This is a genomic window from Mycetocola sp. Y791, from assembly GCF_059445325.1.
On the sequence record NZ_JCAIUC010000004.1, the window covers coordinates 173015 to 285091 of the forward strand.

Below are 112077 nucleotides of genomic sequence, written 5' to 3' on the forward strand. Positions count from 1 at the left end.
AGCCAGAGGCCAGCCGCGACGAGATCATGGCTGCCGCCCGCGCTGTCGGCGCTGACACCTTCATCGAGTCGCTTCCGAACGGGTACGACACCGACGTCAACAAGCGCGGCGGCCGGGTGTCGGCGGGCCAGCGCCAGTTGATTTCGTTCGCCAGGGCGTTCCTCGCCGACCCTGCGGTGCTCATCCTCGACGAGGCGACGGCATCCCTCGACATCCCGAGCGAGCGGCTCGTGCAGGAGGCGCTGCAGACCCTGCTCGCCGATCGCACGGCGGTGATCATCGCGCACCGGTTGTCGACGGTGGCGATCGCCGACCGGGTGCTCGTGATGGAGCACGGCAAAATCGTGGAGGACGGCAGTCCCTCTGAGCTGATCTCGGGCACCGGCAGGTTTGCCCAGTTGCACGCGGCGTGGCGGGACTCGCTGGTTTAACAGGACATCGCACGGCTGACAGGAAGAAAGCCCGCTTTCTCGCCTGTAAACCGTGCGATGTCCTGTGAACCGGGTGACAGCATCCGCTGTTCTCAGACGAAGGCGGATGCCGCGACGCGGTAGCCGCCGTCTGCGCGCGTCTGCAGCGGGGTCCCCTCGGCCTCGTAGTGAACGAGTGCCTCTTCCTCGTGGGACTGAGGCGGCAGGCCGCCGGCCCGCACGACACGCCACCACGGGACATCGCTGCCGTACAAGGCCATGATGCGACCGACGCCGCGAGCGGATCGCGAACCGAATGTCGCGGCGACCTGCCCGTAACTCATGACGCGACCGGGCGGGATCGACTCGACGATGTCGAGGACTATCGCGACCTCGTCCCGTGCTTCCGGCTGGGCTCCCGCCATCTTTCTAGAGCTTGCGGACGCCGACCGTCTCGCCGTACTGCGTCTCGCTGACCGGCTCGAATCCGACGTGGCGGAAGAACGCCTCCGGGCCGAGCTCTCCGGGTTCGTAGATGACGTTGACGTGATCGAATCCGCGCTTCGCGGCCTCGGAGCTGAGCGCCTCAACAGCGAAAGTACCGACGCCGCGACCCTGGTCGTCAGCATCGACGTTGATTCGCCACAGGATGGAGCGGAATTCGTCTTCGCCGTCGGGGTCGAAATTGGCCTGGACGAAACCCACGACCTCGTCACCGTCGAGGATCACCCGCTGCCAGGTTGTGGCCGGGTCGAGCACGGCGGCAGCGACGGAATAGGAGACCGGAGCAACAAACTGTTCCTGTCCCGGCTTGAGAGTCAGCGTGTTGACAGCGACGATCGTAGAGGCGGACAGTTCGACGAGTCTCAGTTCAGGCATGCTGCAAGGCTAGCCGGAACCGTCCGGTCTCCGGTAGCCGGGAGCGTCACTGACGGTTAAGTTCAGGAACCGTTAACCCGGGGATTCCGCAACGCCCCGAGCGGCAGCCGAGCGCCGATCGGAGTGCCTCCGAGGCCTGTCCGACGCGTACCATCGAGTGCGGAGGTGGGAAATGTCGTCAGTGTCACCGCACTCGAGCCGATCGGAGGCCGAGGGGCAAACGCTCACCGGTCGTGAACTGCTTGTTCGGGTTTTGGCGCGGATGGACGGCGAACTGCCCTGGTTTCAGGTGCTCCCCGCCGCGAGGCGGGCGGCCATCGAAGAGATCACGAGGTCGCTCATCGAGGCGTTCGTCTCATACTGCTCGCACCCGGACCCGTCGGCTGTCCCGCGCGTGTTTGGCGAAGCGCCCGCCGAGCTTGTTCGTTCGATCAGCCTCGAGCAGACGCTGCAGCTGATCCGGGTGTCCGTCGCCGCCGTCGAAGACAGCCTCATCGGTCCCGAGGCCGCTGCGTACCGCGAAGCCAGCCTCGACTTCTCCCGTCAGCTGGCGTTCGAAGCGGCCGAGATCTACGCGGTCTCCCGCGCGTCGCCAGGGCTGTGGGACCCGCGACTCGAGCAGCTGGCCATCGATTCGGTTCTCGCCGGCCGAGGGGTCGCCGATCTGGCCGATCGCCTCGGTGCTGTCGGCTGGCGCGGGGGAGGAGCGAGCGTTGTCGTCGTCGGTGCCGTCGGCGATACCGTCGACGAAGACCGGCTGCGCCGCGCGGTCTGGGCCGCGGGCGCCGATGCGCTCGCCGGTGTGCGCAACGGGCGCTTCATCCTCGTTCTGTCGTTACCGGTGGCGGATGCGGGCGAGCACGCGGCCCAGGCCGCGTCGAACGACGTGGCCGTCGCGCTGGCTCGGGTCGAGCAGATAGCACGGGACATCGTCGCGGCGACGCTGTCGGAAACCACCGTTCTCGGGGATGTGGTCGTTTCGATGGCCGATGCGGCCACGAGTGCCCGGGCCGCGGTATTCGGTGCGCGGGTCGCTCACACCTGGCTGCAGGTGCCGACGATTGTCAGCGCCGATCAGCTCTTGCCTGAGCGCGTACTCAACGGTGATGCCGACGCCCGAACGGCGCTCCTGCAACGCGTCCTGGTTCCGCTGCAGGACGGCGCGAGCGACTGGCTCGAAACCATCGCCATCTACCTCGACAGTGGCCGCTCGATCGAGGGCTGTGCGCGAGCGCTCGACGTGCACGCCAACACGATCAGGTACCGGCTGGCCCGGGTGTCCGAGGTGCTGGGCTTCGACGTCACCGCCCCACGGAACGCGTTCACCGTGCAGTGCGCGCTGCGACTCGCGAGCTGATCGCCAACAACCTGAAATCTCTCGATATCAAGGTAGTTGCGGCTCTCAGGTAAGCTTGACGACGGTCGGTAAGGCCCCACAAGCTAGGAGCTTTCTATTGTCAAAAATTAAGGTTGAAGGCACAGTCGTCGAGCTCGATGGCGACGAGATGACCCGCATCATCTGGCAGTCCATCAAGGACACCCTGATTCACCCGTACCTCGACGTGAACCTCGAGTACTACGACCTCGGCATCCAGAAGCGTGACGAGACGGATGACCAGATCACCATCGATGCTGCTCACGCCATCCAGAAGCACGGCGTCGGCGTCAAGTGCGCGACGATCACCCCCGATGAGGCCCGCGTTGAGGAATTCGGCCTCAAGAAGATGTGGAAGAGCCCCAACGGAACAATCCGTAACATCCTCGGCGGCGTGATCTTCCGCGAGCCGATCATCATCTCCAACATCCCGCGTCTCGTACCGGGCTGGAACAAGCCGATCATCATCGGTCGTCACGCTTTCGGTGACCAGTACCGCGCCACCGACTTCCTCTTCAAGGGCAAGGGAACACTCACGGTCGAGTTCACGCCGGAGGACGGTTCCGAGCCGCAGAAGTTCGAGGTCTACCAGGCCCCGAGCGACGGCATCGCCCAGGTTCAGTACAACCTTGACGCGTCAATCCGCGACTTCGCGCGTGCGAGCCTCAACTACGGCCTCACCCGTAACTACCCGGTGTACCTCTCCACGAAGAACACGATCCTCAAGGCATACGACGGCCGGTTCAAGGACATCTTCCAGGAGATCTTCGACGCTGAGTTCAAAGAGCAGTTCGATTCCGCTGGACTGACCTACGAGCACCGCCTCATCGACGACATGGTGGCATCCGCCATGAAGTGGGAGGGCGGATACGTCTGGGCCTGCAAGAACTACGACGGAGACGTGCAGTCTGACACCGTCGCGCAGGGCTTCGGTTCGCTCGGTCTCATGACCAGTGTTCTCGCAACACCGGACGGCAAGGTTGTCGAGGCTGAGGCCGCACACGGAACTGTGACGCGCCACTACCGCATGCACCAGCAGGGCAAGCCGACGTCGACCAACCCGATCGCGTCGATCTTCGCCTGGACCCGCGGGCTCTCGCACCGCGGCAAGCTGGACGGCAACGACGCTCTCATCGAGTTCGCGTCGACCCTCGAGGACGTCGTCATCAAGACCGTCGAGTCGGGCAAGATGACGAAGGACCTCGCGCTCCTCGTCGGACCCGAGCAGCCGTACCAGACCACCGAAGAGTTCCTCGCCGAGATCACGGCGAACCTCAAGGCTCGCCTGGGCTAAAGCCAGCAACAACAAAACGCTCCCCGATCCTGTGGATCGGGGAGCGTTTTCGTTGTGCTGCGGGGGTTAGCCCTGGCAGACCGCCTGCAGGTCGCCGAAGGTGGTCTGGACCTCGGTAATGGCATCGGTGAGCGCCGTCTGGTCCGCGTTATCGGGGTCAGCGGCCGCGATTTCCATTTGTTCCGCGAAACCGCTGAGCGCCTCTGTGGCCTTCGTGCTTTCCGGCTTGACGTCGTCGTTGGTGATCTTGTCGTTCGCCTCCGAGAAGGTCTCCGAGAGCTCGGTCACGGCTTCAGCGCCGGCGACCGGGTCGTTCCCGAACGATGAAACGCTCTCGCTGAGTTCGGTCTGTGCATCCTCGAGTGTTGACTGCACGATGGAGCAGGCCTCCGCCTGCGACTGCCCACTGGCGCACCCGGTGAGGAAAAGGCCAAGAACGGCAATGATGCCGATCGTTGCCGCGCTGGTTGTTCGGTTCCTGGACACAAGTTCCCCCTGAAAGAAAGTGCTGGGTGAGAGCGATGAGTAATCGAATTGACTGTATCAGCGTGAAGATGGGGAACCCCTGCCGCTGCTGGCATCGCCGAAGAAGCGGGGCCGCGCCGCATGGCAGACTGTGAGCAGTTATTACCCCCGCACCAAAGAAGAATGTGAGTCCATGGCTGAAGTTGTGATCGTCGAAAACTCCCGTGCCGCCGGTGACCTGGTGGCTGACGCCATCCTGTCGCTGATCGCGTCGAAGCCCGATGCGGTTCTTGGCCTCGCCACAGGGTCGACGCCATTGCCGGTGTACGAGGCACTTGCGGCGCGAGTGGGAGATATCGACCTCGGCAAGGTGTCAGCCTTCGCCCTTGACGAGTACGTCGGGCTGCCGGCGTCCCACCCCGAAAGCTACACATCAGTCATCAACCGCGAGGTCGTCGAACCGCTCGGACTGGTGCCGGAGCGGATTCACGTTCCCAACGGAGCGACTGAAACCATCCGGTCGGCCGGTGCGGACTACGAGCGAGCGATCCACGAGGCTGGCGGGGTCGACCTGCAGATCCTCGGCATCGGTTCCGACGGTCACATCGGTTTCAACGAGCCAGGATCGTCGTTCGCCTCCCTCACCCGTGTGAAGACACTCACCGAGCGCACCCGTTCAGACAACGCCAGGTTCTTCGACTCACCCGACCAGGTCCCCATGCACTGCATCACACAGGGCCTCGGCACCATCCTGCGGGCACGTCACCTCGTGCTGCTCGCGTTCGGTGAAGGCAAAGCGGATGCTGTCGCCGCGGCTGTGGAGGGACCGCTGAGTTCGATGCTTCCCGGTTCGGCGATCCAGCTGCACCCGCACACGACGGTCGTCGTCGACGAAGCGGCCGCGTCGAAACTCAGGCTCGCCGACTACTACCGGTACACGTACGACAACAAGCCCGAGTGGCAGGGGATTTGAGCGACAGGGTGGTCGACCTGCTCTCGCCTGGGCAACTGGCTGCTCGCGCCCGGATGCGCCGTGAACGAGCGATCGGCGACGCCCAGTCGGACTGGTCGATGGTCATCGAGGGCTGGAGCGGTGGCCGCCAGGTCTTCGCTTTCGCGCTGCCCACCCTCGACGCTCTCGCCGGGCCGCTCCTGGTGGCGCGCTCTGCCCTCAACGTCGACACGGTTGTCCTGTTCACCGACTCCCGCGTCTTCGCGCTTGAGCCCGGCGATATCGATGGCCAGCGCACCGCTGAGCGTTACCAGCGCGGTGAGGTCTCCCTTCTCGAGCTCGCGATGGCAGGAGACCCTCGCGTCATCGACCAGCTGGTGATCCTGCCGTTCAGCGTCGAGCGCGGCGTTCTCGACCCCCAGATGATCCGCTACCTCACGCGGTACGAATCCGGCCGGGAGTCGGGTGTTATCTGGGATATCGACGGCGACGAGCCGGTGACCGCGACCATCAGCGGTCCGATTCATGGCGTGCTCACCTGGGCGATGCAGGACAACGCGGTCGGGCCAGACGGACAACTGGCTCAGCCGGGTGAAGCGCTGATGTGGGAAGAGCTCGACGCCCACCTGCTTGGGATCGTCGCTGCCGCGCTCAACACGGCGTCAGAGGGGCGCTTTGTGATCCTCGACGCCCACCCGAAAATCGCCACAGCAGCGGGGTTCGCACCGTTGTCGGCGCCCGGAGGAATCCTCATCGGTGACACAACCCCCGAGAGCGTCGCGCAGCTCGTGGCCTGGGACGTGGCGCGGTAGCCGACTCGCGCGGAGCCGGAGCCGGTGCCCGTCGGGGCGGCCGAGGGTCGAAACCATCAGTTCCGGTCGAAAACACCCGGCGCAACTGATGCGCTCGACCGGAACTGATGTTTTCGAGTGCGGGCCAAGTGTGGCGCAGCTCGTGGCAGGGGATGCGGCGGGCTAGAAGACCTTGCCCGGGTTGAGGATGCCGTTCGGGTCGAAAACCGCCTTGATGCTGCGCTGGAGCTCGAGCTGGGTCTCGCCCAGTTCATCGCCCAGCCAGCGTTTCTTGAGGATCCCGATGCCGTGTTCACCGGTCAGGGTGCCGCCGAGCTTCAACGCCGCTCCGAACAGCTCGTCGGCCGCGCGCCAGATCAGGTCGGGAACCTCAGGGCCATCGAAGATGAAGTTGGGGTGGAGGTTGCCGTCGCCGGCGTGGGCGACGGTGGGAATCCGGATGCCGTATGCCTGCTCGATCCGGACGATCTCCGCGAACATCGCCGGCAGTGCGCTCCGGGGAACAGAGACGTCTTCGATCAGGGTGGTTCCCAGGCGGGCCATCGCGGGGTGCATGGCCCGACGAACGGCCAGGAGCTGCTCGCCGGCGACGGGGTCCGTCGACAGTTCCGCCCGCCCGCCCATCGCGAGAATGATGCCGAGCGCCGCCTCCGCTTCTGCCGCTGCGGCCGGTCCGTCGGTCTGCACGACGAGGTGCGCCTCGCCGGTGGAGACGGAGGGGAGGGCAAGCAGGGTCGCGGTGGCCTCGAGCGACGCCGCGTCCATGATCTCCATCACCGCCGGCTGGATGCCGGCGGCGGTGATCCCAGCGGACGCTGCGGCGGCATCCGTCACCGTCGGGAAATAGGCGGCGATCGTCGCTACGGCACCGGCGACGAGCGGCCGGATGCGCACTGTCGCGCCGGCAATCACACCGAGCAGTCCCTCCGAACCGACGAAGAGCGCGGTCAGGTCGAGCCCGGTGACACCCTTGACACTGCGGTGACCGAGCTCGAGTACCTCGCCGCTCGCGAGCACGACGGTAAGGCCGAGCACCGCATCGCGCGTGACGCCGTACTTGGCGCAGAGCAGCCCGCCAGCGTTGGTCGCGATGTTCCCGCCGACGGTGGAGATCGCCTTTGAGGCGGGGTCCGGTGCGAACCAGAATCCATGCTCGGCGAGGATCTCGTTGAAACGACCATTGAGGATGCCCGGTTCGATCACCGCGAGCTGGTCGGCCGGATTAATCTCGAGCACGCGGTCCATGGCGAGCGTTGACAACACGATCTCACCGCCAGACGCGATGGCGCCACCGGCAAGACCGGTGCCCGCGCCGCGAGTCACGACGGGCGTTCCCGTCGCGTTGGCGATGCGCAGCGTTGTGGCGATGTCGGCCACCGACGTCGCGGTGACCACGGCGAGAGGGGCGGATGCCGACACGTGGCCGGACTTGTCGGCCTGCATGAGCGCCAGCGAAGCGGCATCCGTCACAACGGCGGTGCCAAGCTCGGCGACCAGCTGGCCGACGACGTTCATCGGCTGAACTCGCGTCGGCCGTTCACCACGCCGCTGATGACGGCGACGACGCCGAAGACGAGGGCAACGAACGGGACGCCGAGGTCCCACCACGCGAGTGCGGCAGCGCCCATGACGGCGAGTTCGATGAGTGCCTTGCCGTACGGGTCGATGTGGAAGACCGCCTTGGGCGAGCGGAAGAGCCCCCACAGCAGGATGGCGATCACCGGAGCGCCGATGCCGATGACGAAGTTCCATGGCAGCGACCAGGCCAGGAAGCCCCAGATGCCGAGAGACACTATCGCGAAGAGCTCGAGGAAGAGCCTGAGGATGTCGTTGGGTGTTACTGAGGGCTGCGAGGTATCTGACACCCCTCCAGTTTAGGTGGGGCCAGCGCGCCGGGCCGCAGGGCGGTCGTGTGGATTACTTGAAGATGATGGTGCGCGCACCGTCGAGCAGGACCCGGTCTTCAGCGAACCACTTGACCGCCTGGGTAAGGGTGCGGCTCTCTTCGTCCTGGCCGATCGCGACGAGCTCAGACGCGCTGCGCGAGTGATCGACCCGAACCACGTTCTGCTCGATGATCGGTCCCTCGTCGAGGTCACTCGTCACGAAGTGCGCCGTTGCGCCGATGAGCTTCACACCACGGGCGTGTGCCTGGCGGTACGGGTTCGCTCCCTTGAATCCGGGGAGGAAGGAGTGGTGGATGTTGATGGCCCGGCCGGCGAGGCGCTCGCAGAGTTCGGGGGAGATGATCTGCATGTACCTGGCCAGCACAACGAGCTCGATGTCGAACTCGTCGACCGCGTCGAGAATGCGCCGTTCGAACGCCGCCTTCGACGCGGCATCCGTCACCGGGATCGATTCAAACGGAACGCCGTAGAACGACGCGAGGTCGCGCAGGGTGCCGTGATTTGAGAGCACGAGCGGAATCTCGACGGGGAGCTGTCCAGCCCGCTGCCGGAACAGCAGGTCGTTGACACAGTGCGCCGCTGTCGACGCGAGTACGAGCGTGCGCAGGGGGCGTCCGACCACGTCGAGGCGCCAGGTCATGTCGTAGTTCTCGGTAACGGGGGCTATCGCTGCCTCGAAGTCCTCACGGCTGCCCGGTGACTCGACCTGCAGGCGCATGAAGAACCGTCCGGTATCCGCGCTCGAGAACTGCTGGCTCTCGGTGATGTTGCCGCGCGCGGCGACGACGGCCCCGCTGATCGCGTGGACGATGCCGGGCTGGTCGCTGCAGACGAAGGTGAGGACCCAGTGGTTCTGAGGTTCGTGGTGTGCGGAAGCTGTGATCACTGTTCAAGGTTAACCGGTGACGGATGCTCTTCCGAGCGTTGGGCGTCCGGGTCGCCTCGGGAAGCGTCGGGTAGACTCGATTCTGGTCGGCGCGTTCCGTCGGCCCTGGGCGCGCACACCAGCGCGTAGACGAACTCGGATCCTGCCGTACGGCCGATCGAGTGAACGCCATCGTTGGATATCCCCGATGACCACATCTTCCGTTTCACACCCGCGCGCCGCCGCGCCCGCCGCCGGTCCGTTCCCCTGGGTCGGCCTGATCGCGCTCGCCGCGACAGTTTTCCTCTCCGTCTCGAGCGAGATGATCCCGACCGGGCTCCTGCCCGAGATGAGCCGCTCCCTCGGCGTCACGCCGTCGCAGGTGGGCCTGCTCGTGACCTTCTTCGCATTCACCGTCGTCGTCTCGAGCGCGCCGCTCACCGCGGCGACCGTTCGCCTGCCGCGACACGCACTCATGGTCGGCATCCTCATCGTGCTCGGTCTCAGTAACCTGCTCACGGCGATTTCGCCCACCTACGAACTCGTCGTCGCGTCGCGGGTGCTCGGTGGCCTTGCGCACGGCCTGTTTTGGGCGCTCGTCCCCGCGTACGCCGCACACCTGGTGCCCAAGGACCAGATCGCGCGTGCCGTATCGATCACGCTCGGCGGCGGAACCCTCGCGTTCGTGCTCGGGGTTCCGCTCGGGACGGTTCTTGGTCAGTCGATCGGGTGGCGCTGGGCGTTTGCGGCGATTGCCATCGCCCTCGGCCTCGGTGCCCTCGCGGTGCTGCGCTGGCTGCCGAAGGTGGAACGGGAACCCATCCCTTCCCGGCTTGAGTCGGAACCGCGGCGAGACCCGACGGTTCTTCCCGTCGCGGCGATCTGTGTCACCGTCGCCATTGTCATGATCGGCCACTACGCGCTCTACACCTTTATCGCGCCGTTCGTCACCGACAGCATGGGCCTCGCGCCGGAGCACCTCAGTGCAGCTCTCTTCATCTACGGGGGAGCGGGCGCGGTCGGCCTCGTGCTCACGAGCACGGTGTTCGCACGGAGAACGTCGATGGGTCTCATCGCTGCGCTCGCAACGACAGCTGTCGCCGTCACTGTGATGGCCATGTCGACGTCGACGCTGTGGCTTTCCGGCCTCGCCCTCATCGTCTGGGGGCTCGCGTTCGGCCTGATCGCCCCGCTCCTGCAGACGAGGATGCTGCACACCGCAAGCCCGAGGATCCGGGACACCGCGAGCGCCTTCTACACCACCGCGTTCAACGCCGGGATCGGCGGGGGAGCGCTGGTCGGCGCGGTCCTCCTGGACTGGCAGGGTGTCGGATTCCTTCCGGTCGCGAACGTCACGCTGACCCTGCTCGGACTCGTGATTATTGTCCTGACCATCCACGTCACCGAGCGCCGGTCACGGTCGCGGGATGAACGACCGGTCAGGGACTCCTCCTCCGTCGGTTAAACTGAAGACCAATCGATCCAAACCCGAGAGACCTCCATGGCGCTTCTCCTGCTGGCCTTCCTCGTGGTTTCGTGCGCCACGAACATCCTCACCAGCTGGTTGTCGACGCGGGTCTTCTACGTCATCTCGGTGCTTCCGTTCGGCGCGTTCGTCTACACCCTGACGCAGACAGGAACCGTTCTCGCGGGCGGTTCCATCGTCGAGACCATCCCGTGGATCCCTCAGCTCGGTATTGCGCTGTCGTTCCGGGTCGATACTCTCGCCTGGCTGCTCGCTCTCATCGTGACCGGTGTCGGCGGGCTCGTCCTCGTCTATTGCGCCAGATATTTCTCCAGCGATGAACCGGGCCTCGGCCGGTTCGCGGCTCTCCTGCTCGCCTTCGCCGGCACGATGTACGGACTCGTGACCGCCGACGACATCATCGTGATGTTCATGTTCTGGGAGATCACGAGCGTGCTGAGCTACCTGCTCATCGGGCACTACGTCGATCGCAAGGAGAGCAGGGGTGCCGCGCTCCAGGCGCTCCTCGTCACAACGTTCGGCGGGCTCGTGATGCTCATCGGCGTTGTGATGATCAGCGTTCAGGCCGGAACGACATTCATCGCCTCGATCGTCGACCAGGGCCTCAGCTCACCGGCAACCACCGTCGCGATCCTCCTGATCCTCGTCGGCGCGCTGTCCAAGTCTGCGATCGTCCCGTTCCACTTCTGGCTCCCAGCCGCGATGGCTGCGCCAACGCCGGTGAGCGCGTATCTCCACGCCGCCGCGATGGTGAAGGCGGGTATCTACCTGGTGGCGCGCCTGGCCCCCGGGTACTCGGATACGCCTGGCTGGGTTGAGGTACTCGTGTCGCTCGGAGTGCTGGCGATGCTCGTCGGCGCCTGGCGGTCGCTGCGCCAGTACGACCTCAAGCTCGTCCTCGCCTATGGCACAGTGAGCCAGCTGGGCTTCCTCATGGTGATCGTCGGCTTCGGTGGATACGACGCGGCAATCGCCGGCGCCGCGCTGCTCGTCGCCCACGCCATCTACAAGGCAGCGCTTTTCCTCGTCGTCGGCATCATCGATCACAGGGCAGGCACCCGCGACTGGCGCAAACTCTCGGGCATCGGCAGGCAGTCGAAGATGCTCGCGGCGATCAGCCTCATCGCTGTTGCATCGATGGCCGGAATCCCGCCCCTCTTCGGTTTCGTGGCGAAGGAAGCCGTCTTCACCGCGTTCCTCGAAGCAGGGCGGGCCGGCGACGTCTGGGGCTGGGTGGCGCTTGTCGGCACAGCCGTCGGCTCCGTGCTGACCGTGGCGTACAGCATCCGCTTCTTCTGGGGCGCGTTCGCGACTCGGCCTGATCGCGCGCCGACGGCCCTGCACTCCGACGGCTGGGGCATTCTCACCGCTCCCGCGATCCTCGCGGCTGCCACGATCGCACTCGGCGTTGGTGCGTCCGCCGTCGACCCCTTCTTCCAGCCGTACGCGGACACCATGCCAGGTCACGGGGAGTACCACCTGGCGCTGTGGCACGGCTTCGAACCCGCACTCGCGGTGTCGGCGGTCGTGGTGCTGCTCGGTGTCGTCCTGTTCATCCGGCGCAAATGGGTGGCCAGGGTCCAGGATGCCGTGTCGCCCATGTTCGATAGCTCACGCGGCTACTGGCTCATCATCCAGTTCATCGACCGGCTGTCCGCTCGCACGACGATCTTCGCCCAGCGCGGCGGACTGCCCCAGTACCTCGGCACGATCCTCGTCGTCTACGTGCTGACACTCGGGGTTGCGTCCGCCATGAACCGAAGCTGGCCGGACAGCATCCGCTTGTGGGATTACCCGGAGCAGGTCCTCATCGCCGTTGCCGTCGCGACGGCTGCGGTCATGGCGGGCAAGGCGAAGCAGCGGATGAGCGCGGTGCTGCTCGTCGGAACCACAGGTTTCGGAATGGTCGCCCTCTTTGCCCTGCACGGCGCACCCGACCTCGCGCTCACACAGGCCCTCGTCGAAATGGTGACGCTCGTCGTCTTCGTTCTGGTGCTGCGGAGGCTGCCGACCAGAATCGCGCAGCGGAACAAGCCGGTGCGGAGGATTCTTCGAGCCGCGATCGGCGTCGCCGTCGGGTTCACGATGGCTGTCGTTGCGATCATCGCGCTCGGTGCGCGGCAGGCCGAGAGCATCGGCGCCGAATGGCCGAGGCTCGCTGTTGAAGGTGCGCACGGCCTCAACATCATCAACGTCGTCCTCGTCGACATTCGCGCGTGGGACACCATGGGGGAGATCTCCGTCCTCGTTGTTGTCGCAACGGGAATCGCGAGCCTCCTGTTCGTCACTGGGAGGACGGGGCCGATTCCGCGGCTCTCCGGATCCAAGCAGCAGCGCCGCGGCCGCAATCGCCGCCGCGTTGTCGTCGACCCGCTCGCACCGGGCCCCGAGGCCAGCTCGAACCGGATGAGCTGGCTGCTCGCCGGCCGGACGCTCGCCCGCGACCACAGGTCAGTCCTGCTCGAGGTCCTGGTGCGTTTGCTCTTCCACCCGGCAATCGTGGTGTCGGTGTACCTGCTCTTTGCCGGGCACAACGCACCGGGAGGAGGGTTCGCCGGCGGACTGCTCGCGGGGCTCGCGCTCGTCGCCCGTTACCTTGCCGGCGGCCGCTACGAGCTAGCCGAGGCGATCCCCGTCGACGCCGGCAAGATCCTCGGACTCGGCCTCGCCCTCGCCGTTGGCACCGCCATCGCCTCGATGTTCTTCGGCGGCGCTGCACTGCAGTCGGTCTACCTTGAGGCGGACGTGCCGATCCTCGGACACCTGTCGTTCGGCTCGTCGACCATCTTCGACTTCGGGGTGTACCTCGTCGTGGTCGGCCTCACGCTCGATATCCTTCGCAGCCTCGGGGCTGAGATCGACCGCCAGCAGGAGGACGCAGACCTGTCGGGCGAAGCGCAGGACGACTTCTCCGAGAGCGAGGCAGTGCGATGACCGCGTCACTGACACTCATCATCCTCATGGCCATTCTCTACGCGGTCGGGATTACCGTCATGCTGGAGCGCTCGCTGACCCGCGTGCTCATCGGCTTCATGCTCGTCGGTAACGCCACCAACCTCCTCATCCTGCTCGTCAGCGGACCGAGCGGCAGCGCGCCGATCGTCACGGGCACGGCATCCGACGAGTCGATGGTCGACCCGGTGCCGCAGGTTCTCATGCTCACCGCCATCGTGATCAACTTCGGGATCACGGCCTTCGTCCTCGCGCTCATCTACCGGTCGTGGTGGCTCGCGCAGCTCGGCGACCAGGGCGACGTTGTACCCGACCAGCACACCGAAGACACCCAGGCGCTGACCGAGGCAACGTTCGATGCCGTCGACCTCGACGACGCGGCAATCCAGCAATTGCTTGCGGCGAGCGACGAGCATCCGGACGACCCGGGCGACGCAGAGGGCCGGGACGATTCTTCCGGCCCGGACCGTTCGGACGACACAGGCAGGAACGAGAAGGGGAGACGCACATGACCGCGATTCTGCCGCTCATCGTCCTGATCCCGCTCTTCGCCGCCGCCCTCGCGCTGGTTCTCAGCGCTTACCGCCGTGCGCAGGTCGCGGTCAGTATTCTCGCGCTCAGCGCGGTCTCAGTGCTGGCGACCATCCTGCTCGTCCACGTCGACAGGCACGGAGCTGTCGTCGTCGATGTCGGTGCGTGGGATGCCCCGTTCGGTATCGTCCTCGTTGCCGACCGGCTCGCGGTCATCATGGTGCTGATCTCCGCGCTGATGCTCCTCGGTGTGCTCATCTTCGCCGCCGGCCAGGGTATCGCCGACGGCGACCGGGATACACCGGTCACGATCTTCCACCCCACCTACCTCGTGCTGTCGGCCGGGTTGTTCGATGCCTTCGTCGCCGGCGACCTGTTCAACATGTATGTCGGGTTCGAGATGCTGCTCTCGGCGAGCTATGTGCTCCTGACGCTCGGTGGAACAGGTGCGCGCATCCGCGCCGGCGTGACCTACATCATCATCAGTCTCACGTCGTCGATCATCTTCCTGGCCTCGATCGCTTTCATCTACGCGGCCACCGGCACGGTCACCATCGCACTCATCGCCGAGCGGGTCAGGGACCTTCCCATGGATGTGCAGCTCATCCTGTGCATCTCGCTCCTCGTCGCGTTCTGCGTCAAGGCTGCTGTGTTCCCGATGTCGTTCTGGCTCCCCGACTCGTACCCAACGGCACCGGCACCCGTGACGGCGGTGTTCGCCGGTTTGCTGACCAAGGTCGGCGTCTATGCCATCATCCGGACAGACACCGTGATGTTCACCGACGTCGATATCGACGTTCCGCTCATGATCATCGCCCTGCTCACGCTGCTCATCGGGATCCTCGGGGCCCTGGCGCAGGCCGACATCAAACGGCTGTTGTCGTTCACCCTCGTCAGCCACATCGGCTACATGATCTTCGGTATCGCCATCGGGAGTCAGGCCGCACTGGCGGCGACGATCTTCTACATCATCCACCACATCATCGTGCAGACGACCCTGTTCCTCGCGACGGGACTCGTGGAACGGATTGGCGGCACGACCTCGATCAACCGGCTCGGCGGCATCCTCAAGGCGTCCCCGTTCGTGTCAGTGCTGTTCTTTATCGGCGCGATGAACCTCGGGGGCATCCCGCCGTTCTCCGGATTCCTCGGCAAGATCGGCCTGTTCGAGGCCGGCGTCGAGCTGGGAACGCCGTTGTCCTACCTGCTGATCGCCGCGGGAGCACTCACCTCCCTGCTCACGCTGTACGCGCTTGCGCGAGTCTGGAACATGGCTTTCTGGCGGTCGGAGAGCGAGGTCGAGGGTTATTCATCCCCGTTGCTCAAGTCGCTTGCGGAGGGCCCGGAGGACCGGGGCGTCACCGTGATGTCCAAGCGCGTCCCCGCCCTGATGCTCAGTGCAACCACAGGAATGGTTGCGCTGACCGTCTGCCTCACTCTCTTCGCCGGGCCGCTCTTCGCCTTCGCCGAGCGCACGGCATCCGATTTCGAAGTCTCTTCCACCTACGTCGAGGCCGTGTTTCCGGGGGGTGTGCGATGAGTTCAGACTCGGGACACCACATCAGGGCGGTCAGCCAGTTCGCGCTGCTTGGCGGCCTCGTTGTGCTCTGGTGCCTGGTGTGGGGCCAGGTGACGGTGCTTACGGTCCTGACCGGAGTGATTCTCGCCGTGGTGATCTCGCTGATGTTCTACCTGCCGGCGATCGATCTGAGCGGCCGCGTCAACGTCTGGTACCTCCTGGTGTTCTTCGTCCGGCTCATCGTCGACATCGCGCGGGCGTCAATCGACGTGGCCTGGCTGGTCATCAACCCGAGGTACAAGCCGTCGAGCGCTGTTATCGCGATTCCGCTCGACACCCGGTCCGACCTCATCATGACCTTCACCGCCGAAGCCATCTCGCTCGTTCCCGGCTCGATTGTGGTCGACGTCGACCGTCAGGAGTCCGTGCTCTACGTCCACGTCATCAACGTCCGCACCGAGCAGGACCTTGAGGAGTTCCGCGACGAGGTTTTCGCCACGGAGAAACGACTGGTCATGGCCATCGGTTCGAACGACGACGTCTGGCGGGTGCGCCAGCCCAACCACCTGACCAGATCCGACACGGGAGGAGGCTCCTGATGCAGATTGCGATCATTATCGCCGGTGTGCTCTTCAGTATCGGGGCTGTCGCCGCGCTCTACCGGGTGATCAAGGGGCCGAGCCTGCTCGACCGCGTCATCGCCTCCGACGTCTTCGTTGCCACGGTGATGTGTGTGCTCGGAAGTGAAATGGCTTTCAACCAGCACACCGAGACGCTGCCCGTCATCCTCGTTCTCGCGGCATTCGCATTCCTCGGCTCGGTGAGCTTTGCCCGCTTCATGGCGAAACAGGATGAGACATGATCTGGGACAGCGTTCGCGAAATCATCACCATCACCCTCGTCATGGTTGCCGCGCTGATGTGCGCTGCAGCGGGTATCGGTCTCTTCCGGTTCCCCGACGTGCTGTCCCGGCTCCACGCCGCAACGAAGCCGCAGATCCTCGGCCTCATGTGCGCCTCTGCCGGTGTCGCCGTGAACGACCCGCGGATAGCGACCTTCGCGCTCCTCACGGCCATCATCATCTTCCAGGGGCTGACAGCTCCGATCACCGCGCACATGGTCGCGCGAGCCGCCTACCGGTCGAATCACCTGCGTCGTGACCTGTTGATCCGGGATGAGCTCGCCGACCGGGTCGAGCGGATCGAGCGGGAGAGGGCGGCAGCAGCAACGGGTCCCGACGCCGATACCGGGGCCGCCTACGAACAACGAACCGCGGGCGAACCCGACAAATAGCCGGGACGGACAGCTCAACGCGACGTACTGACGGCATCCGTCTGTCGGGTGGTTTCAGGGTTGTGGCGCTGCACGACTGACGAGGTCGAGGATCGCGTTGGCGACGCCGGCAGGGTCGACGAGCATGTGGAGGTGGCGGCCGTCCAGTTCGATGACAGGCCACCCGCGTGATCGGGCCCGGGAAGCCTCATCGGCGTAGGTCGAGCCGAAGGCGAGGTAACCGGCTGGCGTCGTGTCCCAGCCCGCGTCGATCCTGAGCGCGCCGCGGAGGAAATCGAGGGGAAGCTGGGGTTGCTGCGCTTCGATGTGGAACCTCGTCGCCGGGTCAGGGAAGAGTCTGGCGATGTCTTCCTCGTCGAACCAGTCAGTCCAGACGGGGAGCAGGCCATCCTCGTCGGCGAGGGGTTCGACCCGGTCGAGCACAGCGGCTACCGCGAGCTTTTGGATACCCGACGAGACAGGAACGACCGCGTCGACGAACACCACGCAGGCCACCGTGCGGATGTCGATCAGCGTCGGGACAAAGTTGCCCGCATTGGAATGCGGCACGAGGATGACCGTGCGGTCGGCGGGAACCGCGGTCGCGTAGCCCAGGGCCGCATCGATCGGGGTTACGGGGTCCGGCTCGTCGGCGGGCGGAGCGATGACCACCTCGTGTCCCCGACGGCGTAATTCGCGCTGGACCGGTTCCCAGGCGGCAGGGCCGAGGAGGGCGCTCGCCAGCAGCACGATGACGGGCGCGTCCGGAATGTCCTCTGTCGGGAGAACCGGTTCAGGAGCCTGCATATTCACCTCCGTTCCCGGTACGCTACCGGGTGCCAGCTGCGGACGAGTGCGCACTGCCGAGCCGGGGCCGGGTTGGCGCGTCAGGTCGCCGCGCGATCGGCTGCGGCCACCGCGGTTTGCTCGAGCCGGTTGACGTAGCTCGCCCACCAGCTCTCGTCTTCCGCTGGCAGGTTCGACGTGCCGGCCCTGAGCCCGACGGAACCGTCGATGAGTTCACGGACGATATCCGCGTGGCCCGCGTGCCGGTTGGTTTCCTCGACGAGGTGCACGAGGATCCGGTGCAGGGTGGTCTCGCTCTTCTCCCGCGGCCACCAGGGCACCCGCCCGACGGCGCTCAGATCGAGGGCGGCGACAGTGGCATCCGAGTGTTTCCACACGCGTCGGTACAACGCGATGATCGACTCTCGCGATTCGTCTTCCGTTGCCCACATGTCGGCGTTCGGCTCGGCATCGTCGTCCATCCACGGCAGCGGTTCGGGGAACGGCCGGCCAAAGGTCTCGCCGAGGTATCCAGCCTCGACGCCGGCAATGTGCTTGATCAGGCCGAGCAGGTTCGTGCCCGTCGGAACGAGCGGGCGGCGAACGTCGTACTCCGACACCCCGTCGAGCTTCCACAGGAGCGCCTCTCTGGCGCGCTGCAGGTAGATGGCGAGGTCGTCCCTGGGGTCGGTGAGCGGCATGACGACAGCCTTGCACAGAGGGCATCGTTACCGCACGGGTGAATGGTCCGGCAGGCGAGCGCATCACGTGCGGTCGAGCGCATCAGTTGCGCGGGGTGTTTTCGACCGGAACTGATGGTCTCGGCGCTAAGTGACCCGGTCGCCCGCTGCCCACACGCCGACGACGGTGAGGTCGTCGTCGAGAAGCACGGCATCGGCAGCGAAACCGGGCGCGAGCTGCCCGAGGTCGCCAGCGCGCCCGATCGCGCGGGCAGGCGTCGTCGTGAGCGCCGTGACGGCATCCGTGAGTTCGATGCCGACGTCGAACACCGCACGCCGAAGCGCCTCGTCGAGCAGGAGCGTCGATCCGGCGATCGAGTCGCCGTCGGTGAGCCGGGCGACACCGTCCGTCACCGTGACCGACAGCGAACCAAGCTGGTAGACGCCGTCGTCCGAACCGGCTGCAGCCATGGCATCCGTGATCAGGGCGATTCGGCCCGGTGCGGAAGCGAATGCCATCCGAACGACCTCGGGGTGAACGTGGACACCGTCGTTGATGATCTCGAGGGTCACCGATGGTGAGGAGGTCGCGGCTGCGACCGGTCCCGGTTCGCGGTGGTGGATGCCGTTCATCGCGTTGAACGCGTGGGTGAGGATGCTTGCCCCCGCCTCGAACGCCTCGAGGGCGCCGTCGAAGTCGACGCTGGTGTGCCCGACCGCCACTGTGACGCCCGCGTCGGCAAACTGACGGATGGCGTCGAGGCCTCCCGGCAGTTCGGGGGCGAGAGTGACCTGCCTGAGCGTGCAGCGAGCCGCTGTGACGAGGCGGTCGATGCTCTCGGGGTCAGGAGCGCGCAGCAGCTCAGGGTTGTGGGCACCCTGCCTGCCAATGTCGAGGAAGGGTCCCTCGAGGTGAGAACCGAGGATCGTCGGGTCCGCCTCGGCGAGGTCGGCGATGGTGCCGACCCGATCGACGAGGTCGTCGACGGTTGCGGTGACGAGCGAGAGCACGGACCGGGTCGTGCCGTGGCTGCGGTGTACCTCGAGGGCCGAGCGGATGCTGTCGGCACCGTCATCGAATGATCGCGCGTTGCCCCCGTGCCCGTGGATGTCGATGAAGCCGGGAGTGAGGGTGAGGCCTTCCCCGTTCACGGTCTCTGCCGCGCCAAGCTGTGTCCACTCCGGCCCGGTGCCGACCGCAGCGATGACGTCGCCGGACAGGGCCACGAACGCATCGGGCGTGACGTGCCCGCCCGTGACGAGCGTGACCGAGTGAATGACGAGGTCGATGGGCGCTGGAGCGAGTTCAGTCACGATGCAACGATAACGTCGATGCCGTCGGCGGCGAACGCGCTTTTCTGCTCGGCGGTGATCCCGTCGTCGGTGATGAAACTGCCGAAGAGTTCGGCCCCGCCGACCGTCGCGAACGACCGAACACCGATCTTGGTGGAGTCCGCAACCATGAACGCGCGGGCGGCCCTCGACGCCATCAGCCGGTTGACGTGCGCTTCCGACTCGTCGTTGACCGAAGCGCCGTGCTCAGGCACGACGCCGTTGACCCCGATGAAGGCCAGGTCGAGCGCCACCCCCTCGAGAACCATGTCGCTGTACGGTCCGACGAGTTCGTACGATCGCGGGTGCACCACTCCGCCGGTGACGACCACCTTGAACTGCGGGCGCATGGCGAGCTGGGCGGCGATGTTCACGGCGTTGGTCACGATCGTGAGGCTCGGCTCCGGGGACGGTTCCGAGAGGTCGGATCGCGTCGACAGTACCGTCGCGATCGCGGTCGCCGTTGTGCCCCCGCACAAGCCGACGACACTGCCGCGGTGAACCAGGGCGCTCGCCGCCTGCGCGATCAGTTGCTTCGCTTCGGCGTTCGATTCGTGCCGGTACCTGATCGGCAGGTCGTATGCGACTGAATTACCGACGGCGCCGCCCCTGGTGCGGGTCAGCAACTGCTGCCTCGCGAGAGTGTCGAGGTCACGGCGAGCGGTCGCAGGGGAGACTCCGAGTGACGCGGTCAGGTCGTCGACCTCGACCTGCCCGTTTTCAGCGAGCAGGTCGAGTACGGCGCGCAGTCGCTCATCGCGATTCATCGAGTGCTTCCGTCGTTGTCATCCCGCGCGCGAAGAGTGTCAGGAGTCGTTGTGCCTCCCGGCTCAGGCTTTCCCGAGCGGGGGTGAGGTACTTGCGCGGATCGACGATCGCGTCGTCATTGTCGAGTACCGCGCGCGCGGCGCGGGTGTAGAAGCCGTTGAGGTGGGTCGACACGTTGATCTTGGTCATCCCGGAGCCGATGGCCGCAACGATGTTGGCGTCGGCGACACCCGAGGAGCCGTGCAGCACGAGGGGCACGGTCAGCGCCGACCGCAGCGCTGCGATCAGGTCGAGATCGACGGATGCCACGCGGTTTGTCATCGCGTGTGAGGAGCCGACGGCGACGGCGAGCGCGTCGACCCCGGTGTCGGAGACAAAGGCGACGGCTTCGACGGGATCGGTGCGGACGCCGGGAGCGTGGGCGCCGTCCTTGCCGCCGACCTTGCCCAGCTCCGCCTCGACATACACGCCGGCGTCGTGGGCGGCCTCGACCACCCTCCGGGTCGCCGCGACATTGTCGGCGTACTCGAGCTTCGCCCCGTCGTACATCACCGAACTGAAACCGAGGTCGATGGCCTCCCGTGCGAGCGACTCATCCTCCGCGTGGTCGAGGTGGACGGAGACCGGCGTTGACGCGCCCTCGGCGAGGGCGAGCGTCGCGCGCGCGATCGGACCGAGCGAGCCGTGGTAGCGGGCGCAGTTCTCAGAGATCTGCAGGATGACGCCGAGACCCGCGCGCTCGCTCGCCGAAACGAGACCCTCGGCCGTCTCGAGCGACACCACGTTGAAAGCGCCGATTCCCGTCCCGTTCCTGTACGCGTGGTCGATCAGGGTTCTCGTCGTCTCGAGCGTCATGACTTTCTCTCGTCCGTGGTTGTCGTGGGGTGGCCCTGGTAACGGGAGGTGGTGATCTCGCGTTCGAGGTCGGTGATTCGTCCCGGGTCGACGTCGCCGGCGATGGGTTCGAGTACGGCCGCGGCCGACCAGGCTGTCGCCCTGGTGAGGATCGCCCGTGTGTCGAGGTGTGCGCGGGTGTCCCGCGCCAGGAGTGCTGCCACTCCGGCGACGCCGGCGTCGCCGGCACCCGTCGGGTTGCCGGCGAGGACGCGGCCGAGCCGAGCCGCGAGCACGGGTTCCGCCGGGTCGGCGGGAACAGCGATCATGCCCGCTTCGCCGAGCGACACGAGCACGAGGCCGGCGCCCATCGACTGGAGCGCGCGAGCGCCGGCGACCGGATCTGATTCGCCCGTGGTGTCGAGGAGTTCACTCGCGTTGGGTTTGAGAACCGTCGCACCGGCAACAGCAGCGTTTCGCAGTTGCATGCCCGTGGCATCCGCTATGACGGGAATGCCCGCAGCGCGACCGGCGGCGACGAGATCACCGTAGAGGGTGTCAGGGCATCCGGGCGGGACGCTTCCGGAGATGACGAGGCAGGTCGCGTCGGCCAGTCGACCGGTGACGGCAGCGAGAAGCTCGGCCCAGGCCCCTGCGTCGATGGCCACGCCCGTCTCGTTGATGATCGTCGTCCTGTCCGGTTCGACGATGGCGGTCGACTGCCTCACGCTGCCGGGAACCTCGACGAGGCTCGATGGAATGCGTCCGAGATCCGAGCCGAACCAGTCCAGGTCGTTTCGCCCGACCGGCGCAACGACGAGCGCGTCTTCACCCATCTTCGTCAAAACCCTCGCGACGTTGAGCCCCTTGCCTCCTGCCCGGCGGATGCCCGGTGCGACCCGGTGGGTGTGCCCAAGGTCCAGGCGGTCGAGGGTGAGGGTGATGTCCACGGCCGGGTTCGGCGTGACCGTGACGATCACGGGGCACCGGCCGATGGGTCGAGGATGCCGCGGGCGCCGAGGGCGGCACCGACAAGTCCCGCATTTTCGCCGACCGTCGCCGGGAGGAGGACCGGCCGCCTGTGGAAGGTGAGGAAGGAGTTCATCCGCTCGGCGACCGGTTCGAACAGGGCGTCGCCCGCCTGGGCGAGTCCGCCGCCGAGCACGATGGCCTCCGGGGCGAGCAATGCGACGCTCTGGGCGAGCGCCAGGCCGATGGCATCCGTCGCATCCGACCACACCCGCTGCGCGAGCGGGTCACCGGACCGGGCCCGCTCGAGCACCTCACGGGCGCCGAGAGGGCCGTCGACGTGGTCGCCGGCTGGCAGGCCAGCGCGGTACAGCCGGCTGATCGCGCCCGCCGACCCGATCGCCTCGAGGCAGCCGCGACCGCCGCAGGCGCACAGGGTCCCGCCGGGGCTGACCACCGAGTGCCCGATTTCGCCGGCGTACCCGTGAGCTGAGTACGGTTTCCCGTCGATGAAGACCGCGCCGGCGATGCCGGTCCCGATCACGACGACGAGCACGTTCGAGTACTGGCCAGCGCTCCCGAGCTGGTACTCAGCGGCCCCCGCTGCCCTGACGTCGTGGGTGAAGTACACGGGAACGCCGAGTCGTTCGGCGGCGAGCGCGCGGAACGGCACATCCCGCCAGCCGATGTTCTCGGAGAACACGCCGATGCCGAGTTCGTCGTCGACGAGGCCGGGCACGATGAGTCCAGCCGCGCGGATGTCGGTGTCGGGGTGCGCGGCACGGAACCGGAGGGCCAGGGTTTCGACCTGCGCCAGCACGGCATCCCCTGTGCCGTCGACGGAGTGCGGTGTCGGTACCCGGACCGTGTCGATCAGGCGGCCATCAGTGCCAACCAGTGTTGCCTTGGTATCGGTCCCGCCCACATCGAACGCGAGGACAGCGGGGCCGGTGCCCAGCTGGCCGGGTGGGGCGGTTTCGATCATGCGCCGAGAATGACGGATCGGGTGAGGTTCCGCGGGAGGTCGGGGTTGAGTCCCGCGCGGAGTGAGCGCTCGAGGGCGACACGGTGGGCGCGGACCAGGTCGGCGACGGGATCGAGCGCCGAGTGCTCGAAGTGCGCGCCGGTCACAGCGACGTCGGCGTCGAGGCCAGCTGGCATCTCGCCGAACAGCCAGACAGCGCGTCCGGGGGCGGCGATGGCGAGCGGTCCGTGGCGGTATTCCATCGCCGGGTATGACTCGGTCCAGGCCTGCGATGACTCGCGCATCTTGAGTGCGGCCTCGTGGGCGAGGCCAACCGTCCAGCCACGACCGAGGTACGTGACCTGCTCTGCTCCGATGAGCTGTTCCGGCAGTTCTTCGGTGAGGGCGGTTTCTGCGTCGGCAATGGACTGTGAGACATCGGCCCCGGTCGATGCGCGGAGGAAGGTCAGCGCCGTTGTCGCGAAGCGGGTCTGGACGACGCTCTTCTCGTCGGCGAACGGCAGGGCGATGATGTCATCGGCCGCGTCGACGAGGGGGCTCGAGGTGTCACCGACGATGCCGATGGTGCGGACCTTGCCGCGGATGCCGCCGAGCAGTTCGAGGACTTCCGACGTGGTTCCCGAGCGAGTGATTGCGACGACGGCGTCATAGTCACGGTCGACGAACGCTTCGGACGCGGCGAAGGCGTCGGTCACTCCGAGGCCGGCGTTCTCGCGCAGGGCGGCGTAGGACTGAGCCATGAACCAGGAGGTGCCGCAACCGACGACCGCGACCTTCGCACCCGCCTGGGGAAGAAGCTTCGGCTCAGCGACCAGGTCGACGGCCTGTGCCCATACCGCTGGCTGGCTTTGGAGTTCTTCGGCCATGTGCGCGCCGGCGGTCTGAGTGTTCACGATTCGTCCGTTTCCGTGTATCGATGATTGGTAGTGATTGATTTATCGCTTTACAATCATTATCAATCGCCGCGACCGCGGATGCAACCTAAGTGGCCAGCCCCGGCTCGGTGTCCGTGGCGCTCACGCGAGCCCCAGCTCTGATGCCCAGTGCCTCAAACCGTGGCTGAAGTGCCTCGAGCCGAGCGGCGAAGTCAGCCCAGACCCGCCGGTCTGACTCATCCGGTCGCACCGACCAGGCGATCTCGGCGAGCGCGACGAGCCGGGGGAACGCGAGGTAGTCGATGTCGGCCCTCGATCGAACGGTCTCGGTCCAGAGTGGCGCTTCGATGCCGAGGATGTTCCCGGCGACGTCGGGAAGGATCGCGGTCGGCTCCCACTCGTACGATTCACGCACTGTCGTGAACCCGTCCGCCCAGGACAGCCCGATCGGGCTCGACTCGTCGTAGGAGATATCGAGGTAGGCGACATCCGCGGGGGAGAGGATCAGCGAACCGCCCTGGCGCACGAACGAGAGTGCCCGATCGGCCGCGTCGTTCTGCGGCGTGAGGAAGCTCCAGTACTGCCCGACGGTCCCTGGGGCGAGGTCGGTGCTGATTCCGGCCTCGTGCCATGCGATCGGGACCTTGCCGTGCGATGCGACCAGCCGGCTCGCGCGGGCGACGAACTCCCGGTACTCGTCGGTCGGTGTGGCGTGGGACTCATCGCCGCCGAAGTGGAGCCACGGGCCAGGGGACTGCTCTGCGACCTCACGGAAGACGTCGTCGAGGAACGCCCAGGTGGCGTCGCTCGTCGTGTCGAGGGTCGAGAAGCCCACCTCTGTGCCGAGGTATGCCGGCGCCGCTGTGCCGCCCGGGTTGAGTTCGGGCAGTGCTGACAGTGCCGCGTTGGTGTGGCCGGGGACGTCGATCTCGGGCACGATCGTCACGAAGCGGGCGCTCGCATACTCGACGATGCGAGTGAAGTCGGTCTTGGTGTAGAAACCGCCGGGGTCGCCGTCCACAGCGGTGGAACCGCCGATCTCGGTGAGTTCCGGCCGAGAGTCGATGCTGATGCGCCAGCCCTGGTCATCGGTGAGGTGGAGGTGCAACACATTGATCTTGAACAGGGTGATCATGTCGATGAACCGGCACACCTCGTCTACGCCGAAGAAGTGCCTGGCCACATCGAGCATGGCGCCCCGGTAGGAATAGCGCGGCCGGTCCGTGATGGTGGTCGCGGGGGCCTCCCACGCGACGGACTGCACCGTGCGGTCTTCGACGTCGCTCGGGAAGAGCTGACGCAGCGACTGGACGCCATAGAACAGCCCGGCCGCGGTGGCGGCGGTCAGCTGCACACCGAGTGCAGACGTCTCGAGTGCGTAGCCCTCCTCGCCAAGGTTCCTGGTGTCGGCGACGTCGAGGTGCAGTGCAATGTCATGTGCTGGCGCCGGCTCACCGCCGTCCGGGCCTGCCTCGAACGGTTCGATGATCGGAACGAGAAACCCCGTCGATCGTCGCAGCAGCCCGGCGAGGTACGAGGCGACGGATGCCGCGGCGGTCGTCGCGAGGATCCGGGACGCGGTCGTCAGAACGAAGGGTGCAGCCCCGGGTGGTGTGACCTGCGTAACAGGCTGGGGAACGATGCTGCCGGGGAGGTGTCTCATCTGTGATCCGTTTCTTGAACTGCGGTGTCCGAGCTGCCGATTCGGGCGTCTGTCCACTGTAGCCAGCGCTCGGGGAGTGTGGTGATGGCATCCTGATACCATTGCCGTGTCGCAACTGGCGTAAAGGTGCTGACCTGACCGACTGACTCTTAATCAGCGGGAATGGCTCAGCATCCGGATGGTTACCATCGGGGAGCGACTGACACGGATTCGGCCGAACGCCTGGGTCGATACGGATTACCTCTCTTGTCCGCCGCTGTCTTAAGGAGCCAGTTTTGTCTTCAACGTTCAACGCACCTCTCTCCGAGGTCGATCCCGAAATCGCCGCCGTTCTCGACAACGAGCTCGGCCGCCAGCGCAACTACCTCGAGATGATCGCGAGCGAGAACTTCGTTCCCGTCTCGATCCTGCAGTCGCAGGGCAGCGTCCTCACCAACAAGTACGCCGAGGGATACCCGGGCCGCCGCTACTACGGCGGCTGCGAATACGTCGACGTCGCCGAGTCGCTCGCCATCGAGCGCGCGAAGAGCCTCTTCGGTGCCGAGTTCGCCAACGTCCAGCCGCACTCGGGTGCGAGCGCCAACGCGGCAGTGCTCTCGGCGATCGCGACCCCCGGCGACACCATTCTTGGCCTTGAGCTCGCTCACGGTGGACACCTCACCCACGGCATGAAGCTCAACTTCTCCGGCAAGCTCTACAACGCGGTGTCGTACGGTGTCGACCCGGAGACCTTCCTCGTCGACATGAACGTCGTTCGCGAGAAGGCACTCGAGCACAAGCCCCAGGTCATCATCGCCGGCTGGTCGGCGTACCCGCGTCAGCTGGACTTCGCCGCCTTCCGCGCCATCGCTGACGAGGTCGGCGCGAAGCTCTGGGTCGACATGGCCCACTTCGCGGGACTTGTCGCCGCAGGTCTCCACCCGTCGCCGGTTCCGTTCGCTGATGTCGTGTCGTCGACCGTGCACAAGACACTCGCTGGTCCCCGCTCGGGCTTCATCCTCAGCCGTGACATGGAGCTCGCCAAGAAGCTCAACTCGAACGTCTTCCCTGGCCAGCAGGGTGGACCGCTCATGCACGTCATCGCCGCCAAAGCGACGGCCTTCCTCCTCGCATCGCAGCCCGAGTTCAAGGACCGCCAGCAGCGCACCCTCAGTGGTGCACGGATTCTCGCCGAGCGCCTCACGGCTGATGACTCGCGGGCCTCGGGCCTCGACGTCCTCACCGGCGGCACCGATGTGCACCTCGTGCTCGCCGACCTCCGCAACTCGGAGATCAACGGCCAGCAGGCGGAAGACGCCCTCCACGAGGTCGGCATCACCGTCAACCGCAACTCTGTTCCGTTCGACCCGCGCCCGCCGATGGTCACATCGGGACTTCGCATCGGAACGCCCGCGCTGGCCACGCGTGGCTTCGGTGATGCCGAGTTCACCGAGGTTGCCGACGTCATCGCGACGGCGCTTCAGCCCGGCGCCGACATCGAGTCGCTCCGCGCTCGCGTTGCGACTCTGACCGAGGCTTTCCCGCTCTACCCCGGCCTGGTTCAGTAGTCGATGACGGCGCAGATCCTCGACGGTAAGGCCGTCGCATCAGTCATCAAGTCCGAGCTGAAGGAGCGCGTCACAGCGCTTCGGGAACGCGGTATTGTGCCCGGCCTCGGCACCGTCCTCGTCGGTTCCGACCCGGGGTCTGAGTGGTACGTCGCAGGCAAGCACCGCGACTGCGCCGAGGTCGGCATCGAGTCGATCCGACGCGACCTGCCCGAGTCGATCAGCCAGGAAGAGCTCGAGGCTGTGCTCGACGAGCTCAATGCCGACCCGAGCTGCACCGGCTACATCGTGCAGTTGCCGTTGCCCGCCCACCTCGACACCGACGCGATCCTCGAACGGGTCGACCCGGAGAAGGATGCGGACGGGCTGCACCCGACCAACCTCGGGCGGCTCGTCCTCAACGTCAACCGGCCGATACTGACACCGCTGCCGTGCACGCCGCGTGGGGCGATTGAGCTCATGCAGCGGCACGGCATCGAGCTGGCAGGCAAGCACGTCGTGGTCGTCGGCCGCGGTGTCACCGTTGGCCGTGCCATCGGGCCGCTGCTCACCCGTCGGGAGTACAACGCGACGGTCACCCTCACCCACACCGGCACCGTCGGTCTCGACGACCTGCTGCGTACGGCGGACATCATCGTCGCCGCCGCTGGGGTCCCCGGGATCGTGAAGGCCTCGGCCGTCAAGCCGGGCGCCATCGTCCTCGACGTCGGCGTGAGTCGTGAGGTCGACCCGGAGACCGGCAAGAGCCGTGTCGTCGGCGACGTCGACCCGGCCGCAGCTGAGGTCGCGTCCTGGATCTCACCGAATCCCGGTGGCATCGGCCCGATGACGCGCGTGCAGTTGCTCACCAACGTTGTCGACACCGCTGAGCGCCTCAACCCGTAGCCACCAAAGCGCGCCTCGATGTTCGCGGCAGACCCGCGAGCGCTACAGTTCCATGCCCGCGCTGCAGATGTTTCTGCAGCGCGGGCATGCAACTACCGCGCTCGGCGCGCTAACGACGGTGAAGAGTTCCGGTGCAGGACGCGTCACGGGCGCGCGCTGATCGGGCGCGCGATGATGAGGGAGGCGGGAATATGCCCGACGCCGAGAAGTACGGCGGAGCCGGCCAGCCAGATGTTATTCAGCCAGCCCGCGGCTGACAGGAACACGATAACCGGCAGGATCGCCATCGGCACCGGTACCCCTAGCCATGGCCGATACAGCGTCGTCCCGTCACGCCCCGTCAACAGATATCGGGCCCACAGTGCGTAGTACCCGACGAGCGCGGCCAGGGTTGGCAGCGACCACCAGCCGGCGATGAGTCCGGGTGCCGTGATTGCAGGAACGACCAGACACAGCGCTTGACCCGCGCGTTCGACCCAGTGCAGCAGCAGGGGCACTCGGATATTTGGCAGGGGAACTCGTGGCGGGAACCACAGCACGATGAGGTTGGGTGAGAGCACCATCAGGCCGATAATCAGACCGAGCGGCGAGAAGACCATGACTCACGCTACCGTCCCGCCGGACCGGCAGAGAGTGAACGTCAAGCTCACACGGGTCCTCGCGACCGCCGTCGACGCGACCGGGGCTTAACCGCCGACCCTGGACAGCACGACGGGCCAGGCGCGTGCTGCGCCTGGCCCGTCCGTTCGGTTCCTACTCGACCCGGCTCGCGCCATCCGCCGCGGTGACGGTGAAGAGTTCCGGTTCTGTGAAGGCGGCGTCCGCGAACGCGCGCGTCACGGCATCCGACACCGACGCAAGGTCAGCGCTCTGAACGAGCGCGATGGCCGCGCCGCCGAAGCCGCCGCCGGTCATGCGAGCGCCGATCGCGCCCGCCGCGAGGGCTGTCTCGACGGCGAGGTCGAGTTCGGGCACCGAGATCTCGAAGTCGTCGCGCATCGAGGCGTGGGATGCCACGAGCAGGTCACCGATCGCGGTCGGCCCCTCGAGGCGCAGCGTGCGCACCGTATCGAGCACGCGACGGTTCTCGGTGAGGATGTGGCGCACCCGGCGGAGCGTCTCGTCATCGAGCACCTCGGTCGCCCGTGGCAGGTCGTCGACGTCGAGGTCGCGCAGCGAGGAGACGCCCATCTCGGCGGCCCCGCGTTCGCACGAAGCGCGGCGAGCGGCGTAACCGCCGGTCGCGTGCGCGTGCGACACCCGGGTGTTCATGACGAGCAGCACGAGGTCGGCGGTTTCGAAACCGAGGTCGATCACCTCGGCATCGAGGCTGCGGCAGTCGAGGAACACCGCGGCGTCCTCCTTGCCGAGCAGGGAGGCTGACTGGTCCATGATGCCGGTCGGTGCCCCGACGGCCTTGTTCTCGGCGAGCTGGCCGACCTTCGCGAGGGTCTCGCGGGGAAGCTCGAGCTGCCAGGTGTCGTTGAGGGCAACGGCGATGGCGCACTCGATCGCCGCTGACGACGAGAGGCCGGCACCGATCGGCACGTCCGAGTCGATGAACGCGTCGAAACCGGTGACCCCGGCGAGGTTGGCACCGAATTCGCCGAGCGCCCAGACGACGCCGAGCGGGTACGCCGACCAGTCTGAGAGGGCATCGGGGGTGATCGCGTCGAGCTCGACGGTCACGACCTCGTCGCTGAACGCCGACGTGACCCGCACTGTGCGGTCAGCGCGCGGGGCGAGGGCGACGACCGTCGACCGGTCGATCGCGAACGGGAAGACGAAGCCGTCGTTGTAGTCGGTGTGCTCACCGATGAGGTTCACCCGGCCGGGAGCCTGCCAGATGCCGGCGGGAGCCGCGCCATCGAAGCGCGAGGCGAACCCGGCCCTCGCGCGTTCGGCCAGTTCGGTGATGTTCGTCATACGGGGGTCTCCTTGTCGGCGAGAGCGATCGCCTCACGCACTCGTTGTGCTGTCTGCTCGGGCGGGATATCGCCGATCCAGGCTCCCATGGCAGCTTCTGACCCGGCGAGGTACTTGAGTTTGTCGGCGGCACGACGCGGCGACGTCAGCTGCAGCATCAGGCGGATGTCGTCGCGGCCGACGTTCACCGGCGCCTGGTGCCACGCGGCGATGTACGGCGTCTGGGTCTCGTAGAGGGCGTCGATGCCGCGCAGGAGCCGCAGGTAGAGCACGGCGAGCTCATCGCGCTCCTCATCGGTGGTGCCCGCGAAGTCGGCGACGTGGCGGTGCGGCAGCATGTGCACCTCGATCGGCCACCGTGCGGCGAACGGAACGAACGCCGTCCAGTGCTCGCCCTGGAGGACAACGCGCTCACCGGCCTGCTCACTCGCGAGGATGTCGGCGAACAGCGTCGGGCCGTATTTCTCGACGGATGCCATCAGCCGCTGGGTGCGCGGGGTCACGTAGGGGTACGAATAGATCTGGCCGTGCGGGTGACGGAGCGTCACGCCGATCTCGATTCCCCGGTTCTCGAACGGGAACACCTGCTCGATGCCGGGCAGGGCGCTGAGCGCCGCGGTACGCGATGCCCACGCCTCGATCACGGTGCGGGCGCGTGACCGGCTGAGCGAACCGAACGATCCCTCGTGCTCCGGGCTGAAGCAGACAACCTCGCACCGGCCCACTGACGTGCGGATGCGGCCGATGCCGATCTCGGTGAGGTCATCGAGCCCACGCGGGGCGTTCTCGTCCTCGACCAGCGGGCCGAACGACGGCGAGCGGTTCTCGAACACGGCAACATCGTAGTTGCTCGGAACCTCGGACGGGTTCGTCTCCGTCTGCGGTGCAAGCGGGTCGAGGTGCGCCGGCGGCAGGAAAACCCTGCTCTGGCGTGCTGACGCGATCGACACCCATTCGCCGGTCAGCGGATCCTGCCGCATGCTCGCGGTGGCAGGTCGATCAGGCAGGTCGCGCGAATCGGGGGAGCGATCAGGGCCGAGGGTGGTGTCGGCGTCATCGAAGTAGATGATCTCGCGCCCGTCTGCAAGGACGTCGGAGGTGGAGGTAATCGAGGTCATGGTTCTGGCTGCCTTCCGCACGCCGGGCTTTCACAAGTGGAAGTAATTCTAAGCTTCAGGCCCATCATTGACAACTAAACGAAACTAACTGAAGATGAGCGCATGACCGATTCGACCCCTCGCGCTCCGGGCGACACCGTCCCAGCAGTCGTTCGGCGCGAACGGATGGCCGAGTTGATCGCCGCAAGCGGCTTCCTCCGGGTCTCCGACCTCAGTGAAGCCTTCGGGGTGAGCGAGGTCACCGTGCGCAGCGACCTCGCCGCCCTCGACGATGGCAACGCGGTCCGACGGGTGCATGGTGGTGCTGTTCCACGCGGACAGCGGGCACGCGAAGCGAGTTTCGAAACGTCGCTCGAGGCATCCGCCCTCGCCAAACAGAGCATCGGCCGCCGTGCCGCTGCACTCGTCTCGAGTGGACAGAGCGTCCTTCTCGATGTGGGCACGACGGCGCTCGCCACGGCGAAGGCGCTCGCCGAACGCGACGACCTCGAGGACCTCGTGGTGATCACCAACGGGCTCAACATCGCGCTCGAGCTCGAAGCCGAGATTCCCCGGTTCACCGTCATCGTCACCGGGGGAGCGCTGCGCCCGCTGCAGCATTCCCTCGTGCACCCGCTCGCACGCACAGTGCTCGAGCAGGTGCACGCCGACATCGCCTTCATCGGCTGCAACGGGGTCGATCCCGTCGCGGGCGTGACGAACGTCAACCTCCCGGAGGCCGAGGTCAAGCAGTTGATGGTGTCGTCCGCTGATCGTGTCGTCGTGCTGGCCGACGCGTCCAAGCTCGGGCAGGTCAGCCTCGGCGCGGTTGCCGGCATCGGCGCCGTCGACGTGCTCGTGACCAACAACGGTGCGGATGCCGCTGTGCTGGCGGACCTCACCGCTGCCGGTGTCGAGGTCCTCACCGCGTGACCCTTCGGCGGTCTGGCGCTACGCTTTTTTGCACACAACAACGAGGAGCGTGGGTCCATGACCGCAGTCACCGGTGAGCAGTTCGACCTGAGTCTTGACACTGGGTCGGGGGGAAACGTCACAGCGACGATCACCCAGGTGGCTGCAGGCATCCGTCGACTGAACGTGTACGGAATCGATATCGTGCCGCCGTACGACGCCGGCGTGCAGCGTCCGCTGGCCAGCGGGATCGTCCTCGTGCCCTGGCCCAACCGCATTCGTGACGGTCGCTGGCTCCTCGACGGCGTCGAGCAGCAGCTCGCCCTGACCGAGCCGAAGAAGCACAACGCGAGTCATGGTCTGCTGCGATTCAGCCCGTATTCGGTTGCGGCGCGCACCGAATCGACGCTGAGGCTCGAGGCGAGGGTTTTCCCGCAGAGCGGCTATCCGTTCCTGCTCGACACCGCTGTCACCTACCGGCTGGTCGACGCCGGCATCGAGGTCACCCACACGATCACCAACCGGACGGATGCCGCGGCTCCCGTCGCGGTCGGTGCCCACCCGTTCGTCACGATCGGCGACATCGAACCGGAGGACCTCACGGTCACCGTTCGCGCAGCGACCCACATCGACGTCGATGACCGGTCCCTGCCGACGGGAGAGACGCCCGTTGAAGGAACGCCGTTTGACCTCCGCGATGGCGTTCGCGTTGGCGACCTGGACCTCGACGCGGGGTTTGCGGACCCGGTGATCACCGACGGCATATCCGAGCACTCGATCACGGCACCCGATGGTCGCTCGGTCACGGTGTGGGGCGACGAGAACTTCCGGTACTGGCAGGCGTTCAGCACAGAGCTCTACCCCGGTCAGTCGAAGGCCGTTGCAATCGAACCGATGACGGCGCCGGCCGATGCTTTCAACTCGGGTCGTGGCATCCGCTGGCTCGCGCCGGGTGAAACCTGGGAAGCCAGCTGGGGAATCCGCGCCGACGGGTTCGCGCCGGTCTAGCGAGACCTCGGGCGCCCGCTTCTCGCTACCGTCGCGCCGTCGGCAGGGTGAGAATTTCGGCCCCGTCGTCGGTGATGGCGATCGTGTGCTCGCTGTGTGCCGTCCGGCATCCGGTCGCACTCTTGAGCGTCCACCCGTCGGCGTCCGTGACGAGCTTGTCGGTGTCCGCCATCACCCAGGGCTCGAGAGCGAGCAGCAGCCCAGGCCGCAACGTGTAGCCGCGGCCGGCTCGGCCCATGTTGGGCACGTGCGGGTCCTGGTGCATGGTCGAGCCGATGCCGTGGCCGCCGAACTCGGTGTTGACCGGGTAACCGGCCTCGGTGAGCACCGCGCCGATCGCGGCGGAGATGTCTCCGATCCGTACTCCGGGGCCTGCCGCCGCGATTCCCGCGACGAGCGCCCGTTCGGTCGCGGTGATCAACGCGACGCTGTCCGCGGGCTTCGAGTCGCCCACGATAAAGCTGATGGCGGAGTCCGCAGCGACGCCGTCCTTCAGGACGGCGAGGTCGAGGGTCAGCAGGTCGCCGTCGGCGAGCCGGTAATCGTGGGGGAGTCCGTGCAGCACTGCGTCGTTGACGGCGGTGCAGATGTAGTGGCCGAACGGGCCGCGTCCAAAGGACGGCGCGTAGTCGACGTAGCAGGATTCTGCTCCCGCCTCGATGATCATCTTCTGGGCCCAGCGGTCGATGTCGAGAAGATTCGTCCCGACCGTTACCCGGTCTTTCAGCCCGTACAGGATGTCAGCGACCAGGGTGCCCGTGACCTTCGCCCTGGTCAGTTCGGTGGGATTCAGAATCTCGATCATGCGGCGCCCTCTCAATGACTGTCCTCGCCATAATATGCTCACCACCTGCGCGGCCAGTGCGTGCCGGTTACTCGTCGGCGCCGACCTCGGCGACGAAACCCTGCACCCGCTCGCGCAGCGTGTTGATCTGTTTGTCGCGCGCCGCCTCGACGTCAAAACCCAGGTAGGCGACGGCCGGCAGCTTGCGCGCGTTGCGGGAGCACCCGAAGTCGGCACAGACGAGTGTGCCTATCGTGTTTCCGTTGCGCCCGGCCTTGCCCGCGCGACGTGCTGCGTAAAACACGACGTCGTCCTCGAGGGTGATGTCCTGGCACCACGAGCACTGCGCCCGCGCCCGCGGTGTGGCCTCTGCCCGCTGCAGCAGGATCCCGACCGGTCCGTTGTCGCGCTGCACGATCACATAGCCGCGGCGCGGCAGTTTGCGGTCGCGCCAGCCGAGGAAGTCGAGGTTGTCCCAGTCGAGCGACTCGAAATCTTCGGGCAGGGTGAGGTCACTGACCTGGCTGCGTGACGCGTTGATGAATGAGGTGGTGATGTCTTTGTGGGTGAGGGGAAGCATATTTCTGTCCTGGGGTGAGAGAGCCGGAGGCTCGAGAGTGTGCCGGGGTTATGGGCCGGCGCAGGAAGATTGGCGTGTCCCGGCGTGCATTGATGCACAAGCTCAGGGAGAACGCATACTCGCGGAAGAACGAGGAGGGTCAGCGAAGAAGCGTTACCTCGAGCCGGCGCAGTATGCGCCGGTAACCTCCAGTCGCCCCAGGGGCGTTGCGAGAGAAAAATGCATTCGGTAAGTTTAGCGCGCGCTACGCCGGGTTCGCCCTGAGTCGCCAGAGCGACGTGACCTCGGCGGCACGCGCGGCGTTGAGCGGGTCGGTCCTGTCGGTTGCGCGTGAGTGTGTCGGACGGGTGTCCATCCGGGCAATCACGGCGAGGCCGGCGTCCTCGATGGCATCGAGCAGGTCTCCGCGCGAGCGCAGGCCGAGGCGTTCGGCGATGTCCGAGATCACGAGCCAGCCCTCGCCATCCGGGGTCAGGTACTCGGCAAGACCGGAAAGGAAGCCGGCCAGCATCCGCCCGCCCTCGTCGTAGACGGCATAGTCCGTTGCGACCTTCGGGGTGGCCGGGATCCACGGTGGGTTGCAGACGACGATGTCGGCGCGGCCGTCGGGAAAGAGATCGGTCTTCTCGACGGTGACGGCCGGCCCGAAACCGAGCCGGTCGAGGTTGGCTGTCGCGCAGGCGAGAGCCCGCTGGTCCTGGTCGGTGGCGACGATGTGACGGATGCCTCGGTGCGCGAGCAGCGCCGCGAGTACGCCGGTGCCTGTTCCGATATCGAAGGCTGTCGTCGCGTTCGGCGGGAGGGGTGCGTTCGCGACCAGGTCGAGGTACTCGCCACGCACGGGGGAGAAGACCCCGTAGTGCGGGTGGATCTTCGCGCCGAGCGCTGGAACGTCAACGCCACGGGTGCGCCATTCCTCGGCGCCGATGACGCCGAGCAGTTCGCGGAGGGAGACGACGGATGCCTCGATGGCGGGACCCCAGGCATGAGCGATGGCCTGGCGGATGTCGGGGGAGCGGCGCAGCGGAATCGTGCCGTCCGCTGACACCGGAACGAGCAGCATCCCGAGCAGTGTCGAACGCCGCAGTGCGTCGACGCGTGAGCGCTGGAACGCGGCGGTGATGTCGTCGTTCTTGGGTGGGGCGGGTGTGCCCAGGCGCTTGCCCATTGCGGCGAGCAACTGTTTGGCGTTGTGGAAGTCGCCGGTCCAGAGGACGGCCGTGCCGGTGGATGCGAGCCGCAGGGCGGTCTCGGCCGTCATTGAGTCGTCTCCGGTCACGACGGATGCCGGTGCCGGCCAGCCGCTCTCGGAGCGCCAGAGAGCTGAATGTTCGATGCCGTCATCGAGCCACACGAGATGTGGGGGTTCGACGCCGTCACCGGTCATTGGGTCGTTCGTCCGTTCGGGCATCTGTCTCAATTCGCGGCGTCATGCCTGTCGGAGCTTGAATTTCAGTATGACAGGGGGAGCTGTGGGGAAGCGGACGGGACGAGGAGCCGGGCCTCTCGACGCGGCTGGAAGCGCTCGTCGAAGGCTTCTACTTCGCCGTTTTTGTGCGTCGCTCAGCGGGCGTGTGTGCCCTGGAATTCCGACTCTCCCGGGCTGGATTCCCCGATTGACTTTATCGAATATCTGTTCGACTATTAACCCATGTCCCTCGCTGTTGCTCCTGCTCGACCCCCGGCATTCGCCGCGGGATCGAACGCTGTGGCGAGCCAGGTTGCCGAACTGCAGGCGCGCATCCGGGGGATGCAAACTACCCGGATAGATTCGCACGGACTCCCGACATCGCCCGGTGTCGCCGAACTTCTGCCCGGCGGAGTGCTTCGCGCCGGCACGGCATACTCGGTGCTCGAATCGACGACGCTCGCGCTTGCTCTGCTCGCCGGTCCCAGTGCTGCCGGCGCGTGGTGTGGTGTCGTCGGTGTGCCGTCGCTCGGTGTCGAAGCAGCGGCGGCAGCGGGCATCGATCTTGACCGGCTCGTTCTCGTGCCTGAGCCGGGAGACCAGTGGCTGCAGGTCACGGCTGCGCTCGCAGACGTTGTCACCGTCGTCCTCGCGCGCCCACCGGCATCCGTCTCTGCCGCAGAAGTGTCGCGCCTGGGTTCGAGGCTGCGCCAGCGTGGATCGACGCTCGTCGCGCTCGGCGACTGGCCACAGAGCGAGGCGACGCTGCGGGTGACCGACGATCGCTGGACGGGGCTCGGCGACGGCCACGGTTATCTCGCCGCTCGCAGGGTGACCGTCGCTGTGACCGGGCGCACGCTCGCCGGCAAACCGCGTCGCAAGCAGATGTGGCTGCCAGACACCCAGCAGTCGATCCGGTCGGCGGGTCTCGCCGGGGTTCCATCGGTCCGTCAGCCGCACCACGAAGCGGCGGCATCGTGACCGAAGCTCCCATCCGCACCATCCTGCTGTGGTGCCCGGACTGGCCGACAAACGCTGCAGCTGTCGAACATGGGTTCGGCCCGGACGCACCGATCGCCCTCATCGATCGTGGCGTAGTTTTTGCCTGTTCAGCGGCGGCTCGCAGCGAAGGGGTCCGTCGCGGCCTGCGGGTGCGCGAAGCCCAGTCGCGGAGCACGGGGCTGATCGCGCTGCCGTACGATCCCGTGCTCGATCACCGGGCGTTCGAGCCGGTCATCGCCGCCGTCGAACAGATCGTGCCAGGCGTCCAGCTCTCCCGCCCCGGTACCTGCGTCATGCGTGCGCGCGGGCCGAGCCGCTACTACGGCGGCGAACGACAGGCGGCACAGGCACTGCTCGACACCCTCGGCGCCGTCGGAGTGCGTGACGCGCGGGTCGGCATCGCCGACGGGCCCTTCGCCGCGGCGCAGGCAGCGAAGCTCCCGCCATCGAGAGAAACGGATGCCATCCGCATCGTTCCCGCAGGACGCTCGCCCGAGTTCCTTGCCGCGTTCGGTGTCGACATTCTCGAACGGCCCGAGCTTGCCGTCCTGCTACAGCGGCTGGGCATTCGCACCCTCGGCGACTTCGCCGCACTCGACGCCATGCAGGTGCGTGACCGCTTCGGACCGGACGGGGTTCTTGCCCACCGGCTCGCGTCAGGGCTCGACCCGAGCGACGTCGACGCCAGGGTGCCACCGGCCGATCACTCGAGCGTCGTCGAATTCGAGCCGCCGCTTGACCGGGTCGACCAGGTCGCCTTCGCATTTCGTGCAGCAGCTGAGGAGTTCGTGGCACGACTGCAGGTGTCCTCGCTCGTGGCGACGGCCATCCGTATCGAGGTGCGCACCGAGGGAGGCGACGTGCGTTCGCGTACCTGGTTGCACCCTCGGTGGTTCACCGCCGGTGATGTGCTCGACCGCGTCCGCTGGCAGCTGCAGGGTGCGGGGATGGCCGACAGCGGGCTGAGCAGCGCGATCTCGTCGCTCCGGGTCGAACCGGAGAGTGTCGATCCGGCTGGCAACCACGAAGCCGGCCTGTATGGCGGCGCAACAGATGAACGCATCCACTCGGGGCTGTCCCGTGTGCAGGGCATGGTCGGGCACGCTGGTGTGCTCACCGCTCGGATCATTGGTGGTCGCCAGCCGTCCGATCGCCGGGTCCTCGTTCCGTGGGGTGATCTTCCACCAGGGGGCGAAGCATTGGTGCGGGCGTCACAGGAGCTGCCGTGGCCTGGCAAGCTGCCAGGCCCGCCGCCCGCCACAGTATTTCCGGAACGGCAGCGGGTTGTCGTGCACGCCGCAGATGGGCACGACATCGTTGTCGATGAACGTGGCGAGCTGTCTGCCGTCCCCGCTGGCTTTGCTCCGCACGGACAGGCCGCGGTCGCTGTCAGTGCGTGGGCTGGGCCGTGGCCGGTGGCTGAACGCTGGTGGGATGGTGGCGGAACCCGGCTCAACCGCTTCCAGCTCGTCGACGATACGGGGGCGGCGTGGCTGCTCGTTCTCGACGACTCCGGCTGGTGGGCGGAGGCCCGCTATGACTGAACAACCCAGGGAGGGCGGTTGTCATGGGCTGGCATAACCCCCCGATCTCCTGGTCGGAGTTCGAACGCTCGCTGAGTGACCTGTCAGGGCCTGACACACCGCCGAATACACCGCCGGTTGGTGCCGACGGCGGTGACAGTCCTGCCTGGTCACGGAAACGGTTGCCATACGTCCCTGTTCCCGTTGAGGCACCGCCCGCTGAGACGATCGTCGGCTACGCCGAGTTGCACACCCACTCCAACTTCAGTTTTCTCGACGGGGCTTCCTCGCCTGAGCACCTGGTCGAGGAAGCCGTTCGACTGGGTCTGCACGGACTCGCCCTCACCGACCATGACGGCCTCTACGGCATCGTGCACCTCGCCGAAGCGGCCGAGGCACACCCCGAGCTCAAGACGATCTTCGGTGCCGAACTCTCGCTCGGCCTGAGCAAGCCGCAGAACGGCGAAGCAGACCCGGAGGGTACCCACCTCGTCGTCCTCGCACGGAAGGAAGAGGGCTACCACCGGCTCGCCGGCGCGATCACCTCGGCGCAGCTCGCCGCGGGCGCCGAGAAGGGCAAGCCGAGCTACGACATCGAGGACCTCGCCTCAGCGGCAGACGGCACGTGGGTTGTGCTGAGCGGATGCCGCAAGGGCGCCGTTCGGCAGGCTCTCGTTGCCGAGGGCGAAGCCGGCGCGCGACGCGAACTCGACGAACTGGTCAGGCTGTTCGGTGCGGGGAACGTCGTCGTTGAGCTCTTCGACCATGGCAACCCGCTCGATACCGCGCACAACGACACCCTCGCCGCGCTCGCTGAGCAACTCGAGCTGCCCGTGGTCGCGACGATGGCCGCGCACTACGCCACCCCCGGTCAGCATCACCTCGCCTCAGCGCTCGCCGCCGTTCGCGCCCGCAGAAGCCTTGACGACCTCGACGGCTGGCTGCCGGCATCCGGTTCACATCATCTGCGGAGCGGTGCCGAGATGGCCCGGCGGTTCGCGAGGTACCCGGGCGCGGTTGCGCGCACCGTTGAGATCGCCGACCAGCTCGCGTTCCGGCTGCGGAGCGTCAAGCCGGGGCTTCCGCTCCAGGAGGTTCCCGACGGTCACACGCCGATGAGCTGGCTGCGCGAGCTGACCTGGCAGGGGGCGGCCAGGCGGTACCCGAACGCCGACGCCGCGGTCACCGAACGGATCGCACGTGAGCTCGACGTGATCGAGCAGAAGGACTTTCCCGGTTACTTTCTCATCGTCTACGAGATCGTTCAGTTCGCCCGCGGTCGCGGCATCCTGTGCCAGGGGCGCGGATCTGCCGCGAACTCCGCTGTCTGCTACCTGCTCGACATCACCGCCGTCGACTCGATCAAGTACGGCCTGCCGTTCGAGCGGTTCCTCTCCAGCATGCGCGAGGAAGAACCCGACATCGACGTCGACTTCGATTCCGACCGCCGTGAGGAGGTGATCCAGCACGTCTACGAGAAATACGGCAGGTTCAACGCCGCCCAGGTGGCGAACGTGATCACCTACCGGCCGAAGTTCGCCGTGCGCGACATGGCCAAGGCGCTCGGCCACAGCCCTGGTCAGCAGGATGCCTGGTCGAAACAGGTGGAACGGTGGGGCGCGCTCACGTCGAGCGACGACCACGACATTCCGGCGCCCGTCATCGACCTGGCCTCACAGGTGCTGACCTTCCCCCGCCATCTCGGCATCCACTCGGGGGGAATGGTGCTCACCGACCGGCCCGTCGGAGAGGTCTGCCCGATCGAGCACGCGCGGATGGACGGCAGGACCGTTCTGCAGTGGGACAAAGACGACTGCGCCTGGATGGGGCTGGTCAAGTTCGACCTGCTCGGTCTCGGCATGCTTGCCGCGTTGCAGTACTCCTTCGACCTCGTCGATGAACACTGCGGTGAGCGGTGGGACCTCCAGTCGATGCCGAAGGAAGAGCAGGGTGTCTATGACCAGCTCTGCCGTGCAGACAGTGTCGGGGTGTTCCAGGTGGAGAGCCGCGCGCAGATGGGCATGCTGCCGCGGCTCAAGCCGAGGAGCTTCTACGACCTCGTGATCCAGATCGCGATGGTCAGGCCCGGCCCGATTCAGGGTGGGGCTGTGCACCCGTACATCCGGAGGCGGACGGGAGTGGAAGAGGTCACCTACCTTCACCCCGACCTCGAGCCTGTGCTCGAGCGCACCCTCGGAGTTCCGCTCTTCCAGGAGCAGCTGATGCAGATGGCCATGGTCGTCGGCGGGTGCACTGGCGAAGATGCCGACCTGCTTCGGCGGGCCATGGGGTCGAAGCGTGGGCAGGAAAAGATCGGTTCACTCAAGGAGAAGTTATACGCGGGAATGGCAGAGAACAACATCACGGGCGCTGACGCAGACACGATCTATTCAAAGATCCAGGCTTTCGCGAGCTTCGGTTTCGCCGAGAGCCACTCGATCAGTTTTGCGCTGCTCGTCTACGCGAGCGCGTGGATGCGCCTGCACTACCCGGCGGCGTTTCTCGCCGCGCTGCTCCGCGCGCAGCCGATGGGGTTCTATTCACCCCAGTCCCTCGTTGCGGATGCTCGCCGTCACGGTGTCGAGACCCGACGGCCCGATATCCAGCTTTCCGGTGTCGAGGCGGAACTCGAACCCCTCGACGGTGTTCGCGGCGTCGTTCGGACCACCGGTCTCGATCCGTGCATCGAGACCGAACAGCCCACTGTGCAGCCGTTCGACAGGGATGCGCCGTTCGACCCGGGGGATCACCGCCGTGACGGCGCATACGTCGTGCGCCTCGGACTCGCCGAGGTCACCTCGATCGGAAAGCGCAAGGCGAAGCAGATCGTCACCGAACGCGAACGAGGCGGGCCATACCGGGACATGCGTGACCTTGCACGGCGGGTGGGGCTCAACTCGGCCCAGCTCGAGGCGCTCTCAGCAGCCGGAGCGTTCGACAGCATGGGGCTCTCCCGACGCGGAGCGCTGTGGGACTCCGCGCAGGCCTCGCAGGAACGACCCGACCAGCTGAACGGCAGCCACATTGCCGTCCAGCCTCCGCTGTTCGCCATGCTCACCGATGAGGAGCAGGTGGTCAATGACCTCTGGTCGACCGGGGTCACTCCCGATGATCACCCGATCCGGCACGTTCGATCAGCGCTCGCCGAGCGGGGTGTGTTGAGTGCCGCCCAGTTGCAGACGGCGGAATCCGGACGCAGGATCGAGGTCGGCGGTGTCGTCACCCATCGGCAGCGACCGGCGACGGCGAGCGGCATCACCTTCATGAACCTCGAAGACGAGACGGGCCTCGTCAACGTGATCTGCAGTGTCGGCGTCTGGGGGCGCTACCGGCGAACGGCGCGCGAGGCGCCGGCGATGATTGTGCGCGGAATCCTCGAACGCTCACCCGAGGGCATCGTCAACCTGCTTGCCGACCGGATTGAACCGCTTCCGCTCAGCGCGAGCACCCGGTCGCGGGACTTTCAGTGACCCGGAGCCCGTGCCTGTGGTGATCACCGCGGTGGCGAGCCCGGCGAGCATGACAGCACCGCCGAGGATCTCGGTCACCGTGGGCACTTCACCCTGCACCAGCCATGCCGCGACGATACCGATGACGGGCACGAGAAGAGTGAACGGAACAACGGCGCTGGTCGGATACCGTGCCATCAGCGAATTCCAGATGCCGTACCCGACCAGCGATGCGGCGACCGCCGTGTACAGCGTGCTCAGTATGGAGACCAGCGACAGGTGAGTGAGTGCGTACCCGACGGCATCCGGACCATCGAGCAGAACCGCGAGCGCGGCGCTCGGCAGCGGGACGACCAGCGCTGACCAGACGACGAGCGAGAGCCCGGATGCCACCTTCGCGCGGCGGCTCAGCACGTTACCGATCGCCCACGACAGAGCGGCGCCCATCGTGATGACGAGAGGCACCCAGGGAGCGACGATGCTGTGCCCGACGACAACGATCCCGAGCCCGAGAGTTCCGACCACCACGCCGATCAGCTGGCGTGGGGTCGGGCGCTCGCCGAGGACACCGGCCGCGATCAGGACGGTGAGGATGACCTGGGTCTGGAGGAGCAGCGAGGCGAGGCCCGCTGGCATGCCGAGGTGAAGCGCCAGGTAGAGCAGCGCGAACTGCCCGAAGCTCAGGAAGGAGCCGATGGCGAGGATGTTCCGCCAGCCGATCTGAGGCGGCCGGATGAAGAACACGGCGGGAATGGCGACGAGCACGAAGCGCAGCGCGACGAACAGCAGCGGAGGCATCCCGTCGAGTCCTTCATCGATGACGACGAAGTTGAGTCCCCAGATCAGGGCGACGAGCAGGGCGAGCAGGCTGTGCTTGAGGGTCACGGTCTCCATGGTCCTCGGACTCGTACCCGAGAACAAGCGCGAGCGCGACCAGCGACCGGCAGGAACTTGGCTACACTGGGCACATGGCTTTCGCGTTCTCTATCGTGCTGTTCCTCGTCGGCATCTACCTCTTCGCTCTGGCGTTCACGGTGACGAGCTTCCAGGCCATCATCTTCTTCGCCGGCATCATCGTTGTCTCAATCGCGTTCGCGATCCCGGCCCACGTACTCGCCAAGCGATAAGACTTTCCCCCGACCGTCGCCACGGTGTGGCGGGGAGTGGCGCGGGCGACAGTCCAGCGGCTTTGTTGCGTTATCGACAACGTGCGCCGTGGCATCCGCTCGCCTGCAACGCAGGAGATCTCGACTGCAACGCAGGAAATAGTGCGATTGTCAGGATGACATCGCCGATGTCGCCCTGAAAGGCGTGCGATCTCCTGTTAACCGGGCGTCGTCTTTACCGGGAACCGCCGGGCTGCGATGCGTTCGGCCGCGGGCACCTGGGCGACGCCAGCGACGGGTCGCGGCAATGCCACGAGCATTTCGCGAGGGTGGGCCCCGCCGGGCTCGAACCGGCGACCCGCGGATTAAAAGTCCGATGCTCTACCAACTGAGCTAGAGGCCCCAACAACCCCTCTAATCTACCGGTTCCCGCTGAGTGATTTGACCACTTGGGCATACTTTCCGCGGAGTAACGTTGAACCTTGCGATGAGAGAGGCGGATGCAGATGGCTGAAGATTTCCACAAGCCAACCAAGTTTCCCGGGCGGGTTTTCGAATCGTTCGTGGGTGGCATCGATCCTGCCGAGTCGAGCCGGATCGCGCACGAAACCGCGGTGGCACTGTTGTCCCGGGTGCGGGACGATCCCGATCCGGGCGTCATTGACCGTCTCGTCGCGTACACGGAGGAAAACGGAATCGACGCCATAGCCGAGCTGTGGTCGCACGCCACGCCCCGCAGCCTGCCTGGCGCGCTCTGGCGCATCTACCTGCTGCAGCTCATGATCCGCGAGGACCCGCACTCGGCCAGTTTCCTCTTCACGCGGGGGACCGAAGTGATGCAGACCATCGACCCGGTCGTCGCCGGGGCATCCATCCCGACGGGTCCTACCGAGATCGTCACCCTCGCCGATCAGATTCTTCGCGGCTTATTCGAGGGCGACTTCGCCGTTGCGCTCGAACGCGCTGCGGCATTCTGCCGGGTGTCGGCTGCCGGATGTGCGAGCGTCGCCGATGACGCCGACGCAGCCGAACCGATCAGGTCGCTTGACCTCACGACGCGCGCTCTCCGGCTCTCGACACTCGCCCAGGACCTGACGAGCTGCGCCCGCCTGTGGCGCCAGGAATCTCTCGACTGACCGGGCGAAAAGAACCCCCGATCGCGGTTGAAAACGCGCTCGACTCATTACTCTGGACGAATGAGGCCAACTCCAGCGGCGCGGTGGCGGCGAATGATGCTCTTTCCGGCATGGGTTCGCCGGGGAGATGCCAGGGCGGGGCGACACATCAACTCCCGCAGTGCGCCGCAGGCTGTCGACTCTGCCCTCCGCCATCTGTCCCGATCCGCCGATCGGAGCGTCCTCTGGTTCGCCATCGGGGGAGGGCTCCTGGTTATGGGTCAACGCCGGGCGGCGCTCAGGGGGCTTGCGTCGCTGGCCGTCGCGAGTGCGGTGGCCAACCTCATCGGCAAGAAGCTGTTCGGCGGAGACCGCCCGCTGACAAAGGACATCCCGATCGGCCGTCGCCTTCACCGGTCGCCCGAATCTCCGTCGTTCCCCTCGGGTCACGCAGCCAGCGCGGCCGCGTTCGCCACGGGAATCGCCCTCGAACAGCCGGCGCTCGGCCTCGCCGTCGCACCGGTCGCCGGTGCCGTCGCGTATTCGCGGGTCCACACCGGTGCGCACTGGCTCTCCGACGTGCTCGGCGGCCTGGCGATCGGTATGGCCGTCGCAGCGGCGGGCAAAGTGCTCGTCCCCGCGCAGGTTCCCACGGCAGTGCGCGAAGGCGGCATCGACATTGCGCTTCCCGCCGCACCGTCGGGTGACGGCGTTTTCATCGTCGCGAATCCGTCGTCGGGCAAAGACGTCGTGGGCAGGACCGATCCCCTCACGCGCATCGGCGAACGGATGCCGCACGCGCGCGTACACATCCTGGCCGACGACGAAATGCCGGATGCGGTGATCACCGAGGCACTGGCATCCGCGGATCCGCCACGCATCCTCGGGGTCTGCGGAGGCGACGGGACTGTCTCGGCGACCGCTGACAGTGCAAGGAAGGCCGGACTTCCGCTCGTGGTGATCCCCGGCGGCACGTTCAACCACTTTGCCCGCGCGGTGGGAAACGACTCGGTCGACGACGCTCTCGACGCGCTCGCATCCGGGGCGGGCGCCCGCGTCGACGTGGCCGACCTACGGCTCGACGATGACGCACCGATCACCGTGCTCAACGTGGCATCGATCGGGATTTATCCCGAGTTCGTGCTGGAGCGGGAAGGACTCGAGCGCCGACTCGGCAAGTGGCTCTCGGCCGTTGTCGCCGCTGTCAAGGTCATTCGCCGGGAGGAACCCGTCACTCTGGAGATCAACGGCGAGCGACGCGACGTCTGGTCGGTGTTCGCCGGCGTCAATCGCAACGAGCCCGCTGTCCCCGCTCCGCTGTCCCGTAAACGCCTGGACGATGGGGTGCTCGACGTTCGAATCCTGCCCGCCGGGTCTCGCGTGCAGGCCGTGGCATCGCTGGCATTCGGTCGCAGGTCGAGCGCGGTTCTTCGGGCGGTCGGCGTGATTCGGTCTGGCGGGGTGGAGTCGTTCACCACGGAATCGCTCTCGGTGACCGTGTGGCCCAAACGCGGCCAGGCCGCGGGCTTTGCACACGACGGCGAAGCGGAGGAAGTGGATCCGGATGCCGCGACTCGTGAGTTCCGGTCGACGGTCAGGCTGGTTGAGGGGGCACTCGACGTGTACTGCCCGCCGGCAGCCTGACCAACCGAGCCATCCCGACCTACCGGGCCAACCGGCATCCGGCACAGGCAGGCGCCGGTGTGCTGCCGAGCACAGGAAAGACCCGCTGCCTCGGGTGAGCAGCGGGTCTTTCGTCTGTGGGTGCGGTCAGAAGACCGCGGATTCGCCTACTCGGCCGGCGGCATCAGGACCGTGTCGATGAGGTACACGGTCGCGTTGGCGGTCTGAACTCCACCGCAAATCACCGATGCGTCATTGACCATGAGCTCGTCGCCCTCGCCGGTGACCTCAACCATTCCGCCCTGCACGGTCTCCCACTCGCCCGCGATCTCGTCGGGAGCGACCTGGCCGGGAACGACGTGGTAGGTCAGGATGGAGGTGAGCATCGCCGAGTCGGTCTTGAGTGTCTCGATGGTTGCCGGGTCGATCATCGCAAAGGCGTCATCGACCGGAGCGAACACCGTGAACTCGTCGCCGTTGAGCGTGTCGACGAGGTTCACATCGGGGTTGAGCTGGCCGGAAACAGCCGCGGTCAGCGTGGTGAGGAGCGGGTTGTTGCCGGCTGCGACGGCGACGGGGTCCTGGCTCATGCCGACGACCGAACCTGCGCCCTCGGGAACCATTTCCGCGTAGTCGGCACAGCCGGCGCCGACGAGGTTCGCCGCTGGATCCATTTCCTCCATCGGCTCGGCCGACTCGCTCGACTCTGATCCGCCAGAGTCGGTGGCCGGCTCCTGCTCCATGCTCGAGGAACAGGCGGTCAGTCCGAAGGCCGTGATGGCCAACAGTGACAGTGCTGCGAGTGTGTTGCGCTTGGTTTTCATGAGTTGGTTCTCCTTCAGTTGTGGCCGAGTGTCCCGACCCCCATGCCACGTGCTGTGCGGCTGTGAAGGTTCATTCGGAGCCGGATGCCCAAAGGGTTTGGAAGATTCCCAAAAAAGTTCCGGGCCGCACTGATTCGGCCCGATCAGCGCCGGTGTCACCGGCCACTCCAATCGGATTCGACCCCCGCTCCGAAGAGCCTTCAACCACTTACGGAGGCACCATGTTCACGCTCGCCCTCATCGGCCTGCTCGGCGGATTGATCACGGGTATTTCGCCCTGCATCCTTCCCGTCCTGCCGGTCATCTTCCTGTCTGGCGGCGTCCAGGGCGCCAGACCGACCGACGAGAAAGGAAAGGTGCTCGCGCGGGCACAGTCCCTCCGTCCCTACCTGGTCATCGCGGGACTCGTTGTCAGTTTCAGCCTCTTCACACTGCTCGGATCGCTCCTGCTCGCGCTCCTCAACCTCCCGCAGGACTTCCTTCGCTGGGCGGGCATCGTCGTCCTCGTGCTCATCGGCGTCGGCCTCATCGTGCCGAAGTTCCAGCACATTCTCGAGAAGCCGTTCTCGAAGATCCCGCAGAAGAACGTGGGAACGGACCGGTCGGGGTTCGGCCTCGGCATCGCCCTTGGTGCCGTTTACGTGCCGTGCGCCGGCCCCGTGCTCGCCGCCATCACCGTCGCAGGGTCAACCGGACAAATCGGTGCGGACACCGTCGTCCTGACCCTCTCGTTCGCGATCGGTGCAGCGATCCCGCTCCTCGTCTTCGCGCTCGCTGGCCGTCGGGTCGGCGAGCGGGTCAAAACCTTCCGCAAGCACCAGTCGGCCATCCGTCTCACCGGCGGCATCGTCATGATCGCCCTGGCGATCGGGCTCGTGTTCAACGTTCCGCAGCTGCTGCAACGTCTCGTTCCCGACTACACGAGCGCCATCCAGAATCAGATCAACGAGTCGGATGAGGTCCAGGAGGCCCTCAACCTCGGCGGCATTGTGACCGACGAGAACCGCGACCTGGATAAGTGCTCGAACGGCGGCGCTGAACTCGAGAGCTGCGGCACAGCCCCCGAGCTCACCGGAATCTCCGAGTGGTTCAACACCAAAGACAACGCGGCCGTTTCACTCGAGCAGTTGAGGGGCAAGGTGGTCCTCGTCGACTTCTGGGCATACTCCTGCATCAACTGCCAGCGTTCCCTGCCCCACGTCACGTCCTGGTACGACGCGTACCGCGAGGCCGGGCTCGAGGTCATCGGCGTCCACGCGCCCGAGTACGCCTTCGAAAAAGAGGTCAACAACGTTCAGGCTGGGGCGAAGAACTTCGGCATCGACTACCCGGTCGCCATCGACAACAACCTGTCGACGTGGACGAACTACCGCAACCGCTATTGGCCAGCCTCCTATCTCATCGATGCGGACGGCACAGTGCGCCACATCAAACTGGGCGAGGGCGGCTATGAAACGACGGAAAAGCACATCAGGGAGCTCCTGACGAGTGCCAACGCGGATGTCACACTGCCGGCGGCAACGGACGTCGCCGATGACACCCCGGACAGCGGTGCGACGACGCCGGAGACGTACCTGGGGTCGACCAAGAAAGTGAACTTCGCCGGTGAGGAGAAGTACACGAAGGGGCAGCGGGAGTATCGGTTCCCGGACGAGCTCCCGAAGGACGCCTTCGCGTTATCCGGTGCGTGGGATGTCGGAACACAGAGTGTCACCCCCATCGGCGCTGACGCCTCGGTGCGGCTGAACTACACGGCGAGTGAGGTGCGGATGGTTCTCGCGGGTGAAGGCAGTGTGACGCTCGACGTGAACGGGAAGACGAAAGTCATCGAGGTCACCGGAACGCCGACCTCATATCTCCTGGTCGAGACCAGCGACGTAGAGACCGGCACCCTCGATGTCAAGGTGGGCGCCGGGATCGAAGCCTTTTCGTTTACCTTTGGGTAGACTGGTGCATGGCCGGGCCGCAGTAACCCCGGGCTCCAATATTCGCCGCTCTGAGCGGCCTCACGCCGAGAGGCGTTCTGCGGCCCGGTCGCTGTCATGTGACAGCCCGTGTGAGAAGCTTGGAAACGTGCCAGAAGAAGCGGAAGTGGTATCGACGGAGATCTCCGGCGATGATCGGTCGACGCTTCTGCTCACCCGCGTCGCCGGCGGGAGCCAGGACGCGTTCTCCCAGCTTTACGATCTGTACGCGCCTCGCGTATTCGGCCTCGTCCAGCGGATCCTGGTTGATCGCGCCCAGGCCGAGGAAGTCACCCAGGAGATCTTTCTCGAGATCTGGCAAACCGCTACCCGTTTCGCTCCGAATAAGGGTGGAGCACGCGGTTGGATCCTGACCATGGCGCACCGCAGGGCTGTCGACCGTGTGCGTGCGTCGCAGGCTGGTCGGGACCGGGATGTCCGAATCGGCATCCGGGATCAGAAGGTTGACTACGACAGCGTCTCAGAGGATGTTGAACTGAAACTCGAATCCGAGCGGGTCGATCGTGCATTGCAGACGCTGAGCGACATTCAGCGCCAGGCGATCAGCCTGGCGTACCACGGAGGCCTGTCGCAGGCCGAAGTGGCTGAGCGGCTCGGCGTTCCGCTGGGAACGGTCAAAACGCGGATACGGGATGGGATGATCAGACTGCGAGAGGAATTGGGGGTGGCACTGTGAACGACGACACGAGTAACAACGACGACCTCACCGTCGACGAGCCGTCCGACGACTCCTCGCTCGCAGCGCTCTACGCCCTTGGTGCGCTCGACGTCGACGACACCGCACGGTTCGAGGAGCACCTTGCCTCTTCGGCCGAGACGCAGGCCGATGTCGTCGGTTTCGAAGCGACAGTTGACCTCCTCGCGACGGGAGTCGAACCCCCCGCCTCGCTCAAGGCAAGCATCATGGCGAGTATCGCGACTTTGCCGCAGCTGCCGGCGGATGACCAGGCCCCAGCGGTGACGACAGCGCCTGGGCGCGCGGTCGATGCTGACCAGCCGGTTCAGCGACCGGCGTCGACTCCTGTGACTCCGGCGACGAGCACCACCCCGTCGGCGGGTCAGTCCGCGCGACCCTCGAAGGCCGAGCAGAAAGCACGGTCCCGATGGTACTCACGACCCGCTGCCGCTCTCGCAGCTGCCGTTGCCCTCGTCGCGGTCTTCCTCGGCGCCAACGCACTCACGAGCGCCCTCAATAACGGCAACGGGCTGCCCGAAGCGCTCAGGCTCGCGCACATCGAAGCGCAACCCGACGTGGCGCGCGAAACGATCAGGCTCACGAACATTACCGACGAAAAACAGGTCACGGCGACGCTCGTGTGGTCTGGCGCCCTCGCCCAGTCGGTGTTCATCGTCGACGGACTCGCGAGCCTGCCGGAGGACAAAACCTACGAGCTCTGGTACATCGGCGAAGACGGCCCGGTCTCAGCAGGTGTCTTCAACACCCATCGTGCCGGTGAGAGCTGGCGTGTGCTTGAGGGGTCCATGGCCGCGGGGGATGCCGTCGGCGTGACGGTAGAACCGGCGGGCGGCTCTGAGCAGCCGACCACCGACCCGCTCATCGTCATCCACACGACCTGATCCGGGCGCGCTCCCGCGCCCGCGCGCTACACATCCATGCCCGCGCTGCAGATACTTCTGCAGCGCGGGCATGGAAGTGCAGCTGTCGCGGCCTGGCGGCCGAAAGCCGCCTAGCCGAACCGGCCGGAGACGTAGTCCTCGGTGGCCTGGACGCTCGGCTGGGTGAAGATCGTGTTGGTGTCGTCGTACTCGATGAGCTTGCCCGGCTTGCCGGTACCCGCGATGTTGAAGAACGCGGTCCGGTCGGACACCCGCGACGCTTGCTGCATGTTGTGGGTGACGATGACGATCGTGTACTCGTTCTTGAGTTCCTCGATCAGGTCCTCGATGGCGAGGGTCGAGATCGGGTCGAGCGCCGAGCATGGCTCGTCCATCAGCAGCACGTCCGGTGACACAGCGATGGCGCGGGCGATGCACAACCGCTGCTGCTGGCCGCCAGAGATGCTCGACCCCGGCTTCTCCAGCCGGTCCTTGACCTCGTTCCAGAGGTTCGCACCCCGAAGCGACTTCTCAACGAGGTCGTCGGCATCCGACTTCGAGATCTTCCTGTTGTTGAGCTTCACACCGGCGAGGACGTTGTCGCGAATCGACATCGTCGGGAACGGGTTTGGGCGCTGGAAGACCATGCCCACCTGACGGCGGACCAGCACGGGATCGACGCCCGGTGCATAGAGGTTGTCGCCGTCGATGAGGACCTCGCCCTCGACGCGAGCGCCGGGGATCACCTCGTGCATCCGGTTGAGGGTGCGCAGGAAGGTCGACTTCCCGCAACCGCTCGGCCCGATGAACGCGGTCACGGTGCGCGGTTCGATCGTCAGTGAGATGTCTTCGACCGCCAGGAAGCTGGAGTAGTAGACCTTGAGGTCTTTGACCTCGATGCGCTTTGACACGGTATTCCTTCGGGTTGAGGCTAGCGGCCCAGTTTGGGCGAGAAGATGTTCGCGACGAGCCTGGCGATGAGGTTGAGCGCCATCACGATCAGGATGAGAGTGAGCGCCCCGGTCCAGGCCCTGTCGATGTAGGCCTGCGCGTCGGTGCCCTGCTGGGCGTACGAGTTGTAGACGAATGTCGGGAGCGCCATCATCCGGCCGTCGAAGAGGTTGTAGTTCATGCTCTGCGTGTACCCGGCGATGATGAGCAGTGGCGCGGTCTCACCGATCACGCGGGCGACCGAGAGCATGACGCCGGTGACGATGCCGGCGAGCGACGTGGGGAGGACCACCTTGAGGATCGTCAGGTACTTGGGCACCCCGAGTGCGTACGACGCCTCACGGAGTTCGTTGGGAACGAGCTTCAGCATTTCTTCGGTGGATCGCACGATGACGGGGATCATCAGCACGCTCAGCGCGATGGCGCCGCCGATGCCGAGGCGCACGCCCTCACCGAAGAAGATGACCAGAAGGGCGTAGGCGAAGAGGCCGGCAACGATCGACGGGATGCCGGTCATCACGTCGACCAGGAAAGTGATCCATTTGGCGAGTTTTCCGCGGCCGTACTCGACGAGGTAGATGGCGGTGAGGATGCCGATCGGCACCGAGATGATGCTCGTCGCGAGCGTGATGAGAAGGGTGCCGACGATCGCGTGGAGCGCGCCGCCGCCTTCGCCGACGACGTTCCGCATCGACATCGTGAAGAAATCGAGGTCGAACCGTGCCGAACCGTTGGTCACCGTTGTGACGGCGACGGAAATCAGGGGGATGAGCGCGATCAGGAAGGCGATGACGACGAGGCTCGTCATCAGCCGGTCCGTTGCCTTCCTGGAGCCTTCGACGAACAGCGAGAGCAGCCAGTAGGTCACGACGAAGATCACCGCGGTGACAATGAGGATGCCGGCGATGTTCGGCGCGCCAAGGATCGCGAAGACAGCGACGGAGATCCCGAGCGCGCCCAGGATGACGTACAGCGGCGTGAACCGGTTGAGCTTGCCCGCCTTGAGAGCGCTCGACATCGGCGCCTGTGTGATGGCCATCAGTTCGCTCCGGAGAATGCCTTGCGACGATCAACGATCGCACGCGAGATGAAGTTGACGACGAAGGTGATCGCGAAGAGGATCAGGCCACTCGCGATGAGGATATTCACGCCGACGCCGTGGGCTTCGGGGAAGTTGAGGGCAATGTTCGCGGCGATCGTTGTCGGGTTCTGCGACTGCAGAAGGACGAGACTGATGATGAGGCTGGGGGAGAGGACCATCGCAACGGCCATGGTCTCGCCGAGCGCTCGCCCGAGGCCGAGCATGGACGCCGAGACGATGCCGGGCCGCCCGAAGGGGAGGACGGCGATGGTGATCATCTCCCAGCGCGTCGCACCCAGCGCGAGTGCGGCTTCCTCGTGGAGTTTCGGCGTCTGAAGGAAGATTTCCCGGGACAGCGACGTGATGATCGGGAGGATCATGACGGCGAGGACGATCCCGACAGTGAGGATCGTGCGACCTGTGCCGGAAACGGGCCCGGCGAAGAGCGGGAACCAGCCCATGTTGGTCACGAGCCAGCTGTACACCGGTTGCACCGCCGGGGCGAGAACCCCGATGCCCCACAGGCCGTAGACGACGCTCGGCACCGCGGCGAGCAGGTCGATGACGTAACCGAGGCTCTGCGCGAGCCGGCGAGGAGCGTAATGGGTAATGAACAACGCGACCATGATCGACAGCGGCACCGCGATGACGAGCGCGAGGAACGCGGCCCAGACGGTGCCGAAGACGAGCGGCCAGACGTAGGACAGGAAGTTGGTGGCGTCGCCCTTGATGTCGTCTTCGCCTGCGGTGAACGCGGGGAGGCTCTGCGCGACGAGGAAGATCGCGACGGCCGCGAGCGTGACAAGAATGACAATTCCTGCCGTGAGTGTTGAGCCGCTGAAGATCCGGTCGCCCCGCCGCTGGACGGGCTTCGGCGGACGGGCCGGGGCTTCGGGCTCACCGGGACTGGCTGGCTTCACCGGTGTTGTCGGTGGCTGCGCTGTAGTGGTCATGTGCCTTCGTCTTTACCTTGCCCGGCCTGTCCGCCATGCCCGGGCGGGCATGGCGGACAGATCAGAGAGCTGTTTACTTGATGGATTCGATGGCCGTCTTGACCTTGTCGCTCAGTTCGCTCGAGAGCGGCGCAGCACCGGCGGCCTCGACGGCGACCTGCTGGCCGTCTTCTCCGGCGATGTACGTGAGGTACTCCTTGACGAGCTCAGCGTCGTCGGGGTCAGCGTACTCCTGGCAGGCGATCGCGTAGCTGACGAGGACGAGCGGGTAGTGGCTCGGGTCCGTCGTCTCGCGGTCGAGCTCGATCGCGATGTCGTTCGCCTCACGGCCCTCGACCATCGGGGATCCCTCGACGACCGCTGCAGCGGCATCCGCTGTGTACTCAACGAATTCGTCGCCGACCTTGATCTTCGCGGTGTCCAGGTCGCCCGCCTTCGACGCGTCCGCGTACCCGATGGTGTTCGATCCGTTTGAGACGGCGTCGACTACACCCGATGTGCCCTGGGCACCCTCACCGGTCTTGAACGGGAAGGTGTCGCTCGGCTCGGCGGTCCATGCCTCTGGCGCCGTCTTGTTGAGGTAGTCGGCGAAGTTCTTTGTCGTGCCAGAGTCATCCGAACGGTGCACCGCTGTGATCGGCGCGGACGGAAGCGTTGCGTCGGGGTTCAGCGCGGCGATTGCCGGGTCATCCCAGCTGGTGATCTCTCCGGAGAAGATTTTCGCGAGTGTGTCTGAATCGAGGTTGAGCTCATCCACTCCGTCGACGTTGAAGATCACGGCGATGGGTGAGATGTACACGGGAAGGTCGATTGCCTTGGTTCCCGGTTCGCAACTCTCGAAGTCTCCCTCAAGCTCCTCATCGCTCAGGAGCGAGTCAGACCCGGCGAAGGCGGCTGCGCCAGAGATGAAGTTCTCCCGGCCGGCGCCGGAGCCCTGCGGGTCGTAGTTGACCGTGACCTCGGGGTGAGCCGTCTGGAAACCCGCGATCCACGCTTCCTGTGCGCTTCCCTGGCTGGAGGCGCCGATACCGACGAGTTCGCCGGAAAGTGTGCTGTCTGAGCTGCCTGCGCTGTCAGCCCTTTCATTGGCCGCACAGGATGAAAGGGTGAGAGTTGCCACTGCTGCGATGACCGCGATGCGGCCGACCTTCGAGAACTTCACGGAGATGTGTCCATTCATAGTGATTACGGGACGGGCCCGTCGGGCCCACAGGTGACGTTAGGTGTGTGGCCTTACGAGCGTCCCTCATCGCGGTGAACGGAAGGTTAACGACCGCTTTCCAACCCGGCGCTCATGCGCGGGGTTCGTGTGTTTCGATCGAGATGATTCCCGAGCTCGGGTTACTCGCCGAGAGATGCACGACGCTGAAAGCCCCGGTGGACAGGCCGGCAGCGCTCGAGAGGTATGAACCGGTGACGCTTCCGGTCGCCAGCGCGATTTCGCGGAGGATGTCCGGGAGCACGGGGCCGTGACTGCAGAGCACAGCGGTCTTGCCCGAACGGACCCGCTTGCCGACGACCTTGCGGACGTCAGACTCTCCCGATTCATAGGCATCCTGGCTGATCAGGTCGGTGCGCCGCACCTCGATCCCGGTTGCCGCCGCGAGGGGAGCGACCGTTGTTGCGCAGCGCACCGCAGTGCTCGACACGATGCGCCGTACCCCGAAAGCACGAAGCGTGCCGACGATCTCGTTCGCCTGCTCGACGCCACGTGGGGTGAGCGGGCGGCTGGCATCCGGTCCGTCCCAGGACGATGGCGACACAGCTTTGCCGTGCCTCAGTGCGATCAGCGCGAAGGTTGAGGTCACGCCCTCGTCGACGAGTGTCGCGAAGGTGTCGATGATCTCCACATCGCGGTCGTAACTCAGGTAGTTCCTGGCCCGCCTGATCGTGACCCACTCGAGTGCAGCGACCTCCCCGTTCGGGACGAAGGTCGACGCGAGCACCGCGGCATCCGTCACCTCGCTCGCCCAGTAGTGGACGACTTTCTCCTTGCCGCTCGCGAGCGTGTAAGCGGAGACTCCGAGCGGGACGCCGAGAGTGACGGCGAGGCCGGTCTCCTCGCGGATTTCCCGCACCGCCGTCTGGGGCAGTGACTCGCCAGGGTCGACCTTGCCCTTGGGCAGGGTCACGTCGGCGTACTTCGTGCGGTGAATGACGAGAATGTGGATCCTGCCGTCGATGAGCCGCCAGCACACGGCGCCGGCGGCGTAGACGGCGCTCGTCACCTGCGGCTCCTCTGCCGACGGCGCAGGCTGGTCTTCAGCATCAGTCTGTCCTGCAGGTCGACGAGTGCCTCGCCATTTTCGCCGACACTGTGACGCTCCCACTGACCGTCGGAGTCGAGGTGCCACGATGAGGTCTTGTCGTCCATGGCGACGTCGAACAGTCCCTCGATCTCCGCGAGGTGTGCCGGAGACGTGAGGCGCACCAGTGCCTCGACGCGACGGTCGAGGTTGCGGTGCATCATGTCGGCGCTGCCGATGAAGACGTGGGGATCGCCGTCGTTGACGAACGAGAAGATGCGGGAGTGCTCGAGGAACCGGCCCAGGATGGAGCGAACACGCATGTTCTCGCTCATGCCCGGGTACCCCGGCCGGAGGCTGCAAATGCCGCGCACCCAGATGTCGACGGGAACACCCGCCTGGCTAGCCCGGTAAAGACCATCGATGATGGCCTCGTCCACTATCGAGTTGACCTTGATCCTGATGCCGCTCGGTTTGCCGGCCTCGGCGTTCCTTCGCTCGGCTTCGATGTGCTTGAGCAGTCCCTTGCGCAGGTGAAGGGGAGCGACGAGCAGCCTCTTGAACTTCTTCTCGATCGCGTAGCCCGACAACTCGTTGAACAGGCGGGTGAGGTCCTTGCCGACCTGCGCGTCGGCGGTGAACAGACCGAGGTCCTCATAGATCCGGCTCGTCTTCGGGTTGTAGTTTCCCGTGCCGATGTGGCTGTAGTGCTTGAGCGTTCCCTTTTCTTCACGGATGACGAGGGCGAGTTTGCAGTGCGTCTTGAGTCCGACGAGGCCATAGACCACGTGCACGCCAGCCTTCTCGAGCTTCCGGGCCCAGGAGATGTTGGCCTGTTCATCGAAGCGCGCCTTGATTTCGACGAGCGCGAGAACCTGCTTTCCGGCCTCGGCAGCGTCGATGAGCGCCTCGACGATGGGGGAGTCCCCCGAGGTGCGGTACAGGGTCTGCTTGATGGCGAGAACGTGCGGGTCAGCTGCGGCCTGCTCGAGGAAGGCCTGGACACTCGTGGCGAACGACTCGTACGGGTGGTGCACGAGCACGTCCCCGCGGGAGATCGCGCCGAAGATGTCTGCTTTTCCGTTCGGCTCAGCCGGCTGGAATTCGAGCGCAGTGGTCGGTACCCGCGGCGGGTACCTCAGGTCGGGACGGTCGATGCCCGAGAGGCTGAACAGGCCGCCGAGGTCGAGGGGCGCCGGGAGCCGGTACACCTCCTGCTCGGTCACGTCGAGTTCGCGCACAAGCAGGTCGAGTGTGACGTCGTCCATGTCCTCGGTGATCTCGAGGCGGATGGGCGGCCCGAACCGACGGCGGAGCAGCTCCTTCTCGAGGGCCTGGATGAGGTTCTCGGTTTCATCCTCCTCGATCTCCACGTCCTCGTTGCGTGTCACGCGGAACACGTGGTGCTCGACGATCTCCATTCCGGGGAACAGGTCTCCGAGGTGGTTCGCGATGAGGTCTTCGAGCGAAACGAACTGAATGTCGTCGAGTGTGGCTGAGGGGTCGACCCGCACGAAGCGAGGCAGCATCTGAGGCACTTTCAGCCGCGCGAATTCCTGCCGTCCGGTCTTGGTGTTCCGTACCCGGACGGCGAGGTTGAGCGAGAGTCCCGAAATGTAAGGGAACGGGTGCACAGGGTCCACAGCGAGGGGCATGAGCACCGGGAAGATCTGCTGGGAGAAGTAGTCGCTGAGCCCCGCCTTGTCCTTCGCGTTGAGCGAATCCCAGCTCACGACACTGACGCCCGCAGCCGTGAGATCCGGCTTGACTTGATCGCTCCATACGCGAGCGTGACGTAACTGCAACTCGTGGGCCTTCTCCGAGATGTCTTCGAGGACGTCTGCGGGGGCGCGGCCGATGTTGGTGGGGACAGCGAGACCGGTGAGAACGCGACGCTTGAGTCCCGCAACCCTCACCATGAAGAACTCATCGAGGTTCGACGCGAAGATGGCGAGGAAGTTGGCCCGTTCGAGAGCCGGCACCGAGCGGTCCTCAGCGAGTTCGAGCACCCGCTGGTTGAAGGCGAGCCAGCTGATCTCCCTGTCGAGGTACCGGCCCTCGGGGAGGGCAGGGTCGTCGCGCTCGAAGGCGGGGTCGAAGTCGTCGTCGTCCCAGCCGAGGCCGGAGTCCTGGGCCATGCTGTCTGATGCCATTGCAATATCTTGTCACCTTGAGCAACCACCGTGCACATTGCGGCGAAGTGGCGGCACCGGGTGCGCCCCGTGAGTCAGGATTCCGCGCGGCGAGCCGCGCGCGGCTCGCTCAGCCGGTATTGCACGTCGACCGTATGGTCGGAGAAGCCGAGTGAGCGATACAGGGCGACCGCCGGTGTGTTGTCTGCCTCAACGTAGAGAGCGGCCGTCGTGCACCCACGCGCTCGCATCCGCTCGAGTCCCGCCAGCATGAGCGCCCTGCCGAGGCCGCGACCGGGGGCGTCGACTCCGATGACGTATACCTCGCCGAGGTCCTGCTCGATTTTGAGCCAGTTGTAGCCGATCATCGCCCCGGCCTCGTCGCGAGCGATAAGGAAGTCGCCAGGGTCAAACCACTCTTCAGCTTCCCTGGCGCGGAGGTCGTCCACCGAGATGCTGCCCTGTTCGGGATGGTGGGCGAAGATCCTGGCGTTGAGAGCTACCCACTCGTCTTCGTCGGTTCCTGGGCGGAAGGTCTCGAATACTGTGCCGGTCGTCGCTGACTCCTCGAGCGGCATCCGTAACTGCAGCAGGGTCCTGACCGGGGTGAACCCGAACCGCCTGGCCAGCGCCCGAGCGGCAGGATGGTCGCCGTGGGACCAGGCTTTCAGGCCGGCGGGTGCATCGGACAGCAGTTCGGCGACGGCGGTGGTGCCGTACCCAGACCCGCGCCATTCCGGGTCGATCACGAGCTCCAGCTCGGTCTCATCGACGATGGCAGCCCCGACCAGGTGCTCGGCGGCGCTCGGCGATTCCTGCGGCTCCACGATAAAGACCAGTCTCCTGGTGCCCTTCTCGGCATCCACGAGCGCCTGGTCGTTGAACGGCGCCTGGCCGTCGACGGCGGCGGCCACCCGAACGAGGCGGTCGAACGCGGCACGGGCCCCTGGCACGGAGAGGCTACGCGTGCGAAGGGCCGGTGGGCGCACTGTCCTCCTCATAGACGTTGAAGCGGTAGCCCACGTTACGGACGGTGCCGATGAGCTGCTCGAGGTCGCCCAGCTTGGCGCGCAAGCGCCGGACGTGGACGTCAACGGTCCTCGTGCCACCGAAGTAGTCGTAGCCCCACACCTCGCTGAGCAACTGCTCGCGGGTGAAGACCCGTGACGGATGCGTGGCCAGGAATCTGAGGAGCTCGAACTCCTTGTAGGTCAGGTCCAGCGGCTTGCCCTGGACCTTGGCGGAGTAACTCGCCTCGTCGATGACGACGCCGGAGGTCTGGATCTTTGTCGAGGTCTGCTCGAGCGCCTGTTTTCCGATGGCCAGCCTGATGCGTGCGTCCACCTCCGCAGGTCCCGCGTTCTCGACGAGGACATCGTCGACGCCCCAGTCGGCGCTTACCGCGCTGAGTCCACCCTCGGTGAGGACGATGAGGAGGGGGACGGTGAGGCCTGTCGTCCGCAGGATCTTGCACAGCGACTTGGCGCCGGCGAGGTCTGTTCGCGCGTCGATCATGATCAGATCGCTCGCGGGCGCGTTGACGAGTTGAGCCGGCTGGGCCGGTATCTGACGTACCCGGTGGGAGAGCAGACCGAGGGAGGGAAGCACGTCATTGTCGACCCGTGAGGTCAGAATCAACAGTTGCGCCACGCAGGACCTCCAGTGATTAGCTGGGTCAATACTAGCGACAGCGCCATGCATGGCGTGATCACCCCCTCCACGGGGGCACGCGGCCGCAGAATCGGGCACAATGGGAGCGTGACCGATACTCCGATGACACCAGCGCGCACCTGGGGCGGCATCGCCGCTGTGTGGCTCGTCGCCCTGGCCGGAGCGGTGGCCGTTGCCCTTCTGCCGTCGGAGAGCTACAGGCTTTCCTGGCTCTGGCTGGCGCTCGCCGCGTGCATGCTCATTGCTTTCGCCATCCAGCTCTCGACCCATCGCAAGGTCGGGTTTATCGACCGCCTCGGGGCGAGCATCGTCGGGGCCCTCGTCATCATCGGCGGCACTGCTGTTGCTCTCAGCGTCGTCGCCGTCTCCGGGGGATAGACTGTCGGCATGGATCTCGTCGCGCTCGAACTCTTCTTTGTCGGTCTTCTCGCCGCAGCAAGCCTGGGCATCGCGTTCACGTCTGTCGTTGTGCTGTGGAACCTGTTTCGGGGCCAGCGGTAACGTTCCCGCTCGATCATGATCGAACTGAATCTCGACCTCCCCGCTGAACTCGTACCCCTTTCCTGGCTGATCGGCGTGTGGGAGGGCACAGGCGTCATCGACTACACGGTCGGCGATGAGTCGGTCAGTCACGAGTTCGGCCAGCGCGTGAGCTTCAGCCACGACGGTCTGCCGTACCTCAATTACAACTCGTACACCTGGTTGCTCGACGATGAGCAGACGCCGCTGGTCGCCGAGTCGGGGTACTGGCGCCTGCACCGACTGCAACAGCCGGGTGACCCTGGGCCGGCGATGCTGCCCGGAATCGGTGAGCGCCCGTATCCCAACGCCGAATCCGTCGAAACACTGCGCAACTCAGACGGCGGCTTCGACATCGAAGCTGCGGTGGTTCACCCGGGTGGCGTGAGCGAGCTCTACCTCGGCCAGGTCAGGGGCCCGCGGATCGACCTCGCCACTGACGCCGTGATGCGCAGCGCTGGTGCAAAGGAATATGCGGCGGCAACGAGGATGTACGGCCTCGTCGACAACCACCTGCTCTGGGCGTGGGACATCGCCGCTCTTGGCCAGGACCTGAGAACACACGCCTCCGCCCGCCTGGGCAAGGCTGACTCATGACGGCGTCGCCGTTCTTCGGCATCGACGGTGCCGTCGAGCTTCCCGGAGCCATCGACACCGGTGTCCCCTCTCACTACGGGAACCCGAACATCGAGCAGCGCCGGCTTGCGTCAGGGGCGGCGGTCGTCGACCTCTCGAATCGCGGCGTGATTTCCGTGACGGGTCCTGACCGGCTGACCTGGCTCAACTCCATCACCTCAGCGGAGCTCAGGTTCCTGCAGCCGGGTGAATCGAGCGAGACCCTGTTCCTCGATCCACACGGGCACATCGAATACGCTGCAGGCGTCCTCGACGATGGTGAGACCGCGTGGCTGCTCGTTGACCCGGAATCGGTCGAGTCGCTCGTCGCCTGGCTCAACCGCATGAAGTTCATGCTCAGGGTGGAGATCACCGACCGCACAGCCGAATTCGCACGGATCGGTTTCCTCGCTGACGAGGTCCCCTCCACGCTGCCAGTGGCCTCCCGATCAGGGGTTCCGCTGGTGTGGCGTGACCCGTGGTCCGCCGTCGTCGCCGGCGGGCACCAGTACGCGAACGGCCAGCATCCCGGCGCCGAGTGGAACTGGAAGGAAGCCCTCGTTGCCAGGGAGGCGCTCGCTGATGTCGCGAGCGCACACCAGGTCGCAGGTACCCTCGCCGCCGAGGCGCTTCGTGTTGCCGCATGGCGCCCGCGCTTCGCCACTGAGGTCGACGAGAAAACGATCCCGCACGAGCTCGACTGGCTCCGGAGCGCCGTCCATCTCGCCAAGGGCTGCTACCGCGGACAGGAGACCGTCGCGAAGGTGCATAACCTCGGCCACCCGCCACGCCGGCTCGTCATGCTGCACCTCGACGGGTCCGATTCGGTGCTCCCCGCGCACGGAGCGCCGGTCAGGGCGGACCGGGCGGGCGAGCAGGTCGACGTCGGGCGCGTCACAACGGCTGCCATTCATCACGAGCTTGGGCCGATTGCGCTCGCGGTGATCAAACGCTCGGTGAAACCGGATGCCGTCCTCAGCGTCGACGAGGATGGCCAGCTGATCGCGGCAGCGCAGCAGGTCATCGTGCCGGCCGACGCCGGCGCTGTTGCCGATGTGCCGCGGCTGCCGAGACTCGGCGCGGTCCGTCGTCCCTGACCGAACCCTGACCCCGCTCAGTTGGGTGCGACTGCCTCCCACGGAACAGTGAGCTCGCCGAGCCGCCACCTCGAGCGCGTGCCGAGCACTGGCCAGCCGGCTGCCGCCAGGCCCGTAACCGTGGCGATCCAGCGCTGGACCGGCCCGTATGGCGACAGTGGCGCACTGTACTGCCACTGACGATCGAGCTCCGTCATCAGGAGAGCGATCCGCTCTCCGGGAACGTTGCGGTGGATGAGGGCCTTCGGCAGTCGTTCGGCGACGATGGATGGGCGGTCGAGTTCGTCGAGTCGCAGCGAGATCGTGAGGGAGCGGGGGCCGTCCGCGGCCACAGTCACCCAGCTCGAGATCCGCCCGATCTCATCGCAGGTTCCCTCGACCAGGACACCGCCCGACTGGAGGCGAGAGACCATCATGCCCCAGGCATCCGCCACCTGGTCCTCGTCGTATTGCCGCAGTACGTTGAAGGCGCGGATGACGGCGGGGCGTCGCCCGTCGTGCACGGGGACTTCGAACCCGCCCCTGGCGAAGCTCACGCGAGCGTCGGTGGCGAAGCCCGTTTCTCCGCGTCGCACTGACTCGAGCTGGCTGGTCGCCCTGTGTACCCGTTCCTTGTCGATCTCGAGGCCGAGCACCTCGACATCCGGCCGGACCTTGTGAAGGCGCGCGTGCAGTTCGAGGCTCGTGACAGCGCTCGCGCCGTAGCCGAGATCGACGATAAGGGGGTCTGGTGAAGTGCGCACCACGGGGAGAGTCTGCAGGAATCGGTCGACCCGTCGAAGGCGATTCGTGTTCGTCGTCCCTCGGGTGATGGTTCCAATGGGCATTAGATCATTCTCTCAGGAGCGCCCCTGACCGTTCGCCGATGGCACCCGGCGGCCGCCTCTGTCTGCCCGTGCCGATGGAGCCCATCGCCCCCTGTCGATAGAGTGGGAGCATGTCTCTGCCATACACTCTCATCCTGCTTCGCCACGGAAACAGCGACTGGAACCAGAAGAACCTGTTCACCGGCTGGGTCGACGTTCGCCTGAGCGACCAGGGCGTCGCCGAAGCCACCCGGGCCGGCGAGCTGCTCACCGAGTCCCAGCTCACCCCTGACGTCCTGTACACGTCAGTGCTCACGCGCGCCATTCAGACGGCGAACATCGCCCTCGATGTTGCCGACCGCGCGTGGATCCCGGTCAAGCGCAGCTGGCGCCTGAACGAGCGTCACTACGGCGCTCTCCAGGGCAAGGACAAGGCCCAGACGCTCGCCGAGTACGGCGCAGAGCAGTTCCAGGTCTGGCGCCGCTCATTCGACGTTCCGCCGCCCCCGATCGACGACGACAACGAGTACTCGCAGGCGAACGACCCGCGTTACGTCGGCATCGATGGAGAGGTCCCGAAGACGGAATGCCTCAAGGACGTCATCGACCGGATGCTTCCGTACTGGGAATCGGACATCACCGGTGACCTGGCGGCGGGCAAGACCGTGCTCGTCACGGCGCACGGCAACTCGCTTCGCGCCCTGGTCAAGCACCTCGACAACATCTCAGACGACGACATCGCGTCGCTGAACATCCCGACGGGGATCCCTCTCGTCTACAAGCTCGACGAGAACTTCAGGCCCACCCAGCCCGCGGAGTACCTCGACCCCGAGGCCGCCGCTGCCGGCGCAGCGGCCGTTGCCGCCCAGGGTAAAAAGTAGGGCCATCGCCCCAACGACACAGGCTGCGCGTCATTCTCCCCCGAGAGTGACGCGCAGCCTTTGTCGTGGTGCGACCGTTGGCGCTCAGCGCAGGTCGGGATCCGGGATCCACTCACCGGTTGCGAGGTACTGAACCTTCTTGGCGATGGATACCGCGTGGTCGGCGAACCGCTCGTGGTACCGCGACGCGAGCGTCGCATCGACGGTGGCGAGCGGTTTGCCTTTCCAGGTCTCACCGAGAACCTTGTCGAAAACGCTCACGTGCAGCTCATCGATCTTGTCGTCCTCGTTACGGATCTCTTCGGCGAGTCGAACGTCCTGCGTCCGGAGCAGTTCGGTCAGCTTCCTGGCGATCTCAACGTCGAGTCTGCCCATCTCCGCGAAGGTCGAGCGGAGTCCCTTGGGTACCGCGCGTTCGGGGAACCGGTAGCGCGCTAGCTGGGCGATGTGTTCGGCCATGTCGCCCATCCGTTCGAGCGAGGAGCTGATCCGAAGGGCGCTGACCACGATGCGGAGGTCTCTCGCGACGGGCTGCTGCCTCGCGAGGATGTTGATGGCGAGTTCATCGAGGGTGACAGTGAGCTCGTCGATGCGAACATCGTTCTCGATCACCTCTTCGGCGACGCTCACGTCCGATTCGTTGAAGGCGCGCACCGCATTCTCGATGGAAATGGCTACGAGTTCCGAAATGGCGATCAGCCGTTCCTGGACCTCGGCCAGTTCCTGTTGGAATACATCGCGCATGTGCTCTCCGTTCAGTTCAGGTGCGTCGTTCGGTTCATGGTGCGTCAGTGATCGACGCACGGATGCCACGGCGCCCGGATGCAACCATGCCTCGCGCAGGTTAACAATTGGGGGCACTCAGCTGAACGCTCGTCAAAATCCCCTGATCGAGCGTCGCCAGCGGCAAGTGGGCTGGTGTGGTGCATCTAATCTAGTCCTATGTACTCCGCCTGGTTAGTGCTCGCGGCACTGGCACTCGGTCTGATCGTCGGCGCCGGATTCACCCTCGTGCTCTCCGTCGCCGCCAGGCGCGGCCAGCGCGTTGCGAGCGTTGTAACGCCCCGCGTTCCCGACGGTGTCTCGCAGGTGCTCGAGGCTCTGGAGAGCGCGGGAGTGGTTGTCGATCCGTCCGGCAACGTGGTCAAGGCATCGCCAGGTGCCCTCGCACTCGGACTGGTCCGCGACGGACTGCTCGTTAACGAGGAGCTCAGGCAGCTCGCGAACGAGGTCCGCGACAACGGTGACCCCGTTACCCGGGACTTTGACATCAGCAGGGGACCGTTCGGCGGTGCGAGCACGCACCTCAACGTTCGCTGTGCCCGGCTGGGCACGCGCTTTGTGCTCCTGCTCGCGCAGGACCACACCGAGGCGCAGAGGCTTGACGAGGTGCGCCGTGACTTCATCGCCAATATCTCGCACGAACTCAAGACTCCTATTGGGGCGGTCAGCCTGCTCGCCGAAGCGCTCGAACCAGCCGCGGATGATCCGGAGCAGGTCAGGAAGTTCGCCGCCAGGTTGAGTACCGAAGCGGAGAGGCTCGCTCGCATCACCCGCGAGATCATCGACCTGTCGCGGTTGCAGGCGGCTGACGCCCTCGCTTCGCCGGAACTGCTCGACATCGACAGCGTCGTTGCACAGGCCGTCGACCAGAGCCGCGTTGCCGCTGAGGCGACGGGCGTGACACTCACCGCCGGCGGAGACAAGCGCGTCCAGGTGTACGGCGACGAAGCCCTGCTCGTGGTTGCCGTGCAGAACCTGATCTCGAACGCGATCAATTACTCGCCGCCGGGTGGGCGGGTGGGTGTCGGCGTGAACCGCACGGCTGGCGTTGTTTCGATTGCCGTGACGGACCAGGGGGTCGGCATCCCCGAGGAGGACCGTGACCGTGTTTTCGAGCGATTCTTCCGTGTCGACCAGGCCAGGTCGCGCAACACGGGCGGCACAGGACTCGGCCTCTCCATCGTGAAGCACACGGTGCAGAACCACGGAGGCGAAGTCCGGGTGTGGTCGAAGCTCGGCCGCGGTTCCACTTTCACCATCCGCCTGCCGGAGGCGGCCAGGACACCGACCACCGAATCGATTCCGATAGCGGGCACATCAGGACCCGCCGGTTCCCACAGTAAGGACACGCCGCATGACACGCATCCTGCTCGTTGAAGACGAAGAAGCGCTCAGCGAACCGCTGACCTACCTGCTGGAACGAGAGGGACACGACGTGGCTGTCGCTGCTGACGGCCACTCCGCCGTCAGGGCTTTTCACGAAACCGCCCCGGATCTCGTACTCCTCGACCTCATGCTCCCGGGGATCCCGGGGACCGAGGTATGCCGGCAAATCCGGGCGGTCTCACAGACTCCCATCATCATGCTCACCGCGAAGGACTCGGAGGTCGACATCGTCGTCGGGCTCGAACTCGGAGCAGACGACTACGTCACGAAGCCGTACTCGAGTCGCGAGTTGCTCGCCCGGATTCGTGCGGTCACCCGTCGCAGGGCGACAGAGGACGCCGGGCCCGACGAGGCGGTTCTCGAAGCGGGCTCGGTGAGGATGGACGTCGAGCGTCACACCGTCGAGGTCAGGGGAACCGAGACCGCCATGCCGCTCAAGGAATTCGAACTCCTCGAGCTGCTGCTCAGGAACGCGGGCAGGGTGCTCACCCGCGGTCAACTCATCGACCGCGTCTGGGGCAGCGACTACGTCGGAGACACGAAGACGCTCGACGTGCACATCAAGCGGATCAGGTCGCGCATCGAAGAGAGCCCGTCAGAGCCGAGAATGCTGCTGACCGTGCGTGGCCTCGGGTACCGATTCGAGGCTTAGGCGCCGGGGTTACTTGGAGGTCGTCGCCTCGGTGATGAACTCGTCGTAGGGGGCGATCGTGCCGTCGAGCACCGGGACGAAGACTTCCTTGCCCGTCTCGTCGCCGTACTGCACGAACATCGGCATGAACGAACCGGGCTCTGCATCGATGTCCGGGAGGACGAGCGGCTCGCTCTCCCCACCGAACACTGTGCTCACGTTGCCGTCGACGATGGTGCTCACTGTCGTGTCGTCTTCGCCGTACTGGAACGACACCGAGTGAGGTCCACCGGTGTTCACCACGGTGACGATGAGGTTACCGTCGATGCCGTCGTCCGTCAGGACGATGAGGTTACGCAGCCGGAGATCGCCGACATTGACGCTGACGCCGTCGCTCGGGTCGTATTCCTTGGTTGTCGACTGGGGGGAGACCAGGTTGCACCCGCTCGTTCCGAACACGACTGTTGCCGCCAACACTACGGATGCGATCAATCGCGCCTTCACAGGTCCTCCAGGAAAAACTTCGGGCAGGCGGGCGAAAGCGCTCGCGTGCGGGGGTACTTCTTGAGTTTAGCGTAGCCGCCAACCCGGCCGAGGCACGGTCGGGAGCGAAGCATAGTGCATAGCCCCTGTGATAAACTGATGGGCGCTGAAGGGACGGGCATTCATGCTTTTTGAGGTCGGCGAAACAGTCGTATACCCCCACCACGGAGCGGCGACGATCGCCGAAGTGAAGACCCGCATCGTCAAAGGCGAAGAGAAGCTCTACCTCAAGCTCCGTGTCACTCAGGGCGACCTCGTGATCGAGGTGCCCGCGGAGAACGTCGACCTCGTCGGTGTCCGCGACGTCATCGGCGAGGAGGGCCTCGAGCGCGTCTTCGACGTGCTGCGTGCCCCGTTCACCGAGGAACCGACCAACTGGTCCCGCCGGTACAAGGCGAACCTCGAAAAACTGGCATCGGGCGACGTGATCAAGGTCAGCGAGGTGGTTCGCGACCTGTGGCGCCGCGATCAGGACCGCGGACTGAGCGCGGGGGAGAAGCGCATGCTCGCGAAGGCGCGGCAGATCCTCGTCTCCGAACTTGCCCTCGCCGAAAAGACCGACGAAGACAGTGCGTCGACGGTCCTTGACGAGGTCCTCGCCTCCTGAGCCGGATGCCTGCCACGAGACCAGGCTCTCCTCGAGCGGACGGTCGGCGCGTGCTCTACGCTCGAACACTATGAGTTCGAACGCGTCGAGTCCGAAGGCCGGCCCAGATCGGTCGCCCATCGTTGGTGTCATCGTGGTCGCTGCGGGCAGCGGCACGAGACTCGGTGCCGCTCGGCCGAAGGCTTTCGCGCCGCTCGGGAACCGGACCATCCTGGCGCGCTCACTCGATCCCATCTTCAGGATGCAGCGCGAGGCGCAGGTCGTTGTCGTTGCCCCCGCCGACCTGGTCGACGAAGCGCGGTCGATAGTGACGGATGCCGCTGGTCCTGCCGCTCTGTACGCGAGCGTTGTGGCCGGAGGAGCCACGCGGCAGCAGTCAGTTGCCCGCGGCCTCGATGCGCTCGGCGACTCGGTACGGATCGTGCTGGTTCACGACGCGGCCCGGGCTCTCACGCCCGCGAGCGTTTTTGACGCTGTCGTCACCGGGGTCGCGCAGACCGCGGCTGGAATCGTGCCGGGAGTTCCGGTCACGGACACCATCAAGCGGGTCGACGATGACGAGGTCGTTGTCGAGACGGTCGACCGGGCAGAACTGCGCGCCGTCCAGACCCCGCAGGCGTTCCCCCGAGCCGCTCTCGCGGCGGCGTACGCTGACGCCGAGCGGGAGCACACCGACGACGCCGCTCTGTTCGCCGCCGCCGGGAATACCGTGTCGATCGTCGAGGGCGACCAGTTGTCGTTCAAGATCACCACTCCCTGGGATCTCCGCAGGGCGGAAGCACTCGAATCGTCAGCGGGCAGCACGGGGCTTCGCACCGGCATCGGCACAGACGTGCACGCGTTCGATGACGACGCCGAGCTGTGGCTCGCCGGACTCCACTGGCCGGGGGAACGGGGCCTGTCGGGGCACAGTGACGGTGACCCGGTGTGCCACGCCATCACCGACGCGCTCCTCTCCGCGGCTGGGCTCGGCGACATCGGCTCGGTGTTCGGCACCTCGGATCCGGAATTCGCCGGCGCGCACGGCGACGTCTTCCTCAGGGCGACCGCCAGGAAACTGGCGGAAGCGGGATTCGTCATCTCCAACGTCTCTGTGCAGATCATCGGGAACAGTCCCCGTTTTTCGCCGCGCCGCAGCGAGGCAGAGCGGCTGCTCACCGGCATCCTCTCCGCTCCGGTCAGCCTTTCGGCGACCACGACAGACGGTCTCGGATTCACCGGACGCGGCGAGGGCATCTGCTCTATTGCAACGGCGATCGTTTCCCGCAAGTACTCTTAAGCCGTGGCATTTCAACTCTACGATTCCCGGGCACAGGCCCTCCGCGACTTCGTCCCGATCGTCCCAGGCGCCGTGGGAATGTACGTGTGCGGGCCAACCGTGCAATCGTCGCCGCACATCGGACACCTGCGGTCTGCGCTCGTCTACGACCAGCTCCGACGCTGGCTCAACTATTCGGGATTCGACGTCACTCTCGTCCGTAACGTCACGGACATCGACGACAAGGTGCTCGCCAACGCGACCTCGACGGAGGAATGGTGGGCGCTCGCCTACCGGATGGAACTGGAATTCACCGCGGGGTACCGGGCTCTCGGCATCCAGGCGCCGACCTACGAACCGCGCGCAACGGCGAGCGTCCAGGAGATGCACCGGCTCATCGCGACGCTCATCGAATCCGGACACGCGTATCCCGCTGACGACGGCTCAGGCGACGTCTACTTCGACGTTCGAAGCTGGCCGGCGTACGGTGCGCTGACCCGCCAGTCCATCGACAGTATGGAAGCCGCGGCGGATGCCGACCCACGGGGCAAGAAGGATCCGCGCGACTTCGCGCTCTGGAAGGGGCACAAGGCCGACGAACCGGAATCCGCGTCGTGGCCGAGCCCGTGGGGCGACGGGCGGCCGGGCTGGCACATCGAGTGCTCAGCCATGGCCTCGCGCTACCTCGGTACGAACTTCGACATTCACGGCGGTGGACTCGACCTGCGCTTCCCGCACCACGAGAACGAACTGGCGCAGTCGACGGCCGCCGGTCACGAGTTCGCCAACTACTGGGTCCACAACGGACTGGTCCACATCAACGGGCAGAAGATGTCCAAGTCTCTCGGCAACTCCGTCTACGCGGCAGATCTTCTCGGCGCCGCACGGCCCATCGTTGTCCGGTATTACCTGGGGCAGGCCCACTACCGGTCGACGATCGATTTCCACGACGGCGCACTGACGGAGGCGGAAGCTGCGCTCGACAGGATCGAGAGCTTCCTCGAACGGGTGGGCCGCAGGCTCGTCGGAACCCGGTTCGCCGGCACCGGTGTTGTCGAAATTCCGGAAGCGTTCACCGATGCGATGAACGACGATTTGTCGGTCCCGCAGGCACTCGCCGTATTACATGACACAATAAGGCAGGGGAACTCCTGGCTGGACGGGGAAGACCTCGCGCTCGCTGCGAGTGCTCAAGGCCAGGTTCTGGCCATGACAGAGGTCCTCGGAATCAATCCGCTCTCGCCGGAATGGTCCAAAACACAGGATGTGTCGGTGCACGCCGCACTGACAGCGCTCGTCGATCAGTTGCTCGAACGCCGCCAGCAGAAGAGGGCTTCGCGGGACTTCGCGGCAGCCGACCAGATCCGTGACGATCTCGCTCACGCGGGCATCACAATTGAAGACACCCAACAGGGTGCACATTGGAGTATTGATGGCAGCCAGTAAGCAGAACCGCCCCGGGGCGCTCCGCAAGGCCAAGAAGGGCCCAGCCAAGGGCACCGGTGGACTCGGGCGACGCTCGCTCGAGGGCAAGGGTCCGACGCCGAAGGCCGAGGACCGCACGTACCACGCAGCCGGCAAGCGCAAGCTCGCGAAGGATCGTCTCGCAGCGACCCAGGCGAAGACCGGCGGAGGACGCCCCGCATCGACCGGGCCGGCGATCCGCAAGCCCAAGCCCAAGCAGTCAGACGACTTCGAGGTCGTCACCGGCCGGAACTCGGTGCTCGAAGCGCTCAGGGCGAAGATCCCCGCGACAGCGCTCTACATGGCGACTCGAATTGAATTCGACGACCGGGTGAAGGAAGTCCTCGCGCTCGCAACGGCTCGCGGCATCCCGATCCTCGAGGTCATGAGGCCGGAACTCGACCGCCTCGCCGGTTTCGACTCGGTGCACCAGGGCCTCGCGCTCAAGGTCCCGCCGTACGAGTACGCGCACCCCAACGACCTGCTCGAGACGGTCATCTCGCGCGGCCAGACCCCGCTCTTCGTCGCGCTCGACGGCATCACGGACCCCAGGAACCTCGGAGCGATCATCAGGTCGACCGCGGCATTCGGTGGCCACGGCGTCATCGTTCCGCAGCGTCGGTCCGTCGGTCTCACGGCATCCGCCTGGAAGACCAGCGCTGGCTCTGCTGCGCGCACTCCCGTGGCGATGGCACCGAACCTGACCCAGACGCTCAAGGCGTTCAAAGCCGCCGGCGTCTTCGTCATCGGCCTCGACGGCGGGGGAGACACGGAGCTTCCCGGTCTTGAACTCGCTGACCGCCCCGTCGTTATCGTCGTCGGCAGCGAGGGCAAGGGCCTGTCCCGCCTCGTTACCGACACCTGCGACGCCATAGTCTCGATTCCGATCAGCTCGGCGACCGAGTCGCTCAACGCCGGTATCGCAGCCTCGGTGACGCTCTACGAAATCTCGAAGCTTCGTCAGGCAGCAAAGGCGTCGAAGAAGAAGAAGTAGTCGCGTACGACACTACGCACCACGCTGGCGCGATCGGGTTTAGACCCGGTCGCGCCAGTTTGTGTTTGCGCTGTCGCTGTCGTCGTCGTCGACGGCACGCATCGGCAACGTGATCGACTCGGTGACCGGGGCGATCACCGTCGCTTCGTCGCGCCGGTGGCGGAGCACCGTGTTGATGTAGGACGTGAGTGCTTCGGCGAGCGGGATGCTTCGCGCTTCGTTCTGTGACATGAACCAACGGTGTTCGAGGAGCTGGTGGAAGATCTCGGCGGGCTCGAGCTTGCCCCTGAGCTCACGGGGGATCGACTTGATGACGGGCTCGAATACGCGGCTGACCCACTCGTGGGCGACCATTTCTTCGTCGAGGTCGTTCTTCCCGTGCGTAGCCGCGTACGAGTCGAGGTCGTTGAGCAGGCGGCGGGCCTGGTTCTCGCCCGCGTCGAGGCCGGTGAGTCTGAGGAGCCGGCGCTGGTGGTGCCCGGCATCGACAACTTTCGGCTGGATACGGACGGTGGTGCCGTTCTCGTCCGTTCGGATCGCCAGTTCTTCGATGTCGAAGCCGAGCGAGTTCAGTCGCTGGACCCGTTCGCTGATGCGCCAGCGCTCGTCAGAGGAGAAGGATTCGGACCCGGTGAGCTCGCGCCAGAGAGAGCGGTACGCGGCGACGATGCCGTCTGACACGCTGATCGGGTCGAGCTCGTCGTCTACCCGGCCGCCCGCTTCGAGGTCCATCAGCTCACCGGCGATGTTGACCCGCGCGATCTCCAGGTCGTTCTCCCGCTGGCCGTTCGACAGGCCGCCGTCGTAGAGCTGCCCGGTTTCGGCGTCGACCAGGTACGCAGCAAAGGCGCCGGCGTCGCGGCGGAACAGGGTGTTCGAGAGCGAAACGTCGCCCCAGAAGAAGCCGGCGATGTGGAGGCGGACGAGCAGGACGGCTAGGGCGTCGACGAGGCGGTTCGCCGTATCCGGACGGAGCGTCTGCGAGAACAGTGCGCGGTACGGGAGCGAAAATTTGAGGTGCCGGGTGACGAGCACGCTCGGAAGGGAGGCCCCCGAACTCTCGGAGCGGCCGGTGATGACGGCGACGGGGTCAACGCAGGGAATGTCGAGCCGCTGCAGGTTGCGCAGCATGTCGTACTCACCCCTGGCCATCTCGGTGGTCGTCTCCTTCACGGCGACGACATAGCCGGACAGGTAGGCGAAACGAACGAGGTGGCGGGAGATTCCCTTGGGCAGCGACGCGATGGTGTCGCTCGGCCAGTTCTCCAGTGGAAGGTCCCACGGAAGGTCGAGCAGTGCAGGATCGACGGTGGCTGCTGTGATGTTCAGTGACGCGCTCATGGTGTTTAAACAGTAGCGCCGGCTGGCGGGTCTGATGACCCGCCAGCCGGCGCTGTACTGCTAGTTGGCTACGACTGCCTTGTTGCCGAGGCGGAGGCCGGACTCGACGTCGAAGACGTGGACGTGGTGCGCAGCGGGGATCAGGAAGACCTTCTCGCCGGCGTGCGCGTGGATGCGTCCGTCGACGCGGGCGACCAGGTCGGTGCGCTTGCCGTTGACGTCTGCGTGACCGTAGAGGTAGCCGTCTGCACCGAGTTCCTCAACCAGGTCGACCTGTACCTCGAGGCCGTTGCCCGGCTCTGTCGATACTTCGATGTCCTCGGGGCGAACGCCAACGGTGACCTGACGGGCGGTGGTCTCACCGATGATGTCGCGGTCGACCGGGACAACCCGTGCACCGAACTGGATGCCGCCGTCGGCGACGTCCGCGGTGAGCAGGTTCATGGCGGGGGAGCCGATGAAGCCGGCGACGAAAACGTTCTGCGGCTTCTCGTACAGGTCGCGCGGGGTTCCGACCTGCTGCAGGATGCCGTCCTTGAGGACCGCGATGCGGTCACCCATGGTCAGTGCCTCGGTCTGGTCGTGCGTGACGTAAACCGTGGTGACACCGAGGCGGCGCTGGAGCGACGCGATCTGCGTACGGGTCTGAACGCGAAGCTTGGCGTCGAGGTTCGACAGCGGCTCATCCATGAGGAAGACCTGGGGCTGACGGACGATCGCACGGCCCATGGCAACACGCTGACGCTGTCCACCGGAGAGCGCCTTCGGCTTGCGGGTGAGGTACTCCTCCAGGTCGAGCAGCTTGGCTGCCTCGAGGACGCGAGCGGCACGCTCGTCCTTGTTGACGCCGGCGATCTTCAGGGCGAAGCCCATGTTCTCGGCGACCGTCATGTGCGGGTACAGCGCGTAGTTCTGGAACACCATCGCGATGTCGCGGTCCTTCGGCGGCACATCGGTGACGTCGCGGTCACCGATGAGGATGCGACCGTCGTTGACCTCTTCGAGGCCGGCGAGCATACGCAGCGACGTGGACTTACCACAACCGGACGGCCCGACCAGGACGAGGAATTCGCCGTCGGCGACCTCGAGGTTGAGCTTGTCAACGGCGGGGCGTGTACCACCCGGGTACAGGCGGGTGGCGTTGTCGAAGGTTACTGATGACATGGGTACTGCTCCTTCACCGGCAGGTACGTGCCGGACGATCCGAGTGAGGATTCATGCTCCGCATGCTGCATTGCATGCTCCCGGATGCCTTACGGCATTCGAGAGATCATCAGTATGACAGATAGCCGGGGCGGTTGGGCTCCTTGCCGCCGTTTCAGTTTCCAGTCCTCTCATCACGTGCGCCCAGCATCCGTTTGGGTATTTCCCAGTGAGGGCAACTACGATCGATTCGTGTTCGGCGCCTGTAGCGTGCCCACCCGACTACACGAAGCGAGGATCCATGACGAACGGCGGACCTGAGTCCAGTCCGACGAAGAACCAGCGTCGTGAGGCAACCCGCGAAAAGGCGAAGGAGCTTCGTGACGCGCAGCGCAAGCGGGACCTGCGTAACCGGATTTTCCTCCAGGGCGGACTCGTGCTCGTTGTCGTCGCCATCATTGCCGGGATCGCGTTTGTGATCGCCAGCGCGATTCGTCCCCCCGCACCGGGGCCGAAGAACATGGCCTCCGACGGGATCGTTATCGGCCAGGGCCTCAAAGCCGTGACGACGCCGGCCATTGCGGCGGGAGCCAAGCCCGTTGCAACTGAGATCAACGCCAACGTGCCGAACATCAGGGTTTACGTCGACTTCCTGTGCCCGGCGTGTGGTCAATTCGAGAAGGCGAACTCCGAGCAGCTCGCCACCTGGGCCGAAAACGGAACGGCAACTGTTGAGTACCACCCCATCGCCATTCTGACCGGTCGCTCGGCTGGCACCCAGTACTCGCTCCGCGCCGCGAATGCTGCAGCGTGTGTGGCGAACTATGCCCCTGACTCCTTCTTCGTCTTCAGCACCCTGCTCTTCGATGACCAGCCTGCCGAGGGCACTGAGGGGCTGAGCGACGACGAACTCGCTGACGTCGCCAAGACAGCCCTCGCGTCCGCGAACGAGACAGTGGACGAATCGGCGCTCTCGTCGATCTCGAGCTGCATCGACGACGGAACCTTCACCAGCTGGGTGCAGGAAGCCACAGACAGGGCGACCACAGAGCCGATCCCGAACTCGAGCCTCGAGAAGGTCAAGGGAACGCCGACGGTGCTCGTCAACGACAAGCAGTACACGGGGTCCATCACCGACCCGAAGGAGTTCCAGGCCTTCGTGCTCTCCGTGGCGAGCGAGACCTACGCCCAGAAGTCGTCGACGCCGGCACCAAGCGAGACCCCGGCACCGACCGAAACCCCGGCGTCGAGCGAGACCCCCGTGCCGAGCGAGACCCCCGCGGGCTAGATCGTCTCGTCCTGCTTCCGGCTGAGACGAACCTGCACACCCATGAGCGGGCCGACGAAGCGACGCTGGATGCGACGAGCGGGCCCGAGCAGGCTCTGAACGACGTACTGTCCGAGCAGCGCTCCTGCCGCGAGTGCGACAGCGACGCTCGCCGCCTCGATCATGCTGAGCAGCCCGTCGATCGAGCCGGCGCTGAGTTCGAGCAGGCCGCGGAACAGAATAAGTCCTGGCACAAGGGGCACGAGGGCCGTGACGACGAGGGGGAGGGGCGGGACCCGGACCGCTCTCGATGCGAACGCCGAGAGGACGCCGACGGCGACAGCGGCGAACGCGGCGCTCCAGGCGACACCGATCTCCCAGGTGAGGGCCGCTGCGAATACCAGGTAGCCGAGGACGCCAAGTACGATGACAGCCCAGATGGCCCTGGCCGGCACCTCGACACCGAGGGCAAACCCGATGACCACGATGACGCTGCCGATCACTTGCGCACTGATGCTCTCGAGCGTCGGTGCGACGTATGGCTCGATGTCGAGCAGGATGCCGAAGCGTGACAGCAGCATGTTGGTGCCTGCGACCCCGGCAACGAGCCCACCGGTGATGAGCAGGGCCTCGAGAACCCGCGCCGTCCCTGTGACGTAGAAGCCCGAGAGCACGTCCTGCACTGCGCCGAACGAGGTGACGCCGGCCAGGAGCATGATGATCGTCGCGACGACGACGAGCGATGAACTCGCGGCGGGGTCGATGACGTGGACCACGGCGGCGACGATCGGTCCGACGGCGCCACCCGCGAGGGTCTGGTAGAACACGGAGATCCGCGTTCGCGCGAGCACGCTTGTCAGCAGGTCGACGAAGAAGGTGGCAACGAACGCTGCCAGCACCACGAGCGGTCCACCGCCGAGCAGCAGCGCCGCGCCGGCGCCGACGAGGCTCCAGCCGACGCGACGAACCGCGGTCGGGTAGATGGGCCGTGCCCTGATGATCGCGTCAACGCGTGACCTGGCGTCAGCGACGGCGACGGGGCTGTGGAGCAGCTCCCCGATCAGGGTAGAGGTATTGGTGAGGCGGGTGTAATCGAGTGTGCGATACCTGACGTTGCGGCTCTTCGAGATCGAATCGTTCGAGTCGGAGTCTTCGTACGTCAGCGTGATCACCGTGTGCGTGACATCCGCTTCGCACCCGCGAAGCCCGTATGCCCGGGTGACGGCCAGCATCGAGGCTGTCGCGTCTTCGGCACTCGCTCCCGATGCGAAGATGACCTCGCCACACCGGATGGCGAGGTCAAGAATAGATCGGCTGGCGTTCGCTCCGCCGGCGGGCGCGGAAAACGCAGGTGCCATGAAAATCCTCAAAACTTTGTTACTTCAAGGATGCCATGGCGACGGGCCGTTTGTGTCCCGCTGGCGTCGAAGGGAGGGCGGCTTCGGGGTGTGCCCGATGGCAGCGCTTCGACATGGCTCGAATCGGTCCCCGGGTTCGTTATGATTGACAGGTCCATGCCGCCTTAGCTCAGTTGGCCAGAGCAGCGCACTTGTAATGCGCAGGTCGTCGGTTCGAATCCGACAGGCGGCTCTCGTGGATCTTGTCGATGGGCCGGGGTGCTCCCGGTCTCGTCCGCTGTCAGGAGATGAGGCGTCCGGTGGAGACACCTTCCCGGTCCGGCCGGATGCCCTCGTGGCTTGCGGTCACACTCGCGGCCGCGTGCGGTGCAGGCATGGCCGTGCAGACCCGCATCAACGGAGCGCTCGGCGTCGCGATTGGCGACGGCTTCACGGCGGGGACGATTTCGTTCGGATCCGGCCTGCTCATTCTCCTCGTCGTGATGGCCTGTGTGCCGAAGGGACGAACGGGGCTTCGAGTCGTCGTCTCCGACCTCAGGAGCGGCAGCGCGCCGCTCTGGAGCGTGCTCGGGGGTGTAGCCGGAGCATTCTTCGTGCTGTCGCAGGGCATCACCGGTGCCGTCATCGGTGTTGCGCTCTTCAGCGTTGCACTCGTCGCCGGGCAGACCATCTCCGGTCTCGTTCTCGATCGTGTGGGCTTTGGGCCTCACGGTCGATCCGGGTTCACCTGGCCGCGGCTCACGGGGGCGGCGCTCGCTGTCATTGCCGTTACCTGGTCGATGTCCGCGCAGCTGTCGCGGGATTTCCCCCTGTGGATGCTGTTGATGCCGGTCGTCGCGGGTTTCGGCAGCGGATGGCAGAGCGCGGTCAACGGGCGCCTGCGTGTGCGTTCGGGGAGTGCGCTGACAGCGACGTTCATCAATTTTCTGGTCGGGACAACAGCGTTGCTCGCCGTGACGGTCATCCGCAATTCGCTGGCGGGCTGGCCCACCAGTCTCCCGGCGGACCCTGCGCTGTACCTCGGCGGGCTCATCGGCTGCGTATTCATCGGGGTCAACGCGTTCCTCGTTGCACACACCGGGGTCCTTCTGCTCGGACTCGGCACCGTGGCAGGGCAGCTCTTCGCCTCGGTCGCGATCGACGCGGTAGCCCCTGGAGACAACCCCCTCGGTGCACCCACGGTCATCGGCGCGGCCCTGGCGCTCGCTGCCGTGTGTATCGCAACGATCAGGGTGCGACCGCGGGCCGCTGGCGTTACCGGAGCCGAGTGAGAAACTCCTCAGGGTCGACGGGTTTGCGGTAGCCCACCTTCGCGCCCTCCGGGATGCCACCGACATACAACCAGCCAAGCAGCTGCTCGTTCTTCTTCAGCTTGTGCATCTTCCGTACGGCTTTCGACCGCGTGTAGTGACCGGTTCGCCAGATGACGCCCCAACCCGCGTCCGCGAGGAGCAGGCTGAGCGTGTGAGCGACCCCGGACGCGACAGCTTCCTGCTCCCACGCCGGCACTTTGCCGCTCTCCTTCTCGCAAACCACGATCGCGAGCAGCAACGGCGCGCGCAGCGGCTTCTGTGACGGTGTGTCGTCATGCTCCGCCTTCGCGATCGCGGCGCCGAGCTTCACCCTGTCGTCGCCGCGCAGCTCGATCAGGCGCCACGGCTTGAGCGCACTGTGATCGGCGACGCGAGCCGATGCAGCGACCAGCGGAAGCAGCTCGTCGTGCGTCGGCGCAACGTCGGTGACACGGGAATACGACCGCCGGTTCTCGACGGCGGTGAGCAGAGCTGACACGCCTAGTCTTGTGCTGTGAAGTTCAGCGCAATCGAGTTCATGCAGTAACGGTCACCGGTCGGTGTCCCGAAACCGTCGTCGAACACGTGGCCGAGGTGGGAGTCGCAGTTCGCGCAACGAACCTCGGTCCGCACCATCCCGAGGCTCTTGTCCTCGATGAGCTTGACCGCCTCTGGCCGGACCGACTCATAGAAGCTCGGCCATCCGCATCCGGAGTCGAACTTCGTCCCGCTTTGGAACAGCTCAGCGCCGCACGCACCGCAGGTGTACACGCCCGCACGTGACTCGTCGAGCAACTCGCCAGTCCACGGGCGCTCGGTGGCAGCCTCACGAAGGACGGCATACTGCTCATCGGTGAGCTCCTCACGCCACTGGTCGTTGCTCTTCTGAACCTGGTCGGTCATGTTTTCTCCTTCGGAAAGTCGTCGTACCCCATTAAACCCGCCATGCGGCTGGGATGTTCCCGTGTGACCAAATGCTGGGCAAAGGCTGAACATCTGGTTCGAACGATTGCCGTGTGCCATCGTCAAACGCACAAGTGGGCCGCGTTAGTATTGCGGTCGACGCGCGGGCCGGTGCGCGGGAAGGCAGCAGACGAGTGAGCGAGAACGACGTCCCCCTTCCGACCGGCGTGTCCGGATCCGTACCGTGTGACGCTGCACTTTCGCAGCGCGACCTCGCCATTCTGGACTTTGAAAACCTGTGGTCACAGCACGCGGGCCAGAAGGAAGAGGCCATCCGCGAGACCTTTCAGCTTTCGCCCACCCGCTACTATCAATTGCTGAGCGCGGTGATCGACAGTCCGGCTGCGCTCCGGCACGATCCCATGCTTGTAAAGCGGCTCCATCGATTGCGGGACGCGAGGCAGGCAACCCGGCGGGCGCGAGCGCGGGGCGCCGCGCAGAACTAGTCGCGGTTGCCAGAGATCCACCCACCAACGCCCTCGCGGGCCGACCCAGAGGACCACACGAGAGCGACATGGCCGAACACTACGCCAAGGACAGGTTCGACGAGATCCCGGACGACCTGAAACGCGTTGGTGCTCACCGTGCGCCGCCCAGGCCGGGCAGGGGATGGGTCGTCTTCCTCTGGGCAGCACTGGCGACGGTCGTGCTCGTCGCGGCAGGCATCCTCGGACTGTTCGTCCTGAGCGACCGGGTCAATTTCACCGACACGTCGACCTCCACTGCCGCTCCGGAGTCGACCGAGACGCCGGCAGCGGTCGCGACCATCGACCCGGAGGCGATGGTGACGGTACTCAACGGAACGACGACCAAGGGTCTTGCCACCCGGGCCATCGGACAGCTGAATTCGGCGGGCTGGACCCAGAACATCACCCCGGGCAACGCGAGCGCGACCGACGTGACAACGACCGCCGTCTACTACGAGGATCCCTCGCAGGAAGGCGCAGCCCGCGGGCTCGCCGAAGCGCTCGGTGTCTCCAACATTCAGCTGTCAACGCAGTTCCAGATCCCCGTCGAAGAGGGCGAGGAGCCGGTTCTTCAGCTCACCGTCGTGCTCGGGTCTGACTTCGTCCCCGAGGACTGACCTGCTGCCTCTCCGGGGTGTGCGTGTTTCGTTCGGGTTTCGCGGGAGTTCGCGCCAGGTAACCATCCGCGTGATTTGCAAAAAAACCTGTTGCTAGTTGTTGCCCGTTCATTAGTATCTGGAACTGGTCGAACATTTTGCTCCACGGTCCGCGCCTCCATAAGGCGGAGAAGGGGTCAGCACAATGGCCGTACGGCGGCAGACCCCAGCCAGCGCAGGCCTGGGTGGAGAGGAACACAGCAACTGGGAGTGACAATGGCGAGTGGAACCGTGAAGTGGTTCAACGCTGAAAAGGGCTACGGATTCATCACCGACGACGGGGAGGGACAGGACGTGTTCGTCCACTACTCCGCGATCGACATGGGTGGCTACAAAGTCCTCGAGGAAGGCCAGAAGGTCGTCTTCGAAGTAGGCACAGGGGCAAAAGGCCCGCAGGCAGAGGCGGTCCGCCCGGTCTGAGTCGGCCGGTCGTCCTCGCATCACACAATGCCGTCCACGGAAGTGGGCGGCATTGCTGTGTCCGGGAGACACGGAGGCATGGTGCTGCGAACGGATGCCGTCGCGCGGGCGGCGTCCGTCGTGTGGTTTCGGGCGGCAGATCGGGTGGGCCGTCGGCAATGGCGGCACGGCCATGCGGTTTTTCCTCCCGAAGCGCACGGGTCGCCGATGTTTTTCCTCCGGGGGCATGGGCCGACGGTCCGGGTTGTGTTGTGCCGGGCCGGAGGTGCCGCCGCGCGGGCGGCGTCCGTCGTGTGGTTTCGGGCGGCAGATCGGGTGGGCCGTCGGCAAAGGCGGCACGGCCGTGCGGTTTTTCCTCCCGAAGCGCACGGGTCGCCGATCCTGTCTCCACTGGCTTGCACTCGCAGGTGGAGAGTGCCAGAATCGAGTTAGCACTCGCAATCATTGAGTGCTAACTACGTTCATCACGTCCGGGAGGGACGAAAAACCACATGGCAAAAATCATTGCTTTTGACGAGGAAGCCCGCCGCGGCCTCGAGCGCGGCCTGAACATTCTGGCCGACACCGTGAAGGTCACGCTCGGCCCACGCGGTCGCAACGTTGTCCTTGAGAAGAAGTGGGGCGCCCCCACAATCACCAACGATGGTGTATCCATCGCCAAGGAAATCGAACTCGACGACCCGTACGAGAAGATCGGTGCAGAGCTCGTCAAGGAGGTCGCCAAGAAGACTGACGACGTCGCCGGCGACGGAACCACCACCGCCACCGTGCTCGCTCAGGCTCTCGTTCGCGAAGGCCTGCGGAACGTCGCAGCCGGCGCCGACCCGATCTCGCTCAAGCGCGGCATCGAAAAGGCAACCGCTGCTGTCATTGCAGAGCTCGTCACCAACGCCAAAGAGGTCGAGTCGAAGGAAGAGATCGCAGCTACGGCATCCATCTCTGCCGGTGACCCCGAACTCGGTGCCATCATCGCCGAGGCGATCGACAAGGTCGGCAAGGAAGGTGTTGTCACCGTTGAGGAGTCGAACACGTTCGGCACCGAGCTTGAGCTCACCGAGGGTATGCGCTTCGACAAGGGATTCCTGTCCGCGTACTTCGTGACGGACCCCGATCGCCAGGAAACGGTCTTCGAAGACCCGTACATCCTGATCGCCAACTCGAAGATCTCCAACATCAAGGACCTGCTCCCCGTTGTTGACCAGGTCATCCAGTCGGGCAAGCAGCTCCTCATCATCGCCGAGGACGTTGACGGCGAAGCGCTCGCGACCCTCGTCGTGAACAAGATCCGTGGCATCTTCAAGTCTGTCGCCGTCAAGGCTCCTGGCTTTGGAGACCGCCGCAAGGCTCAGCTTCAGGACATCGCCATCCTCACCGGTGGACAGGTCATCTCTGAAGAGGTCGGCCTCAAGCTCGAGAACGCCACGCTCGACCTCCTCGGTCGTGCACGCAAGGTCGTCATCACCAAGGACGAGACCACCATCGTCGACGGTGCCGGCGACGCCGAGCAGATCGCGGGCCGCGTTGCCCAGATCCGCAAGGAGATCGACAACACCGACAGCGACTACGACCGCGAGAAGCTCCAGGAGCGCCTCGCGAAGCTCGCCGGTGGCGTTGCAGTCATCAAGGCGGGTGCAGCGACTGAGGTCGAGCTCAAGGAGCGCAAGCACCGCATCGAAGACGCCGTTCGTAACGCGAAGGCAGCTGTCGAAGAGGGGATCGTCGCCGGTGGTGGCGTTGCGCTCATCCAGGCTGGCAAGACCGCGTTCGAGAAGCTCGAGCTCACGGGTGACGAGGCAACCGGCGCGAACATCGTTCGCGTTGCCATCGACGCTCCGCTCAAGCAGATCGCCCTCAACGCGGGCCTCGAGCCTGGCGTTGTCGCTGACAAGGTGCGTAACCTGCCCGTCGGACACGGCCTCAACGCCGCGACCGGTGAGTACGTTGACATGCTTGCAGCTGGCATCAACGACCCGGTGAAGGTCACCCGCTCGGCCCTGCTCAACGCAGCGTCGATCGCCGGCCTGTTCCTCACCACCGAGGCCGTTGTGGCTGACAAGCCGGAGAAGAACCCGGCTCCCGTCGGCGACCCGACCGGCGGCATGGACTTCTAGTCCGAACCACAGTTCACAGCAACTGGGCGTCTCCTCACGGAGGCGCCCAGTTGTGTTTTAACGGCGGGGTGTTGAGTTGGTGTGTTCGTGCCGGTGTGTCCGAGTCGGGATCAGGACGTGCGCGTTGGATGCCGGTGCATCGCTCGCGGCGCTCGGGGTCAGCCGATGCGGAACAGGTTCGCGTTCCCGCGCTCGACCTCCTGGTACTGCGTTCCGGCGCGGCCCAGTGCCTGGTTGATGGTCGTGATGCTCTCTTCGACCCGCTGCTGGGTTGCACGCCAGTCGGTGACCACCCCCTGGAACGCCGCTGACGCCTCGCCGGTCCACGTGCTCTGCAACTCGGTGAGCTGGTTCAGGAGACCGGCGACCTCGCTCTGGATGGTGTCAATTGTGCCGCGAACCCTCGCCGTCGTCCCCATGACGATGTCGCTGTCTACCTGGTACCTGGTCACTGTGTCCTCCTCGATGTCGTGGCGAACCTCGCTCGCGGTTCGACCGGATAACCGACGGTACGCGGACACAGCGGCGCGGAACGCCGACCAAACGCAATGGGGACTCCAGCGCGGGGGAGGGGACCTGTGAAGGGCGGCTATGCGGCCGGTGCCGCGTCGGCGGTGTTGGCGTCGGCAGCCGAAGCGGGTGTGTACAGCGGAAGAGTAACCCGGAAGGTGGCGCCGCCGCCGGGAGTGTCTGTGACGCTCACCGATCCGTTGTGGGCGTGGACGATCGACGAGACGATAGCGAGACCGAGGCCGGAGCCACCCGTTTCCCGTGCTCGTGAGGAGTCGGCGCGCCAGAAGCGCTGGAAGATCTTCTCCCGGATCTGTGGCGGAACACCCTCACCGTGGTCGATCACAGCGATCGTCGCAGTTTTGTTGATGGGATTCGCGGAGACCGCGATTTCAAGGGGGCTGCCAGCCGGGGTGAACCGGATGGCGTTTCCGACGAGGTTGGTGATCACCTGCCGGAGCTTGTTCTCCTCACCGAGCACGACGGCAGGGACCTCGGGCAGCGGGGATGCCTGGATCGGCGGAAGATCGCCGGTGAGCTTCGGGTCGGTCCCCTCGGCCTTTCGCGGTCGTCGGCGGAGGCGGGCAAGGGTCGCTCCGGCGAACGCTATGGGTCCTGTCGCGGACGTTTCAGCGGTTGCTGGCGGTTTCGTGACGGGCCCGGAAGCCTCGGATTTCGCGTCGGCGACGACGGCGGGCTCGTTCGGCGGCGTATCGACCACGGCCCGGACCGCCCGGTCAGGCGCTGACGCGCTCGCATCGAGTGCTGCATCGCGGGCGATGGGGGAGAGGTCGACCGGCTCGAACACCATGGGCTTTGTCTCGTCAAGGCGAGCAAGCTCAAGGAGATCCTCCACGAGTCCGCCCATGCGGATGGCTTCCTTCTCGATCCGGTCCATCGCCTTTGCGATGTCCTCGGGCGTCTGAAGCGCCCCCATGCGATAGAGCTCCGCATAACCGCGAACACTGACAAGCGGGGTTCGCAGTTCGTGGCTGGCGTCGCCGACGAAGCGCCGCATCTGGTCGATGGTCCGTGCACGGTCGGAGAACGCCTTGTCGATCCGGTTGAGCATGGTGTTCAGCGAGCGGTTCAGGCGACCGACCTCGGTGTTCGGGGTCGACACCGAGAGCCGCTGGCTGAAGTCGCCGTCAGCGATCGCCGCGGCCGTGTGTTCCACTTCGCGGAGCGGATGAAAGGTGCTCGTGACGAGGACTCTCGTCAGTAGCGCCCCGAGGATGATTACGCCGAGTCCGAACCCGAAGAAAATGGTGAAGAGCGTTGCGATGATGGTGTCCGTCTCACGCATCGACACCGCGACGAGGACGACACCCATGTCGCCCTGGTGGTTCCACTGGTACGGAACGATGACCGCGTGGAACAGTTCCTTCTTGTCCGCCGTGCGGAGTTCGAAGATGCTCTCGCCCTGCTCGAGAGCAGCGGCAAGGGTCACGGTCGTCGGGACCTTGGGGAGGTCCTGCCTGTCGCGGTTCTGCCATGTCGCCGCGCGCAGGCGACCGTCTGCGTCGTAGACAGCCGTGTAGTAGTCGGAGGAGACGGCATCCTGAACCATTTCGCCGGCATCCTCGGCGGCACCGGCGTCAAGGTCGAGGAAGCCGGGCGGCGTCGGAGCCTGGGCAGCGGCGACGAGGTCAGCGTTCACCTTGCCCTCGAGGGCGGGGCGAAGCATGGTCATGGTCCCGACGCCCGCGACGACGAGCCCAAAGGCAAGCACGAGTACCGTCACGCCGGTGATCTTCGTCCGCAGTGAAATCGCGTTCCACCACTCGGCTGCTGAATCGTGCATTACACCGTTCGATTATGCCTTCGCTGTTTTCAGCATGTAGCCGAACCCGCGTTTGGTCTGGATGAGGGGCTCAGTCGAGAACTGGTCAAGCTTCCTGCGGAGGTAGGAGATGTAGCTCTCGACGATGCCGGCATCACCGTTGAAATCGTATTCCCATACGTGATCAAGGATCTGCGCCTTGCTCAACACGCGGTTCGGGTTGAGCATGAGATAACGCAGCAGCTTGAACTCGGTAGGACTGAGTTCGATCGGTGTTTCACCGACGAGAACCTCATGGGTGTCCTGATCCATGGTGAGCTCGCCGGCGCGGATGACGGCATCCTCATCAGCATGCATTGTTCGCCTGAGGATTGCCTTGATGCGGGCGACGATCTCGTCGAGGCTGAACGGCTTCGTCACGTAGTCGTCGCCACCGACGGTGAGGCCCATGATCTTGTCCTCGGTGTCGTCTTTTGCCGTCAGGAACAGGATGGGAGCTGTATAGCCGGCGGAGCGAAGTCGCTTCGTGACGCCGAAGCCGTTCATGTCGGGAAGCATGACGTCGAGGATGATGAGGTCTGGCTCCTCTTCCAGGACGGCGGAGATGGCCTGGGCGCCGTTTCCAACCGCCCGCACAGCGAAGCCGGCGAAACGGAGGCTCGTGGTGAGCAGGTCGCGGATGTTCGGTTCGTCATCGACGATGAGAATTCGTGGTCCAGTCATATTCTCAGTATCTGCGTGTTCCCTGAATTGTTTCTGAACGTTTCGGATATGGCCATCCCGCTGAGCCCACGCCGGGGTCGGCGGGGGCAACCCGACCCGCCGTGGGGCACGATGGGAGGTATGACCGACTCAGTTCCGGACGCTTCGCGCACGCCTCCCGGTTACCCGTCCGAGCGTCGGGGGAGCAGCAGGGTAATCGACCTCGCGCGCCGCGTCCGAGTGATGGCGGTGGTCAACCGCACGCCCGACTCGTTCTACGACCGCGGCAGTACCTTTGCGTTCGACGCGGCCGTCGCTGCCGCGCTCGCCGCGGTCGCTGATGGTGCAGAAATCATTGACATCGGAGGTACCCCGTTCGCGCCGGGGCCGGAGCTCGCGGTCGCAGACGAAGTGGCCCGCGTCGAACCGGTCGTTGCTGCCATTCGCGCGGCATCCGATGTGATGATCTCCGTCGATACCTTCCAGCCGGAGGTCGCGAGGCGCAGCATCGCCGCTGGCGCTGACCTCATCAACGACACGACAGGGCTCCGCAACCCGGAGATGGCGTCCGTCATCGCCGACGGCGGCGCCGGCGTCATCGTCACTCACAGCCTCGCAGCACCGAGGACCGTGTTTCCCCGACCGGTGTACACCGACGTTGTTGCCGAGGTCGTCGACTTCCTGGCCGCGCAGGCCGAGTTCGCACGGGCCGCAGGGATTCCGCCCGACCGCATCATCGTCGACCCGGGGCACGACCTCAACAAGAACACGGTCCATTCGCTCGAACTCACCCGTCGCTTCGGCGAGATCGCGGCGCTGGGATACCCCGCCCTCGCCGCGGTCTCGAACAAGGACTTCGTCGGTGAGACCCTCGGCCGTGACCGTGATGACCGGATAGCCGGTTCGCTCGCCGCCGCTGTGGTCGCGATCATGAACGGAGCACGGATCATCAGGATGCACAACGTCCGTCCCGCCGTCGATGCGGCCCGGATGACCGAAGCGATCCTCGGGCTCCGTGAGCCGGCATATCTTCGCCACAATATGGGCGAGAGCAATGACTGAACCGCGGATTGCGCTGCTCCACAGCGCGGATGGCCAGCTCAGCGACGATCTCAGTGACGACGAAATCCTGGCTCTCTATGCGGTGCGCGACAGGTCTGCGGCGTGGCTGCGGGTCAACTTTGTGTCGAGCGTCGACGGTGCCGCCACCTCGGCCGGGCTGTCAGCTGGACTGGGTTCCGCCGCCGATCGCCGGGTATTCGACCTGTTGCGCCGACTCTCCGATGTCGTGGTCGTTGGAGCGGGAACCGTGCGCGCCGAGGGCTATGGACCGATGCGCCTGATGCCGGACGCGGCCGCGTGGAGAGCCGCCAACGGACTGCCCGAGCATCCGGTCTTCGCCATCATTTCGGCCAGCCTGAGCCTTGACCCGTCATCACGGATCTTCACCGAGGCTCCGATGCGCCCGGTCATCGTCACGGTCGAGGATGCACCGGTCGAGAGGGTCGCTGCGTTGTCTGCGGTCGCCGACGTGCTTGTCGCGGGCCGGTCACGGGTCGACACACTACGGATGCTGCCGCTCCTCGCTGCGCGGGGCCTTCGGCAGGTGCACTGCGAGGGCGGTCCGCAACTGCTCGGGGACCTCATCAGGGATGACGCCGTCGACGAACTGTGCCTGACGATCTCACCGATTCTCGAGGGCGCAGGCGCATCGCGTATTGCGACGGGAGTCGCCGGTCATGTCCAGCGGGCTCTCGATCTGGTCCACGTCCTGGGTTCTGACGGGACCCTGCTCCTCAGGTACGTCCGGAAGCACCCGTGAGGCGGGCCAGGGGTCGGCAGCCGAGGTCAGGCGGCGAGAGCGCCCGCGTCGAGAATTGTGTAGCTGTATCCCTGCTCCGCGAGGAACCGCTGCCGGTTCTGCGCGAAGTCCTGGTCAACAGTGTCCCGGGCGACGAGCGTGTAGAAATTGGCCGACAGTCCCGACTCCTTCGGTCGGAGGAGCCGCCCGAGCCGCTGTGCTTCTTCCTGCCTCGAACCGAATGAGCCAGACACCTGGATCGCCACAGTCGCCTCGGGAAGGTCGACGGAGAAGTTCGCCACCTTCGAGACGACGAGAACCGTGATGTCGCCGGTCCGGAAGGCCTGGAACAGCCGTTCGCGTTCGTCGACGGGCGTTGCCCCGGTGAGCTTGGGCGCGCCGAGTTCCTCGGCGAGCTCGTCGATCTGGTCGAGATACTGCCCGATGACGAGAATGCGCTCGCCCTCGTGCCGAGCGACCAGGTCACGGACGACGTCAAGCTTTGCCGGGGCCGTTGCAGCGAGGCGGTACCGTTCGTCATCGGCTGCGGCGGCGTATGTGAGTCGCTCGGACTGCGGGAGGTCGATCCTGACCTCGTAGCAACTCGCCGGTGAGATGTAGCCCTGGGCTTCGATTTCTTTCCAGGGAGCGTCGAACCGCTTCGGGCCGATGAGGCTGAACACGTCGCCCTCCCTGCCGTCCTCCCGGACGAGCGTCGCTGTGAGGCCCAGCCTGCGGCGTGCCTGGAGTTCTGCGGTGAGCTTGAACACCGGGGCGGGCAGGAGGTGGACCTCGTCGTAGACGACGAGTCCCCAGTCCATGGCGTCGAGGAGGGCGAGGTGGGCGTACTCGCCCTTTCGCTTGGCGGTCAGGATCTGGTAGGTGGCGATGGTGACGGGCTTGACCTCTTTGACCTGACCGGAGTACTCACCGATTTCCTCTTCGGTCAGGCTCGTGCGCCGCAGCAGCTCGTCTCTCCATTGCCGGGCAGACACCGTGTTCGTGACGAGAATCAGGGTGTTCGTCTTTGCCGTTGCCATGGCGCCAGCGCCGACCAGGGTCTTTCCCGCGCCGCAGGGCAGCACGACGACCCCGGAGCCGCCCTCGAAGAAGTTGTCGATGGCCTTCTGCTGGTAGCCGCGCAGGTGCCAGTCCTCCTCGCGAAGGTCGATCTGGTGTGGCGTGCCGGGGGTGTAGCCTGCCAGGTCCTCAGCGGGCCAGCCGAGCTTCACCAGTTCCTGCTTGAGCTGGCCACGCGCCCACGCGTCGATGAGGTACGTGTCGGGAGACGGATGCCCGATGAGCAGCGGTGAGATCCGTTTGGCGCCGGCAATCTCGGTCAGCACCGCCTCGTCCGTGGAGCGAAGCACCAGCTGGTTGTCGTCATTGCGCTCAATAATGAGCCTCCCGTAGCGCGACACGGTTTCGGCGATGTCGAGGGAGACGGTCTGGGGGATGGCGAACTTCGAGTATTTTTCGAGAGTCGCGAGCATGTCGGAGGAATCGTGCCCGGCTGCACGGGCGTTCCACAATCCCAGCCGGGTGATCCGGTAGGTGTGGATGTGTTCCGGGGCGCGCTCGAGTTCGGCAAAAACCGCGAGGTCGTGTCGTGCGTCCTCGGCAAGGGGATGAGCAACCTCGAGGAGAACCGTGCGGTCGCTCTGGACGATTAGTGGGCCATCAGACATAACTAGCTACCCTATAGCCGAAGGCTGTGAACGGCGCCGGGAACCTATTTCAGTTCAAGGATGCTTGACAGCGGGAGAGTGCGCTCGATATCGGATCGTTTGTCCCGACCGCGAAGCCGGCCACCGGAGACCCCCGTCGGCTCGAGCACGAACTCGAGCGGACCTGAATTGGGGACCTGGACGATCACGGTAACCGTCTGCTTCGCGCGGATCGCGGCGTCGAGCAGACGCGCGACCCAGGCCTGGCGCGAATCCTCCGGCGAACCGAACTGAGCCGAACGAAGACTGGCGATGAGTGCCGAATGGTCTTGAGGTGCCTGGGCGGCAGGCTGTTGCGTTGTTCGCTGTCGCCGCAGGCTGATGAGTTCGCCGTCCGGTGTCTCGGCAGCAACGGGATACCGTGCGTCGCTGAGCGCCCAGAACACGACCTCGAACTCGAATCGGCTCACCAGCCGGTTCTCGCCTGACCGCCTCAGGCCAAGCGGGGTCAGCGCCTGGTCGACGTCGAGCAGGCCGATCAGTGCGCTGTCGCTTGAGCGCACGTAACTGTGTGCGTCCGGGTCGGGTGTGCTGGACGGGATCGTTCCGACCCGGATGGTGCCGAACCGGCCGGCGGCCTGCGAGATGAGGTAGTGCACGGGCTGCGGGATTCCGGTGAGGGAGACGCTCTCGAGGAACGCCAGCATTTGGCGTGCGGTGACTCCCGATGACAGCGCCCGGTTGATGCTCGCCTGGGAGAGCCGGTAGCTGAACGCCTGTGCGCGGTTTTCGAGGTCGGCGAAATTGCGGAGCGTCTGGTCGAGGTCGGGCTGAAGAGGACCCGGCGCGATGATCGACAGGTCGTGCTGAAGATAGACCTGACTGACGTGAGCGGGGAACAGGTGGGCCATCGCTGCTGCCGCTGCAGCGGCATCCGTCGTCAGAAGCACCGCTCCCGGTGTGCTGAGCACCTGAGCCGCGGGTGACGGGCCGCTCGTCACTCCGAGCAACTCCGCGTGGGCAGCGACGCGGGTGACTTCTCCGTGAAGCCACTCGCCGCCCGCCGGGTAGAGCCACCGCGCATAGGAATGCAGCGATTCGCCCCACTCGGTCCTCGCGCCGAGCACCGACCTCACCTCGCCGGGGATCGCCTCGACCCACGCGCGTGCCAGAACGGCCCAGCGGTCAGCGGTGGACGCGGACAGCCACTTCTCACCCGTTACGGTCGGATGCCAGCCACCGGTTTCGTGGGACGCCAGATTGCTGCGTACCGCGAGGTCGAGATAGCTGTCGACCGCTGGCTCTTCGACCTGCATCGCCCGGGCAAGCCGGCGACGTTCGGGAAGGGCGGGGCCACCCTTGCCGAGCTCACGGACCGGGTGCGCGAGGAGTTCGACCACGAGTTCCGCGGTGGCCATGGTGGTCTGGAAGGCCTGGTCGGCCGCACCGAGATCCGTTGACCGGGCGGATGCTGCTGTTGGCGTTGCACCCGCGGCTGGCGGCGGTGACGTTGCGAGTTCGGCGAGGTCGGGAAGGCCGATCTTCGGCCAGTCGGCGAGGACGCCTGACACGGGGCCGAGCGCGGAGTATCCGGTCTCCGTCCTGGTGAGCAGCGCGCTCTCGACGGCGTGAGCGGCGCGGTCATCGACCTGGTCAGGACTCATGCTCCCGATACGATCCGCGATCTCTGTTGCGGAGAGCGAATCGGCTGTCGCCGCAGCGAGCACCGCGAGCGTGTGCCGGTCGAGACGCTGCAGTGCTGAGCGGATTCCCGCGGGGTCGAGGAGGCTTTCTGCGAGGTCGAAGAAGTCCCTGACCCGGCCTCGCGGTGCGGGTGGGCGGAGCGTCAGGAGGTGTTCGAGTGAGGCGTCGTCCCGCGCGCGAAGGCTGCTTGCGAGGGTCATAATGTCCGTCATGAGCAGCAGGCCGTGTCAGCGCTGAGTGATCGTGCGCTTGTTTTCGCGGGAACGCCGGATCACGCTCGTGATCATCAGCGCGATCAGCAGGACGAACGCGAGAGGGAGCCCGATGTACGGCACCATGACGACGACCGGCCAGATTCCGGCGGCGAAATCGCTTGACCCCATTCCCTGCCAGGTCCCGATGATGATGGCGAGGAAGGTGCCAACGGAGAGGATCACAAGCCCGAGCAGCATGTAGGCGAGGACTCGCTCAAAACGGCTGACGTTCTGCGGATTATTGTCGGTCACATGCTCAGGATATCGCTCCGGGCTGAATCCGGCAGAACTGGTGTGATGCCTGACGCTCTAAGCTTGAGACGCGGGACCAGAACGCCCGCTCGTTGTTCGGCTCCTGCCGCGACGATTGCACCACTCGCCGGTTCGCCGGCGTGTCTATTCACTGCGAGGTTGAGTCCATGCCCACCGGCAAGGTTAAGTTCTACGACGACGAGAAAGGCTTCGGCTTTATCTCGAGCGATGACGGCCAGGAAGTCTTCCTGCACGCATCGGCTCTGCCCGCCGGCGTGACCTCGGTCAAGGCCGGCACCCGACTCGAGTTCGGGATTGCCGACGGCAAGCGTGGAGTGCAGGCGCTCTCGGTTCGCGTCCTCGACGCGCCCCCGAGCCTGGTGAAGCTCAAGCGCAAACCAGCCGATGACATGGCGATCATTGTCGAAGATCTCGTGAAGCTGCTCGACGGCCTCGGCGGAGACCTGCGGAAGGGTCGCTACCCCGACAATGCACACAGCCGCAAGGTCGCACAATTGCTGCGCCGGGTAGCCGACGAACTGGACGCGTGATCGCTGCGCCACGTTGGGCCCGCCGTCTTTTCCCAAGGAGCACTTCGATGAACCCCGCCGAGAACTCCACGACGGAGCAGTCACTCCCACACGGTCAGGACGCAGCGCCCGCTGCAGACGCCGATTCCGGTTTCCCCGCCGCATCGAGCACCGCCGCATCCGGCACCGCCGCACCCGAAACTGCCGCAACTGATTCTCCCGTCGATTCGGTGCAGAGCCGCGAGCGAACGGATGCCGGCCAGGAGACGGCGCGGACGGCCGTCCAGCAGGAACCAACGGCGGATCAGGTCACGACGGATCAGGCCGCGGCTCAGGCAACGGCGGACGAGACCGCAGCGCCCCACGCTGCCATCTCCGAGGGTGCCGAGTCGAAGCCTGCCGAGTCGAAGCCGGCGTCGACGGTGCCGGACCGGCCGAAGCCAGCCCCCGTCGCAGATGACGTGCTCCTCGCCTCTGTCGATGTGGCTCGCGAAGCACTCCTGAAGGTCACGCCAGCGTCGACAATCGGTCAACCGACCGGACACATCGTCGAAGACGACAACGTGCTCTCCCTGCTGTTCGCCTCGACTCTTCCCGGTTACCCCGGGTGGAACTGGACAGTGACGCTCGCCCGTGTTGGCGACGATGCGCCCACCGTCCTCGAGACCGAGCTGCTGCCGGGGGAGTCCGCGTTGCTCGCGCCCGTCTGGGTGCCGTGGTCCGAGCGTCTCGCCGACTACCACGCATCGCAGGAGGCCGCCGAACAGGAGGCGCGTCTCCTCGCAGAGGCCGCTGCCGAGTTGGAGGACGACGAGGACGACGACGATGATGACGGGTTCAGCATCCTTCACGCCGGCGACGTCGATGGTGTCGACGTCGACGAAATCGACGAGTCTGATATCCCGGGCGATGACGAGTCGGATGACGATGACGACGAGTCGGATGACGATGACGACGAGTCGGATGACGATGACGACGAGTCGGATGACGATGACGACGAATCGGACGACGATGACGACGAGTCGGACGAAGATGACGAGTCGGATGACGATGACGACGAATCGGACGAAGCGTCCGACGATGACGAGGGCGAACGCAGCTACTGACGCGCCGACAGATAACGCCCGCCACTTCACAAGTGGCGGGCGTTATTGCGTGGTCTGTGTGCTCTACAGCGCGTCGACGACAAACTCGATGCTGCGCGTGAGCTGACGGATGTCGTCCGGTTCGATGGCGGTGAAGGTTGCGACGCGGAGCTGGTTGCGACCGAGTTTCCGGTAGGGCTCCGTGTCGACGATTCCATTGGCCCGAAGCGCCTTCGCGACGGCTCCCGCATCAACGGCGTCATCGAAGTCGATCGTTACGACGACCTGTGAACGGTCGGAGGGATCCGTGACGAATGGTGTTGTGTACGCGGTTTTCTCGGCCCACTCATACAGGTACGACGAGGATTCCCTGGTCCTGGAGTCGGCCCAGGCGAGGCCACCGTTCTCTCGGATCCACGAAACCTGGTTGTCGAGCATGACGAGGGTCGCGAGGGCCGGGGTGTTGAGGGTCTGGTTCAGGCGGCTGTTGTCCACCGCGTTCTTCAGGCTGAGGAATTCGGGAATGTAACGGCCGGACGATGCAACTCGCTCAACACGCTCGATGGCAGCAGGTGAGAACAGCGCGAACCACAGGCCGCCATCCGACGCAAAGTTCTTCTGCGGGGCAAAGTAATAGACGTCGGTCTGCGCAGCGTCGATCATGACGCCGCCAGCAGCGCTCGTCGCGTCGATCACCGTGAGCGCGCCGGGGTCCGCCGTCACCCGCGTGACCGGGGCCATGACGCCGGTGGATGTCTCGTTGTGGGTCCAGGCGTAAACGTCGACGCCGTCGACGGGTTCCGCTGTTGCCCGTGAGCCAGCGGGAGCTTTCCGGACATCCGGCGCTTCCAGCCACGGAGCCGCCGCGGCCGCTGCGAACTTCGAACCGAACTCACCGAACGTGAGATTCTGGCTCCGGCGTTCGATCAATCCGAAGGATGCAGCATCCCAGAACGCGGTCGAACCTCCGTTGCCGAGCACAATTTCGTATCCGTCGGGGAGCGAGTACAGCGCACTCAGCCCGTCGCGAACGCGGCCGACCAGGTTCTTCACCGGGGCCTGGCGATGCGAGGTGCCCAGCAGCGACTGGGCCGCTTCCGTCAGCGCGGCCACCTGCTCGGTACGGATCTTGGACGGGCCGCAGCCGAATCGTCCGTCCGCTGGCTTGAGGTCATTCGGGATCACAATGTCAGGCATGTTCCGATTCTAGAAGCGATGCACCGGTCCCCGAACTTCTGTGACGATCGAGGCGCGCCAAAGCGGGGTTCAGCGCACAGTAGGCTTGGGACTATCGCGCTGAACCATGGGAGACGTCAATGACTGACCTGATTGACACCACCGAGATGTACCTTCGTACCATCCTCGAACTCGAGGAAGAGAACATTGTGCCTCTCCGTGCCCGGATCTCCGAGCGGCTGAGCCACTCGGGTCCGACAGTGTCACAGACCGTCGGTCGCATGGAACGCGACGGACTCGTGGTGGTCTCCGGCGACCGCCACCTCGAACTTACGCCGACGGGACGCAGCAAAGCCGTGCACGTCATGCGCAAGCACCGTCTGGCCGAACGACTGCTCAGCGACGTGATCGGGCTTGAGTGGGAGTACGTTCACGAGGAGGCCTGCCGGTGGGAGCACGTCATGAGCGAACAGGTTGAGCGCAAGCTGCTCGCCATGCTCAACCACCCGACCGAATCACCGTATGGCAATCCGATTCCCGGCCTCGAGGAACTCGGCGATACCCCCGCTGGTGCGTTTGCGCACGGAGTGACGAACCTGGTCGAGCTCGTCCGCGGCAGAAGTGAACCGATCACCGCAACGATCCGTCGCCTCGGTGAGCCAGCGCAGGTCGACCCGGAACTCCTTCTGCAGCTGAAGCAGGGCGGCATCATGCCTGGTTCGGTCGGTGTGTTCTCCCCGGCTGGGTCTTATGTTCTGGTTCAGGTTGAAGGTTTTGGGGAAGGTCTTGAACTTCCCAACGAGGTCGCCGGTCACATCTTCGTCGAAACCCCGTAAAACCGGCCTCACTGCGGCTTAATGCCGACTCACGTGCGCGGTTCTGACACCAGAGCCGTTGGGCTCCCGTTACCAATTCGTTAGTTTCCGTGCGAAAAAGGTGACAAATTGGTAACGGTCACGTACGCTCGAACACGTCCGAAGGTCAGAACTGGCCGCAGGAACCCGTTCCGAGGCGCCTCTCCCGCTCGTCTCCTCGGCTGCGGAACCCGAATATTTGTGTAGACGAGACGCCATCCCTAGTGTGGTGTTCGAGGCGCCGGAGGTTCACGCTTTGGCCGTAAACAACAGCCCGTTCGACGGCGAGTCGGAGAAAAGCGACCCGTCGACGTCCCACCGGGTGGCCCTGCGCTCGCCGCGTCCGGTTCGCAGCCAGCCCAGTGCAGTGACACCCGCAGCCCCGGTGGCACGGACCGCGAAGCCCGCTCCGAAAGAGAGTGTGTGGCGCAAGTTCCGGTCGACAGCCATTATGGCGATCGTCGTCCCCGGGCTTTTCGGCACTGTAGCGCTCCCCGCTTATGCCTTCTCGCCGACCGCGACTGACCAGGCGGCGCCTTCGTCCACTCTCCAGACACTCAAGGAGTCAGGGGCGCAGTCACTCTCCGTCGATGAAGGCGTGACCGCCGCGACCGTTGTTCGCGATGGGTATACAGCGACGACGGCCGAGGAACTCGCGAACGCGCGTGCGGTCGCTGAAGCGGCAGAGGCTGCGACCCGTCGCGCCGAATTCGCAACCCAGCAGACGTCGTTCTCCGGACCAACGGCATCCGATCACCTGGCAAGTCCCGCCTACCCCTCGAACTTCAGCCTCGACCAGGTCTTCAACGTCGCGCTGCAGTACCAGGGCGTCCCATACGTCTACGGCGGAGCCACCCCCGCAGGGTTCGACTGCTCGGGGTTCGTGAAGTACGTCTACGCGCAGTTCGGCATTAACATGCCGCACTCCTCGACCGCCCAGGGCAACATGGGTACCCGGATCCCCGTTGCCGACGCCGTTCCTGGCGACCTCGTCGTCAGCGCGGGACACATCGGCTTCTACGCCGGAGACAACAAGATTCTTCACGCCTCACGGCCGGGCACCCCGCTCCGCATCGGCCCGATCTACGCAGACAACTGGTGGATCGTCCGGATCGGAATCTAAGGTCCAGATCAGCCCCGGAATGATATTCCGCTGCGAATGGCGTGCTTCTCTCGGGAAGCACGCCATTTGTGCGTTACATTAAAGCCCTGACCTCAGAAAGAAGCAGCAGGAAGCTCATGACCCGACACGCAGGTATCCACACCACGGATGCTTGTGCGTGCCAGGGTCGCGACCATTCCGGTTCAGCATGTCGCCCCTTCAACGGTGGTGGCGAAAAGGCGCAGTCTGCATAGACTGCGCTTTTTGTTTACCCGGATCCTCTCTTCGGCCTCAGGTCGGAACACCGAATAACCGCGAAGCCGTCGCGGCAATTTGAGAGGAAACGTGACATGCGCACACTCGTGTTGAATGCCGGATACGAACCCCTTGCCATCGTGTCGTTCCGCCGGGCGCTGGTGCTGGTGATGAACGAGAAAGCGGCGATCATCGAGGTGGATGCCGAGAATCCAGTGTGGGGATCTGATGGTGCCCACGAAAGGCCCGCGGTGATCGTTCTCAACCGGTATGTGCGCATTCCCGCTTCCCGTCGCGTTCCCGTGACGCGTCGGGGCGTGCTGCGGCGGGATGCCAACCGGTGCGGGTACTGCGGCAAACTCGCCGCGACCATTGATCACGTCATCCCCCGGTCACGCGGCGGCGAGGACTCGTGGGAGAACCTCGTGGCCTGTTGCCTGCGGTGCAACAACGCCAAGAGCAACCGCACGCCGGCCGAGATGGGCTGGTCCCTGCGGATCAAGCCCCGGATGCCCCACGGTCCGACGTGGGCTGTGCGCGGGGCCGAGAAAGCGATGCCGGCGTGGGACCAGTACCTCACGCCTGCCGCTGCGTAGGTCGGGAGCGCGGGGAACAAGCGGGCGGTTGTTCACGTGGGCGGCGTTCTCTCCGCTAAACTTCTGGAGTCAGCCTCTGTAGCTCAACGGAAGAGCACCTCCGTCCTAAGGAGTTGGTTGGGGGTTCGAATCCCTCCAGGGGCACCACAGGAGTTCATTCCACGAGGAAACCCTGGCCGCAGTTCGTCGGCCGCAGTTGTCGCCGGGCGGGGTCATTCCCCACAGCCGCTCGAGCCCTGTTCCGCGGTCGGCGATGGCGGGTGGGTGTATTTTCGGGCGGATGTTCCGGGTTGCCGTCGTCGATACGACGACAGACACCGCGATTGACCGCCCGAAGCACGGTGCACGTCCGCAACGGTCAGGATCTTGGCGGCCGTGGTTTTTGACGGCCCGGGGTGTTCGCCATTGCCGCCTGAGGCCTGTCCCGTTATCGGGCGATGGCGGGTCGGTGTATTTTCGGGCGGATGTTCCGGGGCGCCGTCGTCGATACGACGACAGACACCGCGATTGACCGCCCGAAGCAGGGTGCACGTCCGCAGCGGTCAGGATCTTCGTCGGTCAGACCGGCTGGGGCTGTCCCTGCGTGTGCTTCGGCGGCCAGGGGATGAGCATTGATGTTGAGCGTCGGTAATTGGCGTACGCCGGGTACTTCGACGCGCTGATGGACTCGGTAAAGAGCGTTGAGCCGATAAAAAGCACGGTCAGCAGCACCGGGCCGATGATCGTCCAGTTGAGGACCCCGCCCAACAGGCCGTGTCCCGCGGAGACCGCTGCCGTCGCCCCGATCGCGTAGAACGTCCACCACTGTGCCTGCTCGAAGAAGTAGTTGGGGTGCCGGCTGAACCGGAAGAGGCCCGAGGTGAGGAAGCCAGGCCCGAGGTCTCCCGCCCTGCGTTTCTTCGCCTCGTGGAAGTTCCACTGTTCCTGGTCTGCGGTGAACTCGCCAACCAGGAACGCGACGAACAGGACGGCGAACACCCCGTCCCATCCGTTCAGCGGAGTGGGGTTCTGCCATGCAACGAGAGCGGGCAGCGTGATGAGCACGAGGAGCGCGTTCTGGTACAGCACGATGAAGAACAGATTGAAGAGCTGGAACTGCCACGGTTTCATCCGCGCGCGGAGGATCCCCCAGCGGTAGTCCTCCATCCCGGTGTACCCGCCCCTCCGCGCAAAGTTGAAAGTGAGGCGCACCGCCCAGGCGGTCACCAGGACCACCATCAGCACCAGTCGCGCGGCGTCCTCGCCTGTACCGATGCCAGCGCCCGCAAAGATCCAGACGTACACCGCCGGAACGACCGACCAGAGCCGGTCGACCCACGAGGTGTCTTTCGTGATCAGGGACGCGATCCAGCAGAACGCGCAGGTGACTGCGAACACGATGAGTACGAGAGTGAGCGGGTTCATGCGCACAGCATACGGACGGTGACGTGCGAGGGGTAGGACCGCAGTGAGGGCGCAGGCCGCAGACGAAGAGTGACCACAAGTGCTCATCAGCGGCTGTTCGAGACAGCGGCTGTCTGAGATGGCGCTCGGGACCGGCAGGGGAGAGTCCGATGCTGGCCCCGAGCTGTGGAGTTCATCCGTTACCTGAACGGTCGCATGGCGAGGAACTGATCGCGCCATTCCTCACGCTGCCGTTGAGCGTCCTCGCCTTCCCGCCGGCCAGCGTCATCGAGTACGGGCGTGAGGTCCGGCCGTGCATTCGGTTTGGCCGTGCGAGGCCGACGGCTCCACGTGACGAGGGCAACCCCGAGGTGGAGCGCCGCTCGGTCGAGCAGTCCGACACGGCGAACCGCTCGTTCCGTCCGAACGGGAACCGTGCTGGGTTGGGGTGGGTGTTCCTGGCGAGCGGGAGCGCTCACAAAGTGGGTATTCATGGGAGATATGTCCTTAAGAGTGGGATCCAGGCACGCCGAAGAGAGCGCTCGGGACCGCCGAAGAGTGGGAACCCGCTGGTGCGGGCAGAGTGCGACGAGCTGCTCGTCACATACGGGGTGATAAGCCTGTTGGCAGGGTGCAGAAGTCTGCGGATGCCGCCTGGCCTGGCTTCGAAACCGTCACCACCGTCTGAACCGGTGGGTGTTCTACTGGTCAGGCAGTGAGGACGCCGACGAAGCCAGCCGTGGGTGAGGCGATTGCAATAATCATTGAGAACACGCTGGACTCCTTTCGTCAATTGGGCGTAGGCATCACGGTAGCGGAGCCCAACAGTGAAGCGCAAGAGCTTTTCCGCACTGCCGCGCCGCGCCGATTCCCAACTGTTCTGCTTCCCGAACAATCGATGCACGATGATGTTGCTCATGGACAATTCGTCGCCGCAACGCCAGAGCCAGCCTTCGCGCGCAGATACCGGTGGCTCCGTCTTCTCGGTGATCTCCGGTGTTTTACTTCTCGCCGGCGGCCTGCTCATCGGCTCGCTCTTCTCGCAGTGGGTCGGCACTCGCGTCTCGATCTGGGGTAGCCCCGTCGTCAGCGACGGTGCTATCCGGAATTACGTGGTGATGGCATCCGTCGCTTTCCTGCTCCTGGCCGGTGCCTGCATCCTCGCTCTCGTGGGCCGGAACCGGAGCCTCGCGTGGGTTTCCGGAATTTTCCTGGCAGCCGATCTGGTGGCGGCCCTGGTCTTTGTGAACCCGCAAGGGTAAAGGGCCCCACGGCCCGGGACACGTCGGTCACCGTCGAACGACCAGCCGTGCTACAGCGGAAGCACGTTCGGCCCTGGGAGTAAGAACTCGGGCGGAATGACCCCAACTCGGCGAATATCCGGTGGTGCTACCGGCGATTGGGCCCGACAGAGCTTAGGGTGTGGATGTGTGGCGGCTAGACAAGAAACCAGAGACTCGCGATTCCGATATCGCTGACGTCGATAATTCCCTTGCGCGTTCGGTCACCAGTCCCACTGGTTTGAGCGTCGGAGACCCGAATTTCACAGTGGGCAACGTGGCGGATGAGACCCGGAAACGGTGGCGTGAGCAACTCGCCACGGCCGGTGGGCGATCCCCGCTGTTGCACTTCGTGGACGACCCGCGCAATCGCATCGAGCTAAGTTCCACGCACCCGGGGGGCCTGCCCCAGTTCATCACCGGGCATTCCACTCTGTTGTCGAACCTCATTCGTGACGAGCTCGCACTCCGCGGCGCGAAAGCCGCGGCGGATCAGATCACCGTCAAGGGTGTCGAACTGCGGACAGTGCGCGGCATCGAATCGGTGCACCTCGCGATCGGGCTCGCCGAGTGGCGCCACGGAGAAGAAGAGTTCTCTGCACCCGTTCTTCTGCGTCCCGTCGCCATCCGCCGCTACGGCCGCGACTTCGAGCTGAAGCTCAAGGGCACCCCGTTCCTCAACCCGGAGCTCGCCAGGGCGCTGCACGAGCAATTCCAGATCACGCTCGACGCCGAGGCGTTCGAGGCGCTCGCCGTCACCAACGGTGCGTTCAAACCGCAGCCCGTCATCGACCGGCTGCGCGGACTCACCCAGCACCTCGAGTGGTTCAGCGTCCAGCCGAGGCTCGTGGTGTCGAGCTTCGCCGAGGTCGGCACAGCGCTCGTTCGCGACGCCAGGGATCTTGACCACCCGGTGCTCAACGCGCTCGCTGGAAACCCCGGGGCGCGCAGGCTCGTTGAAGGTCTGTTCCGGCCGGTGGATGCCATCGGCCAGGACGACAGGCCGCCGACAACGGATACGCTCCTGCTCGACGCCGACACCGAGCAGGAAAACGTGATCGCCCAGATCGCGGCAGGGCACTCCATAGTGGTCACCACCCTTCCTGGCACCGGTGGCACGCAGACGGTGGTCAACGCCATCGGCAGCCTCGTCTCCCAGCACAAGCGTGTTCTCGTCGTGAGCGCAAGGCGTTCCAGCCTCGATGGCATACGTCACCGATTCGGGAAGGTCGGTCTCCCGGGCATTACCGTGTCACCGGCGACCATTCGCCGCGACCTGATCCAGGCGATATCGCGCAATGAGAAGGCTGTCGCACCGAAGGTCTCCGACGTTGACGACGCGCTTGTCCGGTTGCGCAAGGTGCTCCTCGACTACCGCGGCTCCCTCGGCCGGATCGACAGCGGGCTTGGTGTCAGCGTCATCGACACGCTCCAGGCTCTCACCCGCCTCGGCAACCTCCAGGACCAGCCGACGACGACCGCGCGGCTCGACCTCGCCTCTCTCGAGAAGCTCGCAGGCAACCGCGACATCATCGCTCGCAAGCTCGCGACCGCTGCCCAGCTCGGTGAGTTCCAGTACGGCCCGGATGATTCACCCTGGTACGGCGCCCAGTTCGCCAGCACAAAGCAGGCGAAGGCGACGCACGCCCTGGCCAAGAAGCTGCACAGGACAGAGCTGCCGCGCCTGCTCGAGCGCGGATACGAACTGATCGGCCAGACCCGGATGCGTGCGTTCGAGTCCATCGAGGAACTCGGCATCTACCTCCGGCTGCTCCTCGACATTCGCGAGACCCTGGACAAGTTCCAGCCGAGCGTCTTCGACAGGTCACTCGGCGAACTCATCGCCGCGACAAGCGCAAGGCGGGACGCCCCGAGCATGACCGGCGCCAACCGCCGTCGGCTGAAGAAGCTCGCTCGCGAGTATGTGCGGCCGGGCGTGCACGTCACAGACATCAATGCGGCGCTGCGACGGATTCAGCAGCAGCGCACGCTGTGGCAGCGATATGTGGCGGCAGGCGTCAACCCGGAGGTTCCGCTCGGTATTGCCGACGTGCAGGTTGCGTACCAGCGTGTTGTCGAGGATCTCTCCCAGCTCGACGCGCCGCTCAGCCGCACGGCGAAGGCCCAGTCGCTTCTCTCGATGCCCGTCAAGGAGCTCGTCAGGCTCATGTCGGGACTGGCAGCAGACTCCGCGGTGATGGAGAACCTCCAGGAGCGGACCACTCTCATCGCCGAGCTGCGCGAGAAGGGGCTCGCCCCGCTCATCACTGACCTTTCGGTGCGCCATGTCCCCGAGGCGAAGGTTGCGAACGAACTCGAGCTCGCCTGGTGGCAGTCGGTGCTCGAGCACATGCTCACGACCGACCGTGCACTTCTCGGCGCGAACACCAGTGTCATCGACAGGCTCGAAGCAGACTTTCGCCTCGTCGACGAAGCGCATGCCTCATCGACCGGCGCACTGCTCGGTGCGTTGCTCTCCGAGAACTGGAAGATCGGCCTCGTCGACTACCCGGATGAGGCAACGGCCCTCAAGAAACTGCTCCGCACCGAGGGCGCAACGCCGACAAAACTCGAGAACACGGCACCCCACCTGTCCCGCGTGCTGTCCCCGGTGTGGCTCACCTCGGTATATGAGGCCCACCTCATCCCGGAGAGCGTCCGATTCGACACGGTGTTCCTCGTCGACGCCGGGGCAACCACGCTCGCGGAGAACGCCGGGGCGATTCGCCGGGCACGCCAGGTCGTCGCCGTCGGTGACCCGGTCACGCAAAGCCCGACGCCGTTCACCGTCGCCATCGGCGTTCCGACACCGGCCGCCGGCGCCGACGATGTTGACGCCAGGCACGCCGACTCGGCTCTCGCACGACTGTCCGGCCTGCTGCCGACCCTGACCCTCACGCGCAGTTACCGCGCCGGGGGCGAGGACCTGGCCGAGCTGGTCAACCACAGGTTCTACGGTGGCGAGATCGAGTCACTGCCGTGGGCAGGGTCCTTCCTCGGCCACGGAAGCCTCACCCTCGACTACGTTCCGAACGGGCACGGCATGCCCGACCCGGAGACCGGGGGAGTGGAGAGCGTTGACGCCGAGGTGGCCCGCGTCGTCAACCTCGTACTCGAACACGCCATCAACCGGCCGCGCGAATCGCTCATGGTGGTCACCGCGAGCGAGAAGCACGCCACCCGTGTGCACCAGGCGGTCATCTCCGCATTTGCCATGCGCGGCGACCTCTCCGACTTCATCCTCAAGGAACGGCCGGAGCCGTTCTCCGTGCTCACGCTCGAGCAATCGGTGGCCGAGAGCCGCGACCGGGTCATCTTCTCCCTCGGCTACGGTGTCACCCCGCACGGCCGCGTGCTGTCCAACTTCGGCGCTCTTGCCCGGCCGGGCGGCGACCGCCTGCTCGCGGTCGGTATGACGCGAGCGAGGCGATCCATGGTGATCGTGTCGTGCATCCGTCCAGAAGACATCGACACCGATCGGATGCAGCACGGCATCGGAGCGCTCGCCGAGATCCTCAAGCAACCCGTCCAGCACGTCCCCGCGCCGCCCGCTACCGACGGTGCCGAACCGATGCTCATCGACCTCGCCGAACGGCTGTACCGCCACGGCCTGTCGGTTGAGGTCGGTTATCGCGGCAAGCTCGCCCTGGTCGCGGCGTACGAGGGCAAGGCGATCGCCGTGGAGTCCGACCCCGAGGTCAGCAGCGACTCGCTGCGGGAGTCGTTGCGCCTGCGTCCGGACGTGCTGCGCCGACTGGGCTGGCACTACCTCCGCGTACACAGCTTCGATCTGTTCAGCGACCCCGATGGCGTGACGCGCAAGATCCTGGCGATGCTCGGTGTTCCGTCACGCAACGCCGATGCGAACGCCGGGAACAGCCTTGAAACGGATGTCGCCAGCGATGTCGCGGACGTCTCCGAAGATGACCAGCAGGAGCGCGTACACTGATCGACGTGTCGAACCGCCCAGTGCCCGAAGTCCCTGGATCGCCGCACCCCGGTGATGCCAGGACACCGGACGCAGAGCGGGTACGCCGGGTCCCCGGTTCGCGACGTGCGGTCCTTCCGCCGATGCCTGGCACTGATCCAACGCCACAGGCCAGCCGGGAGGCGGTTCTCGCATCCGAAGACGCGGACCGGTCCTGGGGCGGGCAGCCTGCAGCGCGCCCGGCTGAGGCCGGCCCGAACGACGCGCAGTTGCTCCAGGACGTTCCGCCCCACTGGGGCTAGCCAGGGGACCGCTATTCCTTGAGGTTGCTTCTGGCCAGCAGGTCGCGAATCTCGGTGAGGACGTCGATCTCGGTGACCGGTGCCTTCTCTTCGACGATGCCTGCCTTGCGCTTGGCCTCGGCGCGTTCCTTCATTGTGTTGATCGGCAGCACGAAGACGAAGTACACCACGGCCGCGATGATCAGGAAGCTGATAATCGCGCCGAGAACAGCGCCGAACTGCAGCTTCGCATCGCCAACCGACACGATGAGTGCGTTGTCGAGGCTGTCGGCCTGGAACAGTGCCCCGATGAGCGGGTTGAAGATGCGCTCGACTATCGAGTTGACGACAGCGGTGAACGCGGCTCCGATAACAACGGCGACGGCAAGGTCGATGACGTTGCCCCGCATGATGAAGTCTTTGAATCCCTTAAGCAATTTGGCCCCCATGGTCACGAAGCGGCAGCGGCGCTACCGGTACTCGACGAGCCAGCGGAACCGCTGGCAGGCGACGAAGATACCTTCTCCTTCGTGGCGCTGGCAGAGTCCTTCGATCCGGCAGAGTCCTTCGATCCGGCAGAGTCATTCGAGCCCGCAGAATCCGATTTTCCGCCGGATGACCTGGCACCGGTCGAGGCTGCCGCCGCGCGGGAATCATTGCGGTAGAACCCCGACCCGGTGAACGACACTCCGACCGCGCTGTAGAGCTTGCGAAGCCTTCCGGCGCATTCGGGGCATTCGGTGAGGGAATCGTCGGTGAACGACTGCTGGATGTCAAAAGCCGTGTCGCAGGCTGTGCATTTGTATGAGTACGTGGGCATTCGGGTTTCCTGGAACTGTCGCGGCGTTTGTGCCGATGAGGTCGGTGTGTGGCTAAAAGTCGAGAATGCGTGACGGGGTGACGGCGCCGTCGACCCGCTGGTCGTGCTTTTCGAATGGCACGTCGGCCCGGAGTTCGCTGTCGAAGACGATCGCGTAGACCGGCGGGCATTTCTCCATTGAGCCGAGGGTTTTGTCGAAGTACCCGCGGCCCCAGCCCATCCGCATTCCATCGGGGCCTACCGCGGCAGCCGGCACAAAAATGAGGTCTACCTCGTTGATCGCGATGGGGCCAAGGAGCTCGCCGACAGGCTCGGGCATTCCGTACAGGCCCTCAACCTCGGACCCCGTCTCTCCGACGGTCCAGTCCAGGAGGCCGTCTTCGCGGCTGATCGGAAACAGGACCCGGATGCCGTTGGCGAGTGCCCAGTTCACAAATGGGCGGGTGTTCGGCTCGTTCGGCGCGGAGAGGTAGCAGGCGATGCTGTTCGCGCCCCGGCGTGTGGCCAGGGCAATGAGGTTGTCGGTGAGGCCGGTGGAAGCATTCTCACGTTCCGACGTGGTCAGGTTCTGACGCCGCTCCCGCAGCTCGGCACGGAGGGCACGTTTCTGATGGTCCACCTGGGTTGGCATAGCCCCATTCTAGGCGGCGATGCCTGAGCGCCGGCATCCGCTGATGAGCGGCTCCTTCAGCCCTGACATGCCCGGCGCCGCGCTACGGCGAGACATCTCCCCGCCGGGGGCGGCATCCCGCTACTGTTAGTAGATGCCTCAGCCAGTACGCAAAGTCGTTATTCCCGCAGCAGGTCTCGGTACCCGGTTCCTGCCGGCAACGAAGGCCCTCCCCAAAGAGATGCTGCCCGTCGTCGACAAGCCAGCGATCCAGTACGTCGTCGAGGAGGCCGTCAGTGCCGGGCTCAACGATGTCCTGATGATCATCGGGCGCAACAAAAACGCGCTCGCCAACCACTTCGACCGGGTCACCGAGCTCGAACTGGCACTCGAGGAAAAGGGTGATGCGAAGCGCCTGAACCGCGTCGTTGAGTCGAGTGCTCTCGCCGACATTCACTTCCTGCGGCAGGGCGATCCCAAGGGCCTTGGCCACGCGGTGCTTCGCGCGCGCAGGCACGTCGGTGATGAGCCGTTCGCGGTTCTGCTCGGTGACGACCTCATCGACGCCCGCGATCCTTTGCTCACGACGATGATCAAGGAGCAGGAAAGCCGCCAGGCCACGATCATCGCGCTGATGGAGGTCGACCCGGCAACGATCCAGATGTACGGTTGTGCCGCCGTCGAAGCGACCGACAACCCTGACGTCGTGAAGATCACCGACCTGGTCGAGAAGCCGGCCCCCGAAGACGCGCCGTCGAACCTCGCGATCATCGGCCGTTACGTCCTGCGCCCGGAGATCTTCGATGTTCTCGAGACGACGGAGCCGGGCAAGGGTGGCGAAATCCAGCTCACGGATGCCATGCAGGTGCTAGCCGCGGACGACTCGATCGCCGGCGGCGTCTACGGCGTCATCTTCCGTGGCCGACGCTATGACACCGGAGACCGCCTCGATTACATCAAGGCCATCATCCAGCTCGCCTCGGACCGTGAGGACCTGGGAGTGGAGCTCAAGCCCTGGATCAAGGAATTCGCCGCCAAACTCGACTAGTTCGACGTTCTCTATCAAAGGAGACCCGGGTTGGCTCTTCCTGCCACCGTTCTGACCGACGGTCCCATCACCGTACGACTGGTCCGGTTACGCGATGCGCGGGCCATGGAACGCGAGCTCCTCGGTAACCGAAGCTGGCTGCGGCAGTGGGAGGCGACCAGCCCATACGCGCCGCGGTCCTTCGACATGCGCGCGAGCATCCGTTCGCTGCTCTCCAGCGCCAGGGCCGGCACAGGCCTGCCGCTCGTGATGGAGTACGACGGCGAGTTCGCCGGGCAGCTCAACGTGTCGGGGATCACCTACGGCTCACTGTCGTCCGCGACGCTGGGCTACTGGGTGTCCGAACGGTTCGCCGGCAGGAGCGTGACACCGACATCCGTCGCGCTTGCCACCGACCACTGTTTCTCCCAGCTGGGCCTGCACCGGGTGGAGATCTGCATTCGGCCCGAGAACGCGCCGAGCCTGAGAGTCGTCGAAAAGCTCGGGTTCCGGTACGAGGGTCTCCGCAGACGGTACATCCACATCAACGGGGACTGGCGGGACCACTTTTGCTTCGGTCTCGTTCGCGAGGAGGTGCCGGGAGGCGTGCTCCGCCGGTGGAAAGACGGGCAGGTCCCTCCCGATGCTGCGACGGTTCCGGAATCCGACCGGATCGCGGCCCAGACGCCGATTGTGCCTCCCGCAGCGCTCTTTTAAACCTTCAACCTCAACTTGGGGGTGACACACCCTCGCCAATGCGGCGTGGCGTGCCTGTTCCCTCGTACCTTGGAGCCATGGCTGGCAGTGGACTCTTGAGTGGCGGGATCGTTTTCGCGATCGCCGCTGCGCTGTGGATCGTCTACCTGATGCCCACGTGGCTCGCCAGGAACGAGTTCCTCGCCACCGAGCGCAACGCCATTCGACTCCAGCAGACGTTGAGGATCCTCGCCGAAACTGCGGAAACCCCCGCCGAGGTGCGGGTGGAGACCACCGCGCGCGGCGTCGCTGAGCAGCAGAAAATTCTCAAGAAGTACGAGGCCGAGGCTCTCGAACGCGCCAGGCTCGAAGCGCTCGCGCTCGTCGAGGCGCAGCGTGAGGCCGAGAGGGCCAGGCAGACAGAGGAAGTCCGGCGAGCAACCGCTCTGGCAGCAGCTCGGCTCAGGGTCAAGAGAGCACGACGGCGCGCGCGACTTGCGGCGACGGTTGTGCTCGCGGCATCGCTCGCCACGGTCGGTGTCGGCGGATGGTTGCTGGCAACCGGCGGATCAGTGCTGGTTCTCGCCGCAGGAGTGGCGGCAGCCGTCAGCAGTATCGCTGTGCTCGTTCGCATGGCTCGCGTCTCCGGTCGAACCAGGGTTGCCACGCCCGTGACCCGGTCAGTTCCCGTCTCCCAGGCCTTCGAGCCGGTGAGCTTTGAAGAGACCGTGTCGGTGCCAAGCACCTGGACGCCGACGCCGCTTCCCCGGCCGCTGCACCTGTCGCAGGGGTCGAGCGCCGCCGGCACCATTGCCCAGGCCGACGCCCATGCCGCGCTGCGGCGTGCCGCTCTCGCGCAGGTCATGGCGGAGCGTGCGGTCGAGCTCGCTCCGACCGTCACGCCGCTGATCCCGGTTGTCGCAGCTCAGGAAGCGCCAGCGGTCGAACCGGCCAGCCGGTTTGCGGGGATGGGCGTCGTGGACGAGTCCGAGATCGCCCCAACCGACCTGACGGCGCTGCTTCAGCGCCGACGAGCCGCCAGCTGATGGATTCATCGCGCTCCCCGGCGTGATAATCTTTTTCTATCAGGGCCTATGGCGCAGTTGGTAGCGCGCCTCGTTCGCATCGAGGAGGTCAGGAGTTCGAATCTCCTTAGGTCCACACCATCCCTGCTCCACATTCGAACCCCCAGCGAGAAGTCGCACCGAGGTCCAAGACATGTTCGACAGCATCCCCGGCGGTCAGTGGATTTTCGGCATCTTCGCGATCGTGGCCATCATCGTCGTGCTCGCCCTGTTCGGTAAGCGCCTCGGCGGTGCATTCTCCACGAAAGAGTCCGACAGGTTCGAGACCACCGAGATTCCGCCCGATGACCCCGAGACGCGTGAGTTCATCGTGCGCGACGATCACACCGGCTCGCGGCTTCAGTTCGTCTCGCTTCACACTCGCGGCCGGGTCGTCGAGATCGTGGTTCCAGCCAAACACCGCCGGACCGGCGTCGAGGTCGACCTGTTCGAAGCCGCGTTGCCGTCGGCGCCGAACGTGACGACGTGGACCTGGCCCCCGACAACCCCCGATGGTTACGCCGCGCTCCTGATCATCGCGCGAAGGATGCGAGACGTCACATTTCTCGACGCACACGGCTCTCGCGTTCTCTGACGACCCGGGTCGGCTCACGCGGCCGCGGCGCGACATCGGTCGAGTGGCGGGTCAGCGCGCCAGGATCCACGCCATCAGGTAGGCGCGGCTGTTGCCGTCGTCGATGCGTGATTCCGGCAGCGCGGGCACGGCGTCGCCGGCAGCTGCGGCGGCATCCGCTCCGGCCAGTGCCGAGTACATGAGCAGGTAGTCGCCGAAGAGGACGTCGAATCCGTTGGGAGCCGCCTCGTCGATATTCGCTTGAATCCGATCCGCGTCGCCCGCGAGGTAGCCGGAAACCGGACTCATCGGCAGGACAAGAATCCCCAGCATCGCACTCGGCTCAGCGCTGAACCATGTGGCGTAGTCGCGTTTCCCTCCCCAGACGAGAGAGGTGACCGTGTGGTCGAAGCCGGAGTACACGGGGGAGTCGAGTGGGAAGTCGGTCCAGTATTCCCGTGCGGATGCCGCCTCAGCGGACAGCATCCAGGTCGCCTCTGTCAGGAGCGCGGGCTGGTCACTCACCTCGGCCCACAGCGCGAGGCCGTTCCAGGCGGTCACCGCTTCTGAGCTCGACTCCTGATTGTTCCCGTCGCGGAAGGGGGCAGTGCCGCTGGCCCAGGAATGCCCGGCGTACGCGTCGAACACCCGCCGCTCCGGGAAGTACTCACTCAACCCACTGGTCGCGAGGTCCGCGGCCACCAGGTTCATCACGGGCGCCCATTTCTCCGTCAGGTCGTCCCGGCCGGCCGCGACGACGGCGGCCGCGTACAACAGGTAGCCATAGTGGAAGTGGTGGTCGTTGAACTCGTCCGAGCCGAAGGAGGGCTGAAGTCCGACAAGGCCCCGCGCGGCAGGATCGTAGACGAAACACCGGGCGTCGCGTGTTTCGCAGCCGTCCGGCTCCATCCACGAGTCAATTTCTCGGATCAGGCGGTCTTCCAGACTCGCAGCGCTGTCGTCCGCCCCAAGCTCGCGGGCAATGCTGAGAAGGTTCGCCGCTCGATAGAGTGCTTTGCCGCCGAAATAGGTGTCGGCGGGAAACGCCGGTGTGCCGGCTGCGTCGGCCTCGAGCTGCCTGAGCAGTCGCTCGCGGTCTGCGGTTTCCAGCGAGCCGAGGTCGAGGGTGCCCGACGGTTCCAGGCGGGGGACCGTCCAGCTGAGGGTTTCCGCCCGGCACAGCTGCAGCTGGCCATAGATACTCTCGTAGGTGCCGTGCGTGCACTCGGCATCCGTCGAGGCCTGATGCGGCATCACGGCCATCAGCGCCGGTCCGGTCGCTTCGAGGTTGTACGTCAGAGCGGTGCTCGCCCTTCCATCGGCCAGGGCGTAGGTGAGGCTCGTGCCGGTGAGGCGGTTGCCGGCAGCGGCGGTGAGCTCGTCGCGGTCGCCGCCGTCAGGGACAGCGAACCACGTCACGCTGTTGCCCGCGCTGACGGTGACAGACCCGCTGTCTGTCGCGAGTGGATCATCGGACACGACCCCGTACTCAACACCATCGACGGTGGCAAAGGCCACGCGCTCATCGACAGGGCTGAACGCGGTGCCGAACCGTACTGTGGTGTCCTGCGCTGCCGTGAAGGTGACGAAGGGCGAACCCTGCGCGATCACTGTACGGCCGATCTCCTCGCCGCCGGAGCGCTGTGCCACGGTGACGGATGCCGTGTCATACGCGACGACTTCGTGCTCCTGGGCGCCGACATCCACCGACACCGCCGCTCTGAACCCTCCCATGATCGCCGCAGGCGAGGTGGAGACGGCGGGAAGTCCGAAGTCCATGCCGTTATCGGTCAGCTCGAACGAGAGCGGAAGCGGGAAGACCGGCATCGACGTTTCGCCGAAGACGAGGCCGGAGAACCACCGGTTGGTTGGCGGAATGAGACCAGACGCCAGCCGGGATACCGGAAGCGGCTTGACGGTTCGCTCGGGAACGGCGTTCACGGAGGCGGCGATTTCGTCCGTTGGGTAGATGGGCGTGGTGGCCGACGTGACGTCCAGCTCGCTCGCCGGCTTGGGGGCCCAGGCGCAGCCACCGAGCGACACCGCGACCGCAGCGATCAGGGATGCGGCGAGAAGCCGGGGCAGTTGCTCGCGCATGTCACACCCCGATCTTCCGGAAGAAATCGAAGAGCCCGTCGCTCACACCGGCGAGAATGCCGTCGTTGCGCAATTGCAGAGTCGCCGAGACCGGCGTGCCTCGCGCCATGAGGCCGTTATGCCCCCCGTCGGAAAGCTCGTCGCTGTGAACGAGGACCACCGTACGGGCGATGCCCTCACTCGTCGACACCTGAACCGATGTCACCGATCCCTCTATCCGCTGGTCGTCAGGGAGCAGCAGTGTGACCTCCGCGCCGTTCTCGATACGGCCGTAGTCCCGGCTGGTGAGTTCGTACTCCGCGGTGACGAAGAGCGAACCCGCCCGATCGACGGTGGCAAGTACCTGCCCCGCCTGGACAAATGAACCGCGCTCGGTGGTCACATCGCGCACTGTGCCCGCCACCGCGGCCGTCAGGGTGATGGTGCCATCTGTTGTCACCGCGTATGCGATCGTCTCCGGCTTGAGAAGCCCATCGGCGAGATCCGCCTGGAGACTCGTGCTGAGGACAACGAAGAGCGGATCGCCCTGGGCCACCAGGTCTCCCTCGTCCACCAGGCGATCCACGACGGTTCCGCCGTAGTCGATACCGATCGGGAATCGCTCGGCCTCGATCGAGGCGCTGTCGCTCGCCACCTGCGACTGCCGCTGGGTGAAAACGAGGGTCAGTACGGCAACGATCCCGAGAACGACGACCAGCCCGGACAAGAGCCGCAGCCGGCTCCGCCAGGTCACGACGCCACCGCCACTGCTGTAACGGATGCCGCGGGCTCAGTGGAAAGCGCTCCGGCACGGGCGGGTCTGGCGACCGTTGCATGTTCCCTCACGGCTGTCGCGACGAAGCCGCCGAGGACGAACGTATTCGTGACGTTCCAGGCTGTCGCGAGGGTCAACATGCCGTTGCTGGCATCGCGCCAGATGGCCACGACCGACGTGAGAAGGAGAAATGTGAAGAACAGGATCTGGGGAACTATGACGTTGAACGGTGAACTCACGTGATCCCGATTGCCCGTCGCGGTCCACCGCTGTTCGCGGCCGACCAGAACGTTAAACAGGGCAGCGGTATATATCGGGAAGGACGCCGTGGCGAGCATCAGCGTCTCCCAGCGAAACGATCCCATCGTGTAAAACGCCAGGACGATCTGCAGAACGTAGAAGCCGGCGTAATACAGCACCCAGGTACCGACCGTCGTGGACAGATGCACCGGCCGCAGGTCGAAGTAGATCTCGAGCGGCGGAACCAGCAGGAGCAAGAGGGGTGAAATCCCGGTGAGGTAAAAGGAGCCGGTCACGAGGTATTGCAGCCGCTGATCAAGGGTGAGTTTGCTTCGTCGGCTGAAGATTTTGTGCCGAAGGAGGATCTCAAATCCGCCCGTCGCCCATCTGAGCTGCTGTTTCGTATATGCCTCGATGGTGTCAGGCGCATCACCGACGGCGAGGACGAGGGGGATGTAGACGGTTCGCCACTCCCGCTCATGAAGCATGAGGGAGGTCCAGACGTCTTCCGACTTCGAGTCGGTGTACAGGCCTCCGATGTCGGCAATCGCCGAGCGGCGGAAGATGACGTTGGTACCAACACAAAACGCTGCGTTGAACCTGTTGCGCCCCGGCTGGATGAAGCGATAGAAGACCGACTGCATGTAACCAGCGCCTCGTGAAATGACGTTGTGCAGGTTGCCATAGCTCTGGGGCGTCTGGACGAAAGCCACCTTCTCGTCAGCGAAGAACGGCACGGTTTCAATCAGGAAGTTCTCGTTAGGGACAAAGTCAGCATCGAGGATCATGAAGAAGTCGCCCCTGGTCAGGGCGAGCGCGTGGTTGACGTTGCCCGCCTTCGCGCCGCCCGAGCTGAGCCGGCGTACGTATCGTGCACCGAGTTCGGCGGCCAGTGATTTCACGTCGTCCGACCTGCCGTCGTCGAGAACCCAGGTGACGTGTGCTCCGCTCATGGCGATGGCAGCGTTCACCGTGCGTCGGATCGTGGTGAGGTCTTCTCCGTATGTCGTGATGAACACATCGACGGATACCGGTGTGTCGGCAAGATGCATCACCCAGTGTTCCGGCGAATTACTGAACCCATCGCGCCTGATGTCGCGGGAGCGGAACAGCGATCCGCGTGCCTGGTGGAAGGCGAAGTCCCGGGGGTCGTGCGCCGCGGACAGGATGGTCCACATGGAGAAGAGCGCCTGCAGGATCAGGATGGATTCGGCCGCGACGACCATCAGGTAGGGCAGCCAGTCGCCACGGCTCGCCGGGTTCAGGAGAAAGCCCGCGTACGCCAGGATGCCGATGGCCGCGATGAGCACCAGAAGAACCAGGGAAGGGGACTGGGGCTTGGTGCTCTCGATCGAGCGCGGCGGCAGTACGGGTTCGGCCACCAGTGTCGTCGACGGCCGGGATCGATGCTCGAGGGATGTCATAACGAACTCTTTTCGGGAGACGAGCGAGGAGTTCGAGCAGCGCCCTCGGC

At 65.5% G+C, this 112077-nt stretch carries 109 protein-coding genes, 4 tRNA genes and 1 riboswitch (1 of these 114 running past the window's edge); of the genes, 58 read left to right on the forward strand and 55 right to left on the reverse strand.

What is annotated here, in order from left to right; all coding sequences use genetic code 11:
- Positions 1 to 431, forward strand: partial view of an ABC transporter ATP-binding protein gene (locus AC1C2N_RS13870; RefSeq protein WP_495434305.1) — the final stretch only. It extends 1387 nt beyond the left edge of the window; the window shows 431 of its 1818 coding nt (coding positions 1388-1818); its start codon lies beyond the left edge, outside the window; it ends in the stop codon at positions 429 to 431.
- A 92-nt stretch (positions 432 to 523) separates the two neighbouring features.
- Here AC1C2N_RS13870 and AC1C2N_RS13875 read toward each other — a convergent pair whose 3' ends face one another.
- Together AC1C2N_RS13875 and AC1C2N_RS13880 are read right to left on the reverse strand one after the other, a co-directional pair.
- Positions 524 to 835 carry an MGMT family protein gene (locus AC1C2N_RS13875; RefSeq protein WP_495434306.1) on the reverse strand — a complete coding sequence of 104 codons (312 nt, stop codon included), beginning with the start codon at positions 833 to 835 and terminating at the stop codon, positions 524 to 526.
- A 4-nt stretch (positions 836 to 839) separates the two neighbouring features.
- Entirely contained in the window at positions 840 to 1289 is a 450-nt protein-coding gene (locus tag AC1C2N_RS13880; RefSeq protein ID WP_483404822.1) for a GNAT family N-acetyltransferase, read from the reverse strand.
- A 172-nt stretch (positions 1290 to 1461) separates the two neighbouring features.
- On the opposite strand from AC1C2N_RS13880, the gene AC1C2N_RS13885 reads away from it, so the two are divergent.
- A complete protein-coding gene (locus tag AC1C2N_RS13885) occupies positions 1462 to 2646 on the forward strand; it encodes a PucR family transcriptional regulator (protein WP_495434307.1) in 1185 nt (394 codons plus the stop codon).
- A 97-nt stretch (positions 2647 to 2743) separates the two neighbouring features.
- Positions 2744 to 3958: an NADP-dependent isocitrate dehydrogenase gene (locus tag AC1C2N_RS13890; RefSeq protein ID WP_495434308.1), complete on the forward strand. Its 1215-nt coding sequence runs from the start codon at positions 2744 to 2746 to the stop codon at positions 3956 to 3958.
- A 66-nt stretch (positions 3959 to 4024) separates the two neighbouring features.
- Here the strand turns inward: AC1C2N_RS13890 and AC1C2N_RS13895 are convergent, their stop codons facing one another.
- Complete coding sequence (locus tag AC1C2N_RS13895) at positions 4025 to 4444, reverse strand: hypothetical protein (protein WP_495434309.1); 420 nt, start codon at positions 4442 to 4444, stop codon at positions 4025 to 4027.
- 172 nt (positions 4445 to 4616) lie between these two features.
- On the opposite strand from AC1C2N_RS13895, the gene nagB reads away from it, so the two are divergent.
- Positions 4617 to 5396 (forward strand): glucosamine-6-phosphate deaminase, encoded by a 780-nt coding sequence (nagB, locus tag AC1C2N_RS13900; RefSeq protein WP_495434310.1) that lies wholly within the window; start codon positions 4617 to 4619, stop codon positions 5394 to 5396.
- Positions 5381 to 6187, forward strand: a complete 807-nt coding sequence (locus tag AC1C2N_RS13905; protein WP_483404817.1) for a hypothetical protein — start codon at positions 5381 to 5383, stop codon at positions 6185 to 6187. The genes nagB and AC1C2N_RS13905 overlap by 16 nt, the downstream gene beginning before the upstream one ends.
- Positions 6188 to 6349: 162 nt before the next feature.
- Here AC1C2N_RS13905 and AC1C2N_RS13910 read toward each other — a convergent pair whose 3' ends face one another.
- From AC1C2N_RS13910 to purU, 3 genes are read right to left on the reverse strand one after another with little or no spacing between them, the layout of a single operon-like run.
- On the reverse strand, positions 6350 to 7702 hold the full coding sequence (locus AC1C2N_RS13910; RefSeq protein ID WP_495434311.1) for an FAD-binding oxidoreductase: 1353 nt from the start codon (positions 7700 to 7702) through the stop codon (positions 6350 to 6352).
- Positions 7699 to 8052 (reverse strand): YrdB family protein, encoded by a 354-nt coding sequence (locus AC1C2N_RS13915; protein ID WP_108962855.1) that lies wholly within the window; start codon positions 8050 to 8052, stop codon positions 7699 to 7701. Before AC1C2N_RS13915 ends, AC1C2N_RS13910 begins: the two co-directional genes overlap by 4 nt.
- Positions 8053 to 8104: 52 nt before the next feature.
- Positions 8105 to 8977, reverse strand: coding sequence for a formyltetrahydrofolate deformylase (purU, locus tag AC1C2N_RS13920; RefSeq protein ID WP_483404984.1), 873 nt, complete (start codon positions 8975 to 8977; stop codon positions 8105 to 8107).
- 190 nt (positions 8978 to 9167) lie between these two features.
- On the opposite strand from purU, the gene AC1C2N_RS13925 reads away from it, so the two are divergent.
- From AC1C2N_RS13925 to mnhG, 7 genes are read left to right on the forward strand one after another with little or no spacing between them, the layout of a single operon-like run.
- Complete coding sequence (locus AC1C2N_RS13925) at positions 9168 to 10424, forward strand: MFS transporter (protein ID WP_495434312.1); 1257 nt, start codon at positions 9168 to 9170, stop codon at positions 10422 to 10424.
- Between the two features lie 36 nt (positions 10425 to 10460).
- A complete protein-coding gene (locus tag AC1C2N_RS13930; protein ID WP_495434313.1) occupies positions 10461 to 13379 on the forward strand; it encodes a Na+/H+ antiporter subunit A in 2919 nt (972 codons plus the stop codon).
- A complete protein-coding gene (locus AC1C2N_RS13935; RefSeq protein ID WP_483404813.1) occupies positions 13376 to 13909 on the forward strand; it encodes a sodium:proton antiporter in 534 nt (177 codons plus the stop codon). The genes AC1C2N_RS13930 and AC1C2N_RS13935 overlap by 4 nt, the downstream gene beginning before the upstream one ends.
- Positions 13906 to 15468, forward strand: coding sequence for a Na+/H+ antiporter subunit D (locus AC1C2N_RS13940; RefSeq protein ID WP_495434314.1), 1563 nt, complete (start codon positions 13906 to 13908; stop codon positions 15466 to 15468). Before AC1C2N_RS13935 ends, AC1C2N_RS13940 begins: the two co-directional genes overlap by 4 nt.
- A complete protein-coding gene (locus AC1C2N_RS13945; RefSeq protein WP_483404811.1) occupies positions 15465 to 16046 on the forward strand; it encodes a Na+/H+ antiporter subunit E in 582 nt (193 codons plus the stop codon). The genes AC1C2N_RS13940 and AC1C2N_RS13945 overlap by 4 nt, the downstream gene beginning before the upstream one ends.
- On the forward strand, positions 16046 to 16309 hold the full coding sequence (locus AC1C2N_RS13950) for an MrpF/PhaF family protein (protein WP_108391684.1): 264 nt from the start codon (positions 16046 to 16048) through the stop codon (positions 16307 to 16309). Before AC1C2N_RS13945 ends, AC1C2N_RS13950 begins: the two co-directional genes overlap by 1 nt.
- On the forward strand, positions 16306 to 16740 hold the full coding sequence (gene mnhG / locus AC1C2N_RS13955; RefSeq protein ID WP_483404809.1) for a monovalent cation/H(+) antiporter subunit G: 435 nt from the start codon (positions 16306 to 16308) through the stop codon (positions 16738 to 16740). Before AC1C2N_RS13950 ends, mnhG begins: the two co-directional genes overlap by 4 nt.
- 54 nt (positions 16741 to 16794) lie before the next feature.
- Here mnhG and AC1C2N_RS13960 read toward each other — a convergent pair whose 3' ends face one another.
- The 9 genes from AC1C2N_RS13960 to AC1C2N_RS14000 form a co-directional block, all read right to left on the reverse strand.
- A complete protein-coding gene (locus tag AC1C2N_RS13960; protein ID WP_483404808.1) occupies positions 16795 to 17526 on the reverse strand; it encodes a hypothetical protein in 732 nt (243 codons plus the stop codon).
- Between the two features lie 80 nt (positions 17527 to 17606).
- Positions 17607 to 18206 carry a DinB family protein gene (locus tag AC1C2N_RS13965; RefSeq protein ID WP_495434315.1) on the reverse strand — a complete coding sequence of 200 codons (600 nt, stop codon included), beginning with the start codon at positions 18204 to 18206 and terminating at the stop codon, positions 17607 to 17609.
- Positions 18207 to 18332: 126 nt separating this feature from the next.
- Positions 18333 to 19499, reverse strand: coding sequence for an N-acetylglucosamine-6-phosphate deacetylase (gene nagA, locus AC1C2N_RS13970; RefSeq protein WP_495434316.1), 1167 nt, complete (start codon positions 19497 to 19499; stop codon positions 18333 to 18335).
- The gene (locus AC1C2N_RS13975; RefSeq protein WP_483404805.1) at positions 19496 to 20284 is read right to left on the reverse strand and encodes a DeoR/GlpR family DNA-binding transcription regulator; all 789 of its coding nucleotides are present in this window, start codon (positions 20282 to 20284) and stop codon (positions 19496 to 19498) included. Before AC1C2N_RS13975 ends, nagA begins: the two co-directional genes overlap by 4 nt.
- The gene (locus AC1C2N_RS13980; protein WP_495434317.1) at positions 20271 to 21140 is read right to left on the reverse strand and encodes a class II fructose-bisphosphate aldolase; all 870 of its coding nucleotides are present in this window, start codon (positions 21138 to 21140) and stop codon (positions 20271 to 20273) included. The genes AC1C2N_RS13975 and AC1C2N_RS13980 overlap by 14 nt, the downstream gene beginning before the upstream one ends.
- A complete protein-coding gene (locus AC1C2N_RS13985) occupies positions 21137 to 22099 on the reverse strand; it encodes a 1-phosphofructokinase family hexose kinase (protein WP_495434318.1) in 963 nt (320 codons plus the stop codon). Before AC1C2N_RS13985 ends, AC1C2N_RS13980 begins: the two co-directional genes overlap by 4 nt.
- Positions 22096 to 23073, reverse strand: a complete 978-nt coding sequence (locus AC1C2N_RS13990; protein ID WP_495434319.1) for an ROK family protein — start codon at positions 23071 to 23073, stop codon at positions 22096 to 22098. Before AC1C2N_RS13990 ends, AC1C2N_RS13985 begins: the two co-directional genes overlap by 4 nt.
- The gene (locus AC1C2N_RS13995; protein WP_495434320.1) at positions 23070 to 23966 is read right to left on the reverse strand and encodes an SIS domain-containing protein; all 897 of its coding nucleotides are present in this window, start codon (positions 23964 to 23966) and stop codon (positions 23070 to 23072) included. The genes AC1C2N_RS13990 and AC1C2N_RS13995 overlap by 4 nt, the downstream gene beginning before the upstream one ends.
- Positions 23967 to 24054: 88 nt before the next feature.
- On the reverse strand, positions 24055 to 25611 hold the full coding sequence (locus AC1C2N_RS14000; protein WP_495434321.1) for a beta-N-acetylhexosaminidase: 1557 nt from the start codon (positions 25609 to 25611) through the stop codon (positions 24055 to 24057).
- 101 nt (positions 25612 to 25712) lie between these two features.
- Positions 25713 to 25846, forward strand: a riboswitch (ZMP/ZTP riboswitch).
- 40 nt (positions 25847 to 25886) lie between these two features.
- On the opposite strand from AC1C2N_RS14000, the gene glyA reads away from it, so the two are divergent.
- Together glyA and AC1C2N_RS14010 are read left to right on the forward strand one after the other, a co-directional pair.
- Positions 25887 to 27158 (forward strand): serine hydroxymethyltransferase, encoded by a 1272-nt coding sequence (gene glyA, locus AC1C2N_RS14005; RefSeq protein ID WP_483404799.1) that lies wholly within the window; start codon positions 25887 to 25889, stop codon positions 27156 to 27158.
- Positions 27159 to 27161: 3 nt separating this feature from the next.
- A complete protein-coding gene (locus AC1C2N_RS14010; RefSeq protein WP_495434322.1) occupies positions 27162 to 28043 on the forward strand; it encodes a bifunctional methylenetetrahydrofolate dehydrogenase/methenyltetrahydrofolate cyclohydrolase in 882 nt (293 codons plus the stop codon).
- A 143-nt stretch (positions 28044 to 28186) separates the two neighbouring features.
- Here AC1C2N_RS14010 and AC1C2N_RS14015 read toward each other — a convergent pair whose 3' ends face one another.
- The 3 genes from AC1C2N_RS14015 to galT form a co-directional block, all read right to left on the reverse strand.
- Entirely contained in the window at positions 28187 to 28642 is a 456-nt protein-coding gene (locus AC1C2N_RS14015; protein ID WP_495434323.1) for a hypothetical protein, read from the reverse strand.
- 154 nt (positions 28643 to 28796) lie between these two features.
- Entirely contained in the window at positions 28797 to 29969 is a 1173-nt protein-coding gene (galK, locus tag AC1C2N_RS14020; RefSeq protein ID WP_483404796.1) for a galactokinase, read from the reverse strand.
- Positions 29966 to 31087: a galactose-1-phosphate uridylyltransferase gene (gene galT, locus AC1C2N_RS14025; RefSeq protein WP_495434324.1), complete on the reverse strand. Its 1122-nt coding sequence runs from the start codon at positions 31085 to 31087 to the stop codon at positions 29966 to 29968. The genes galK and galT overlap by 4 nt, the downstream gene beginning before the upstream one ends.
- 102 nt (positions 31088 to 31189) lie before the next feature.
- Between galT and AC1C2N_RS14030 the strand changes: the two genes are divergently transcribed.
- On the forward strand, positions 31190 to 31999 hold the full coding sequence (locus AC1C2N_RS14030) for a DeoR/GlpR family DNA-binding transcription regulator (RefSeq protein WP_495434325.1): 810 nt from the start codon (positions 31190 to 31192) through the stop codon (positions 31997 to 31999).
- Between the two features lie 57 nt (positions 32000 to 32056).
- Positions 32057 to 32986, forward strand: coding sequence for an aldose 1-epimerase family protein (locus AC1C2N_RS14035; RefSeq protein WP_495434326.1), 930 nt, complete (start codon positions 32057 to 32059; stop codon positions 32984 to 32986).
- Positions 32987 to 33011: 25 nt separating this feature from the next.
- Here the strand turns inward: AC1C2N_RS14035 and map are convergent, their stop codons facing one another.
- The 3 genes from map to AC1C2N_RS14050 all read right to left on the reverse strand — a co-directional run bounded on the left by map (position 33012) and on the right by AC1C2N_RS14050 (position 35761).
- On the reverse strand, positions 33012 to 33791 hold the full coding sequence (gene map, locus AC1C2N_RS14040) for a type I methionyl aminopeptidase (protein ID WP_495434327.1): 780 nt from the start codon (positions 33789 to 33791) through the stop codon (positions 33012 to 33014).
- Positions 33792 to 33858: 67 nt separating this feature from the next.
- Positions 33859 to 34350: an FBP domain-containing protein gene (locus AC1C2N_RS14045; RefSeq protein ID WP_495434328.1), complete on the reverse strand. Its 492-nt coding sequence runs from the start codon at positions 34348 to 34350 to the stop codon at positions 33859 to 33861.
- Between the two features lie 244 nt (positions 34351 to 34594).
- Positions 34595 to 35761 carry a methyltransferase gene (locus AC1C2N_RS14050; protein ID WP_495434329.1) on the reverse strand — a complete coding sequence of 389 codons (1167 nt, stop codon included), beginning with the start codon at positions 35759 to 35761 and terminating at the stop codon, positions 34595 to 34597.
- 240 nt (positions 35762 to 36001) lie between these two features.
- Here AC1C2N_RS14050 and imuA' point away from each other — a divergent pair, with 240 nt between their 5' ends.
- From imuA' to AC1C2N_RS14065, 3 genes are read left to right on the forward strand one after another with little or no spacing between them, the layout of a single operon-like run.
- On the forward strand, positions 36002 to 36739 hold the full coding sequence (gene imuA' / locus AC1C2N_RS14055) for a DnaE2-dependent mutagenesis accessory factor ImuA' (RefSeq protein WP_495434330.1): 738 nt from the start codon (positions 36002 to 36004) through the stop codon (positions 36737 to 36739).
- Positions 36736 to 38304: a DNA polymerase Y family protein gene (locus AC1C2N_RS14060; protein ID WP_495434331.1), complete on the forward strand. Its 1569-nt coding sequence runs from the start codon at positions 36736 to 36738 to the stop codon at positions 38302 to 38304. Before imuA' ends, AC1C2N_RS14060 begins: the two co-directional genes overlap by 4 nt.
- A 23-nt stretch (positions 38305 to 38327) precedes the next feature.
- Entirely contained in the window at positions 38328 to 41753 is a 3426-nt protein-coding gene (locus AC1C2N_RS14065; RefSeq protein WP_495434332.1) for an error-prone DNA polymerase, read from the forward strand.
- Here AC1C2N_RS14065 and AC1C2N_RS14070 read toward each other — a convergent pair.
- A complete protein-coding gene (locus AC1C2N_RS14070; protein ID WP_483404983.1) occupies positions 41667 to 42617 on the reverse strand; it encodes an EamA family transporter in 951 nt (316 codons plus the stop codon). The two genes, AC1C2N_RS14065 and AC1C2N_RS14070, sit on opposite strands and share 87 nt — an antisense overlap.
- A gap of 83 nt (positions 42618 to 42700) precedes the next feature.
- On the opposite strand from AC1C2N_RS14070, the gene AC1C2N_RS14075 reads away from it, so the two are divergent.
- Positions 42701 to 42859, forward strand: coding sequence for a hypothetical protein (locus AC1C2N_RS14075; RefSeq protein WP_162924983.1), 159 nt, complete (start codon positions 42701 to 42703; stop codon positions 42857 to 42859).
- Positions 42860 to 43168: 309 nt separating this feature from the next.
- Here the strand turns inward: AC1C2N_RS14075 and AC1C2N_RS14080 are convergent.
- Positions 43169 to 43241, reverse strand: a tRNA-Lys gene (locus tag AC1C2N_RS14080).
- Between the two features lie 103 nt (positions 43242 to 43344).
- Here AC1C2N_RS14080 and AC1C2N_RS14085 point away from each other — a divergent pair.
- A complete protein-coding gene (locus AC1C2N_RS14085) occupies positions 43345 to 43974 on the forward strand; it encodes a DNA-directed RNA polymerase subunit beta (protein ID WP_108962910.1) in 630 nt (209 codons plus the stop codon).
- Positions 43975 to 44034: 60 nt separating this feature from the next.
- Positions 44035 to 45597 carry a bifunctional phosphatase PAP2/diacylglycerol kinase family protein gene (locus AC1C2N_RS14090; RefSeq protein WP_495434333.1) on the forward strand — a complete coding sequence of 521 codons (1563 nt, stop codon included), beginning with the start codon at positions 44035 to 44037 and terminating at the stop codon, positions 45595 to 45597.
- 146 nt (positions 45598 to 45743) lie between these two features.
- On the opposite strand, the gene AC1C2N_RS14095 is transcribed toward AC1C2N_RS14090, so the two are convergent.
- On the reverse strand, positions 45744 to 46400 hold the full coding sequence (locus tag AC1C2N_RS14095) for a fasciclin domain-containing protein (RefSeq protein ID WP_483404785.1): 657 nt from the start codon (positions 46398 to 46400) through the stop codon (positions 45744 to 45746).
- A 221-nt stretch (positions 46401 to 46621) separates the two neighbouring features.
- On the opposite strand from AC1C2N_RS14095, the gene AC1C2N_RS14100 reads away from it, so the two are divergent.
- The 3 genes from AC1C2N_RS14100 to AC1C2N_RS14110 all read left to right on the forward strand — a co-directional run bounded on the left by AC1C2N_RS14100 (position 46622) and on the right by AC1C2N_RS14110 (position 49963).
- Positions 46622 to 48346 carry a cytochrome c biogenesis protein DipZ gene (locus AC1C2N_RS14100; RefSeq protein ID WP_495434334.1) on the forward strand — a complete coding sequence of 575 codons (1725 nt, stop codon included), beginning with the start codon at positions 46622 to 46624 and terminating at the stop codon, positions 48344 to 48346.
- Positions 48347 to 48473: 127 nt separating this feature from the next.
- A complete protein-coding gene (gene sigK / locus AC1C2N_RS14105; protein WP_483404783.1) occupies positions 48474 to 49061 on the forward strand; it encodes an ECF RNA polymerase sigma factor SigK in 588 nt (195 codons plus the stop codon).
- Entirely contained in the window at positions 49058 to 49963 is a 906-nt protein-coding gene (locus AC1C2N_RS14110; RefSeq protein ID WP_495434335.1) for an anti-sigma factor, read from the forward strand. The genes sigK and AC1C2N_RS14110 overlap by 4 nt, the downstream gene beginning before the upstream one ends.
- Positions 49964 to 50073: 110 nt before the next feature.
- Here AC1C2N_RS14110 and pstB read toward each other — a convergent pair whose 3' ends face one another.
- The 8 genes from pstB to AC1C2N_RS14150 form a co-directional block, all read right to left on the reverse strand.
- On the reverse strand, positions 50074 to 50853 hold the full coding sequence (gene pstB, locus AC1C2N_RS14115; protein ID WP_108391659.1) for a phosphate ABC transporter ATP-binding protein PstB: 780 nt from the start codon (positions 50851 to 50853) through the stop codon (positions 50074 to 50076).
- 20 nt (positions 50854 to 50873) lie between these two features.
- Positions 50874 to 51932 carry a phosphate ABC transporter permease PstA gene (gene pstA / locus AC1C2N_RS14120; protein WP_483404781.1) on the reverse strand — a complete coding sequence of 353 codons (1059 nt, stop codon included), beginning with the start codon at positions 51930 to 51932 and terminating at the stop codon, positions 50874 to 50876.
- Entirely contained in the window at positions 51932 to 52927 is a 996-nt protein-coding gene (gene pstC / locus AC1C2N_RS14125) for a phosphate ABC transporter permease subunit PstC (RefSeq protein WP_483404780.1), read from the reverse strand. Before pstC ends, pstA begins: the two co-directional genes overlap by 1 nt.
- A gap of 73 nt (positions 52928 to 53000) precedes the next feature.
- Positions 53001 to 54089, reverse strand: coding sequence for a phosphate ABC transporter substrate-binding protein PstS (gene pstS / locus AC1C2N_RS14130; RefSeq protein WP_483404982.1), 1089 nt, complete (start codon positions 54087 to 54089; stop codon positions 53001 to 53003).
- A gap of 130 nt (positions 54090 to 54219) precedes the next feature.
- Positions 54220 to 55155 (reverse strand): NUDIX hydrolase, encoded by a 936-nt coding sequence (locus AC1C2N_RS14135; RefSeq protein WP_483404779.1) that lies wholly within the window; start codon positions 55153 to 55155, stop codon positions 54220 to 54222.
- Positions 55152 to 57326, reverse strand: a complete 2175-nt coding sequence (locus AC1C2N_RS14140) for an RNA degradosome polyphosphate kinase (RefSeq protein ID WP_495434336.1) — start codon at positions 57324 to 57326, stop codon at positions 55152 to 55154. The genes AC1C2N_RS14135 and AC1C2N_RS14140 overlap by 4 nt, the downstream gene beginning before the upstream one ends.
- 74 nt (positions 57327 to 57400) lie before the next feature.
- Complete coding sequence (gene mshD, locus AC1C2N_RS14145; protein WP_495434337.1) at positions 57401 to 58258, reverse strand: mycothiol synthase; 858 nt, start codon at positions 58256 to 58258, stop codon at positions 57401 to 57403.
- Positions 58259 to 58265: 7 nt separating this feature from the next.
- The gene (locus tag AC1C2N_RS14150) at positions 58266 to 58955 is read right to left on the reverse strand and encodes a response regulator transcription factor (protein ID WP_495434338.1); all 690 of its coding nucleotides are present in this window, start codon (positions 58953 to 58955) and stop codon (positions 58266 to 58268) included.
- Between the two features lie 108 nt (positions 58956 to 59063).
- On the opposite strand from AC1C2N_RS14150, the gene AC1C2N_RS14155 reads away from it, so the two are divergent.
- The 3 genes from AC1C2N_RS14155 to ygfZ all read left to right on the forward strand — a co-directional run bounded on the left by AC1C2N_RS14155 (position 59064) and on the right by ygfZ (position 61207).
- Positions 59064 to 59354 carry a hypothetical protein gene (locus AC1C2N_RS14155; protein WP_483404775.1) on the forward strand — a complete coding sequence of 97 codons (291 nt, stop codon included), beginning with the start codon at positions 59064 to 59066 and terminating at the stop codon, positions 59352 to 59354.
- A 138-nt stretch (positions 59355 to 59492) separates the two neighbouring features.
- Positions 59493 to 60092 (forward strand): nitrobindin family protein, encoded by a 600-nt coding sequence (locus AC1C2N_RS14160; protein WP_495434339.1) that lies wholly within the window; start codon positions 59493 to 59495, stop codon positions 60090 to 60092.
- Complete coding sequence (ygfZ, locus tag AC1C2N_RS14165) at positions 60089 to 61207, forward strand: CAF17-like 4Fe-4S cluster assembly/insertion protein YgfZ (protein ID WP_495434340.1); 1119 nt, start codon at positions 60089 to 60091, stop codon at positions 61205 to 61207. Before AC1C2N_RS14160 ends, ygfZ begins: the two co-directional genes overlap by 4 nt.
- A gap of 17 nt (positions 61208 to 61224) precedes the next feature.
- On the opposite strand, the gene AC1C2N_RS14170 is transcribed toward ygfZ, so the two are convergent.
- On the reverse strand, positions 61225 to 62034 hold the full coding sequence (locus tag AC1C2N_RS14170; protein ID WP_495434341.1) for a class I SAM-dependent methyltransferase: 810 nt from the start codon (positions 62032 to 62034) through the stop codon (positions 61225 to 61227).
- Between the two features lie 110 nt (positions 62035 to 62144).
- On the opposite strand from AC1C2N_RS14170, the gene AC1C2N_RS14175 reads away from it, so the two are divergent.
- Entirely contained in the window at positions 62145 to 62894 is a 750-nt protein-coding gene (locus AC1C2N_RS14175) for a phosphoglyceromutase (RefSeq protein ID WP_483404771.1), read from the forward strand.
- An 84-nt stretch (positions 62895 to 62978) separates the two neighbouring features.
- On the opposite strand, the gene phoU is transcribed toward AC1C2N_RS14175, so the two are convergent.
- A complete protein-coding gene (gene phoU / locus AC1C2N_RS14180) occupies positions 62979 to 63638 on the reverse strand; it encodes a phosphate signaling complex protein PhoU (RefSeq protein ID WP_483404770.1) in 660 nt (219 codons plus the stop codon).
- A gap of 198 nt (positions 63639 to 63836) precedes the next feature.
- Here phoU and AC1C2N_RS14185 point away from each other — a divergent pair, with 198 nt between their 5' ends.
- Together AC1C2N_RS14185 and AC1C2N_RS14190 are read left to right on the forward strand one after the other, a co-directional pair.
- Positions 63837 to 65054 (forward strand): sensor histidine kinase, encoded by a 1218-nt coding sequence (locus tag AC1C2N_RS14185; RefSeq protein WP_483404769.1) that lies wholly within the window; start codon positions 63837 to 63839, stop codon positions 65052 to 65054.
- Positions 65032 to 65715, forward strand: a complete 684-nt coding sequence (locus AC1C2N_RS14190) for a response regulator (protein WP_483404768.1) — start codon at positions 65032 to 65034, stop codon at positions 65713 to 65715. The genes AC1C2N_RS14185 and AC1C2N_RS14190 overlap by 23 nt, the downstream gene beginning before the upstream one ends.
- A gap of 9 nt (positions 65716 to 65724) precedes the next feature.
- On the opposite strand, the gene AC1C2N_RS14195 is transcribed toward AC1C2N_RS14190, so the two are convergent.
- A complete protein-coding gene (locus AC1C2N_RS14195; RefSeq protein WP_483404767.1) occupies positions 65725 to 66198 on the reverse strand; it encodes a hypothetical protein in 474 nt (157 codons plus the stop codon).
- A gap of 163 nt (positions 66199 to 66361) precedes the next feature.
- Between AC1C2N_RS14195 and AC1C2N_RS14200 the strand changes: the two genes are divergently transcribed.
- The 4 genes from AC1C2N_RS14200 (at position 66362) to rlmB (ending at position 70560) form a co-directional block, all read left to right on the forward strand.
- Positions 66362 to 66844: a CarD family transcriptional regulator gene (locus AC1C2N_RS14200; RefSeq protein WP_483404766.1), complete on the forward strand. Its 483-nt coding sequence runs from the start codon at positions 66362 to 66364 to the stop codon at positions 66842 to 66844.
- Positions 66845 to 66914: 70 nt separating this feature from the next.
- Positions 66915 to 68123: a 2-C-methyl-D-erythritol 4-phosphate cytidylyltransferase gene (ispD, locus tag AC1C2N_RS14205; protein ID WP_495434342.1), complete on the forward strand. Its 1209-nt coding sequence runs from the start codon at positions 66915 to 66917 to the stop codon at positions 68121 to 68123.
- Between the two features lie 3 nt (positions 68124 to 68126).
- On the forward strand, positions 68127 to 69548 hold the full coding sequence (gene cysS / locus AC1C2N_RS14210; protein WP_483404764.1) for a cysteine--tRNA ligase: 1422 nt from the start codon (positions 68127 to 68129) through the stop codon (positions 69546 to 69548).
- Positions 69535 to 70560: a 23S rRNA (guanosine(2251)-2'-O)-methyltransferase RlmB gene (gene rlmB, locus AC1C2N_RS14215; protein WP_495434343.1), complete on the forward strand. Its 1026-nt coding sequence runs from the start codon at positions 69535 to 69537 to the stop codon at positions 70558 to 70560. Before cysS ends, rlmB begins: the two co-directional genes overlap by 14 nt.
- A gap of 39 nt (positions 70561 to 70599) precedes the next feature.
- Here rlmB and AC1C2N_RS14220 read toward each other — a convergent pair whose 3' ends face one another.
- The gene (locus AC1C2N_RS14220) at positions 70600 to 71901 is read right to left on the reverse strand and encodes a DUF4032 domain-containing protein (protein ID WP_483404762.1); all 1302 of its coding nucleotides are present in this window, start codon (positions 71899 to 71901) and stop codon (positions 70600 to 70602) included.
- Between the two features lie 60 nt (positions 71902 to 71961).
- Entirely contained in the window at positions 71962 to 73065 is a 1104-nt protein-coding gene (locus AC1C2N_RS14225) for an ABC transporter ATP-binding protein (RefSeq protein WP_483404761.1), read from the reverse strand.
- A 280-nt stretch (positions 73066 to 73345) separates the two neighbouring features.
- Here AC1C2N_RS14225 and AC1C2N_RS14230 point away from each other — a divergent pair, with 280 nt between their 5' ends.
- Positions 73346 to 74332: a DsbA family protein gene (locus AC1C2N_RS14230; protein WP_483404760.1), complete on the forward strand. Its 987-nt coding sequence runs from the start codon at positions 73346 to 73348 to the stop codon at positions 74330 to 74332.
- On the opposite strand, the gene AC1C2N_RS14235 is transcribed toward AC1C2N_RS14230, so the two are convergent.
- Positions 74329 to 75669, reverse strand: coding sequence for a threonine/serine exporter family protein (locus AC1C2N_RS14235; RefSeq protein ID WP_483404759.1), 1341 nt, complete (start codon positions 75667 to 75669; stop codon positions 74329 to 74331). The genes AC1C2N_RS14230 and AC1C2N_RS14235 overlap by 4 nt on opposite strands.
- Before the next feature lie 158 nt (positions 75670 to 75827).
- Between AC1C2N_RS14235 and AC1C2N_RS14240 the strand changes: the two genes are divergently transcribed.
- Both AC1C2N_RS14240 and AC1C2N_RS14245 read left to right on the forward strand, forming a co-directional pair.
- A tRNA-Thr gene (locus tag AC1C2N_RS14240) sits at positions 75828 to 75901 on the forward strand.
- 94 nt (positions 75902 to 75995) lie between these two features.
- Positions 75996 to 76940, forward strand: coding sequence for a DMT family transporter (locus tag AC1C2N_RS14245; RefSeq protein ID WP_495434489.1), 945 nt, complete (start codon positions 75996 to 75998; stop codon positions 76938 to 76940).
- Here AC1C2N_RS14245 and AC1C2N_RS14250 read toward each other — a convergent pair.
- Together AC1C2N_RS14250 and msrB are read right to left on the reverse strand one after the other, a co-directional pair.
- Positions 76924 to 77460: a nitroreductase family protein gene (locus AC1C2N_RS14250; RefSeq protein WP_483404757.1), complete on the reverse strand. Its 537-nt coding sequence runs from the start codon at positions 77458 to 77460 to the stop codon at positions 76924 to 76926. The two genes, AC1C2N_RS14245 and AC1C2N_RS14250, sit on opposite strands and share 17 nt — an antisense overlap.
- A gap of 2 nt (positions 77461 to 77462) precedes the next feature.
- Positions 77463 to 77864 carry a peptide-methionine (R)-S-oxide reductase MsrB gene (msrB, locus tag AC1C2N_RS14255; RefSeq protein WP_483404756.1) on the reverse strand — a complete coding sequence of 134 codons (402 nt, stop codon included), beginning with the start codon at positions 77862 to 77864 and terminating at the stop codon, positions 77463 to 77465.
- Between the two features lie 227 nt (positions 77865 to 78091).
- Between msrB and AC1C2N_RS14260 the strand changes: the two genes are divergently transcribed.
- The 4 genes from AC1C2N_RS14260 (at position 78092) to groL (ending at position 81578) form a co-directional block, all read left to right on the forward strand.
- Positions 78092 to 78370 (forward strand): DUF3263 domain-containing protein, encoded by a 279-nt coding sequence (locus tag AC1C2N_RS14260; RefSeq protein ID WP_495434490.1) that lies wholly within the window; start codon positions 78092 to 78094, stop codon positions 78368 to 78370.
- Positions 78371 to 78438: 68 nt separating this feature from the next.
- Entirely contained in the window at positions 78439 to 79008 is a 570-nt protein-coding gene (locus tag AC1C2N_RS14265; protein WP_483404755.1) for a LytR C-terminal domain-containing protein, read from the forward strand.
- Between the two features lie 255 nt (positions 79009 to 79263).
- Positions 79264 to 79467: a cold-shock protein gene (locus AC1C2N_RS14270; protein WP_108391633.1), complete on the forward strand. Its 204-nt coding sequence runs from the start codon at positions 79264 to 79266 to the stop codon at positions 79465 to 79467.
- A gap of 491 nt (positions 79468 to 79958) precedes the next feature.
- Entirely contained in the window at positions 79959 to 81578 is a 1620-nt protein-coding gene (gene groL, locus AC1C2N_RS14275) for a chaperonin GroEL (protein WP_108391632.1), read from the forward strand.
- A gap of 158 nt (positions 81579 to 81736) precedes the next feature.
- Here groL and AC1C2N_RS14280 read toward each other — a convergent pair whose 3' ends face one another.
- The 3 genes from AC1C2N_RS14280 to AC1C2N_RS14290 all read right to left on the reverse strand — a co-directional run bounded on the left by AC1C2N_RS14280 (position 81737) and on the right by AC1C2N_RS14290 (position 84594).
- A complete protein-coding gene (locus AC1C2N_RS14280; RefSeq protein WP_495434344.1) occupies positions 81737 to 82030 on the reverse strand; it encodes a WXG100 family type VII secretion target in 294 nt (97 codons plus the stop codon).
- A gap of 137 nt (positions 82031 to 82167) precedes the next feature.
- Positions 82168 to 83892 (reverse strand): sensor histidine kinase, encoded by a 1725-nt coding sequence (locus AC1C2N_RS14285; protein ID WP_495434345.1) that lies wholly within the window; start codon positions 83890 to 83892, stop codon positions 82168 to 82170.
- A gap of 12 nt (positions 83893 to 83904) precedes the next feature.
- Positions 83905 to 84594 carry a response regulator transcription factor gene (locus AC1C2N_RS14290; protein ID WP_108391630.1) on the reverse strand — a complete coding sequence of 230 codons (690 nt, stop codon included), beginning with the start codon at positions 84592 to 84594 and terminating at the stop codon, positions 83905 to 83907.
- Positions 84595 to 84714: 120 nt separating this feature from the next.
- Between AC1C2N_RS14290 and folP the strand changes: the two genes are divergently transcribed.
- Together folP and AC1C2N_RS14300 are read left to right on the forward strand one after the other, a co-directional pair.
- Positions 84715 to 85635: a dihydropteroate synthase gene (folP, locus tag AC1C2N_RS14295; protein WP_495434346.1), complete on the forward strand. Its 921-nt coding sequence runs from the start codon at positions 84715 to 84717 to the stop codon at positions 85633 to 85635.
- Positions 85628 to 86395 carry a pyrimidine reductase family protein gene (locus AC1C2N_RS14300; RefSeq protein WP_495434347.1) on the forward strand — a complete coding sequence of 256 codons (768 nt, stop codon included), beginning with the start codon at positions 85628 to 85630 and terminating at the stop codon, positions 86393 to 86395. The genes folP and AC1C2N_RS14300 overlap by 8 nt, the downstream gene beginning before the upstream one ends.
- 26 nt (positions 86396 to 86421) lie before the next feature.
- On the opposite strand, the gene AC1C2N_RS14305 is transcribed toward AC1C2N_RS14300, so the two are convergent.
- The 3 genes from AC1C2N_RS14305 to AC1C2N_RS14315 are packed head-to-tail and all read right to left on the reverse strand — an operon-like array spanning position 86422 to position 90251.
- Positions 86422 to 88062, reverse strand: coding sequence for a DNA repair helicase XPB (locus AC1C2N_RS14305; protein ID WP_495434348.1), 1641 nt, complete (start codon positions 88060 to 88062; stop codon positions 86422 to 86424).
- 44 nt (positions 88063 to 88106) lie between these two features.
- Entirely contained in the window at positions 88107 to 89957 is a 1851-nt protein-coding gene (locus AC1C2N_RS14310; RefSeq protein ID WP_495434349.1) for a helicase-associated domain-containing protein, read from the reverse strand.
- A 15-nt stretch (positions 89958 to 89972) separates the two neighbouring features.
- Positions 89973 to 90251 (reverse strand): multidrug ABC transporter ATPase, encoded by a 279-nt coding sequence (locus AC1C2N_RS14315; protein ID WP_495434350.1) that lies wholly within the window; start codon positions 90249 to 90251, stop codon positions 89973 to 89975.
- 167 nt (positions 90252 to 90418) lie between these two features.
- Between AC1C2N_RS14315 and AC1C2N_RS14320 the strand changes: the two genes are divergently transcribed.
- Positions 90419 to 90802: a cold-shock protein gene (locus AC1C2N_RS14320; protein ID WP_483404747.1), complete on the forward strand. Its 384-nt coding sequence runs from the start codon at positions 90419 to 90421 to the stop codon at positions 90800 to 90802.
- Between the two features lie 47 nt (positions 90803 to 90849).
- Positions 90850 to 91887: a DUF3027 domain-containing protein gene (locus AC1C2N_RS14325; RefSeq protein WP_495434351.1), complete on the forward strand. Its 1038-nt coding sequence runs from the start codon at positions 90850 to 90852 to the stop codon at positions 91885 to 91887.
- A gap of 63 nt (positions 91888 to 91950) precedes the next feature.
- On the opposite strand, the gene serC is transcribed toward AC1C2N_RS14325, so the two are convergent.
- Positions 91951 to 93063, reverse strand: coding sequence for a phosphoserine transaminase (gene serC / locus AC1C2N_RS14330; protein WP_483404745.1), 1113 nt, complete (start codon positions 93061 to 93063; stop codon positions 91951 to 91953).
- A gap of 119 nt (positions 93064 to 93182) precedes the next feature.
- On the opposite strand from serC, the gene AC1C2N_RS14335 reads away from it, so the two are divergent.
- From AC1C2N_RS14335 to AC1C2N_RS14350, 4 genes are all read left to right on the forward strand, one after another.
- Positions 93183 to 93878: an iron-dependent transcriptional repressor DtxR gene (locus tag AC1C2N_RS14335; RefSeq protein WP_483404744.1), complete on the forward strand. Its 696-nt coding sequence runs from the start codon at positions 93183 to 93185 to the stop codon at positions 93876 to 93878.
- A gap of 274 nt (positions 93879 to 94152) precedes the next feature.
- Positions 94153 to 95019, forward strand: coding sequence for a C40 family peptidase (locus AC1C2N_RS14340; RefSeq protein ID WP_483404743.1), 867 nt, complete (start codon positions 94153 to 94155; stop codon positions 95017 to 95019).
- A gap of 329 nt (positions 95020 to 95348) precedes the next feature.
- Entirely contained in the window at positions 95349 to 95849 is a 501-nt protein-coding gene (locus AC1C2N_RS14345; protein WP_495434352.1) for an HNH endonuclease, read from the forward strand.
- Positions 95850 to 95921: 72 nt separating this feature from the next.
- Positions 95922 to 95996, forward strand: a tRNA-Arg gene (locus tag AC1C2N_RS14350).
- A 411-nt stretch (positions 95997 to 96407) separates the two neighbouring features.
- Here the strand turns inward: AC1C2N_RS14350 and AC1C2N_RS14355 are convergent.
- Together AC1C2N_RS14355 and AC1C2N_RS14360 are read right to left on the reverse strand one after the other, a co-directional pair.
- Positions 96408 to 97253 (reverse strand): DUF1295 domain-containing protein, encoded by an 846-nt coding sequence (locus AC1C2N_RS14355; protein ID WP_483404741.1) that lies wholly within the window; start codon positions 97251 to 97253, stop codon positions 96408 to 96410.
- Between the two features lie 179 nt (positions 97254 to 97432).
- Positions 97433 to 97726 carry a hypothetical protein gene (locus tag AC1C2N_RS14360; protein WP_483404740.1) on the reverse strand — a complete coding sequence of 98 codons (294 nt, stop codon included), beginning with the start codon at positions 97724 to 97726 and terminating at the stop codon, positions 97433 to 97435.
- 423 nt (positions 97727 to 98149) lie between these two features.
- On the opposite strand from AC1C2N_RS14360, the gene AC1C2N_RS14365 reads away from it, so the two are divergent.
- From AC1C2N_RS14365 to AC1C2N_RS14375, 3 genes are all read left to right on the forward strand, one after another.
- Entirely contained in the window at positions 98150 to 98494 is a 345-nt protein-coding gene (locus AC1C2N_RS14365) for a hypothetical protein (protein WP_483404739.1), read from the forward strand.
- A 166-nt stretch (positions 98495 to 98660) separates the two neighbouring features.
- Positions 98661 to 102461 carry an AAA family ATPase gene (locus tag AC1C2N_RS14370; RefSeq protein WP_495434353.1) on the forward strand — a complete coding sequence of 1267 codons (3801 nt, stop codon included), beginning with the start codon at positions 98661 to 98663 and terminating at the stop codon, positions 102459 to 102461.
- A 5-nt stretch (positions 102462 to 102466) separates the two neighbouring features.
- A complete protein-coding gene (locus AC1C2N_RS14375) occupies positions 102467 to 102742 on the forward strand; it encodes a hypothetical protein (RefSeq protein WP_495434354.1) in 276 nt (91 codons plus the stop codon).
- An 11-nt stretch (positions 102743 to 102753) separates the two neighbouring features.
- Here AC1C2N_RS14375 and mscL read toward each other — a convergent pair whose 3' ends face one another.
- From mscL to AC1C2N_RS14390, 3 genes are read right to left on the reverse strand one after another with little or no spacing between them, the layout of a single operon-like run.
- Entirely contained in the window at positions 102754 to 103158 is a 405-nt protein-coding gene (gene mscL / locus AC1C2N_RS14380; protein ID WP_483404736.1) for a large conductance mechanosensitive channel protein MscL, read from the reverse strand.
- Positions 103159 to 103172: 14 nt separating this feature from the next.
- Entirely contained in the window at positions 103173 to 103541 is a 369-nt protein-coding gene (locus tag AC1C2N_RS14385; protein WP_495434355.1) for an FmdB family zinc ribbon protein, read from the reverse strand.
- A 52-nt stretch (positions 103542 to 103593) separates the two neighbouring features.
- The gene (locus tag AC1C2N_RS14390; protein WP_495434356.1) at positions 103594 to 104172 is read right to left on the reverse strand and encodes a 5-formyltetrahydrofolate cyclo-ligase; all 579 of its coding nucleotides are present in this window, start codon (positions 104170 to 104172) and stop codon (positions 103594 to 103596) included.
- A gap of 133 nt (positions 104173 to 104305) precedes the next feature.
- On the opposite strand from AC1C2N_RS14390, the gene galU reads away from it, so the two are divergent.
- The 5 genes from galU (at position 104306) to AC1C2N_RS14415 (ending at position 107533) form a co-directional block, all read left to right on the forward strand.
- Positions 104306 to 105199 (forward strand): UTP--glucose-1-phosphate uridylyltransferase GalU, encoded by an 894-nt coding sequence (gene galU / locus AC1C2N_RS14395; RefSeq protein WP_495434357.1) that lies wholly within the window; start codon positions 104306 to 104308, stop codon positions 105197 to 105199.
- 30 nt (positions 105200 to 105229) lie between these two features.
- On the forward strand, positions 105230 to 105895 hold the full coding sequence (locus AC1C2N_RS14400) for a GNAT family N-acetyltransferase (protein WP_483404732.1): 666 nt from the start codon (positions 105230 to 105232) through the stop codon (positions 105893 to 105895).
- Positions 105896 to 105972: 77 nt separating this feature from the next.
- Positions 105973 to 106920, forward strand: a complete 948-nt coding sequence (locus AC1C2N_RS14405; protein ID WP_495434358.1) for a large exoprotein — start codon at positions 105973 to 105975, stop codon at positions 106918 to 106920.
- Between the two features lie 42 nt (positions 106921 to 106962).
- Positions 106963 to 107035 (forward strand) — tRNA-Ala (locus AC1C2N_RS14410).
- Between the two features lie 57 nt (positions 107036 to 107092).
- Positions 107093 to 107533 carry a hypothetical protein gene (locus tag AC1C2N_RS14415; protein WP_495434359.1) on the forward strand — a complete coding sequence of 147 codons (441 nt, stop codon included), beginning with the start codon at positions 107093 to 107095 and terminating at the stop codon, positions 107531 to 107533.
- A 51-nt stretch (positions 107534 to 107584) separates the two neighbouring features.
- On the opposite strand, the gene AC1C2N_RS14420 is transcribed toward AC1C2N_RS14415, so the two are convergent.
- Genes AC1C2N_RS14420 through AC1C2N_RS14430 form a run of 3 tightly spaced genes read right to left on the reverse strand, consistent with a single transcriptional unit; the run spans position 107585 to position 112027 of the window.
- Positions 107585 to 109609, reverse strand: a complete 2025-nt coding sequence (locus AC1C2N_RS14420; protein ID WP_495434361.1) for a glycosyl hydrolase — start codon at positions 109607 to 109609, stop codon at positions 107585 to 107587.
- A gap of 1 nt (position 109610) precedes the next feature.
- Complete coding sequence (locus tag AC1C2N_RS14425) at positions 109611 to 110342, reverse strand: HlyD family secretion protein (RefSeq protein WP_483404728.1); 732 nt, start codon at positions 110340 to 110342, stop codon at positions 109611 to 109613.
- Complete coding sequence (locus AC1C2N_RS14430) at positions 110339 to 112027, reverse strand: glycosyltransferase family 2 protein (RefSeq protein WP_483404727.1); 1689 nt, start codon at positions 112025 to 112027, stop codon at positions 110339 to 110341. The genes AC1C2N_RS14425 and AC1C2N_RS14430 overlap by 4 nt, the downstream gene beginning before the upstream one ends.
- Positions 112028 to 112077 lie beyond the last annotated feature (50 nt).

What these genes read in the sequence shown, in the direction of transcription:
- pstC (WP_483404780.1), bottom strand. Translation starts at nt 52,927, where the DNA reads ATGACCACTACAGCGCAGCCACCGACAACACCGGTGAAGCCAGCCAGT.
- imuA' (WP_495434330.1), top strand. Translation starts at nt 36,002, where the DNA reads ATGTCCCTCGCTGTTGCTCCTGCTCGACCCCCGGCATTCGCCGCGGGA.
- ygfZ (WP_495434340.1), top strand. Translation starts at nt 60,089, where the DNA reads ATGACGGCGTCGCCGTTCTTCGGCATCGACGGTGCCGTCGAGCTTCCC.
- AC1C2N_RS14270 (WP_108391633.1), top strand. Translation starts at nt 79,264, where the DNA reads ATGGCGAGTGGAACCGTGAAGTGGTTCAACGCTGAAAAGGGCTACGGA.
- AC1C2N_RS14385 (WP_495434355.1), bottom strand. Translation starts at nt 103,541, where the DNA reads ATGCCCACGTACTCATACAAATGCACAGCCTGCGACACGGCTTTTGAC.
- AC1C2N_RS13990 (WP_495434319.1), bottom strand. Translation starts at nt 23,073, where the DNA reads ATGATCGAAACCGCCCCACCCGGCCAGCTGGGCACCGGCCCCGCTGTC.
- AC1C2N_RS13910 (WP_495434311.1), bottom strand. Translation starts at nt 7,702, where the DNA reads ATGAACGTCGTCGGCCAGCTGGTCGCCGAGCTTGGCACCGCCGTTGTG.
- groL (WP_108391632.1), top strand. Translation starts at nt 79,959, where the DNA reads ATGGCAAAAATCATTGCTTTTGACGAGGAAGCCCGCCGCGGCCTCGAG.
- AC1C2N_RS13965 (WP_495434315.1), bottom strand. Translation starts at nt 18,206, where the DNA reads ATGCCGCTCACCGACCCCAGGGACGACCTCGCCATCTACCTGCAGCGC.
- AC1C2N_RS14420 (WP_495434361.1), bottom strand. Translation starts at nt 109,609, where the DNA reads ATGCGCGAGCAACTGCCCCGGCTTCTCGCCGCATCCCTGATCGCTGCG.
- AC1C2N_RS14310 (WP_495434349.1), bottom strand. Translation starts at nt 89,957, where the DNA reads ATGACGGACATTATGACCCTCGCAAGCAGCCTTCGCGCGCGGGACGAC.
- AC1C2N_RS14035 (WP_495434326.1), top strand. Translation starts at nt 32,057, where the DNA reads ATGACCGCAGTCACCGGTGAGCAGTTCGACCTGAGTCTTGACACTGGG.
- AC1C2N_RS14085 (WP_108962910.1), top strand. Translation starts at nt 43,345, where the DNA reads ATGGCTGAAGATTTCCACAAGCCAACCAAGTTTCCCGGGCGGGTTTTC.
- AC1C2N_RS14320 (WP_483404747.1), top strand. Translation starts at nt 90,419, where the DNA reads ATGCCCACCGGCAAGGTTAAGTTCTACGACGACGAGAAAGGCTTCGGC.
- AC1C2N_RS13980 (WP_495434317.1), bottom strand. Translation starts at nt 21,140, where the DNA reads ATGACGCTCGAGACGACGAGAACCCTGATCGACCACGCGTACAGGAAC.
- AC1C2N_RS14095 (WP_483404785.1), bottom strand. Translation starts at nt 46,400, where the DNA reads ATGAAAACCAAGCGCAACACACTCGCAGCACTGTCACTGTTGGCCATC.
- msrB (WP_483404756.1), bottom strand. Translation starts at nt 77,864, where the DNA reads ATGACCGACCAGGTTCAGAAGAGCAACGACCAGTGGCGTGAGGAGCTC.
- AC1C2N_RS14355 (WP_483404741.1), bottom strand. Translation starts at nt 97,253, where the DNA reads ATGAACCCGCTCACTCTCGTACTCATCGTGTTCGCAGTCACCTGCGCG.
- AC1C2N_RS14170 (WP_495434341.1), bottom strand. Translation starts at nt 62,034, where the DNA reads ATGCCCATTGGAACCATCACCCGAGGGACGACGAACACGAATCGCCTT.
- AC1C2N_RS14200 (WP_483404766.1), top strand. Translation starts at nt 66,362, where the DNA reads ATGCTTTTTGAGGTCGGCGAAACAGTCGTATACCCCCACCACGGAGCG.
- AC1C2N_RS14065 (WP_495434332.1), top strand. Translation starts at nt 38,328, where the DNA reads ATGGGCTGGCATAACCCCCCGATCTCCTGGTCGGAGTTCGAACGCTCG.
- AC1C2N_RS14190 (WP_483404768.1), top strand. Translation starts at nt 65,032, where the DNA reads ATGACACGCATCCTGCTCGTTGAAGACGAAGAAGCGCTCAGCGAACCG.
- AC1C2N_RS14100 (WP_495434334.1), top strand. Translation starts at nt 46,622, where the DNA reads ATGTTCACGCTCGCCCTCATCGGCCTGCTCGGCGGATTGATCACGGGT.
- AC1C2N_RS14345 (WP_495434352.1), top strand. Translation starts at nt 95,349, where the DNA reads ATGCGCACACTCGTGTTGAATGCCGGATACGAACCCCTTGCCATCGTG.
- folP (WP_495434346.1), top strand. Translation starts at nt 84,715, where the DNA reads ATGACCGACTCAGTTCCGGACGCTTCGCGCACGCCTCCCGGTTACCCG.
- AC1C2N_RS13930 (WP_495434313.1), top strand. Translation starts at nt 10,461, where the DNA reads ATGGCGCTTCTCCTGCTGGCCTTCCTCGTGGTTTCGTGCGCCACGAAC.
- AC1C2N_RS14220 (WP_483404762.1), bottom strand. Translation starts at nt 71,901, where the DNA reads ATGAGCGCGTCACTGAACATCACAGCAGCCACCGTCGATCCTGCACTG.
- AC1C2N_RS14390 (WP_495434356.1), bottom strand. Translation starts at nt 104,172, where the DNA reads ATGCCAACCCAGGTGGACCATCAGAAACGTGCCCTCCGTGCCGAGCTG.
- AC1C2N_RS14045 (WP_495434328.1), bottom strand. Translation starts at nt 34,350, where the DNA reads ATGCTTCCCCTCACCCACAAAGACATCACCACCTCATTCATCAACGCG.
- AC1C2N_RS14225 (WP_483404761.1), bottom strand. Translation starts at nt 73,065, where the DNA reads ATGTCATCAGTAACCTTCGACAACGCCACCCGCCTGTACCCGGGTGGT.
- ispD (WP_495434342.1), top strand. Translation starts at nt 66,915, where the DNA reads ATGAGTTCGAACGCGTCGAGTCCGAAGGCCGGCCCAGATCGGTCGCCC.
- AC1C2N_RS14140 (WP_495434336.1), bottom strand. Translation starts at nt 57,326, where the DNA reads ATGGCATCAGACAGCATGGCCCAGGACTCCGGCCTCGGCTGGGACGAC.
- AC1C2N_RS14245 (WP_495434489.1), top strand. Translation starts at nt 75,996, where the DNA reads ATGCCCTCGTGGCTTGCGGTCACACTCGCGGCCGCGTGCGGTGCAGGC.
- AC1C2N_RS14235 (WP_483404759.1), bottom strand. Translation starts at nt 75,669, where the DNA reads ATGGCACCTGCGTTTTCCGCGCCCGCCGGCGGAGCGAACGCCAGCCGA.
- rlmB (WP_495434343.1), top strand. Translation starts at nt 69,535, where the DNA reads ATGGCAGCCAGTAAGCAGAACCGCCCCGGGGCGCTCCGCAAGGCCAAG.
- AC1C2N_RS14300 (WP_495434347.1), top strand. Translation starts at nt 85,628, where the DNA reads ATGACTGAACCGCGGATTGCGCTGCTCCACAGCGCGGATGGCCAGCTC.
- AC1C2N_RS14405 (WP_495434358.1), top strand. Translation starts at nt 105,973, where the DNA reads ATGGCTGGCAGTGGACTCTTGAGTGGCGGGATCGTTTTCGCGATCGCC.
- AC1C2N_RS14175 (WP_483404771.1), top strand. Translation starts at nt 62,145, where the DNA reads ATGTCTCTGCCATACACTCTCATCCTGCTTCGCCACGGAAACAGCGAC.
- galT (WP_495434324.1), bottom strand. Translation starts at nt 31,087, where the DNA reads ATGACCTCGATTACCTCCACCTCCGACGTCCTTGCAGACGGGCGCGAG.
- AC1C2N_RS14325 (WP_495434351.1), top strand. Translation starts at nt 90,850, where the DNA reads ATGAACCCCGCCGAGAACTCCACGACGGAGCAGTCACTCCCACACGGT.
- AC1C2N_RS13945 (WP_483404811.1), top strand. Translation starts at nt 15,465, where the DNA reads ATGAGTTCAGACTCGGGACACCACATCAGGGCGGTCAGCCAGTTCGCG.
- AC1C2N_RS13875 (WP_495434306.1), bottom strand. Translation starts at nt 835, where the DNA reads ATGGCGGGAGCCCAGCCGGAAGCACGGGACGAGGTCGCGATAGTCCTC.
- AC1C2N_RS13940 (WP_495434314.1), top strand. Translation starts at nt 13,906, where the DNA reads ATGACCGCGATTCTGCCGCTCATCGTCCTGATCCCGCTCTTCGCCGCC.
- AC1C2N_RS14230 (WP_483404760.1), top strand. Translation starts at nt 73,346, where the DNA reads ATGACGAACGGCGGACCTGAGTCCAGTCCGACGAAGAACCAGCGTCGT.
- mnhG (WP_483404809.1), top strand. Translation starts at nt 16,306, where the DNA reads ATGATCTGGGACAGCGTTCGCGAAATCATCACCATCACCCTCGTCATG.
- AC1C2N_RS13950 (WP_108391684.1), top strand. Translation starts at nt 16,046, where the DNA reads ATGCAGATTGCGATCATTATCGCCGGTGTGCTCTTCAGTATCGGGGCT.
- pstA (WP_483404781.1), bottom strand. Translation starts at nt 51,932, where the DNA reads ATGGCCATCACACAGGCGCCGATGTCGAGCGCTCTCAAGGCGGGCAAG.
- AC1C2N_RS13975 (WP_483404805.1), bottom strand. Translation starts at nt 20,284, where the DNA reads ATGAATCGCGATGAGCGACTGCGCGCCGTACTCGACCTGCTCGCTGAA.
- AC1C2N_RS14365 (WP_483404739.1), top strand. Translation starts at nt 98,150, where the DNA reads ATGGACAATTCGTCGCCGCAACGCCAGAGCCAGCCTTCGCGCGCAGAT.
- AC1C2N_RS14335 (WP_483404744.1), top strand. Translation starts at nt 93,183, where the DNA reads ATGACTGACCTGATTGACACCACCGAGATGTACCTTCGTACCATCCTC.
- AC1C2N_RS13880 (WP_483404822.1), bottom strand. Translation starts at nt 1,289, where the DNA reads ATGCCTGAACTGAGACTCGTCGAACTGTCCGCCTCTACGATCGTCGCT.
- serC (WP_483404745.1), bottom strand. Translation starts at nt 93,063, where the DNA reads ATGCCTGACATTGTGATCCCGAATGACCTCAAGCCAGCGGACGGACGA.
- nagB (WP_495434310.1), top strand. Translation starts at nt 4,617, where the DNA reads ATGGCTGAAGTTGTGATCGTCGAAAACTCCCGTGCCGCCGGTGACCTG.
- AC1C2N_RS14000 (WP_495434321.1), bottom strand. Translation starts at nt 25,611, where the DNA reads ATGAGACACCTCCCCGGCAGCATCGTTCCCCAGCCTGTTACGCAGGTC.
- AC1C2N_RS14415 (WP_495434359.1), top strand. Translation starts at nt 107,093, where the DNA reads ATGTTCGACAGCATCCCCGGCGGTCAGTGGATTTTCGGCATCTTCGCG.
- galK (WP_483404796.1), bottom strand. Translation starts at nt 29,969, where the DNA reads ATGACGAACATCACCGAACTGGCCGAACGCGCGAGGGCCGGGTTCGCC.
- AC1C2N_RS14010 (WP_495434322.1), top strand. Translation starts at nt 27,162, where the DNA reads ATGACGGCGCAGATCCTCGACGGTAAGGCCGTCGCATCAGTCATCAAG.
- AC1C2N_RS13885 (WP_495434307.1), top strand. Translation starts at nt 1,462, where the DNA reads ATGTCGTCAGTGTCACCGCACTCGAGCCGATCGGAGGCCGAGGGGCAA.
- AC1C2N_RS14090 (WP_495434333.1), top strand. Translation starts at nt 44,035, where the DNA reads ATGAGGCCAACTCCAGCGGCGCGGTGGCGGCGAATGATGCTCTTTCCG.
- AC1C2N_RS14185 (WP_483404769.1), top strand. Translation starts at nt 63,837, where the DNA reads ATGTACTCCGCCTGGTTAGTGCTCGCGGCACTGGCACTCGGTCTGATC.
- AC1C2N_RS14290 (WP_108391630.1), bottom strand. Translation starts at nt 84,594, where the DNA reads ATGACTGGACCACGAATTCTCATCGTCGATGACGAACCGAACATCCGC.
- phoU (WP_483404770.1), bottom strand. Translation starts at nt 63,638, where the DNA reads ATGCGCGATGTATTCCAACAGGAACTGGCCGAGGTCCAGGAACGGCTG.
- AC1C2N_RS13960 (WP_483404808.1), bottom strand. Translation starts at nt 17,526, where the DNA reads ATGCAGGCTCCTGAACCGGTTCTCCCGACAGAGGACATTCCGGACGCG.
- AC1C2N_RS13935 (WP_483404813.1), top strand. Translation starts at nt 13,376, where the DNA reads ATGACCGCGTCACTGACACTCATCATCCTCATGGCCATTCTCTACGCG.
- AC1C2N_RS13925 (WP_495434312.1), top strand. Translation starts at nt 9,168, where the DNA reads ATGACCACATCTTCCGTTTCACACCCGCGCGCCGCCGCGCCCGCCGCC.
- map (WP_495434327.1), bottom strand. Translation starts at nt 33,791, where the DNA reads ATGATCGAGATTCTGAATCCCACCGAACTGACCAGGGCGAAGGTCACG.
- AC1C2N_RS14265 (WP_483404755.1), top strand. Translation starts at nt 78,439, where the DNA reads ATGGCCGAACACTACGCCAAGGACAGGTTCGACGAGATCCCGGACGAC.
- galU (WP_495434357.1), top strand. Translation starts at nt 104,306, where the DNA reads ATGCCTCAGCCAGTACGCAAAGTCGTTATTCCCGCAGCAGGTCTCGGT.
- AC1C2N_RS14050 (WP_495434329.1), bottom strand. Translation starts at nt 35,761, where the DNA reads ATGCCCGAACGGACGAACGACCCAATGACCGGTGACGGCGTCGAACCC.
- AC1C2N_RS14430 (WP_483404727.1), bottom strand. Translation starts at nt 112,027, where the DNA reads ATGACATCCCTCGAGCATCGATCCCGGCCGTCGACGACACTGGTGGCC.
- AC1C2N_RS14285 (WP_495434345.1), bottom strand. Translation starts at nt 83,892, where the DNA reads ATGCACGATTCAGCAGCCGAGTGGTGGAACGCGATTTCACTGCGGACG.
- AC1C2N_RS14030 (WP_495434325.1), top strand. Translation starts at nt 31,190, where the DNA reads ATGACCGATTCGACCCCTCGCGCTCCGGGCGACACCGTCCCAGCAGTC.
- AC1C2N_RS14075 (WP_162924983.1), top strand. Translation starts at nt 42,701, where the DNA reads ATGGCTTTCGCGTTCTCTATCGTGCTGTTCCTCGTCGGCATCTACCTC.
- AC1C2N_RS14015 (WP_495434323.1), bottom strand. Translation starts at nt 28,642, where the DNA reads ATGGTCTTCTCGCCGCTCGGTCTGATTATCGGCCTGATGGTGCTCTCA.
- AC1C2N_RS14305 (WP_495434348.1), bottom strand. Translation starts at nt 88,062, where the DNA reads ATGTCTGATGGCCCACTAATCGTCCAGAGCGACCGCACGGTTCTCCTC.
- AC1C2N_RS14360 (WP_483404740.1), bottom strand. Translation starts at nt 97,726, where the DNA reads ATGAATACCCACTTTGTGAGCGCTCCCGCTCGCCAGGAACACCCACCC.
- AC1C2N_RS14160 (WP_495434339.1), top strand. Translation starts at nt 59,493, where the DNA reads ATGATCGAACTGAATCTCGACCTCCCCGCTGAACTCGTACCCCTTTCC.